Annotated in this window: 86 protein-coding genes and 2 pseudogenes (2 of these 88 only partly in view); 34 read left to right on the top strand and 54 right to left on the bottom strand. The window is 72.0% G+C overall.

Translation table 11 applies throughout. From position 1 onward, the window contains the following. Positions 1–243, top strand: partial view of a hypothetical protein gene (locus WMF22_RS35655; RefSeq protein WP_438032642.1) — the 3' end only. 825 nt of this gene lie to the left of the window's left edge; the window shows 243 of its 1,068 coding nt (coding positions 826–1,068); its start codon lies beyond the left edge, outside the window; its stop codon occupies positions 241–243. A gap of 64 nt (positions 244–307) precedes the next feature. On the opposite strand, the gene WMF22_RS35650 is transcribed toward WMF22_RS35655, so the two are convergent. The 3 genes from WMF22_RS35650 to WMF22_RS35640 form a co-directional block, all read right to left on the bottom strand. Continuing rightward, complete coding sequence (locus WMF22_RS35650; protein WP_437294416.1) at positions 308–838, bottom strand: hypothetical protein; 531 nt, start codon at positions 836–838, stop codon at positions 308–310. Positions 839–1,330: 492 nt separating this feature from the next. Further along, on the bottom strand, positions 1,331–2,014 hold the full coding sequence (locus tag WMF22_RS35645; RefSeq protein ID WP_437294415.1) for a hypothetical protein: 684 nt from the start codon (positions 2,012–2,014) through the stop codon (positions 1,331–1,333). 108 nt (positions 2,015–2,122) lie between these two features. Continuing rightward, entirely contained in the window at positions 2,123–2,719 is a 597-nt protein-coding gene (locus WMF22_RS35640; RefSeq protein ID WP_438032641.1) for a hypothetical protein, read from the bottom strand. A 576-nt stretch (positions 2,720–3,295) separates the two neighbouring features. Between WMF22_RS35640 and WMF22_RS35635 the strand changes: the two genes are divergently transcribed. The 6 genes from WMF22_RS35635 to WMF22_RS35610 all read left to right on the top strand — a co-directional run bounded on the left by WMF22_RS35635 (position 3,296) and on the right by WMF22_RS35610 (position 10,364). Beyond that, the gene (locus WMF22_RS35635; RefSeq protein WP_437294413.1) at positions 3,296–4,009 is read left to right on the top strand and encodes a hypothetical protein; all 714 of its coding nucleotides are present in this window, start codon (positions 3,296–3,298) and stop codon (positions 4,007–4,009) included. A gap of 19 nt (positions 4,010–4,028) precedes the next feature. After that, entirely contained in the window at positions 4,029–4,538 is a 510-nt protein-coding gene (locus WMF22_RS35630) for an RNA polymerase sigma factor (RefSeq protein WP_157907086.1), read from the top strand. Further along, positions 4,535–5,308 (top strand): DUF4384 domain-containing protein, encoded by a 774-nt coding sequence (locus WMF22_RS35625; protein WP_438032640.1) that lies wholly within the window; start codon positions 4,535–4,537, stop codon positions 5,306–5,308. The genes WMF22_RS35630 and WMF22_RS35625 overlap by 4 nt, the downstream gene beginning before the upstream one ends. After that, entirely contained in the window at positions 5,305–6,894 is a 1,590-nt protein-coding gene (locus WMF22_RS35620; protein ID WP_437294411.1) for a caspase family protein, read from the top strand. Before WMF22_RS35625 ends, WMF22_RS35620 begins: the two co-directional genes overlap by 4 nt. Positions 6,895–7,318: 424 nt before the next feature. Then, complete coding sequence (locus WMF22_RS35615; protein ID WP_438032639.1) at positions 7,319–8,896, top strand: leucine-rich repeat domain-containing protein; 1,578 nt, start codon at positions 7,319–7,321, stop codon at positions 8,894–8,896. A gap of 145 nt (positions 8,897–9,041) precedes the next feature. Next, entirely contained in the window at positions 9,042–10,364 is a 1,323-nt protein-coding gene (locus WMF22_RS35610) for a ferritin-like domain-containing protein (protein ID WP_438032638.1), read from the top strand. A gap of 129 nt (positions 10,365–10,493) precedes the next feature. On the opposite strand, the gene WMF22_RS35605 is transcribed toward WMF22_RS35610, so the two are convergent. Further along, complete coding sequence (locus WMF22_RS35605) at positions 10,494–11,576, bottom strand: SBBP repeat-containing protein (protein WP_438032637.1); 1,083 nt, start codon at positions 11,574–11,576, stop codon at positions 10,494–10,496. Between the two features lie 1,244 nt (positions 11,577–12,820). Here WMF22_RS35605 and WMF22_RS35600 point away from each other — a divergent pair. Next, the gene (locus WMF22_RS35600) at positions 12,821–13,498 is read left to right on the top strand and encodes a DNA alkylation repair protein (protein ID WP_437294407.1); all 678 of its coding nucleotides are present in this window, start codon (positions 12,821–12,823) and stop codon (positions 13,496–13,498) included. Between the two features lie 272 nt (positions 13,499–13,770). On the opposite strand, the gene WMF22_RS35595 is transcribed toward WMF22_RS35600, so the two are convergent. Further along, a complete protein-coding gene (locus WMF22_RS35595; protein ID WP_437294406.1) occupies positions 13,771–13,956 on the bottom strand; it encodes a hypothetical protein in 186 nt (61 codons plus the stop codon). A 508-nt stretch (positions 13,957–14,464) separates the two neighbouring features. Further along, positions 14,465–14,662, bottom strand: a complete 198-nt coding sequence (locus WMF22_RS35590; RefSeq protein WP_437294404.1) for a hypothetical protein — start codon at positions 14,660–14,662, stop codon at positions 14,465–14,467. A 344-nt stretch (positions 14,663–15,006) separates the two neighbouring features. Here WMF22_RS35590 and WMF22_RS35585 point away from each other — a divergent pair, with 344 nt between their 5' ends. Continuing rightward, positions 15,007–16,623 (top strand): hypothetical protein, encoded by a 1,617-nt coding sequence (locus WMF22_RS35585; protein ID WP_438032636.1) that lies wholly within the window; start codon positions 15,007–15,009, stop codon positions 16,621–16,623. A gap of 91 nt (positions 16,624–16,714) precedes the next feature. On the opposite strand, the gene WMF22_RS35580 is transcribed toward WMF22_RS35585, so the two are convergent. Then, a complete protein-coding gene (locus WMF22_RS35580; RefSeq protein WP_438032635.1) occupies positions 16,715–17,443 on the bottom strand; it encodes an enoyl-CoA hydratase/isomerase family protein in 729 nt (242 codons plus the stop codon). Between the two features lie 647 nt (positions 17,444–18,090). Here WMF22_RS35580 and WMF22_RS35575 point away from each other — a divergent pair. Continuing rightward, complete coding sequence (locus tag WMF22_RS35575; RefSeq protein ID WP_438032634.1) at positions 18,091–19,818, top strand: leucine-rich repeat domain-containing protein; 1,728 nt, start codon at positions 18,091–18,093, stop codon at positions 19,816–19,818. Positions 19,819–19,915: 97 nt separating this feature from the next. Here WMF22_RS35575 and WMF22_RS35570 read toward each other — a convergent pair whose 3' ends face one another. From WMF22_RS35570 to WMF22_RS35550, 5 genes and pseudogenes are all read right to left on the bottom strand, one after another. Next, positions 19,916–24,850 (bottom strand): AAA family ATPase, encoded by a 4,935-nt coding sequence (locus WMF22_RS35570; RefSeq protein WP_437294400.1) that lies wholly within the window; start codon positions 24,848–24,850, stop codon positions 19,916–19,918. Positions 24,851–25,300: 450 nt separating this feature from the next. Beyond that, positions 25,301–25,471 (bottom strand): hypothetical protein, encoded by a 171-nt coding sequence (locus WMF22_RS35565; RefSeq protein WP_437294399.1) that lies wholly within the window; start codon positions 25,469–25,471, stop codon positions 25,301–25,303. Beyond that, a complete protein-coding gene (locus WMF22_RS35560) occupies positions 25,459–25,650 on the bottom strand; it encodes a WD40 repeat domain-containing protein (protein ID WP_437301652.1) in 192 nt (63 codons plus the stop codon). Before WMF22_RS35560 ends, WMF22_RS35565 begins: the two co-directional genes overlap by 13 nt. 33 nt (positions 25,651–25,683) lie before the next feature. Next, positions 25,684–25,857, bottom strand: a pseudogene (locus WMF22_RS35555) (hypothetical protein); the annotation flags it as partial. A gap of 182 nt (positions 25,858–26,039) precedes the next feature. Further along, positions 26,040–26,336, bottom strand: coding sequence for a hypothetical protein (locus WMF22_RS35550; protein WP_438032633.1), 297 nt, complete (start codon positions 26,334–26,336; stop codon positions 26,040–26,042). Positions 26,337–27,029: 693 nt separating this feature from the next. Between WMF22_RS35550 and WMF22_RS35545 the strand changes: the two genes are divergently transcribed. Together WMF22_RS35545 and WMF22_RS35540 are read left to right on the top strand one after the other, a co-directional pair. Further along, positions 27,030–39,209 (top strand): tetratricopeptide repeat protein, encoded by a 12,180-nt coding sequence (locus WMF22_RS35545; protein WP_438032632.1) that lies wholly within the window; start codon positions 27,030–27,032, stop codon positions 39,207–39,209. A 351-nt stretch (positions 39,210–39,560) separates the two neighbouring features. Continuing rightward, positions 39,561–39,899 (top strand): HU family DNA-binding protein, encoded by a 339-nt coding sequence (locus WMF22_RS35540; protein ID WP_012239209.1) that lies wholly within the window; start codon positions 39,561–39,563, stop codon positions 39,897–39,899. 205 nt (positions 39,900–40,104) lie between these two features. Here WMF22_RS35540 and WMF22_RS35535 read toward each other — a convergent pair whose 3' ends face one another. Beyond that, positions 40,105–40,740, bottom strand: a complete 636-nt coding sequence (locus WMF22_RS35535; RefSeq protein WP_437294397.1) for a hypothetical protein — start codon at positions 40,738–40,740, stop codon at positions 40,105–40,107. A gap of 186 nt (positions 40,741–40,926) precedes the next feature. Next, positions 40,927–41,343 (bottom strand): hypothetical protein, encoded by a 417-nt coding sequence (locus WMF22_RS35530; protein WP_438032631.1) that lies wholly within the window; start codon positions 41,341–41,343, stop codon positions 40,927–40,929. A 135-nt stretch (positions 41,344–41,478) separates the two neighbouring features. Between WMF22_RS35530 and WMF22_RS35525 the strand changes: the two genes are divergently transcribed. Beyond that, complete coding sequence (locus tag WMF22_RS35525; RefSeq protein ID WP_437294396.1) at positions 41,479–42,288, top strand: hypothetical protein; 810 nt, start codon at positions 41,479–41,481, stop codon at positions 42,286–42,288. Positions 42,289–42,427: 139 nt separating this feature from the next. Here the strand turns inward: WMF22_RS35525 and glyA are convergent, their stop codons facing one another. Together glyA and WMF22_RS35515 are read right to left on the bottom strand one after the other, a co-directional pair. Further along, positions 42,428–43,699 carry a serine hydroxymethyltransferase gene (glyA, locus tag WMF22_RS35520; RefSeq protein ID WP_437294395.1) on the bottom strand — a complete coding sequence of 424 codons (1,272 nt, stop codon included), beginning with the start codon at positions 43,697–43,699 and terminating at the stop codon, positions 42,428–42,430. Continuing rightward, positions 43,696–45,012 carry a dihydrolipoamide acetyltransferase family protein gene (locus WMF22_RS35515; protein WP_437294394.1) on the bottom strand — a complete coding sequence of 439 codons (1,317 nt, stop codon included), beginning with the start codon at positions 45,010–45,012 and terminating at the stop codon, positions 43,696–43,698. The genes glyA and WMF22_RS35515 overlap by 4 nt, the downstream gene beginning before the upstream one ends. A 171-nt stretch (positions 45,013–45,183) precedes the next feature. Here WMF22_RS35515 and WMF22_RS35510 point away from each other — a divergent pair, with 171 nt between their 5' ends. Next, the gene (locus WMF22_RS35510) at positions 45,184–46,992 is read left to right on the top strand and encodes a glycosyltransferase family 39 protein (protein ID WP_438032630.1); all 1,809 of its coding nucleotides are present in this window, start codon (positions 45,184–45,186) and stop codon (positions 46,990–46,992) included. A gap of 70 nt (positions 46,993–47,062) precedes the next feature. Here the strand turns inward: WMF22_RS35510 and WMF22_RS35505 are convergent, their stop codons facing one another. After that, complete coding sequence (locus WMF22_RS35505) at positions 47,063–48,769, bottom strand: hypothetical protein (RefSeq protein ID WP_438032629.1); 1,707 nt, start codon at positions 48,767–48,769, stop codon at positions 47,063–47,065. A gap of 385 nt (positions 48,770–49,154) precedes the next feature. Between WMF22_RS35505 and WMF22_RS35500 the strand changes: the two genes are divergently transcribed. After that, complete coding sequence (locus WMF22_RS35500) at positions 49,155–50,201, top strand: glycosyltransferase family 4 protein (RefSeq protein WP_437294391.1); 1,047 nt, start codon at positions 49,155–49,157, stop codon at positions 50,199–50,201. Positions 50,202–50,225: 24 nt separating this feature from the next. Here the strand turns inward: WMF22_RS35500 and WMF22_RS35495 are convergent, their stop codons facing one another. The 3 genes from WMF22_RS35495 to WMF22_RS35485 form a co-directional block, all read right to left on the bottom strand. Then, positions 50,226–51,263 carry a hypothetical protein gene (locus WMF22_RS35495; protein WP_438032628.1) on the bottom strand — a complete coding sequence of 346 codons (1,038 nt, stop codon included), beginning with the start codon at positions 51,261–51,263 and terminating at the stop codon, positions 50,226–50,228. A 218-nt stretch (positions 51,264–51,481) separates the two neighbouring features. Further along, the gene (locus tag WMF22_RS35490) at positions 51,482–52,093 is read right to left on the bottom strand and encodes a TonB family protein (RefSeq protein WP_437294389.1); all 612 of its coding nucleotides are present in this window, start codon (positions 52,091–52,093) and stop codon (positions 51,482–51,484) included. A 55-nt stretch (positions 52,094–52,148) separates the two neighbouring features. Continuing rightward, the gene (locus WMF22_RS35485; protein WP_437294388.1) at positions 52,149–54,461 is read right to left on the bottom strand and encodes an ArnT family glycosyltransferase; all 2,313 of its coding nucleotides are present in this window, start codon (positions 54,459–54,461) and stop codon (positions 52,149–52,151) included. 120 nt (positions 54,462–54,581) lie between these two features. On the opposite strand from WMF22_RS35485, the gene WMF22_RS35480 reads away from it, so the two are divergent. After that, positions 54,582–55,385, top strand: a complete 804-nt coding sequence (locus WMF22_RS35480; protein WP_437294387.1) for a Uma2 family endonuclease — start codon at positions 54,582–54,584, stop codon at positions 55,383–55,385. Positions 55,386–55,407: 22 nt separating this feature from the next. Here the strand turns inward: WMF22_RS35480 and WMF22_RS35475 are convergent, their stop codons facing one another. Together WMF22_RS35475 and WMF22_RS35470 are read right to left on the bottom strand one after the other, a co-directional pair. Then, positions 55,408–56,988 carry an ATP-binding protein gene (locus WMF22_RS35475; RefSeq protein WP_437294386.1) on the bottom strand — a complete coding sequence of 527 codons (1,581 nt, stop codon included), beginning with the start codon at positions 56,986–56,988 and terminating at the stop codon, positions 55,408–55,410. Positions 56,989–57,076: 88 nt separating this feature from the next. After that, positions 57,077–58,597: a serine/threonine-protein kinase gene (locus WMF22_RS35470; protein ID WP_437294385.1), complete on the bottom strand. Its 1,521-nt coding sequence runs from the start codon at positions 58,595–58,597 to the stop codon at positions 57,077–57,079. Positions 58,598–58,992: 395 nt separating this feature from the next. Between WMF22_RS35470 and WMF22_RS35465 the strand changes: the two genes are divergently transcribed. The 6 genes from WMF22_RS35465 to WMF22_RS35440 all read left to right on the top strand — a co-directional run bounded on the left by WMF22_RS35465 (position 58,993) and on the right by WMF22_RS35440 (position 64,877). Further along, positions 58,993–60,753, top strand: a complete 1,761-nt coding sequence (locus tag WMF22_RS35465) for a hypothetical protein (RefSeq protein WP_438032627.1) — start codon at positions 58,993–58,995, stop codon at positions 60,751–60,753. A gap of 39 nt (positions 60,754–60,792) precedes the next feature. Continuing rightward, positions 60,793–61,569 (top strand): HmuY family protein, encoded by a 777-nt coding sequence (locus tag WMF22_RS35460; protein WP_438032626.1) that lies wholly within the window; start codon positions 60,793–60,795, stop codon positions 61,567–61,569. Continuing rightward, positions 61,566–63,209: an MXAN_6640 family putative metalloprotease gene (locus WMF22_RS35455; protein ID WP_438032625.1), complete on the top strand. Its 1,644-nt coding sequence runs from the start codon at positions 61,566–61,568 to the stop codon at positions 63,207–63,209. Before WMF22_RS35460 ends, WMF22_RS35455 begins: the two co-directional genes overlap by 4 nt. 150 nt (positions 63,210–63,359) lie before the next feature. Continuing rightward, a complete protein-coding gene (locus WMF22_RS35450; RefSeq protein WP_438032624.1) occupies positions 63,360–63,785 on the top strand; it encodes an STAS/SEC14 domain-containing protein in 426 nt (141 codons plus the stop codon). Between the two features lie 85 nt (positions 63,786–63,870). Continuing rightward, complete coding sequence (locus WMF22_RS35445) at positions 63,871–64,296, top strand: STAS/SEC14 domain-containing protein (protein ID WP_437294380.1); 426 nt, start codon at positions 63,871–63,873, stop codon at positions 64,294–64,296. A 155-nt stretch (positions 64,297–64,451) separates the two neighbouring features. Then, on the top strand, positions 64,452–64,877 hold the full coding sequence (locus WMF22_RS35440; protein ID WP_438032623.1) for an STAS/SEC14 domain-containing protein: 426 nt from the start codon (positions 64,452–64,454) through the stop codon (positions 64,875–64,877). A gap of 7 nt (positions 64,878–64,884) precedes the next feature. Here the strand turns inward: WMF22_RS35440 and WMF22_RS35435 are convergent, their stop codons facing one another. After that, positions 64,885–66,489: a S8 family peptidase gene (locus tag WMF22_RS35435; protein WP_438032622.1), complete on the bottom strand. Its 1,605-nt coding sequence runs from the start codon at positions 66,487–66,489 to the stop codon at positions 64,885–64,887. 313 nt (positions 66,490–66,802) lie between these two features. Here WMF22_RS35435 and WMF22_RS35430 point away from each other — a divergent pair, with 313 nt between their 5' ends. Next, on the top strand, positions 66,803–67,396 hold the full coding sequence (locus WMF22_RS35430) for a hypothetical protein (protein WP_437294377.1): 594 nt from the start codon (positions 66,803–66,805) through the stop codon (positions 67,394–67,396). 140 nt (positions 67,397–67,536) lie between these two features. Here WMF22_RS35430 and WMF22_RS35425 read toward each other — a convergent pair whose 3' ends face one another. The 8 genes from WMF22_RS35425 to WMF22_RS35390 all read right to left on the bottom strand — a co-directional run bounded on the left by WMF22_RS35425 (position 67,537) and on the right by WMF22_RS35390 (position 74,898). After that, complete coding sequence (locus tag WMF22_RS35425; protein WP_437294376.1) at positions 67,537–68,184, bottom strand: hypothetical protein; 648 nt, start codon at positions 68,182–68,184, stop codon at positions 67,537–67,539. 476 nt (positions 68,185–68,660) lie between these two features. Continuing rightward, on the bottom strand, positions 68,661–69,140 hold the full coding sequence (locus tag WMF22_RS35420; RefSeq protein WP_438032621.1) for a hemerythrin domain-containing protein: 480 nt from the start codon (positions 69,138–69,140) through the stop codon (positions 68,661–68,663). A 313-nt stretch (positions 69,141–69,453) separates the two neighbouring features. Continuing rightward, positions 69,454–70,167 carry a pirin family protein gene (locus WMF22_RS35415; protein ID WP_438037312.1) on the bottom strand — a complete coding sequence of 238 codons (714 nt, stop codon included), beginning with the start codon at positions 70,165–70,167 and terminating at the stop codon, positions 69,454–69,456. Between the two features lie 118 nt (positions 70,168–70,285). Continuing rightward, entirely contained in the window at positions 70,286–71,245 is a 960-nt protein-coding gene (locus WMF22_RS35410; protein ID WP_437294374.1) for a GNAT family N-acetyltransferase, read from the bottom strand. Positions 71,246–71,315: 70 nt separating this feature from the next. Next, positions 71,316–72,491, bottom strand: a complete 1,176-nt coding sequence (locus WMF22_RS35405; protein WP_437294373.1) for a hypothetical protein — start codon at positions 72,489–72,491, stop codon at positions 71,316–71,318. Next, on the bottom strand, positions 72,488–72,718 hold the full coding sequence (locus tag WMF22_RS35400; protein ID WP_437294372.1) for an acyl carrier protein: 231 nt from the start codon (positions 72,716–72,718) through the stop codon (positions 72,488–72,490). The genes WMF22_RS35405 and WMF22_RS35400 overlap by 4 nt, the downstream gene beginning before the upstream one ends. Before the next feature lie 15 nt (positions 72,719–72,733). Then, a complete protein-coding gene (locus WMF22_RS35395) occupies positions 72,734–73,543 on the bottom strand; it encodes an acyltransferase (protein ID WP_437294371.1) in 810 nt (269 codons plus the stop codon). 320 nt (positions 73,544–73,863) lie between these two features. Beyond that, a complete protein-coding gene (locus WMF22_RS35390; protein ID WP_437294370.1) occupies positions 73,864–74,898 on the bottom strand; it encodes a lysylphosphatidylglycerol synthase domain-containing protein in 1,035 nt (344 codons plus the stop codon). Positions 74,899–75,021: 123 nt separating this feature from the next. Between WMF22_RS35390 and gor the strand changes: the two genes are divergently transcribed. Both gor and WMF22_RS35380 read left to right on the top strand, forming a co-directional pair. Continuing rightward, positions 75,022–76,446 (top strand): glutathione-disulfide reductase, encoded by a 1,425-nt coding sequence (gene gor, locus WMF22_RS35385; RefSeq protein ID WP_437294369.1) that lies wholly within the window; start codon positions 75,022–75,024, stop codon positions 76,444–76,446. Between the two features lie 158 nt (positions 76,447–76,604). After that, complete coding sequence (locus tag WMF22_RS35380; protein WP_012239178.1) at positions 76,605–77,195, top strand: DUF420 domain-containing protein; 591 nt, start codon at positions 76,605–76,607, stop codon at positions 77,193–77,195. 33 nt (positions 77,196–77,228) lie between these two features. On the opposite strand, the gene WMF22_RS35375 is transcribed toward WMF22_RS35380, so the two are convergent. The 13 genes from WMF22_RS35375 to WMF22_RS35315 all read right to left on the bottom strand — a co-directional run bounded on the left by WMF22_RS35375 (position 77,229) and on the right by WMF22_RS35315 (position 91,562). Continuing rightward, entirely contained in the window at positions 77,229–78,011 is a 783-nt protein-coding gene (locus WMF22_RS35375) for a hypothetical protein (protein ID WP_438032620.1), read from the bottom strand. A gap of 217 nt (positions 78,012–78,228) precedes the next feature. After that, a complete protein-coding gene (locus WMF22_RS35370; RefSeq protein ID WP_438037311.1) occupies positions 78,229–78,888 on the bottom strand; it encodes a sulfite oxidase heme-binding subunit YedZ in 660 nt (219 codons plus the stop codon). Positions 78,889–78,890: 2 nt separating this feature from the next. Then, on the bottom strand, positions 78,891–79,925 hold the full coding sequence (gene msrP / locus WMF22_RS35365; protein ID WP_438032619.1) for a protein-methionine-sulfoxide reductase catalytic subunit MsrP: 1,035 nt from the start codon (positions 79,923–79,925) through the stop codon (positions 78,891–78,893). Between the two features lie 47 nt (positions 79,926–79,972). Continuing rightward, on the bottom strand, positions 79,973–80,755 hold the full coding sequence (locus WMF22_RS35360) for a DUF5995 family protein (protein ID WP_437294366.1): 783 nt from the start codon (positions 80,753–80,755) through the stop codon (positions 79,973–79,975). 1,169 nt (positions 80,756–81,924) lie between these two features. Beyond that, positions 81,925–82,698 (bottom strand): succinate dehydrogenase/fumarate reductase iron-sulfur subunit, encoded by a 774-nt coding sequence (locus WMF22_RS35355; protein WP_437294365.1) that lies wholly within the window; start codon positions 82,696–82,698, stop codon positions 81,925–81,927. Continuing rightward, positions 82,698–84,611 carry a fumarate reductase/succinate dehydrogenase flavoprotein subunit gene (locus WMF22_RS35350; protein ID WP_437294364.1) on the bottom strand — a complete coding sequence of 638 codons (1,914 nt, stop codon included), beginning with the start codon at positions 84,609–84,611 and terminating at the stop codon, positions 82,698–82,700. Before WMF22_RS35350 ends, WMF22_RS35355 begins: the two co-directional genes overlap by 1 nt. Positions 84,612–84,630: 19 nt before the next feature. Beyond that, positions 84,631–85,326 carry a succinate dehydrogenase cytochrome b subunit gene (locus tag WMF22_RS35345; protein WP_438032618.1) on the bottom strand — a complete coding sequence of 232 codons (696 nt, stop codon included), beginning with the start codon at positions 85,324–85,326 and terminating at the stop codon, positions 84,631–84,633. Between the two features lie 139 nt (positions 85,327–85,465). Further along, positions 85,466–86,326 (bottom strand): response regulator, encoded by an 861-nt coding sequence (locus tag WMF22_RS35340; RefSeq protein WP_437294362.1) that lies wholly within the window; start codon positions 86,324–86,326, stop codon positions 85,466–85,468. A 318-nt stretch (positions 86,327–86,644) separates the two neighbouring features. Then, positions 86,645–87,475, bottom strand: a complete 831-nt coding sequence (gene ureG / locus WMF22_RS35335) for an urease accessory protein UreG (RefSeq protein WP_438032617.1) — start codon at positions 87,473–87,475, stop codon at positions 86,645–86,647. Between the two features lie 9 nt (positions 87,476–87,484). Further along, the gene (locus WMF22_RS35330) at positions 87,485–88,147 is read right to left on the bottom strand and encodes an urease accessory protein UreF (protein ID WP_437294360.1); all 663 of its coding nucleotides are present in this window, start codon (positions 88,145–88,147) and stop codon (positions 87,485–87,487) included. An 83-nt stretch (positions 88,148–88,230) separates the two neighbouring features. Further along, complete coding sequence (gene ureC / locus WMF22_RS35325; protein WP_437294359.1) at positions 88,231–89,946, bottom strand: urease subunit alpha; 1,716 nt, start codon at positions 89,944–89,946, stop codon at positions 88,231–88,233. Further along, positions 89,943–90,644 carry an urease subunit gamma gene (gene ureA, locus WMF22_RS35320; protein ID WP_437294358.1) on the bottom strand — a complete coding sequence of 234 codons (702 nt, stop codon included), beginning with the start codon at positions 90,642–90,644 and terminating at the stop codon, positions 89,943–89,945. Before ureA ends, ureC begins: the two co-directional genes overlap by 4 nt. A gap of 54 nt (positions 90,645–90,698) precedes the next feature. Beyond that, entirely contained in the window at positions 90,699–91,562 is an 864-nt protein-coding gene (locus tag WMF22_RS35315) for an urease accessory protein UreD (RefSeq protein WP_437294357.1), read from the bottom strand. Positions 91,563–91,983: 421 nt separating this feature from the next. Between WMF22_RS35315 and WMF22_RS35310 the strand changes: the two genes are divergently transcribed. Beyond that, positions 91,984–93,330 (top strand): class I SAM-dependent methyltransferase, encoded by a 1,347-nt coding sequence (locus WMF22_RS35310; RefSeq protein WP_437294356.1) that lies wholly within the window; start codon positions 91,984–91,986, stop codon positions 93,328–93,330. 99 nt (positions 93,331–93,429) lie between these two features. Then, complete coding sequence (locus WMF22_RS35305; RefSeq protein ID WP_437294355.1) at positions 93,430–94,545, top strand: aminopeptidase; 1,116 nt, start codon at positions 93,430–93,432, stop codon at positions 94,543–94,545. A gap of 1,288 nt (positions 94,546–95,833) precedes the next feature. Here the strand turns inward: WMF22_RS35305 and WMF22_RS35300 are convergent. The 3 genes and pseudogenes from WMF22_RS35300 to WMF22_RS35290 all read right to left on the bottom strand — a co-directional run bounded on the left by WMF22_RS35300 (position 95,834) and on the right by WMF22_RS35290 (position 97,924). After that, positions 95,834–96,352 carry a nuclear transport factor 2 family protein gene (locus WMF22_RS35300; protein ID WP_438037310.1) on the bottom strand — a complete coding sequence of 173 codons (519 nt, stop codon included), beginning with the start codon at positions 96,350–96,352 and terminating at the stop codon, positions 95,834–95,836. A 45-nt stretch (positions 96,353–96,397) separates the two neighbouring features. Further along, a pseudogene (locus WMF22_RS35295) lies at positions 96,398–96,544 on the bottom strand (AIR synthase-related protein); the annotation flags it as partial. A 105-nt stretch (positions 96,545–96,649) separates the two neighbouring features. Further along, positions 96,650–97,924, bottom strand: a complete 1,275-nt coding sequence (locus WMF22_RS35290) for a SpoIIE family protein phosphatase (protein WP_438032616.1) — start codon at positions 97,922–97,924, stop codon at positions 96,650–96,652. 299 nt (positions 97,925–98,223) lie between these two features. Here WMF22_RS35290 and WMF22_RS35285 point away from each other — a divergent pair, with 299 nt between their 5' ends. From WMF22_RS35285 to WMF22_RS35260, 6 genes are all read left to right on the top strand, one after another. After that, complete coding sequence (locus WMF22_RS35285; RefSeq protein WP_438032615.1) at positions 98,224–99,249, top strand: LolA family protein; 1,026 nt, start codon at positions 98,224–98,226, stop codon at positions 99,247–99,249. A gap of 8 nt (positions 99,250–99,257) precedes the next feature. Further along, on the top strand, positions 99,258–101,312 hold the full coding sequence (locus tag WMF22_RS35280) for a class I SAM-dependent methyltransferase (RefSeq protein WP_438032614.1): 2,055 nt from the start codon (positions 99,258–99,260) through the stop codon (positions 101,310–101,312). Beyond that, positions 101,309–102,232 (top strand): ribose-phosphate diphosphokinase, encoded by a 924-nt coding sequence (gene prs / locus WMF22_RS35275; RefSeq protein WP_438032613.1) that lies wholly within the window; start codon positions 101,309–101,311, stop codon positions 102,230–102,232. Before WMF22_RS35280 ends, prs begins: the two co-directional genes overlap by 4 nt. Before the next feature lie 285 nt (positions 102,233–102,517). Continuing rightward, on the top strand, positions 102,518–102,736 hold the full coding sequence (locus tag WMF22_RS35270; protein ID WP_437524272.1) for a hypothetical protein: 219 nt from the start codon (positions 102,518–102,520) through the stop codon (positions 102,734–102,736). Positions 102,737–103,217: 481 nt separating this feature from the next. Beyond that, complete coding sequence (locus tag WMF22_RS35265) at positions 103,218–103,688, top strand: ferritin-like domain-containing protein (RefSeq protein ID WP_012239155.1); 471 nt, start codon at positions 103,218–103,220, stop codon at positions 103,686–103,688. Positions 103,689–103,748: 60 nt separating this feature from the next. Then, positions 103,749–104,534, top strand: a complete 786-nt coding sequence (locus WMF22_RS35260; RefSeq protein ID WP_012239154.1) for a leucine-rich repeat domain-containing protein — start codon at positions 103,749–103,751, stop codon at positions 104,532–104,534. Here the strand turns inward: WMF22_RS35260 and WMF22_RS35255 are convergent. The 7 genes from WMF22_RS35255 to WMF22_RS35225 all read right to left on the bottom strand — a co-directional run bounded on the left by WMF22_RS35255 (position 104,515) and on the right by WMF22_RS35225 (position 112,677). Next, positions 104,515–106,254 (bottom strand): M23 family metallopeptidase, encoded by a 1,740-nt coding sequence (locus tag WMF22_RS35255; RefSeq protein WP_438032612.1) that lies wholly within the window; start codon positions 106,252–106,254, stop codon positions 104,515–104,517. The two genes, WMF22_RS35260 and WMF22_RS35255, sit on opposite strands and share 20 nt — an antisense overlap. Next, entirely contained in the window at positions 106,251–106,727 is a 477-nt protein-coding gene (locus WMF22_RS35250) for a hypothetical protein (RefSeq protein ID WP_437294349.1), read from the bottom strand. Before WMF22_RS35250 ends, WMF22_RS35255 begins: the two co-directional genes overlap by 4 nt. Positions 106,728–107,030: 303 nt before the next feature. Further along, positions 107,031–107,648 (bottom strand): DUF4276 family protein, encoded by a 618-nt coding sequence (locus WMF22_RS35245; protein WP_437294348.1) that lies wholly within the window; start codon positions 107,646–107,648, stop codon positions 107,031–107,033. Then, complete coding sequence (locus tag WMF22_RS35240; protein WP_437294347.1) at positions 107,645–108,838, bottom strand: AAA family ATPase; 1,194 nt, start codon at positions 108,836–108,838, stop codon at positions 107,645–107,647. The genes WMF22_RS35245 and WMF22_RS35240 overlap by 4 nt, the downstream gene beginning before the upstream one ends. Before the next feature lie 163 nt (positions 108,839–109,001). Beyond that, entirely contained in the window at positions 109,002–109,796 is a 795-nt protein-coding gene (locus WMF22_RS35235; RefSeq protein WP_438032611.1) for a glutaredoxin domain-containing protein, read from the bottom strand. Next, positions 109,793–111,892 (bottom strand): ABC-F family ATP-binding cassette domain-containing protein, encoded by a 2,100-nt coding sequence (locus WMF22_RS35230; RefSeq protein ID WP_437294345.1) that lies wholly within the window; start codon positions 111,890–111,892, stop codon positions 109,793–109,795. Before WMF22_RS35230 ends, WMF22_RS35235 begins: the two co-directional genes overlap by 4 nt. A gap of 158 nt (positions 111,893–112,050) precedes the next feature. After that, positions 112,051–112,677 (bottom strand): glutathione S-transferase family protein, encoded by a 627-nt coding sequence (locus WMF22_RS35225; protein WP_437294344.1) that lies wholly within the window; start codon positions 112,675–112,677, stop codon positions 112,051–112,053. A gap of 498 nt (positions 112,678–113,175) precedes the next feature. On the opposite strand from WMF22_RS35225, the gene WMF22_RS35220 reads away from it, so the two are divergent. Further along, a protein-coding gene (locus tag WMF22_RS35220) for a DUF3160 domain-containing protein (RefSeq protein ID WP_438032610.1) crosses the window boundary here: on the top strand, positions 113,176–115,343 show its 5' portion. The gene runs 127 nt beyond the window's last position; only the first 2,168 of its 2,295 coding nucleotides appear in the window; the start codon lies at positions 113,176–113,178; its stop codon lies off the right edge, out of view.

Raw genomic sequence — 115,343 nt, 5'->3', positions numbered from 1 at the left:
CAGGCCGCCGGCGTCGCGTCGAACGCCGCGTTCTCGCTGTCGAGCGAGGACGGCTGGAGCACCGCGAGGTTGCGCGCGGTAGAGCGGCTCGGCGACGTCTATCCGACGACCGGCGTGCTCCGGGACGGAAAGCTCTATGTCATCCACAGCAAGCTGAACGAGCTCATCCAGTCGTCACCGGAGCAGCGAGAGCGGCTGCGGGTGGAGGCGACGATCCAGCAGATCGGGAGCGCAGCGCTGTAGCCGCGGCGCGCCTCGCGGCCGGATCGAGGCGGGCGGGTCCTGCGGGGCGCGCCTTGCGGCGGCGTCAGGGCTGGTCTTCGCCCTGGCCCTGGCCGTCGTCGGTGTTGCCGAGGTCGGGGCATTTCTGCGCGATGACGTCACACGCCGCGACGGGGGCCTCGAGCGCGCTCATCGCGGAATCGCAGCTGAGCGCTCGGACCTTCTCGGCGTTTGCCAGCATGCACGCCTCGTACTCGGCCACCGTCGCGGTGCAGCCGACGCGCGACTCGGCCGGCGGCAGACAGCTCGGCGTGGCCGTCTCGTCCGCTCGCGCCGCCGGCTGCTGGCCATCGGCCAGGCATTTGTCCCTCACGACGGTGCACGCCTGCCCGACCGTGGACCACAGGAGCCCGACGAACTCGCAGGTATCCTGCCTGGTGAGCACGAGGTTCGGCGTGAGCGATTGACACGTGGTGTCTTCGTCCGCGGTCGTCAGGTCCTTGAGCTGCTTGCTGCTCAGCGCGGCGGGGATCGGAGCGGCCGCCACATCCTTGCCGCCCCAGAGGACGAGCGACAGGAAGGCCGAGAGTGCTCCGAGTCGAATCAGTCGATTCATTCGTTCTCTCCCTTGTACGAGCGGCCGGCTCCGGCCGCGGACCGGCTCGGAGCAACCGACGTACCCGGGGCCGCGTTGTGCACGACGGGGCCGCGCGGGCCTCCGCCGCCGCCCGCGGCGCGACGAACAAGGACCAAGCGCTCATGGGTCTTCCAGGCTTCCCTCCTTCACGACCGCGCGCTCTGGCGAGATCCCATCCAATCCACCCTGGCCGCCCGCCCTTCGGTGTGTGTGCGCGCGCGCTCGCCGGCGCGGGCAGGATGGGTACAGGGCCGCTCGCCCCACCATGGCGTCGGTGGGCTCACAGGGGACGGCGCTCTGGCGCTCGGACGAAGCGGATCGGACGACGTGAAGTCGAGCCATCCGGCGCAAGGACGAAAGGGAGAGAAAATCCTGGCTCTCCTGGCGGCCTTGGCGTCCCGGTGAAGCCCCGGCACGCGCCGGCCGCGGCGAGCGCCGCGCCGGCGCGAAGGGCGGCCGGGGGCGGGGCCGTCAGAAGAGGTCCCGCTCTCCGCCCGGATACACGAAGGAGCTGCGGGGCGAGTACCACGAGGCGCTCTTCACCACCTGGATCGGGCTCCCGGGCCGGAGCGCGTACACCGGGTGATCCTTCGCGAGGAACTCGACGGCGAGGAGCTCGTACGGGTCGGCCATGTCCGCGATATAGGGGTAGTTGCCGGCGACGAGCCGCCCGTCGACCTTCGTCACGTAAGCGAGGTGGCCGCGCGCGACCACGCCGATCTTGTTGCCGACGAGCGCCCTCGTCCGGATGATGGGCACGCCGTCGACCGAGGTGGTCGCCACGAGCTCTCTGCCGTGCAGCTCGAGCGTCGTCGCCCCGGGCGACGCCGGCACGCCGCGCTCGCGCACGTACCGGCGCACCGTCTCGGAGGAGTTGACGTAGTGCGTGAAGAACCGGGCCGGGCTCGCGCCGTCGGGCGTCGTGTGATCCGCGAGATCCAGCCCCAGGTAGGTGAGCGAATAGGCGCCGAAGCCGGAGGTCTGCTCCGGTTTGTCGACCACGTACTGGTTCATGTAAATGGCCTTGTTCTCCGCCGGCCTGATCCCGTCCGGCAAGAGCGCCGCGGCGGCGGCCGGATCCGCTGGGACCCAGCTCGAATAGAGCATACGGCTGTCGACGACCATCTGCGGCGCGGCGAGCTTCGACTCCGACATGGTGCTTTCCTTCTCCCCCCGGGGAGACGAGCAGTATCACAACTCGACGCCCCGCGACGCACGAGCCGCCGGGCCGACCCCGCGGCGAGCGCCGCGGCGCCCGGGCCGCTACTGGACGAGCGAGCAGACGTAGAACCGCTTGTTGTCGCAGTAGTCGCCGCTGCACTCCACCGCCGTGATGAACCGGTTCGTGCCGAAGTGTACGTACCACTCCTCCTCCGACAGCCAGTCCGACCAGGAGCAGCCCGTGAGGCGCCCGACCGCGGGTTTGGTGCACTCGAGCGAGATCTCGTCGCAGTAGCTGTCCGCGCAGTCGATGCCCGTCACGATGCCCTTGCTCCCGCGGCCGCCGAAGCAGTAGCGCACGTTGTCGCCGAGCTCGAACGCCTCGCAGCTGCCGCCGCTCGGGCCGTCCGAGCACACCACCTCGCCGAGATCGCTGTCCCCCTCCTCGGAGAAGTAGCTCGTCCAGTACCTGCTGTAGATGTCCAGAGAGCTCCAGGAGGGCAATCCGTTGCAGTGCAGCGCGACCTCGTCGCAGTAATCCCCCCAGCACGCGAAGCCGGTGGCGGCCTCAAGGCCGGGACAGTACGCGGGGACGTCTTCTTCCGAAACATAGCTGGTCCAGCCAGCCTGAGCGGGAGAGGCCGCCGCGATCGACGCAAGCGCAACACAGCCTCCGAACAGCAGGGCGATCTTGTTCATGACAGCAAGGCTCCTTTCTCAGTCGTGTCGGCAGGGCGTCGTCGGGCGGGCATCGGCCGGAGGATTCCGGCCAGGCGTGCGTAGGTCGGGGACCTCCACGCGGCCTCGCCGTCTGCGTTCGAGCGCCTGCTGGAGACGTGAGTTAGCAACCGACGCGCCACACGCCGCGAGCGCGCCGGGCGCCGGCGTTCACGGGGGTGCAGGAGGAGATGCGCGCGGCGCGCGGCGAGCGGCTTGAGCCAGCTTCGCGCAACTCGAGCGGCGTCGGCCCGAGCTGGTTTGGTTGGATGGTGGAGGAAGAAAAGTTTGTTTGTACTGTAAAAATGAACAATCGACATCGACCGTGCCCAAACCGCGACCCCTGCGGTCTCTCCAGGTCGAAGGGGCCAGCGAAGGCGGGTCTTCCTCCGGGGCGCCGCGCTGCACGGAACGGCAGGCGCCAGGCCACGCATCCAGGAGAGCTCCGTGGGCGGCGCGACCGCACCACGGCGGCGAGGGCGCGCGCTGCGCCCTCTCGCGGATGGCTGGTTTGCTCGTTCACCGTTGCTTGTTGTTCTTTTTTCAAGGAGAAGTGTCATGAAGCATCGTTCGATCGTCTCTTTTGTGCTCCCGCTCCTGCTCGCCGCGTGCGGCGACCCCCACGTGGGCTCCGACTACCCCGGCGAGGCTCTGCTGACGGTGCGAGGCACGATCGCCAATGAGCTCGACGAGGCGCCGGCGGGGCCGGTCGACGCCGTGCTGGTCTGGAACATCGAGCAGGTCGGCAGCGGCAGCGAGAACTTTCCCGTCCGGGCGACGGCGGTCGGGAGCTTCCCTGCGAGCTTCACGCTGTCGATCCATGAGCCCCCTCCGGAGAGCGGGCTCAACGATCTCAGCGAGGTCGGCCTCGAGGACACCAGGGTCGGCATCGGCATCATCGTGGCGGCGCCGAGCGAGGTTTATGCCGACTCGGAGAGCAGCTGGCTCGGCGTCGATGAGCACCACGTGATCGTGTACGTCGAGAGCGAGATGGACGAAGACGGCGCCTGGTCGAACCTCTTCGGCGGGCCGCTCGCCCCCGGGTACCACGTCATGGATGCGGTCCCCCGCACGCCCGGGAGCGACGTGGATGCAGAGATGCAAGCGGCCTTCGACGCCTGCGACGCCGCGGCGACGACGGAAGCGGAGCACCTGGCCTGCGGGGGGTATGACGTGAAGCTCAAGATCCGCCCCGCTGCGGGCGGCGCGAGCTCGGCGCTCACGGTCCGCATGGCGCCGCAGGAAGATTTGGAGTTCCCGGACTGGCACTGATCGTGGTACACGCTCGGACGTGGAGGATCGCGAGGCGCTGGTGTCGCTGATCGAGGCGGCCTACCGGCAGCATGGGCACCTCGTGCTGCGCCGGGCGCGGCGGCTCCTCGGGAACGAGCAGGAGGCGCGGGAGATCCTCCAGGATGTCTTCGCCTCCCTGCTCGGCGAGCCCGGGCAGCTCGACGGCAAGGGCCCGATGGTGGGCTGGCTCTACGGCGCCACCACGCACGCATGCCTGAACCGCATCCGCGATCACAAGAACCGGCTGCGGCTCCTCGACACCCACGTCGCACCCCTGCAGCAGGAGAGCGCGGCGGCGTCCGCCGAGAACGCCCTCCTCACGCGGGAGCTCCTCGCGCAGCTCCCGGGCGACCTCGCGCAGGTCGCCGTCCACTATTACTCCGATGAGATGACCCACGAGGAGATCGCGCGCGTGATGGGCTGTTCCCGCCGGCACGTCGGCAATCTGCTGGAGCGGCTGAAGGCCACGCTCTCCGACCGGATGAGAGAAGGGAGTTCGAGTCCATGACGCCAGCGCGACCCGAAGGGTGCCTCTCGGAGCTGAAGCTCGACGAGCTCTTGGCGGGCCAGCTCGACGCGGCCGCGGCGCAGGAGGCGAGCGCGCACGTGGCTGGCTGTTCGCGGTGCTCGGCGCGGCGCTCCGAGATGGAGGCGGCGCGCGCCTCGTTCGCGGCGTCGGCGCCGCCCCTGCGGCTCGCCCGCGGCGCCTCCATCCCGGAGCGCCGCGCCAGGGAGAAGATCCGCCCGCCGCGCCGGTGGCTGGCGCCCGCGGCGGCGAGCGCGCTCGCGGCGGCGGCGGCGGCGCTCTTCTTCTTCCGCTTCCATGCCGGGCCGGAGGGACGAGACGCGGAGATCCCCGGAGAGCGCATCAAGGGCGCGGAGCACATCGGCTTCTACGTCAAGCGCGGCGGGAGCGTCCTGCCCGGCGGGGCGGGCGAGAGGCTGCATCCAGGCGACGCGATCCAGTTCACGTACTCCAGCGCGGAGGCGCGGTATCTCGTGATCCTGAGCGTCGACGGGGCCTCCCAGGCGAGCGTCTATTACCCGAGCGGTCCTGTCGCGGCGCGGATCGAGCCTGGCCGGGAGGTCCTCCTCCCCCAGAGCACGGTGCTCGACGAGACGCTCGGCACCGAGCGGATCTTCGGGCTGTTCTGCTCGGAGGCGATCGCGGTCGAGCCGCTCCGGGCCGCGCTCGCGGCGCACCCCGGCGCGCCGCCCGCCCCGCCGGGCTGCGACGTCGACGCGCTCACGGCGGAGAAGGTCGCGGCGTCGCCGTGATCCGCCGTCGCAGAGCGGCGCTCGCCGCCGCGGCGTGCGGGCTGGCCGCGGCCGCCGCTGCGGCCCCGGCCGAGGCGCGCATCGAGCGCTTCGCGGTGCTCATCGGCAACAACGCCGGAGAGAAGGGCGAGGTCGAGCTCCGGTACGCGGAGGACGACGCGTCGAAGATGTACGACGTGCTCAAGGACCTCGGCGGCTTTCCCCCGGCGAACCTGGTGCTCCTGCGGAGCGAGGGCGCGGAGACGGTCCGGCGCACGCTCATCACGATGAACGACCGTGTCCGCGCGGCCATCTCGAGCCCGGACACCGATGTCCTTTACCTCGTTTATTACTCCGGCCACGCCGACGCGAACGCGCTTCACCTCGGGCCGACGCCCCTCTCGCTGACGGAGTTCGAGCAGCTCGTCCGCGGCTCGGCGGCCTCGGCGCGGCTCTTGATCGTGGACTCGTGCCGCTCCGGGGCGCTGACGCGCGTCAAGGGCGGCACGAGCGCGCCCCCCTTCGTCATCAAGCTCGATCAGCGGCTCGCCGGGCAAGGGATGGTGACGCTCACGTCGAGCTCTGGAAACGAGGACGCTCAGGAGTCCGATGAGCTCAAAGGGTCGTTCTTCACCCACGCGCTCGTCTCGGGGCTGCTCGGGACGGCCGACGCGGATCGAGACGGCGCCGTCTCGCTCGAGGAGGCGTACCGCCATGCGTACGAGAGCACCTTGCGCGCGACGAGCCGCACGTGGGCCGGGGCGCAACACCCCACCTTCCGTTACGACCTCCGCGGCCAGGGCAAGCTCGTCCTGACCGAGCTGCCTGTCCATGCGTCGCTCCGGGGTGTGCTCCGCTTTCCTGCCGGCAGGGCCTACCTCGTGATGCGAGACTCCAGCGAGGGCGCGGTGGTGGCCGAGGTGGGCGCGAGCGACGCGACGCGGACCGTCAGCCTGCGCCCTGGCCGTTACTTCGTGCGGGGGCGAGGCCCCGACTTTCTCCTGGAGGGGAGCGTCGACGCCGGGGCAGGGCAGACGATGGATGTCGGCGACGAGCGATTGAGCCGCGTCATGTTCGCCCGGCTCGTGCGCAAGGGCGGCGGCGTCCGCGAGGTCGCGCACGGGCCGGTGGCGGGTTATCAGCTCAGGACGCCTCTTGTCCCGGGGGATTCGCTCTGTCACGGCGGCTTCGTCGGCTATGGGATCGAGCTCCAGCACCTCGGCGTCGCGCCCCGGCTCAGCGCGTGCCGCAGCGCCTTCCAGAACGAGCACCTCACGGCGAGCAATGATGAGCTCGGCCTGGACGTGCGCCTGTCCCGCTCCCTGGATCTGCCCGTGATCAGCCTCGGCGTCGGGGTGGACGTCGGCCTCGCCGTCATGAGGCAGCGGTTCGAGACCGCCGGGCGCGCGCCCGACCGCCATGGCCTGGCAGGGGCGTTCGGCGTCGATGCAGGGGTGAACATCGATCTGGCGGAGCGCTTCTACCTCGGCGTCGAGGCGGCGGCGCAGACGTACGTCTTCAATCAGCGACGCGCGGGAAGCGACGAGGGCGAGGTCGGCGCCGCGGTGGCCATGCGGCTCCGCGTGGGCGTGGGCATGAGCCTTTGACGCGGGCCGCGCTCCTGCAAAATTGCCGCGTCGCGATTGCGCACTTTCGGCGTTGCCCCGGGGTCTTGACGCAGGATCGGAGTGAGCTCAACGTCGTGGCATGGGGAAGCCGTGGCGGATGGGCGTGCTTGCGCTGATGGCGCTCGCGCCGGCTTGTGATGGCCGGATTGTGCGTGACGTCGAAGAACCGCCGGCGGGAGGAGGCGAGGTCGGATCGACGGCAGGAACTGGCGGTGCCGGCGCCACGTCATCCAGCTCGGGCGACCCCGCGGTCGTCGCGAGCGCCAGTTCAGGCGGTCAATCCTCGGGAGGTGGGCCGAGCGAGCCGGACGCAGGCGCAGGCGGGGACGGAGGCGCAGGCGGGGACGCAGGCGCGGGGGGCGCTGCGCAGGGGTGCGAGCCGGGCCGTTCACTCGGCGGCGTCTTGAATGCCAATGGCCAGGAGGATCTCGAGAAGCTGCGCGGTGTTTCCGTGCTCAATGGCAGCCTCACCATCGGCGGGGAAGTCTCCGATCTGTCCCCGCTCGCGTGCCTGACGACCATCACGGGCCGCCTCGATATCAACGACACATTTCAGCTGTCTACCCTGGACGGTCTCGACGCCCTTTCCTCCATCGGGATGCGGCTGGAGGTGATGCGGAACCTATCGCTGCTCAGCCTCAGCGGACTTTCGAGCCTGCGACAGGTCACGGGAACCATCGACATCCGTGAAAACCCGCTCCTCGAGAGCATCGCCGGCGTCGGGGTGAACGTACGTGAGCTGCACGTGATCGACAACGATTCGCTCGAGTCCTTGGCAGGCCTCGAAACCATGGAGGAGGGGGAGCTCTGGATCGAGGGCAATGACCGGCTCGCGACGCTGGACGGGCTGGGGAACCTCCGCCGAGGGAGCCTCACCGTCATCGACAGCGACGCGCTGACCAGCCTCGAGGGCCTCGGAGCCGTCGAGGAGCTCGATGAGCTCGCCATCTCCGAGAGCGACGGGCTCGCCAGCCTGGAAGGTATCGAGCGGCTCACGAGCGTCGAGCACCTCTTTTTGTGGAAGAATCGGCAGCTGAGCTCGCTGCGCGGCCTCGACGGCCTCGTCCAAGCGGGGTTCATCGAGATCGGGTTGAACGAGCGTCTCGTGGACCTGACCGGGCTCGCGGCGCTCGAGACCGTCAACTCTCTCGAGGTCAGCGGCAATCCCTCGATGGTCAGCCTCGACGGCATGCTATCGCTCCGCGGTATCCAGTATCTCACCGTCAGTGGGAATCCCGAGCTCGTGAGCGCCGGCGCTCTCGCGCATGTTCCCTCGGGCGAGGACCTCATGCCGGCGCTTTACTTCTCGGGCAACCCCAAGCTCACGCGCATCGATCTCGGCGGTGTAGCGCACCTGCAAATGTTCTCCGTCTCCGGCTGTGACTCCCTGTCGGATCTGTCCGATCTCGCCGGCGTCACCCAGCTGGCGGCTCTCGGCGTAAGCGATAACGCCGGACTCATGAGCCTCACGGGAGTCGAGCAGCTCTCGGAGCTCGATCAGCTGTCGATCAGCCACAATCCTCGGCTCACGGATCTCCGACCCCTGAGCGGCCTCCGCAACATATACGGGATCGGAATCACCGGTAATCCTGCGCTCACCACCCTCGACGGGCTCGGTTCGCTCAGCGAGGGCAACGGCGTGACCGACAGCGTGACGCTCGAGGACAACGATGCGCTCGTGGACATCGACGCTCTGCGTGGCCTGGTCCACGTGCGCCAGCTCACCATCCAGGACAATGACGCATTGCCTGCGCTGACCGGGCTCGAAGACCTGGCCGAGCTCTCCTGGCTCTTCGTCGAGGGGAACCGGTCGCTCGCGACGCTTCGCGGCCTGGGAGCTCGAACGATCGCTGCTTGGATGCGGATCGCGCACAACGACAGCTTGCCGAGCTGCGAAGTCGAGGCATTCATGGATGGCCTCTACTGGCGGCCCGAGAGCACGATCGAGGAGAACAACGGTACCGGGACCTGCTCGCCCTGAGCCGCGGGGAGGTCAACGCCGCTGTTGACGCTCGACACCGACGCGCACCCATCTCTGTGTCAGGATGTGCCGGCTGTTCTGGCACAGAAGCGCTGAATCCCCAGGAATCTCGTGTCTGGCATGCTTGCTGCTCACAGGCAGCGCCATGACAATGACATCCTTCTCTTCGGCTCAATTTCGGATCGCGCTCGCTCACCAGCTGACCCGCGCGATACTCACCTCGGCGACGCTCGGCATGGTGGCTGGAGGCGCCGCGTGCAGCGGCGATGTCGTCCGGGACCGCACGTCGGGCGAAGGTGGCGGCGGCCTCGCCGCGGGAAGCGGCGGCCGCGCCTCGGACGACGCGAGCTCGGGATCGCGTGGAGAGGACGACGCGAGCTCGGGATCGCGTGGTGAGATGGACGGGCAAGGCGGCGGCATCGACGGTGGCCCCGTGTCGACGAGCTCGGGTGGTGTCTACTATGACACCGTCGAAGGCAGCCATTGCATTCCGCGGGAGGAGGTCAGCGGGCAGGGCGGTGCCGGGGGGGTTGGCGGCGCGGGGGGCCAGGGCGGCGCGCCCGCGAGCCCGTGCCCGCCTGTCGATCCTTTTGATAGTAAATATCATTTCCCGCGCAGCGGCTGCGGAGCCTACGAGATTGGCGAGGGCGTCCTTCGAGATGGCCAGTGCTGCTACGAGTACATTGCGGAATGCGCCTCCGTGGGCCGGCCGTTCGTCGTGGGCGAGCGCGCCCGCACCGCGCGGGCAGCGCGGCGCGAGGCGGGCGCGTGGGGCGCAGCGGCGCGCCCGGACGTCGCGCAGCTGACGCCGGCAGACCGCGCCGCGCTGGCCGATGCGTGGCTCCGCGACGCCTTGCTCGAGCACGCATCCATCGCCTCGTTCTCGCGATTCGCCCTGGAGATGATGGCCGTCGGCGCCCCCGCCGCGATGCTCGCCGCCGCGCACGAGGCTGCTCTCGACGAGGTGCGCCATGCGGCGCTCTGCTTCGGGCTGGCGAGCGCGTACGCGGGAGCGGCGCTAGAGCCCGCGCCGTTCGAGTTCGGCGGCCTCGTCGAGGTCAGCTCGGATCTCCCCGAGATGGCGGCGCGCGCCGTCCGTGAAGGCTGCGTCGGCGAGACGCTCGCCGCCGTGCAGGCCAGCGAGCAGCTCGCGCACGCGAGCGACGCCGCGGTCCAGAGCGTCCTCGCGATGATCGCCGAGGATGAGGCCAGGCACGCCGAGCTCGCGTGGCGCTTCGTGGCCTGGGCGCTCCAGGCGGGCGGCGATGCGGTGCGCCGGGCGGTCGCTGCGGCGTTCGATGCCGCCCTCGCCGCGCCTCCGCCGGCCGCCCCGGCACAGGCCGCTCCAGCCCTGGCCGCGCACGGGCGGCTCGAAGGCGCCGCCCTGGCCACCACGTGGCGCCGCGCGATCGCGGACGTCATCACGCCGGCCATGCGCACGCTGCTTTCGGCCCAGCACCGCGGGTGAGAAATCCTGCGAGAAAAGCCGATTGAGAATGAGCCGTCGCCGGAAATTCAGGCGCCACGGGCCGGGAGAGTTGCGCCGCTGGAGACGCTCAGCGTAGTCCCGGCGGCCCGTCGGGCGGACGGCCCAGGGTCATTCGGCGGGCACGTGCAGGACGAATGGGTCCGACGTGGTAAAGAACACGCCGGTGTACCCGGCGACGTACAGATCGCCGTCGGCGTCTGCGGCCGCGGCGAGCGCCGTGTCGCTGCGCGGCGTCCCGATCTCCTTGGTCCATTGCGCTGCGCCGCTCGCGTCGAGCTTGCGCACGTAGACGTCCTCTTCGCCGCTGCTCGTGGATCCCACGAGGTAGACGTCGTTCTTGCCGTCGATGGCCAGGGCAAAGCCGTAGTCGTAGGACGCATTGCCGGCGTGGTGAGTCCATGACGTCGCGCCGTCTGCGTCGAACTTGCGCACGAAGGCCTCCGGGGAGCCCTCGCTCGGGCCGCCGACCTCGCCGGCGGTGCTGCCCGCAACATAGAGGTTCCCGCTGCCGTCCACGCGCGCGGCGAAGACGAAGTCGTTCTCCGTCGAGCCGAACTGCCGAGTCCATGACGTCGCTCCGCTCGAGTCGAGCTTGCGGACGAAGGCGTCCCGCTGTCCTCGGTCCGAGTCTGCGACGACGCCACCGGAGGTGTATCCGCCGACGTAGGCGTTGCCGCTGCCGTCGACCGCCACGGCCATGGCTTCGTCCTCGTCTGGCCCACCAAACAGCTGAGTCCACGCTGGCGCGCCGTTCGTGTCGATCTTGGTCACGAACGCCTCACCCGTGCTCTGGTCGCCGCCGTAGCTGGTTCCGGCAACATAGGCATTTCCTTGGCCATCGACCGCCAAGGCGTTTGCCGACTCCGAACGCCACGTGGCAAGTTGCCGTGTCCACAGCGTCGCGCCGCTCGAGTCGAGCTTCCGCACGAACGCGTCGCCGAAGCCTCCGCTGGCACCTTCGAGCCCGCCCCCCGTGGTTCCAGCCACGTAGACGTTGCCGCTGCCGTCGACCGCCACGCCCTTGGCGTGGTCGTCGCTCGATGTCCCAAAATGCTGAGTCCACACAACGGATCCATGCGCATCGAGCTTGCGGACGAAGGCGTCCGACTCACCGCCGTCCGCGAGCGCGCCGTAGGCGTTTCCCGCGACGTAAACGTTGCCGCCGCCGTCGACCGCCACGGCAAAGGCCACGTACCAGCCCTCCGAACCGAATCTGTAATAAGGGTCGGCGCATACGGCATCGGCGGTTGCTGTTCCGGGGGTCGCCACACCGCCCTGTGGCCATGAGCTCGAAGCCGGCGCGCAATCCGTGAAGGGCGTGCACGCGCGCACGTTTTGCATCGTCGAAAAGGTACCATCGCCGCAGATCACGCACTGGCGGTCGCTGGTGTCGGTGCCTTCCTTCGCGATGTACTGACCCGGGGGGCATCGCGACCACGCCTTGCAGCTGTTGCTGGGGTCCCCGTCATGATCGAACGAACCATCAGGACAGATCTTGGGTCTGTCGTCCGGCGCGCCACCTGCTCCTCCGTCGCCGGGCGTTCCGCCTTCACCCGTGGCTCCGCCCGGCCCCACGCCGCCTTCGCCGGTTGCTCCGCCCGGCGCCCCTCCGCTGCCGACCGAGCTACCCGCGGCGGCGGTCGTGTTCCCTGCGTTGTTCCCGAGGCCGTCGCTCCCGCCCGTTCCTCCGCTCGATGTTCCGCCGCCTGTCGCTCCGGTGCCTTCCGAGTGGCCTGTGCCTCCGGAAGAAGGGTGGGTGTCCTCGTCGTGGACGATGCTTCCGCAGCCGGAAAGGACGATTCCGCCGAGGAGCAAGCCGCTGACCTGGCGGTACGCTGGCCGCTGGCGATCGTGGTTGGAATGCATACTGACCCCACTGCCCCCGCGCAGCGCGAGCGCTGAAGTATCGTACGCCACTCTGCTGAGGAAGTCGGCGAGTTCTTCGAGCAGGATCGCGCTTTCAGTGTGATTGACAGGTTGTGGCACTGCTGCTCGCGGCGATCTGCGGGTGTCATGGGGCGAGCGCCCCTGCCTTCCGCGATCCAATGCGAGGGTGGGAGGCGGCTGCCGCCGCCTGACGCCTTCACGCTGAGCGCAGCGCTCGGGCTCACGGGGAAACCCTCCCCCCTCGAGTACACCTGCGACGGGAAGGACTTTCCTTTCAGCGGCATGCCACGACCTCCGACGCTCAGCCGGCGGCGTTCGCCGTGCCGCCCGCGGCGCCCTGAGCCGCCCCACGCTTCGCGGTGGGGCGCGGCGCCCTTCACGCCCACCGCGAGCACCCGAAAGAGCTACGAGACACGCTCTGGTCGTCCGCGCGGGGGCACGCCGGCCCTCCTGGAACAACGGCGCTGGTTCAACAACCAATCCGCGTCGCCACCCGAGGCGGCGCCGCGCCGCTGGACGGCGCCCGCGGATGCGGTTAGCTCCAGATCATGAACCTCACCGACGTCCTGCGGGAGCTCGCCGCGCTGAGCAACGAGAAGATGCGCGAGGTCAACGCCCGCGCCGGAGACGCCCACGGCGTGAACCTCACCCAGCTCCGCGCGCTCGCGAAGCAGCTGAAGACGGACCACGCCCTGGCCGGCGAGCTCTGGCGCACCGGGGACCCCGACGCCCGCCTCCTGGCGACGCTCGTGTTCAAGCCAAAGACCTTCTCGGTGGACGAGCTGGACGCGATGGTCCGGGAGATCGACTATCCCAAGCTCCTCGACTGGTTCATCGTCAACGTCGTCAAGGCGTCGCGGCACGTCGAGGAGCTGCGTGTCCGCTGGAAGGACTCCGCGAGCGAGCTGGTCGGGCGCGCCGGCTGGAGCCTGACGACGGACCGCGTCGTGAAGAGCCCAGCCGGGCTCGATCTCTCCGCGCTGCTCGACCAGATCGAGGCGGAGATGAAGGCGGCGCCAGGCCCGAAGCAGTGGTCGATGAACCACTGCCTCGCCGAGATCGGCATCCACAACCCCGGGTCGCGCGCCCGCGCGGTGGCCATCGGCGAGCGGCTCGAGGTGCTCAAGGACTACCCGGCGTCGCCGGGCTGCACGCCGCCGTTCGCGCCGCTCTGGATTGCGGAGATGGTGCGGCGGCAGAAGGCGGCGAAGACGCGGGGCAAATGAAGGGGGGCGGCGCGCCCCGCTCCCGATGGCGTGAAATCGGCATGCTCGCGCGCCTGCGCTCGGCCCGCCGCGAGGCGAGGCGCGACGCGACGGGGGACAGCAGAACAATCCAATTGCAACAGGAGCAGACTGCGCCGGGGGTAAGGTCAAGCGCGCACTCCCGTGCTGGATGATTCCATGATGGTCTGTCAGACCATCGCGCGCCGGCATCGGGTGCACCGAATTGGCGCGGACAGATCTTGCGCATTGCGATGCAGCACACTAGACTCCGATCAACGAGATGCAGTCACGGGATAGGTGACTTGAAGCGCCGTCTGTGACGAGCTGATCGCGTGCTCATCGTGACTGGTGCGACGCTCGCGCTGGCGTTCGCGGCCGGGCTCGCTGCCGGAAGGATCGGACGAGGCACGCGAATGGGCGGCCAGCTCGATGTCCAGGCACGACAGCTCGACATCCATACAAGGGAATTCAACTTCTACACGTGAGGGGCCGAGCGAGCGCTCGCGCCGCTGCAGCGGTGCATGGCGCCATCCGACTTGGTATCAACCGGCGCGCGTCGCGGCGTGCCGTTACAGGCGAGTCGACATTCCCCGATCGGTTCACCCTCCCTTCTCCCTCGACGCGGACAAGCCGCATCCATCGAAGCGGACGGGCCGCTGGCAGGCATCACACCCACAACAGCAAGAGGATGTAGAATATGCGAACACGGTCATTAGCAACAGCTTTCCTCGCGTGCGTCGCCCTCGCCACTGCGAGCTGCGCGATGGACGCGTCGGACGGAGATGAGTCGGACGGCACCGAGGAGACCGGTGACGCGACGTTGGCCTCGACGGTGTCGGGCTGGACGGGGTGGTCGTCGGGGAGCTGCGGAATCCATGGATGCACCCCCTTCGTCGAGCCCGCGTGCGCGAACGGCAGCTTCGCGACCCGCTGGGAGAGCAATTCGGCTCGCACCAGTTTCCGGATCTACTGTACGCCCGGTCCATCGTCCACGTCGAACCACGGCTGGACGACCGATTGCCCGAGCAACAAGGTCGCGACGGCGGTCCGGTGCATCACGACGAGTGCCGGGCTATACTGCACGCCGGAGGTCCGGTGCAGCACGCCCGGGGGGGATTGGGGTACCGGCTCGCCGTCGCCCCTGAGCCCGACCACGATAGGCACGAATCGATACCAGTGTCCCGACACCCCAATCACGGGGTATGGATACGTGGACCGCATCAACTCCACGGGTGGGGTTTGCGGCACGCTGTGGGGGCCGCTCCCCTGATGCGGCCTCCGGCCGTTCCCGTCGAGCAGGTGCCGGCCGCGTTCACGGCTGACCGGCGCGCCCGCCGGTAAACGCTGCTGGGGCGCAGCGCAACCAGCCCTCGACCTCCGGCAACGACGGCGGGCCTCTCCTGGCCGAGCCGATCCGCCGCTCGACCCGTCTCTTCCCGCTCGATACCGGCGCACGTTCCCGCCGCTCGGTGAGCGCCTCGCCGGCTGATAGGATCGCGGGCCTCACCGTGAACGATCGCCGCGAGAGCTTCCAGGCCATTCCCCACGACGAGATCCAGCGCGCCGAGGACCGGTCGTGGACCGAGCGGCTCCTCGGCTGGCTGGTGCTGCCCGAGCTCCCCGAGGCCGAGCGGGACGAGATCGCGACGACCCTGGCGCGCGTCGAGGACCCCCGCGCGGCGGCGCGGCTCATGCGCATCGTGGAGGCGCGTGAGCTGCCCGAGGCGGCGCGCGAGGCCGCGGGCGCGATCCTGAGGAGCGCCGGGAATCCGCCGAGCGGCGCCTGGCTCAGGGCCGCATGGGCGGAGGGCGACATCGTGCTTCGCCGTCACGCGCTGCTCTTCATGGAGCGCGCCGAGGCGGACCTCGTCGAGCCGGTCGCGCGGGATTTCGCGCACCCGCTTCACAAGGAAGCGATAGAGGCCATCGCGCTCGGCTTCTCGGAGCCGCGCTTCCAGGCGCTGAAGATCGCCGCGCTCGGGCACCCCGACGCGGGTATCCGCAAGGTCGCCGCCGACGCGCTGCTATGGGACGAGCCCGTCGCGGCGGAGGCGCCGCTCCTCCGAGCCGCTGCGGATCCCGCGGTCGACGTCGCCGTCGCTGCGCTGGAGACGCTCCACTATTACCCGAGCCGGCGCTGCCTCGATGCGGTCGCCGCGCTCCGCGGGCACCCTGACGAGCGGGTGCGCGCCGCAGCGGCCGCCTGCGCTTTCGAGATCCGCGAGGGGAGGTTCCGGTGGGCGCTCGACCGCGCCGAGCCGGCCGAGCGGCGGCTTCTCCTCGCGTGGATGGAGCCGGTCCGGCATCTCCTTGGCGTTCTGGGAGACGAAGACGCGTCGGAGGCGGACGATCCCGCCGCGCGCGGCCCCATCTCCTCGCCCGGCGGCGATCAGGGATCGGAGGCAGCTCTCGAGATGGCCGAGCTCCTCGCGCTCTATGCCGATCTCGACGGCTGCTGGGCGGAGAGGAAGCATCGGTTCGCGGACCGCTTCCGAGCAGCGGGAGTCGCGGCGGATCGCGGCGCAGCGGCGGCGTTCCTGGCGGGGCATCCGGATCCCTGGATTCGCGAGCGATCCGCGTCGCTCCTCGCCGCGTGGGACGAGCAGGAGGCCCTCCTCGGGCTCACCCGCGATCCTGCCTTTCACGTCAGGAAGAGCGCGATGTACTGGCTCGGCGAGCTCCCTGCGAACCGGGCGCTCGCGGGGCCCGCCTGGGAGCACCTCGGCGAGCTCGGGACGACAGGCACGCATGCGCTTGAGACCCTGAACACGTACGCGACCCATGCGCTCAAGGAGGAAGCCATCCCCCGGCTCCTCGCGCTGGCGCGCGGCGACGCGCGCGAGCCGGTCCGGTGCGGCGCCGTCGACGCGCTCGCGAAGCTCGGCGCGCATGCCGAGGTCGTGGCGCTCCTCCCCTTGCTCGCCGAGCCGCCGCAGATTACCTGGGCGGTTCACGTCGCGCTCCTCTCCGCGTGCGAGCGCCTCGGTCTCCACCCGGGACTGTGCGACGCGCTCAGCGAGGTCGACAACCTCGATGTTCAGCTCGCGCTCGCGCCCTGGGCGGCGGGGTCATCCGTCGCCGATTGGCCTCGAAGGAGAGCGCTGGACCGTCGAGCCACGAAGTGATTCCACCACAGACTGCGAGGCGGCGGGGCGCTCGGCGACTGGCGCGCTCAGGAGCGCGAGCGACGGCCCTCGTGCGCCGAGCGCTGCGCGTTCATGCCGGCAGAAAGGCCTGCTTCGAGGAGAGGAGCGCGTCCATCAGGGCCTCCCGCTCCGCGGGCGGCTGCGCCGCGACCCGCTCCCACGCGTCCCTGCGGAGGCTCGCCTTGGCGAGGCGGAACGCCGCGGCGGGGCGGCCGCACGCCGTGGCGAGGAAGCGGCGCGCGTCCTCGAGCGGCTCGGAGGAGAGCGCGTCGCCGACGCCCATGTCGAAGAGGCTCGCGGGGGAATGGAGCTCCGCGCCGAAGACGAGCCTCCGGAGCGCGCGGGCGGGAGAGGCGGTCCGGGCGATCTCGAAGGCGACGCGCGGGAAGGCGATGCCCACGGCGAGCTCGGGGAGACCGACCTTGTAGTCGCCGGCGCCCAGGGCGAGGAAGTCAGCGCACATCGCGAGCAGGAGGCCGCCCGCGATCGCATGGCCGTGAACGGCGGCGGCAAGCGGCTTCGGAAAACGGAAAGCGGCGCCGAAGGCGGCGTCGAAGTCGTCGAGGAAGCTTCCGAGCCCCTCTCGATCGAGCGACGCGACCTCGCGGAGATCGAGACCCGCAGACAGGCAGTTGCCTGCGCCGCGGACGAGCACGCCGCGCGCGGCGTCGTCCTCCGCGAGCCGCTGGAAGACGTCGGCCAGCTGGCGGAGCACCGCCTGGTTCATGGCGTTGACCTTCGGTCGGCTCAACGTGACCTCGGCGATGCCGTCTCTGGTGAGCACCTCGACGAATTGCATGGCGAGACGATCGCGCAGAGACGAGCGCGGCGCAAGCTCGCGCGCCCTGGTTTCCGGGCCGCGCCCCGCGGTGATCAGGCTGCGTGTGCGAGATCGCAAGCGACCCCTCCTGCAAACGCGGCGCTCTATCAACAGATGATCCATGCGCCGAACGAACAGCTCTCACGCCACAGCCACCCTGAGCGGACCTCTCAGGTTCCAGACGAGCGAGACGAGCACGACGCGCTCCGCATCTCCTGCAAAATTTCCGTGCTGGAACCGCACAGTTCCAGCACCCGGTCGTCCTTGACGCGGGATCGCGGTGAGCCCAACCTCGCGGCATGCGGAACCCGTGGTGGGTGGGCGTGTTTGCGACGATTGCGCTCGCGTCGGCCTGTGGGGCCCGGGATGCGCTCGACATCGAGGGACCGCAGCCGGAGGAAGGCGAGGTCGGATCGACGGCAGGGGCTGGCGGTGCCGGCGCCACGTCATCGAGCTCGGGCGACCCAGCGAGCGGCGCGAGTGCCAGTTCAGGCGGTCCATCCTCGGGCGCTGGGCCGGGCGTCGGGGGCGCGGGGGTCGGGGGTGCGGGTGCGGGGGGCGCGGGCGCCGGCGGCGCGGGTGCCGGTGGCGCGGGGGGCGCCGAGCCGGGGTGCGACCCGACCCGCGTGGAGAGCGGCACCTGGAATGTCAATCGCCAGGAGGCTCTCGAGAAGCTGCGCGGCGTCACCGTGCTCAATGGCAGGCTCAACATCGGCGGCGAGGTCTCCGATCTGTCCCCGCTCGCGTGTCTGACGCGCATCTCGGGCCACCTCGTGATCAGCGACACCTGGCTGTTGTCGAGCCTCGACGGCCTCGACTCCCTCTCCGTCGTCGGGGCGCAGCTGGAGGTGGCGCGGAACGCGTCGCTGCTCCGCCTCGGCAAGCTTCCGAACCTCCAACAGGTCAAGGGGCTCATCGAGATCCGTGAGAACCCGATCCTCGAGAGCGTCGCCGGCGTCGGGCTGAACGCACATGAAGTGCACGTGATCGACAACAATCAACTCGATGCGTTGTCAGGCTTCGAAAGGTTCGAGGAAGGGGTGCTCTTGATCGAGGGCAATGACAACCTCGTGTCGCTGGACGGGCTGCAGGGCCTCCGCCGGGGGACGCTCCGCCTGGTCGACAACGATGCGCTCCAGTTCTTGCCAGGCGTCGAGAATTTCGAGGAGGGGGAGCTCTGGATCGAGGGCAACGACGGGCTTTGGTCGCTGCGCGGGCTGGTGAGCCTGCGCCACGGGCAGATCAGCGTGATCGACAACGACGCGCTGATCAGCCTCGACGGCCTCGAGGCCGTCGAGGAGCTCGATGTGCTCGACATCTCCGGGAACGACGGGCTCCGCGAGCTGAACAGTGTCTCGCGGCTCTCGACCGTCCAGAACCTCGTGTTGGCGGAGAACCCGCAGCTGACCTCGCTGTACGGCCTCGACCAGCTCCGTCACGCGGGATCCATCTCCATCGCGCGGAACGAGCGTCTCCGGCACCTGGTCGGGCTCGGGGGGCTCGAGACCGTCGACGGTCTCATCATCACCGGCAATTCATCGATGGGCACGCTCACGGGCATGTTCTCGCTCCGTGGTGTCCAGTATGCGGTTATCGAATCGAATCCCGAGCTGGTGATCGCCGACGCTCTCGCGCACCTCGGCTCGGACTCGAGCGAAGTGCAGTCGATTTATTTCACCTCCAACCCCAAGCTCACCGAGATCGATCTCGGCGGCCTGACGCGCCTGCGAGAGCTGGTCATCACCGATTGTGGCTCCCTGGCGGACCTGTCCGACCTCGCCGGCGTGACCGAGCTGTCGGTGCTCTCCCTGGGCCATAACGCCGGACTCATGAGCCTTGCAGGCGTGGAGCAGATCTCGGACCTCTTTCTGCTCGCGATCGCGAACAATCCCCGGCTCACGGATCTCCGGCACCTGAGTGGCCTCCGCAACGTCCGAAACGGGATCGAGATCGCCGCTAACCCCGCGCTCACCAGCCTCGACGGGCTCGGCTCGTTGAGCGAGGGCGACGGCGTGACCGATGTCGTGAGGCTCGAAGGCAACGAATCGCTCGTGGACATCGACGCGCTGCGTGGCCTGGTCCGCGTGAGCCAGCTCGTCATCCAGGACAACGACGCGCTGCTCGGGCTGACCGGACTCGAGGGCCTGGCTGATCTCGATAGCCTCATCGTCGAGGGGAACCGCTCGCTCGCGACGCTCCGCGGCCTGGGCGCCCGAACGGTCAATGGTTGGATCGAGATCATGGGCAACGAGAGCTTGCCGAGCTGCGACGTCGAGGCGTTCGTGGAGCGCCTCGACTGGGTGCCCGACAGCGTGCGCGCGGAGGACAACGGCACCGGGACCTGCTCGCCCTGAGCCCGCGGTGGGCCCGCCGCCGCGCGCGAACGACGCGAGCGCGCGCCGGGCTCGGGCGCGCGCAGCGGCGCTTCGCTGCGGCGCTGGGCCGGCGGGCTCAGCGGGGCGCGAGGCTCCGCATGCAGAGCTTGAGGGCGTCGCGCAGGGTGGCGTGCGTGCCGAGGGAGCGCAGATCGACGTCGAGAGAGGTCATGGTGCGCGCGACCGCGGGGCGGATGCCGGTGACGATCGGCCGGACGCCCAGGAGCTCGACGGCGCGCATGATGCGGACGAGGTGGTCGGCGACCGCCTCGTCGATGGTCTCGACGCCGGTGATGTCGAGGAGGGCGAAGCGCACGTCGCCGCGCGAGACCGCGTCGAGAAGGCTCTGCATCAGCTCGCTGGCGCGCTCGCCGTCCAGGGCGCCGATGAGCGGCACGGCCAGGACGCCATCCCAGACCTGGAGGATAGGGGCGGAGAGGGCGTGGATGACCTCGCGCTGCTGCTCGATGAGGGCGCGCTGCTCCAGCATCCGCTCCTCCTGCTCGCGCTCCCGCGTCGCGTAGAGCGCGCGGAGCTCGGCGTGCGCCGCGCGGAGCTCGGCCGTGCGCGCCTCCACCTTCTCCTCGAGCTGGGCGAAGAGGCGGGCGTTCTCCAGCGAGACCGCGATCTGGGCGGAGAGAAGACGGATGAGCTCGACGCGATCGCGCGTGAACGCAGCGCTGGCAAGCGCGTTCTCCAGGTAGACGATGCCGATGACCCGCCCCTGGTGCGAGATGGGCGAGGCGAGCAGCGATCGCGGCCTGGCGGCCCTGACATAAGGGTCCTGGGCGAAGGACGGATCGCTCGGCGCATCGTCGATGACGACGCTCTCCTCGGTGCGCGCGACATACTGGATCACGCTGGCGGCCAGATCGGAGCGGGAGCCCAGCGGGACCGAGGCCACCCGCTCGATGCGCTCGCCCGCGACATCGCCGGCGGCCTCGATGGTGAGGCCGCCGTCGGTCTTCAGGATCAGGAAGCCGCGGCGCGCGCCCGCGTTCTCGAGCATGATGCGCATCAGCGCCTCGAGCAGCCGCGGCAGGACGATCTCGCCGGAGAGCGCCTGTGAGGCCTTGAGCACGCTCCGCACGTCGAGGTCGTCCCGGGCGACGACCGGGGGAATCGTGCCGGGCGCGGCAGGCATGGCGGGCGCGGCGGGTATGGCGGGCGCGGCGGGCATGGCGGGCGCGACGGGCAGCTCGCGGCGCAGGAGCTCGGGATAGGCGCGCTCGAGGCGGACCATGGCGCTCGCGGCGCCCCAGCGCGCATAGGCGGCGTGGGCCTCCATCATGTAGGCGCGCGCGAGCGTGGCCCGCCCGAGCTCCAGCGTGCAGCGCGCGCAGAGCTCGTTGCCGAGGGCGGTGTCGTGCAGATACCCGCCCTCCTCGGCCGCGCGGATCCCCTCGTCGTAGAGGTCCAGGGCGACGCGAGAGTCGCCGCGCACGCGCGCGAGCTCGGCCGAGAGCAGGAGGTGGCGGTGCCTCAGGTTGTCGGGAGCGTGGCTCGCCCAGAAGGCGACCTTCTCGCCGAAGGCATGGGCCTTGTCGAGGTACCTCTCCCGCGTCTCCGGATCTGCGCTGTCGGCCGCCAGGATCAGGGCGACGCCGCCGTAGAAGTGAAACGCAGGGTTCCCCTGCCAGCCCGCGATGCCCATGATGCGCGGGTTCGCCTCGAACGCAAGCGCCGCCGCCGCCGCGTGGTCGCCCTGGAACAGGCGCAGGAGCAGGCGATAGAAGATGGTGAAGAACAGCGAGGCCTGGTTGTTGACCTGGATCGCGCCGTCGACGAGCTCCTGGATCTGGACCCACTCGCCCGCCAGCTCCGTCGGCCCAGGATCCGGGCTCATGAGGTTCTCGCAGATCTGGCCGACGCAGCAGACCATCCAGGTGATGAAATTCCACCTGTCGAACTTCCTGATGGGCAGCAGCGACCGCGACTCGGCCTCGATCTCGGCGAGGGGGCGGCCGAGGAGGAGGGTCGCCGTGTTCGCGTTGGTCATGCAGTAGAAGGTCCAGACGTACTGTCCTGTCTCCAGGCCGGCATGGATGCCGGAGAACAGGAGCTCTCGTCCCTTCTCGTAGCTCACCCTCCAGTGCATGACGAAGGCGCCCCACATGCAGGCGAGGATCGGATCGTTCCGCTTGTCGTTGTAACGCCGGTGCAGCTCGACAGCGGTCTCGCCGAAGGCGTAGCCGAGCTCGATACGGCCGCTGACGCAGAGCATCTGGCCGAAGAGGACATACGCGAAGACCGAGCTCTGCGAGACGCCGTATTGCACGGTGTCCCGCAGGATCTTCATCACGCAGAACCCGAAGTTGTTGCTCGCGAGGAAGTAGCAGGACGAGATCATCTCCTCCAGCACGCCGTGGAGGACCGCGAGCTCCGGGTCGGCGAGCCGAGGCAGATCGCAGAGCGACTCCATCGGGCGGCCCTCGAGGAACCGGAGGGTCGCGTCGAGGTCGCCGGCGACCGCCTCGTCGGAGGGGAAGGGCGGGAGATCGATCCCGAAGGCGCGCAGGGCCACGAGCCCCTGTTCGAGGGCGGCGTGCAGGTCGGCCTTGAGGATATGCACCCTCACCTTGAGCCCGTGGGCCCGCGTCCTGTCGATGCGGCTCCTCCCGCGCGCGAGGGGCTCGTCCAGCGTGGCGAGGGCGTCGTCGGGCCGGCCGCAGAGCGCCTGAAGGAGGCCCATCTTGGTGGTGAGCGCGAACGTGAGCTCGTACTCGGACTCCCACGGATCGGCGGGGAGCCGCGCGATCCCCTCGGCCAGGTACTTGAGCGCGGCGTCGAAGGCCGAGCTCTCCTCGGCCCGCTCGGCGGCGCGGAGGTTCATCCGCGCGAGATCGAGGCGCGCGCCGGGGTCGCTGAGCAGATCGCCCGCGCGGTTCAGGTGGTTCACGACGTCGAAGAGCCCTCGCGCGTCGGGCCCGAGCGCCTCCTTCAGCAGCGTCCCGATGCGGTGATGGAGCGAAGGCCGCTCCTCGACAGGGATCATCGAGTAGGCGGCCTCCTGGATCTTGTCGTGGACGAAGCGGTGGAGCGCGCCGTCGCTCGTGATGAGCTCCTCCTTGAGCGCCGGCTCGACGCGCGCGTAGAACGCGTCGACGGAGCACGCGCTGACGGTCGCGAGCGTGCCCAGATCGAAGCGGTTGCCGATGGCCGCCGCGAGCTTCAGCGCGTCCTGCGCGGGCGCGGGCAGGCGGCGGATGTTGCTCGCCATGAGGTCGAGCACGTTGTCCGTGTACTCGAGGGCGCCTATCGCCGCGAGGTCCCACGAGAAGCGGCCCGCCTGATCGAACGACATCGCGCCGCTGTCGTGGATCGTCTTGAGGAAACGCTTGATGAAGAACGGGTTTCCCCCGGTCTTCTTCAGCACGAGCGCCGCGAGCTGCCCGACGTCGGAGCGCCCGAGGCTGTCGCCGAGGAGCGCGGTGACGTGCGGGAGCTCGAGCGGGGTGAGCACGATGGGCTCGATCTCGACGCCGCCCTTCCGGAGGTCCTCCACGGCGCGGATGAACGGGTGCGCGGAGCTCACCTCGTTGTCGCGGTAGGCGCCGCAGAAGAAGAAGGCCCCGAGGCCGTCCGCCTCGAGCAGCGCGTTGACGAGGCTCAGGCTCGCGGCGTCGATCCACTGGAGATCGTCGAGGAAGAGGACGATGGGGCGCTTTTGCGACGTGAAGACCGAGACGAAGCGCTGGAAGGTGAGGTTCAGGCGGTTCTGCGCCTCGACCGGGCCCAGCGAGGGCAGGGGCGGCTGCGCGCCGACGAGGTGATCGAGCGCGGGGAGGACCTCGCAGATGACCTGCGCGTTGCTCCCGAGCCCCTCGATCATCGCCGCCCGCCAGCGCGCGATGCGCTCCTCGCTCTCGGAGAGGATCTGCCGGAGCAGCGCGTCGAACGCCTGGAGCACCGGGCCGAGCGGTCTATCGCGGTTGTACTGGTCGTATTTGCCGCTGATGTAATAGCCCTTCTCGCGCGCCAGGGGCTTCAGGATCTCCTGCACGAGCGACGACTTGCCGATCCCCGAGTAGCCCGAGACGAGGACGACCTTGCGCGCGCCGCAGAGGACCGCGTGGAACGCCTCGGTCAGGCGCCGGATGCCCTCCTCGCGGCCATAGAGCTTCTGGTGGATCTGGAGCCCGTACGCGGCGTCGCGCTGGCCGAGATCGAACCGCTCGATGCGCCCCCGCTCGATGCGCCGATGGCACTCGCGGAGATCGGCGACGAGGCCGCTCGCCGACTGATAGCGGTCCTCCGCGTTCTTGGAGAGCAGCTTCATGACCACATCGCCGAGCGTGGCGGGCACATCGGCGCGGTGCGCCGCGGGGTGCTCGGGGACGAGGGCGATGTGGGCGTGGATGAGCTCGAGGGGGTCGCTCGCCTCGAACGGGAGGGCGCCGGTGAGCATCCGGTAGAAGAGAACGCCGAGCGAGTACAGATCCGAGCGGTGATCGACGCCGCGGTTCATGCGGCCGGTCTGCTCGGGCGAGAGGTAGGGGAGCACGTCGGACAGGACGGCTTCGCTGTAGAGCGACTCGCCCTCGTGGGTGATCGCGGCGTCGACTCCGTAGTTGAGGATGCGGGCCTGTCCGCCGCCGGCGACGAGGAAGCTCTTCGGCCTGACGGCGCCGTGCACGATCCCGTGCCCGTGAAGCACGCGAACGGCCTCGGCCATGGAGATGGCGAGATCGAGGCACGCACCGACATCGAGCCTGCCGCGCGCCGCGAGGTAGCTGCCGAGCTCATCGCCGGCGGTGTCCTCGAGGACGAGGACGAGCTCGCCGTCGTGCTCCTCCACGCCGTAGACCTTGACGACGCGCTCGGACTCGATCTGCGCGATGTGCTTGTATTCGTGCTTGACGCGGGCGCGGTCCACGACGCGCGACCCGCCCGAGCCGAGGACCTTGAGCACCACGGGGGCGCCGTCGCTCGCGCGGATGGCGCGGTATCGGGCCGAGTCGCCCCCTGGATCGAAATGGCTGACGGAGTGGTAGCTGGGTAGAGTGAGCATCACCGGGTTCGAAGAGGCGCCGTGCTGGCCGGGAGGTGCTCGGAGGAGACTGCGGCCCTCCCTCTCCGTGATGGCTCCGTGCTGGCCGACGCCGGGGCAGTGGCGGTCGTGCGACGACGTGAGCCGAAGGTGGCTGACGGGTCGGAGCCACGAACGAGCCATACCTGCCTCGGCGTGCACCGGAGCCCGTCGACCCCCCCGAACTCCGGGTCATCGAAAAAATTACCATGGCGTCGTCGAGCCGGGCAAGGGGGACGGAGCGATGGAGGAGGTGCGCGCGAGCTCGCCTGCTCCGGTCACCCTCGTGGGGCAGCGCGCGCAGCGGGCAGCTCGGGGTGGGGCTGAGCCAGCTGACGGCCTGCCGGCAATCCAGGTTCTCCCCACCTTGCAGCGTCTCGGGGAGTGAGGAAGCGGCGGCGCGGAGCCCACGTGACGCGGGCGACCGCCGCTCTAGGGAACGGCGCAGGACGGATCGCCCGCGAGCACCTTGGCGAGCAGACCGCGCACCTCGAAGCGCTCGCGGCACAGGTCGAAGGGGAAGTTGAGATCGCCGGCGCGGCAGACCGGGATGCCGATCGCGGCGTCGGCTTCGGGGCCGAGGAGCTCGATCAGGGAGGCCAAGCCCGGTGTGTGTAGGCGTAGGAAGCGTCGCGGTGCGAGACGGCTCGGAGGAAGAGCAAAGGGGCGCCGGCAGACCAGAATCGAATGAACCCGTCCTCCGAGGAGGAGGCGAGCGCCTTGCCGTGCGGCGAGAACGCGACGGCCGTGACGGCGCCCGTGTGCCCCTCGAGTAAGCTCATCTGCGCGCCTGTCGCGATGGTCCAGAGGCGCACGGTCTGGTCGTCGGAGCTCGAGGCAAGGGTCTTTCCATCGGGCGAGAACGCGAGAGAGGCGACCGTGTCGGTGTGCCGGCGAGCTGCGCCGTCTCTCGAAGGTTCAGGGCCTGATCCCTGATCGACACGAACGTGCCGGTCGCGATGGCGAGCCAGCGCCCATCCCTGCTCCACGCGACCGCCAGGGTGCCGTCCGGAGATCCGATCGGCAGGTACGGGACGACCTTCTTTCCAGCCACCTCCTCCAGCTCCACGAGCGCCCTGTCGAACAATCGCTGTGCCCCCGCCGCATCCCCGGTCTCCTTCGTCACGAGCCCCGCGGACCAAAGCGCTCGCCCGTTCGGCCTGTACAGCGATCAGGCCTCCGGGAATCCCGCCCTCGCCGCCTCATACTCCTTGCTTTCCCACGCCGTCGTTGCCGTGGAGTAGGACTTGCGCATCGCCTCTTTCGCCTTGTCATCGAAGGTCTTGCCCTCCTCCTCGGCGATCGGCCTGCGCGCATGCTGCGCCGCGACCCGCGTCGCCGGCGTCGCGCCCGCGCTTGCGTCGATGGCGTCGGCGACCTTGCGCGTCTCGTCCCCTCTCCGGAGCTCCGCGAGCGCCGTGACCAGGGCCTCCCAGGTCTCGCCCGCGCTGCTCGGCAGCCATCTCACAGGGCGACAGCTCCGGAGGTTGGGGTGGAGCGGAGGCGGACGCGCGCGCGGGCGGCGGCGTGACGACCGCGAAGGCGGCCGGAGCCTGCGGCCGGCTCGCGCTGCCATCACCGGAAGCGCAGGCGCAGAGCGCGGCGGCCGCGAGACACGCCAGGACGGTGGGCGCCAGCGCGCGAGTCGGGCGAACCACGCTGGCCAGCGTAGACCCCCCGGGGCACACGCCGTCGAAAAAGCTGCCAGCGCGGGAGCCCCATGCAAGGGCCGAGCACCCCGCTGTCGACCTGGCCACCCTCCCTCGATGCGATCATCGCGCCGCGCAACCGACCCCAGCAGTTCCGTGAGCCCGTCCCTCCCGCAACGGGCGCAGCAGCGCGGCCGTGCAGCCCGCCGCGGTCCGCCACCAGGACGAACGCGCGTGACACCGCTGTCGCATCTCCTCCTCTCTTCTGCTCCGCCAGTGCTCGACTCCACCCTCCCTCACGATCACGCGCCTCCCGCGCCGCGCAGGGCCGCCGCCCGCGACGATCTGGCCTCCCGCACGCGCCACGGCCCCGTCCCCGAGCCCATTTACCCAATTTGGGAAACGCTCCTGTTACCTTGGGCAGCGCTCCGCAGCGCACTGCGGGCGCAGGTTCGACGGAAGCGCCGGCACGCCGGCCCCTTGCTCCACCGCCAGCCGAGGTCCGGATCCACATGCAGCAGGACACGAAGAGCGCGCGCGTCTCGTTCCGTATCGACAACCTCGAAGCCGCGCTCGAGCAGGGGATCGACAACGAGGCGGCCGCGCTCGACGTGCTCGTGGCCGCGGCGGCCAAGGGGAGCCTGCACCCCGAGCTCTGGGCGAAGCTCCACGAGGCCTCCGCCCGCCACGACCGGTTCTCCGAGCTCGCGTTCGCTTACGAGCGCCTCGTCGGCGAGCGGCGGTTCGGGATGCTCCCGCAGGCCGCACAGGCCGAGGTCCTCGTGCGCGCCGCCGAGTTCCTCGCCGACTCCTTCGGCGACCCCGGCGGCGCTCGCCCCTACCTCGAGCGGGCGCTCTCCGTGCTGCCCTCGCACCAGGAGGCGTTCTTCCGGCTCGAGCGCATCCTCCAGGAGGCGAACGAGCCGGCGAAGCTCGCGGACCTCTACGCCCTCGCGGCGGGCCACCGCGCGGACCGCGCCGAGCAGCTGTCGCTGCTCCGCCGCGCGTTCGAGCTCGTCGACGTCACCGGAAGCGGCGCGAGCGACGAGGAGCGCGCGATCAAGCTGCTCCAGCAGATCCTCAAGGTCGACCCGGGCGACGCCTCGGCGCGCCGGGAGCTCGAGGCGCGCTACGCGCGCGCCGGGCGGCACCAGGAGATCGCGAGGATGCTCGAGCAGGCGCTCACCGCGGAGGGGCCGCCGGACGGAGCGCTCGAGATCCGCGGGCGGCTCATCGACCTCTACAGCGGCCCGCTCAAGGAGCTCGAGCGGGCGCTGCCGCACGTCGAAGAGGTGCTCGCGCAGAGCCCGGGCCACGAGGCCGCCCTCCGCGCCGGCGAGGCCCTGCTCGCGCGCAAGACCGTGCTCGTGCGCGCGGCCGCGGCGCTCGAGGCGGCCAACGCGCGCCGCGGGGACGACCCGGAGGCGGCGCGGATGATGGCCCTCCAGATCGAGAACCTGCGCGGGCCGCGCCGCGTGGAGGTGCAGAAGCGGCTGGTCGAGCTGCAGTTCCAGCGGCTCGGCGATCTCGCGTCGGCGTTCTCGCTGTCGGAGCAGATCCTCGCGGTCGACCCGTCCGACGAGGCGGTGCGCGAGCGCTTCGTCGCGCTCGCGTCGGCGCTCGACCGCCAGGCCGACGCGGCGCGCGTGCTCGTGCGCGCGTCGGCCGGCGCCAAGGACAAGCCGCTCAAGGCCCGCATCGCCGCCGAGCTCGGCGAGCTGTACGAGGGCCTCGGGGACGGCAGGAAGGCGCGCGCGTCGTTCCAGCAGGCGCTCGACGGCGAGCCCGACGACGCGGCCGCGCGGCGCGCGGCCCGCGGGCTCGCGAAGCTCTGCGAGCGCGAGCGCGACGCGCGCGGGCTCGCGGGCGCGCTCGAGCGGCTCGCCGAGGCCGAGCCGGAGGCCGAGGCGCGCGAGGCCGCGGCGGAGCGGCTCGCGCGGCTCTACGAGGAGGAGCTCGGCGACGCCGCGGGCGCGATCGCGGCCTACCGCAAGCTCGCGGAGTCGGGCTCCTCGCGCGAGCCGGGCGCGCTCGCCGCGCTCGAGCGGCTGTACGAGGCCACCTCGGCGCACGAGGGCCTCGCGTGGGTCCTCGAGCGGCGCGCCGAGGCGGAGCCGGACCGCCGCGCGGCGCGGGAGCTCGTCTTCCGCGCGGCCGAGCTGCGCACCCGGCTCGCGGATCTGCCCGCCGCCGTCGCCGCCTGGCGCCGCTACCTCGCGGCGTTCGGGGCGTCGCGCGAGGCGCACGCGCGGCTCATCCCGCTGCTCGAGCAGGAGCGGCGCTGGGCCGAGCTCGAGGCGCTCCTCGAGGCCGAGGCCGAGCTCGCGGCCGGGCAGGACCGCGCCTCGGTGCTCGCCCGGATCGGCGCGATCCGCATGGCGCGGCTCGACGATCCGGCCGGCGCGATCGCCGCGTACCGCCAGGCGCTCGCGCTCGATCCGGCCGACCGAGCGAGCCGGCTCGCGGTCGAGAAGATGCTGGGCGCGCCCCCGGGCAACGGCGCCGCCGGCGCGGAGTCGTCGCGGCAGAGCTCCCACCTGCTGCTGACCGACGATCAGCGGCTCGCGGCCTGCGCGGTGCTGGAGCCGATCGCGCGGGCGGAGAAGGCGGCGCCGCTGCTCGTGCGCGTGCTCGAGACGAAGGCGGAGCTCGGGCCCGTGGTGTGGGCCCCCGGCGCGCCCGCGCCGGCGCCGGCCGACGTGTCGGGCAGGCTCGCGGCGCTGGAGGAGGCGGCCTCCGTGGCCGAGCGCGAGCTCAGGGACCCGAAGAAGGCGCTCGATCTCTCGGCGCGCGGGCTCTCGCTCGCGACCGCGTGCGCGCCGGAGCGGCTCGCGCGGTGGGTCGCCGAGGTCGAGCGGCTGACGGAGCACGGCAGCGAGTCCGCGCGCCGCGCGCCGGCGCTCGCGGGGGCGCTCGGGGATCGCGCGGTGGACAGCCCGGCGCTTTCGCACCTCGCGCGGCGCGCGGGCGAGGCGCTGCTCGCGAGCGGCGACGTGACGCAGGCGCTCGCCCTCTACCGCCGCGCGCTCGCCTTCGAGCCCTCGTCGCTCGATCTCATCGCGCGCGTGGACGCGCTCCTGCGCGAGCAGGGCAGCCCCGAGGAGCGGCTCGCGCTCTACCGCGAGGCGCTCGCGCAGCCGTGCGCGCCCGCGCGGCGGCGCGAGCTCCTGCACGCGATCGGCACCATCCAGCGCCGCGACGTCGGCGACCTCGCCGGCGCGGCCGCGACGTACCGCGCGGCCATCGAGGACGACCCGGGCGACGACGCGGCGTACGAGGCGCTGCTCGAGACGTACGCGGCGGGTAGCGCGTGGGGCGCGCTCTACGGCGCGCTGGCCGAGCGGCTCCCGGGCGTGGCGCCCGACGCGCGCGTCGCCCACGAGCTGCGCATGGCGGACGCCGCCGCGAGGGGCGGGGAGGTCCCGAGCGCGGTCGCGCACTACCGCGCGATCCTCTCGAGCGGCGCGGCGCTCGACGGCGCCGCGCTCTCCGCGATGGAGGCGCTCGCGCTGTCCGCGGGCGACCCGGCGCTGCTCCGCGAGGTGCTCGAGCGGCGCGTCGCCGCCGCGGGCGATCCCCAGGACGAGGCGCTCTGGCTGGAGCGCCTCGGCGAGCTGGCGGCGTTCGGAATCCACGCGGCGGACGCGGCCGACGCGCCCGACGCCGCGCGCGCGGCGGACGCCCCGGCGGCGCAGGCCGCCCCGGGCGACCTCGACGCCGCGGTGACGGCCTGGCAGCGCGCCGCCGGGCTCGCCGAGGGGCCGCTCGCGGATCCGGAGCGGGCGCAGAAGCTCTACGAGCGCGTGCTCTCCGTCGCGCCGAAGCACCGCGACGCCGCCGCCCGCCTCGCGGCGCTCTACCGCGGGCAGGGGGCCTGGGCCCAGCTCGCGGCCGTCTGCGAGGTCCTGCTCGACACCGCGGCGTCCGACGACGATGCGCTCGCGGCGCTCGCGGCGCTCGAGGACGCGGCGATCCGGGCGCGCGCGACGTCGCGCTTCGTCGACGCCGCGCTCGATCTCCGCGATCGCATGAGCGCCGAGGGGGAGGGGGGCGCGGCCGCCGGCAGGGCGGCGGCGCGGGTCCGGGCGATCGAGGCGGCGCTCGCGCGCGTGCTCGCCGCCGATCCCGAGCGGCAGGACGACGCCGCGTCCGTCTACCGGCGCCTGCTCTCGCCGCAGGACGACGGCGACGCCGCGCCGGGCGCGCTCGACGCCGCCGCGCTGGAGGCGTTCCGCGCGTTCCTCGCGCAGAGCCCCGACACGCTCGCGCGCCGCGTGGACCGGCGCTGGCTCTTCACGCTCCTCGTGGAGCGCGGGCACGAGGGCGAGCGCCCGAGGGCGCTCTCCGCGTGGGCCGCGTGGGAAGAGGAGATCGGCAACCGCGCGGCGGCCGCGGCGCTCTACGCCCGGCTGCTCGAGGCGGATCCCGAGAACGACGACGCGCTCGCGGCGCGGGGGCGCCTCCTCGCCGAGGTGGGCGATCACGAGGGCGCGGCGGAGGTGCTCGCGGCGCGCCGCGACCGGAGCCAGGGCAGCGCGCGCGTCGCGCTCGACGTCGAACTCGCGACGCTCCTCTTCGAACGGCTGGATCGGCCGGCGGACGCGCTCGACGCGGTCGCGCCCGCGATCGAGGCCGGGACGATCGAGCCCGCGGTGGTCGAGATCGTGCAGCGCGCGCTCGGGCGCCCCGAGACGCAGGCGCGCGCGGCGCTCCTCCTCGAGCGCGCGTGCGACGCGCTCGACGACCCCGAGGCGCGCGTCGCGCTGCTGGAGGCGCTCCTCGCGAGCTCGCCGGCGGACGCCGCGCCGGGCGCCCTGCGCGACGCGGGCAGCCTCGCGGCCGCGCAGCGCGCCGCCGTCCGCCGCGGCTGGTTCGAGCGCCTGCTCGATCACCACGACCACGACGCGCCGCGCGGCCTCGGCGTCGCCCTGCGCGCGGTCTCCGAGATGCCGGGCGAGCTCGCCCTCTGGGATCGCCTCGAGGAGCTCGGCCGCCGGGCGAAGCAGCCCGAGCGCGTCGCGGCCGCGCACGCCGCGGCGCTCGACGCGGGCGCGGCGCTCCCGCCCGACATCGTCGAGGAGATCGGCCGGCGGGCCGTCGAGCACCACGAGGAGTGGTTCGACGCGCCGGAGGCCGCCCTCGCGCTGCTCCGCCGGCTCGTCGAGCTCGTGCCCGGCTCGCTCTGGGGCTTCGAGCGGCTGAAGCTCGCCTACAACGCGGCCGAGCGCTGGGAGGACCTCTTCGCGCTCTACGACGCGATGCTCGAGCGCACCTCGGCGGCCGACGAGCGCGTCTTCCTCCTGGAGGACGCCGCGGCCGTCGCGCGCGATCTCGCCGGCGACGGCGAGCGCACGATGCGCTACCTCGAGCAGCTCCTGCCGCTCCAGGACGACGCGCGCACCCGCGCCGCGCTCGAGCGGCTCTACGAGCGGCACGGCAGGCACCGCCCGCTCATCGATCTCCTGTCGGCCGAGCTGCCGAGGCTCTCCGGCGACGCCGCGGATCGGCTCCGCGAGCGCGTCGCGCTCCTCTGGATCGAGGGCGTCGGCGACGCCGCGTCGGCGCTCCCCGTGGTCGAGCGGCTCCTCGACGCGCCCCCGGAGCCGCGCGCCGCCCGCGCGGCGCCGCGCCCCGTCGATGCCTTCGCGCTGCTCGAGCGGATCCTCGGGGCGCTGCCGCCCGAGCAGGCGCCCGCCGGCGAGGCCGGCGCGCTCGCCGCGCGGCAGCGGTCGGCCGCGCTGCTCGCGGAGCACTACCGCGAGGAGGCGAGGCCCACGGACCTCGTGCGCGTGCTCGAGATCCAGCTCGCGGGCGCCGACGACGGCGGCCGCCCGGCGCTGCTGCGCGAGATCGTGCGGCTCCGCCGCGACGCCCTCGGCGACGAGCCGGGCGCGTTCGCGCGGCTCGCCGAGCTCGTCGAGCTCAGGCCGTCGGAGGCCGGCGATCGCGCGGAGCTCGCCGAGCTCGCCGAGCGCCTCGGCCGGCACGACCGCCTCGCCGAGGTCCTCGCCGCGGCCGAGCCGCGCGCCGGCGACGCGCGGCAGGCGCTCTCGCTCGTGCGCGACGCCGCGCTCCTCCGCCGCGACCGGCTCGGCGACGCCGACGGGGCGATCGCGCTCTTCCGCCGGCTCTTCTCGCTCGCCGAGGCGAGCGGCGACGCGGAGGCCGCGCGGGACGCCGCCCGCGCGCTCGATCGGCTCTTCGCGGAGGCCGACCGCGTCGCCGAGCGGTGCGACGTGCTCGACACGCTCGCCGCCATCGAGACGGACCCGGCGGCGCGGCGCGAGGCCCTCGGCGAGCTCGCGCGGCTCGCCTCCTCGCGGCTCGGCGACGAGGCGCGGGCGATCGCGGCGTACTCGGCGCGCCTCGTCGACGACCGCCAGGATCTCGCGGCGCTCGACGGCCTCGCGGCGCTGCTCGAGGAGGGCGGGCGGTACCGCGAGCTCGCGGCCGTGCTGGAGCGCCGCGCGGCCGTGCGCGGCGGCGCGGGCGGCCGGCGCGATCTCGGGCGCGTCGCGCGGCTCTTCGAGCGCGAGCTCGGCGACGCCGACGAGGCCATCGCCACCTGGCGCCGCATCCGCGAGGAGCTCGCGCCCGACCCGGAGAGCGGGGACGCGCTCGCCGCGCTCTACACGCGCGCGGAGCGCTGGGGCGACCTCGTCGCGCTGCTCGAGGTCGAGGCGTCCGCGGCCGGCGCGCTCCCCGGCGGGGCGGGCGCGGCGCGCAGCGTGGAGCTCTTCCAGCGCCTCGGCGACACGCACCGCGATCGCACGCTCGCGTGGGAGCTCGCCGTGAAGGGCTACCGCCGCGCGCACGAGGCCGAGCGGGACGCGCGCCGCGCGGGCGTCGAGGGCTCTGTCGGGGCGGGCGAGTGGGGGGCGGCCGAAGGGGGCGAGCGGGACGCGCGCTCGCCCGCGCCGCGCGCGGGGCTCGAGGAGCTGCTCCGCCGCATCGACCCGGCGTCGGCCGAGCACCGCGGCGCGCTGGTCGCCGCCGTCGGCGCGTTGCTCGAGATCTGCGCCGACGCGGACGACTGGCGCGGCCAGATCGCGCTGCTCGAGCCGCGGCTCGCCGCGGCCGGGACGGACGCCGAGCGGGTCGCCATCCTGAAGGCCTCCGCGGCGCTGCTCGAGGAGCGAGGCGACGACCGGGAGGGCGCCTTCGAGCTCGCCTTCCGCGCGTTCCTCCTGTCGCCCGGCGCCGAGCCGCCCGAGGGCCTCCTTCGGCTCACGGACCTCGCGGGCCGCTGGCACACCATCGCCGACGCGCTTCCCGACCTCGAGCGCCGCGGCGACGTCCCTGCCGCCACGCTCCGCGACCTCACGGCCCGCGTGGGCCGCTGGCACCGCGACGCGCGCGCCGACGAGGACGCCGCCGAGCGCGCGTTCGAGCACGCGCTCCTCCACGATCCGGCGAACCGCGCGATCCTGCTCGATCTCGCGGAGCTCCTGCGGCGGCGGCGCGGGCCCTCGCTCGTCCCGACGCTGCTCCGGCTCGCCGCGGCGACCGGGCACGACCTCGCCCTCTACCGCGAGGCCGTGGAGGCGGCGCGCGACGCGGGCGACGCGGCGCGGGCCCGCGAGATCGCGGCCGAGCTCCTCGAGATCGCCGTGCAGCGCCTCGCCGACGAGGAGGAGCAGCCCCCTCGGCCCGGCGCGTGGCCGGCATCGCGCGCCGCCCTCTGGGCGATCGACGCGCTCGTCGGCATGCTCGCGGGCGCGGGCGACAGGCCGCAGATCGTCGCGCTGTGCCGGCGCGGCGCGGCGCTCCCGTTCGCGCCGAGCGAGCGGCGCCGGCTGCTGCGCGTCGCCGCCGAGGCGGCGGAGCCCGGCGAGGCGATCGCCCTCTACGGCGGGCTGTTCGCGGACGATCCGACGGACGAGCCGGTCGGCGAGAGCCTCGCCGCGCTGCTCCGGGCGGCCGGGCGGCGCGAGGAGCTCGTGCGCCTGCGCGAGCTGCAGATCGAGGTCTCCGGCGATCTCGATCGCCGCGTCGCGCTCCGCTACGACGCCGCGGAGCTCCTCGCGGACGCCACGCGCGCGTCCGAGGCGATCGCGCTGCTCCGCCGGAACCTCGCGGAGAGCCCGGGGCACGGCCCGTCGATCGACAGGCTCGCCTCGCTCCTCGAGGCGGGCGGGCTGCACCGGGAGCTCATGCTGCTCCGCGAGGAGCAGGCGGCGGCGCGCGGGTCGGCGGACGCCGGCGCGGCGGCCGCCGAGCTCTGGCTCCAGGCGGCGTCCCTCGCCGAGCACGAGCTCAACGAGCCCGAGCGCGCGATCGCCAGCTACCGCCGCGCCGCGGACATCGGGTCCATCGAGGCGCTCGACGCCCTCGCCCGGCTGCTCGCGCGCCGTGGCGAGCACGCGGCCGCCGCCGAGGCGCTCGAGCGGCTCTGCGCCGGCGCGGCGCCCGAGGAGCTGCACCAGGCGGCGCTCCGCCTCGCGGACGCGTACCTCGCCGCCAGCGAGCCCGATCGGGCCCGCGCCGCCCTCGAGCGAGCGCTGCCCCGCGCCGCGCAGCCCGCGCCGCTGCGCGAGCGGCTCGCGTACCTCTACCGCGCGTCGGGCGCGTGGAGCGCCCTGGCCGCGCTCATCGCGGGCGACGCCGCGCGCGCCGACGAGGCGCCGGCCCGGCTCTCGCTCCTCCGCGAGGCAGCGGACCTCTACCTCACGCGCGGCGGCTCGCCCGCCGCCGCGATCCCGCTGTTCGACGAGGCCATCGCGCTCGCGCCGGACGACCTCTCGCTGCGCCTCGCGCGGAGCCGCGCCCTCTCCGCCGCCGGCAGGACCGACGACGCGACCGCGGCCCTGCGCGGGATCATCGCCGACTTCGGCACCCGCCGCCCCAAGGAGCGCGCGCTCGTCCACTACGAGCTCGCCCGCGTCGCGCTCGCGACGGGTGATCGCGCCCGCGCGATGGCGGAGTTCGACCTCGCGCTGCGCGTCGACCCCGCGCACCCCGACGCGCTCCACGGCCTCGCCGGCCTCGCCCTCGAGGACGGCCAGCTCGAGCGCGCGCACCGCGCCTACCGCGCGCTGCTGCTCGTCGCGCGCCGGCCCCGCGACGAGGGCGATGGGCTCGTCGGCGTGCGGCGCAGCACGATGCCGCCGATGCGCTCCAGCGTGGGCCTCCCGCCTTCCACCTCGTTCAGCCGGGCCGAGGTACTGCTCGCGCTCGGCGAGATCGCGCGCCGGCAGGGGGCGCCCGACCGCGAGGCGGAGTACGTCGAGTCCGCCTTCGAGGCGGCGCGCGAGAGCGACGCCGAGCACGAGAAGCTCCTCGCCGCGCTGCGCGCCCGCGGGCGCCACGACCTGCTCGCGCGCGCCCTCGAGGCGCGGCTCGCCGGCCCTGCCCTCGAACCCGCAGAGGACGCCGCCGCGGCGCTCGGCGAGCTCGCGTCGCTCTACGAGGGCCCGCTCGATCGCCCGGAGCTCGCGCTCTCGGCCCGCCTGCGCGCCCTCGATCTCACGCCGGGCGCCGGCGCCGCGCACGACGCCGCCCTCGAGCTCGCGCGCCGCTCCGGCCAGACGCAGCGGTATGTCGACCTCGTCGAGCGGCTCGTCGCCCGGGCGGCCTCCGAGCCGTACGAGGTCGCGCTCCTGCTCCGCTTCGGCCGCGCCCTCGAGCTCTCGCCGGCCGATCAGGAGCGCGCCGCGGCCGTCTACCGCCGCGCAGAGGCGAAGATCGCGGCCGGCGCGCCCTTCCACGCCCGCGCGGGCCGCGACGCGGGCGCCGACATCGAGCAGCTGTGGAGCTCGCTCGAGGCCATCTACGCGCGCCTCGGCGACCGCGCCGCGCAGGCGGACGTCCTCCGCAAGCGCATCGGCCTCGCCGACGCGCCGGCCGCCCCCGCGGGCGGCGCGGATCGCGCCGGGCCGCGGTACCGCCTGGCCGCGCTGCTCGCCGCGGACGCGGCGGACGTCGATCAGGCGATCTCGCTCCTCGAAGAGGCGCTCGACCTCCACGCCGATCCGGACCGGGCCGAGGCGATCCTGCGCGACGCGCTCCGCACCGATCCGAGGAACCCGCGCGCGATCCGCCTCTTCGAGCGCCTCGCCCGCCAGAGCGGGCGGCCGCGCGCCCTCGTGGACGCGCTGCTGCTCCTCGCCGAGATCGAGGGCCCCGGGGTCCTCGAGGAGGCCGTCCGCACCGCCCGCGCGCTCGGCGATCGCGGGCTGGCCGAGTCGATCCTGCTGCGCATCGTCGGCTCGGGCGCGCGATCTTCTTCCGATTCGTCCGATTCGTCCGACCCGTCCGGCTCCGCGTGGGCCCTCGTCGCGCTCGCGGAGCTCCGCGAGGAGGCCGGCGATCTCGCGGCCGCCGCGTCGCTCTGCGAGCGCGCCGCGCGCGCCTCGGCGCCCGAGGAGGAGCGCGCGCTGCTCCTGCACGCCGCGGAGCTCGCCGCCGGCCCGCTCGCCGACCTCTCCCGCGCGGCGCGCCTCTACGAGGAGCTCCGCGCCCGCGAGCCCGCCGAGCGCGAGATCTGGACGCCCCTCGCCGGCGTGTACCGGCGGAGCGGCGACGCCGCGCGCCTCTCCGCGCTGCTCGAGGAGACGGCGCCCCTCGTCGACGATCTCTCCGAGCGCTGCGCGCTGCGCCTCGAGCGCGCGCGCCTCCTCGCGCGGGAGTCGCCGGAGGAGGCGGCGGCCCTGCTCCGCGACATCCTCGACGAGGATCCGACCCAGGTGGAGGCCGCCATCCTCCTCGCCACCATGCTCGAGGAGGCCGGCCGTACCGACGAGCTCGGCGAGCTCTTCGCGCTGCAGCTCGACGCCGCCAAGGATCGCGCGGACGTCGCGTCGATCGCGTCGATCTCGATGCGCCTCGGCGCCCTCCTCGAGCAGCGCGGCGACGATCGCGGCGCGCGCGACGTCTACCTCGGGGCCGCGGACTGGGACGGCGCGAACCGCGACGTGCTCCGCGCGCTCGTGCGCCTCAGCCGGAAGCGCGACAACGCGGACGACCTCATCGACGCGCTAGAGAAGCTCCTGCGCACCGAGCAGGGCGGGGAGGCGGCCCAGCTCGCCCTGGAGCTCTCCGAGCTGCACGGCGCGCGCGGCGACGACGCCGCGGCGGAGGCCGCCCTCAAGGCCGGGTACGCCGTCTACCCCGCGAACGACCGGCTCCGCGAGGAGCTCGCGTCGCGCTACGCGGCCCGCGAGGCCTGGCACGCCCTCGCCGAGCTCCACGTGCTCACGGCGCACGGCGCTGACGGCGACGAGACGCGCGTCGCGTCGCTCTGCCGCGCCGCCGAGATCCTCCGCGATCGCGCGGGCGACGCCGCGGCGGCGGCCGAGCTCCTCGAGCGCGCCCTCCGTGTCGCGCCCGGGGATCGCGACGTCTTGATCGCGCTCATCGACGCGTGCGGCGCGGTCTCCGACCACGCCCGCGCGGCCCGCGCGCTCACGGCGACGCTCGAGGCGAGCCCGGACGACCCGTGGCTTTACCGCGCGCGGGCCGAGGTCCACGGCGCGCTCGGCCAGGGCGACCGCGCCCTCGCCGATCTCGAGCGCGCCTACGCGCTCGGCGGCGCCGAGTACGGAAGCGAGCTCGTCGCCGGGCTCGAGCGGGCGCTCGCGCGCGCGGACCACGCGGGCGCGCGGTCCGCCGAGGCCGCGGGCGCGCCCGGTGAGGCCGCGGCGGAGGCGGCGGGCGCCGCCTCGCCGCGCGCGCTCCGGCTGCGCCTCGCCGAGATCCTGGCGCGCTCGGGCGACGTCGAGCGCGCGCGCGCCCACCTCGGCGATCTGCTCCACGCCGACTCCAAGGACCGCGCCGCGCTCAAGGCGCTCGCCGGCCTCGAGGAGTCCGCCGCGCGGTGGGACGCCGCGAGCGCCGTCTACCGCAGGCTCATCGCGCTCGAGGAGGGCGACGCCCTCGTCGCCACGGCGCTCCTCCTGGCCGGCACGTGCGCGCGCGCGGGCCACCTGGGCGACGCCCGCGGCGGGCTCGAGCGCGCGCTCCGCGCCGCGCCGGGCAATACCGAGATCCGCGACCGCCTGCGCGCCCTCTACGCGGAGATCGGCGCGAACCGCGAGCTCGCCGCCATCGCGCTCGAGGACGCCGCCGCGGCGTCCGACGTGGCCGGCCGCTTCACGCTCCTCGTCGCCGCCGGCCGCCTGCTGCTCGACGTCGGCGACGCCGCGCAAGCGGCCGCGGCGCTCCGGGAGGCGCGCTCCCTGCGCCCTGAAGATAACGAGGTCGCCCTCCTGCTCGTGGACGCGCTGATCGCCGCGGGCGACTCGAGGGAGGCGCGCGCGGTCACCGCCGAGCTCATCGTGGCTGCCAAGGGGCGCCGCTCGCGGCACCTCGGCGCCGTCTACCACCGCGTCGCGCGGATCGAGGACGCCGAGGGCAATCTGCACGAGTCGCTCACGGCGCTCACGAGGGCGCTCGAGAACGATCCTCAGAACGGCGAGATCGCCATGGAGCTCGGCGAGAGCGCGCTCGGGCTGGGGGAAGAGGACATCGCCGCGCGCGCTTACCGCGCGGTCACCCTGATGAAGATTTCCCCCGAGCCCGGCGAGGGAGGCACGACGCCCGCCGCGCGGGCGCTCGCCTATTACCACCTCGGGGCGATGGCGCTCGCGGCCGGCGACCGCCGGAAAGCGCGCCTGATGCTCGACAAGTCCGTCTCGGAGGACGGCTCGCTCGAGGCGGCCCGGGCGCTCCTCGACGAGCTACGCGCCGGCTGAGGGCCTGTCCCGCGCGTCTCCGCGGGTATGCCCAGGTCGCGGCGGCCGCCTCCGCGGCCGCCCCAGGCGGCGCGCGCAGGGGCGTGGAGCGCGCAAAACCGCGCGACTCCAGGTGTTTTTTGACGCTCTCTGGCCCGCGACGGCGCCGCGCCGCCGCCCTTCCCGGCGGCTGGTTGCCCCTCTGGCGCGCCGCTCCGGCGCGGTCTTTCAGGGGTCCGCGCGATGCCCCGTCTCAGAAATCGCTATTTCTCCCCGCAGTTTTGTCTTTTTTTGTCCTGAGTCGTGTGTAAGGTTCACTGAGGCTGTGCGCGGCGAGGTGTCGCGCGCGAGCTCATGTCCGAGGAGAGTGCCATGGCAAGTAAGAAGACGGCCGGGGGCGGCGCGAAGAAGACGTTGAGCAAGAGCGGCCTGATCCAGGCCATCACCGAAGCTGCCGGTGATGAGCTGAGCCGCAAGCAGGTCAAGAACGTTCTCGAGTCCCTCATCACGATCGGTCATCGCGAGCTGAAGAAGTCCGGCGTGTTCACGCTGCCCGGCTTCGCGAAGTTCCGGGTGGTCAAGCGCCCTGCGACGAAGGCGCGCCAGGGGATCAACCCGTTTACCAAGCAGCCGATGACCTTCGCCGCGAAGCCGGCGAGCAAGTCGGTCCGGGCTCGGCCGATCAAGGCCATCAAGGACGCGCTCCTGTAGTCTTACGGGATCTCCCAGCGGAGCGCAGGGCGGCCACGGCGACGTGGCCGTTCTTGCTCCATGGCCTCGGCTTGCCGTCGCCGGGGCGGCGGAAGGGCGGCCAGCGCGCGCGCCGCGGAGCGGCCCGCGCGGGGCCGGCGAGGCGCGCCGCCTCCGGGGGGGCCGGGCGGCTCGGGGCCGCCGCCGCCCCCGCGGCGAGGTCAGCTCACTTCTTGCGGCTGTAGGCCTGCGCCGCCACCGGTCCCGAGCCGGTGCGCGCCTTGACAACCAGCTTGGCCGTCGCCGCGATGGGGAACGGCCATTGGTAGCAGCTCTGCTTGGCTCCGATGGCGGCAGTCGGGCCGGTGTCCGAGTCGACTGCGAGCACCGGTTTCAGGTTGAACGCAGCGAGCCCTGGCTGTCCTCCGGCGTTCAGGTCGAGCTCCAGCTGGACGTCCACCTCGGTGACGGTGGGGAGCGCCTGCGCCAGGAACGTGTAGCAATTGCCCGGCTGGAGCATGAAGGTCTGCCCAGAGGCCGTCTGTCCCTCGGGCACCACGCTGCAGACGGGCGCCCCTTCCGGCTGCATCTTCGGCGCCTCGCCGGCGGCGCGGCCCTGGAACATGGTGGTCATCGCGAGCGACTGGACTCCATCGCAGGGCGCCACCGTGGGTACCGCGACCGGGGGCAGGCCGGCGTCCGGTGGCGGCACGGACGCTGTCGGCTGCGGGGGCGGCGGCGTCCCCGCGTCCGGGGCGTCGTCCGCGAACTCCGACTCCTTGCTGCTGCCGCCGCAGCCCAGCGCTGCCACCGACAGCGCCAGGAGCACTGCTGAACCCAACGACCTACCCGTCACCGTCATCTGCGGCCTCCTCGCGCACAGCCCTGCCGCACGCCGCGGCCCCTCGTTGGGACAGCTGTGCTCGCGGCGCTCATACACCCGCCAGGGGGCGGGGGCTATGTGCGAGCGTCTTGCGCGGCTGCGCCGCCGGCGCAAGCCTGCAGGCAAGCCGGCGCGGGCGTTCGGGGGTTCGCGCCGTCGCGCCGCTCAGCCGCCGGACTCGCCCACGAACTCGCGCAGGATGCACATGCGCGCAATGAGCAGCGCCTCGGGTCGGATCGCCTGATCGAGGTACGCGGCGGAGTTCGCCTCCACCAGCGATTCGCGCAGCATCCCCTGCTCCAGGAACGTGACCGCGCGTCCGAGGTGCAGCCGCGCCCTGTCGGCCGCGAGCCCCATGCCGGCGCTCGCCAGCATTTCTCGTTCCAGGAACCACTGAGCAAACTCTCCGGGACGATCGAGCTTCGCTCGGGAGCCGTGATCAGTCATGCCGTAGGCTACCTCACTTTTTGGCCCCGGCCAGCCGCGCCTGGCCGCAATAACCCGGGAAATCATGGCAGAAGCAGCATCAATCCGTCGGATGGGCGCGATGAAAGCGAGGGCGTACCACGTCCAAAGCGACATCCGGCGGATGGACCTGGAGCTCGGTTGAGCGGGCTTCGGGGGCGCGTCGGGGAGCTCCCGCGAGCGACCCGTTGCGTCGCGAGCCCGTCAGTGAGATTGAACGCGGCGTTCTGCCGGAAATTCGAGGAGGTTCTTTTGCTCCGTACGATTGGCGTCCTGTCCGCCCTGGTCCTCACCGCCGCCCTCGCTGCTGGTTGTCAACAGCGGGAGGCGTCCACGCCGCCGAGCTACGCGAACCAGCCCCCGCCCGGCTACTACCAGCAGCCCGGTTACCAGCAGCCGGGGTATCAGCAGCCCGGTTACCAGCAGCCGGGGTATCAGCAGCCCGGCTACCAGCAGCCCGGCTACCAGCAGCCGGGGTACCAGCCTGCTCCGACGCAGCCTGCCCCCACGCAGCCCGCCCCCACGCAGCCTGCCCCGACGACGACGCAGCCTGCCCCGACGGCGCAGCCTGGCGGCTTTCCCTGGCCGTTCCCGCTCCCTGGCCAGCAGACCGGCGGGCAGCAGCCGGCCCCGAGCGGCGGGAGCAGCTCCGGCAGCGCGTCGGCGATCGATCCGAACCTCGCCTCCGCCGCGACGATCCCGCTGAACAACCTCGCCGCGACCGAGGCGCCCGGCATGACGAAGGAGGGAGGGCCGATCGCGGGGCAGTTCAGCGCCGGACAGACCCTCGAGCAGCAGATCCAGCTGATGCCCGGCAAGTGCTACACGATCGTCGGTGTCGGCGCGGGGATCACCGAGCTCGACATCAGCCTGGTCGCGCTGACCCCGATCCCGATGGGCTCATCGGTGCTGGCGCAGGACAACTCGAGCGGCGCGAACGCCGCGCTCGGCGGTCGGGGCAACTGCTACCGCTGGTCGCTCCCCGTCGGCATCAACGCCAAGTACATCGTGAAGGCCACGTCCGGATCGGGCGTCGCCGCCGCGCAGCTCTACGTGAAGTGACGCCGCCAGGACGCCGGGGACGCCAGGAGATCGCTCTCCCCGGCGTCCTCGGGTCCCGGCCACAAAAGCGCCGAAGACGCCAGGAGATCGCTCTCCATGGCGTCCTCGGTCGTGGCGCTGCGGCTCGCCGCAGCGCTGGCTAGAGCCGGATGCCGGGCGCCGGGAAGCCGCGGCAGAGCTCCGCGACCTCGGCGGCGATGCGCGCGATGCGCGCCTCGTCGTTCACGTTCTGCGCCACCTCATCCATCCACGCCGCGAGGCGCTCCATCTCGGCGACGCCCATCCCGCGCGACGTCACCGCCGGCGTGCCGATGCGGAGCCCCGACGGGTCGAACGGCTTGCGCGGATCGAACGGGATCGAGTTGTAGTTCGCCACGATGCCCGCGCGATCGAGCGCCTGCGCGTACGGCTTGCCCGCGATCCCCTTCGGCGTCATGTCGATCAGCAAGAGGTGGTTGTCGGTCCCGCCGGTGATGAGCCGGAAGCCGCGCGACTCCAGCGCGCGCCCGAGCGCCTGCGCGTTCACCACGATCTGCTTCGCGTAGGCCCGGAACCCTTCCTCCGAGGCCTCCTTCGCCGCGACCGCGATGGCCGCGGTCGTGTGGTTGTGCGGACCGCCCTGGAGGCCGGGGAACACCGCCTTGTCGATCGCGCCCGCGTGCTCCTTCTTGCAGAGGATCATCGCGCCGCGCGGGCCCCGGAAGGTCTTGTGCGTCGTCGACGTCACCACGTCGGCGATGCCCACCGGCGACGGGTGCACCCCCGCGGCCACGAGCCCCGCGATGTGCGCGATGTCCGCCGCCAGGATCGCCCCCACCTCGTCGGCGATCGCCCGGAACGCGGCGAAGTCGAGCGTGCGCGGGTACGCCGTCGTCCCGCACCAGATGAGCTTCGGCCGGTGGGCGCGCGCCAGGTCGCGGACCTGATCCAGGTCGATGCGGTGATCGCTCTCGCGAACCCCGTACGGCACGCTCTTGAAGTACTTCCCGGTGATGCTCACCGACCAGCCGTGGGTCAGGTGACCGCCCGCGGGCAGGCCGAGGCCCATGATCGTGTCGTTCGCCTGCGCGAACGCGAGGTAGACGGCCAGGTTGGCCGGGCTGCCGGAGTAGGGCTGCACGTTCACGTGGTCGGCCCCGAACAGCTTGGCCACCCGCGTCCGCGCGAGCTCCTCGACCACGTCGACCTGCTGCTGACCCTCGTAGTACCGCTTGTGCGGGTACCCCTCGGAGTACTTGTTCGTCAGCACCGAGCCCGTCGCCTCGAGCACCGCCCGAGACACGTAGTTCTCGCTCGCGATGAGCCGGAGCGTGTCCGCTTCCCGCCGCTCTTCCAGGCGGATCAGCTCGGCGATCTCCGGATCGACCTCGTCGAGCGCCCGCAGGCCCTGCACTTCGCTCGTCGCGCTCATACCTCGAACTCCCCGCGTGTGAGGATGTCGGTGACGCGCCAGAGGAACGAGTTCGCCAGCACCCCGTCGATGATGCGGTGGTCGTACGACAGCGCGAGGAACATGACCGGATGGATCGCGATCGAGTCCTCCTTGTCCTTCGTGACCACCACGACGCGCTTCTTGATCTCCCCCATCCGGAGGATGCCCACGTTCGGCTGCGAGATGATCGCGCCGCCGAAGAGGTTCCCCTTGAGGCCGGGGTTCGAGACCGTGAAGGTCGTGTTCGCGAGATCGTCGGCCGTGATCTTGCCGGACTTCGCGCGCCCGGCCAGCTCGTCGATGCTCCTCGCGATGCCCCGCAGCGACAGCTCGTCCGCGTGCTTGATGCTCGGGACGATGAGGCCGCCGGGGGTGTCCACCGCCACGCCGAGGTTGACGTCGCGCAGCACCACGTACGAGTTCTCGAGCACTCGAGCGTTGAACTCCGGGTGCTCGCGCAGCGCGCGGACGGCCGCGGCGCAGATGAAGGACAGGAACGTCAGCGACACGCCCGCCCGCTTGAACTCGTCCTTGTGGAGGTCGCGCAGCTTCGACGTCTCGTGCAGGTCGACCTCGGCGACCGTCACCACGTGCGGCGACGTCACCTTGGAATAGACCATGTGGTCGGCGGTGATGCGGCGGCGCCGGCTGAAGGGCACCACCTTGTCGCCGGGCTTCGGGGCGTAGGGCGGCACCTTGTACGCGCCGTACCCGACGCCGGGCACCGGCGGCACGAACCCGCCGCTCGCCTGGATGAGCTGCGAGAGCTCCGCGGCCGCGCTCGCCGGCTGGGCCGGCGCGCTCGGCTGGGGCGCCGGCTCGGCCGGCGCGCCGTGCGCCGCGCGCATCACGTCGTCGCGGGTGATCCGGCCGTGATCGCCTGTCCCGTGCACGTCGCGCAGGTCGACGCCCGACTCGCGCGCGAGCTTCTTCGTCGACGGGCTCGTCAGGGGGCGGGCGCTCTCGTCGTGTCCGTTGCTGCCGGGCGCCGGCGCGGCGGGCCGCGCTTCGGACGGCGCCGGCGCCGGCGGCGCGCTCGCGCGCTGGGCCGTCGCCTGGGCCTCGCCCTGCGCCGTCTCGTCGATCCGACAGAGCAGACCTTCCTTGGCGACGACGGTGCCCTCGGCCACCGCGATCTGCGAGACACGACCCGCGACGGGCGCCGGGATCTCCGTGTCGGCCTTGTCGGTCGCGACCTCGAGCAGCGGCTGCTCGCGCTTGACGAAATCGCCCTCGCGCACGAGCCATCTCGAGACGGTTCCCTCGACCACGCTCTCACCGAGCTGTGGCATGCGGACTTCGACCATCGCTTCTCGCGCCTCCAACGCGCGCCGCCGTGAGCGCCCGTTTCACCTCTCCGGGCAAGGCGGCACGGTCGTATACGCCGCCCGCCCTGCGAGAGCAACGACACAGTGTTCGTCCGGTGTGTATCCTTTTTGGGCCCCAGCCGGTACAAGGGCCCCGTGCGTGACGCCGCGCCGGATGCGACCGCAGCCCCCGCCCCCCTGGCTCCCTCGAGCGAGAGCGCGCGCGAGATCCTCGCCGCCGGGCCGCCGCGCGTCGTGGGGGCGCGGGCGATCCGGGCGGCCTCGCTCGGCGCCATCGCGTTCCTGCTGCTGCAGGTGCTGACCTACGGCTACGGCCGCGATCAGGGCATCTACGCCATGGTCGCGCGCGCGGTGCTCGACGGCGGCATGCCGTACCGCGACGCGTTCGACTTCAAGCCGCCCGGCATCTTCCTCATCTACGCGCTCGCCCGCGCCCTCTTCGGCCCCGCGCAGTGGGGCATCCGCGTCCTCGAGGTCCTCGGCCTCGCCGGCATGTGCCTCGCGATGGCGTCGCTCGCCGCCCGCCTCTTCGGCGACCGGCGGATCGGGGTCGTCGCCGCGGCGCTCGCCGTGCTGGTGCACGCCCAGCTCGATTTCTGGCACACGGCGCAGCCCGAGTCGTTCGGCGGCATGCTCACCATCGCCGCGCTGCTCGTGGCCACGCCGCGCGGCCGCGACGGCGCGCCCCGCCCGGCGCCGCGCGGCGCCGCGCTGGTCCTGTCGGGCGCGCTCTTCGGCGCCGCCGGCCTCCTCAAGCCGCCCCTCGCCGGGGGCGGCGTCGTGCTCGCCGTCGCGCTGGCCGCGCCCGCCCTCGCGGAGCTCGCGCGGCGCGGCGCGGCGCGGGCCGCCGTCCAGCGCTGGAGCGACGCCGGTCCGAGCGCGCCCCAGGGCGAGCCGGCGCGCCCTGCGCCGCCTGCGTCCGGGCCGGTCCGTTCGACGGCGGCCGCGCTCCTCTGGGCGGCGCTCCGGCCCGCCTTGCTCATCGCGCTGGGCGGCGTGCTCCCCGTGCTCGCCTGCGCCGCCTGGTTCGCCCTGAGGGGCGCGCTCGGCGATCTGTGGGAGGTCCTCTTCGTCTTCACGCCGCACTACACCGCGCTCGGGTGGCGCGGCGCGAGCGTGCTCGGCATGGCGTGGTACGGCGCCTGCGAGTGGCTCGTCCACTACTCCGGCCCGCTCGCGTTCGGCCTCGCCTGCCTGGTCGCGCTGCACCCCGAACGCCACGAGCGGGCGGGCGTGGCGCTGCTCTCGGGCGTGATCGCCATGCACCTCGTCGGCGTCGTGATGCAGGCGAAGTTCTTCCCCTACCATTACGGCGCGACGTGGCCGCTCACCGCGATGCTCGCCGCGCTCGGCCTCTGGAAGGCGTGGCAGCGGTGCACCCGGCCCGGCGTGAAGGCGGCCGCGGCGGCGCTCCTCGCGGCGCTCGTCGCGACCGCCTTCGCCCGCTCCGCGACCAAGGACGTGGCCGACGACTACATCGAGCGCTGCGCCAAGCGGATCGCGGTGCTCGCCACCGGCGCGAGGGACCAGGCGCGCCTCGATCGCCTCGCGTCGGTCGCCGACGTCAACGCCGCGGCGAACCGGGAGGTCGCCATGTGGCTGCGCGAGCGCGTCGCGCCGGGGCGCCCCGTGTTCGTGTGGGGCTTCGAGCCGGTGATCTACGACCTCGCCGATCGACCGCCGGCGACGCGCTACCTCTACAACGTCCCGCAGCGCGCGGCGTGGGCCCGGCAGGAGGCGCGCGACGCGCTGATGCGCGACCTCGCCGCGAGCCCGCCGGCCGCGATCGTGGTCGAGCGCCGCGACGTCTTCCCCTCGGTGACCGGCGACGTGATCGACTCGCGCGACACGCTGAACGGGTTCCCTGAGCTCGCGGGGCTCATCGAGGAGCGCTACGAGCTCGCCGTGAGCATCGAGGATTTCGAGATCCACCTCGAGCGCTGAGCCCCGGAGCCCAGCGCCGGGCGGCGGCGGCGCGGCGCGCTGCCAGCTGCGCCGCGTCTTCTTCTTCAGTTCAGGGGCAGGGGAGGGTGTTGGGCCTGCGCGGGGTGGGCGCCGCCGCCCCGAAGCGGCGGCCGTCGCGGAGGCCGTTGGCGCAGCGCTGGATCGACTGCGCCTGCGACAGCGCGGAGGTCGCGCCCTCGCTGACCTGGACGCGCCCCGGAGCGCTGGAGATCAGGGCGTTCAAGAGCTGCGTGTCCGGCTCGGCCGCCGGTCCGTAGACAAGCGCGTCGATGAGGCGCGCCGCCGTGGCCGGCGTGGACGAGGGGAACGCCGCGGGCAGCCCCTGGTACAAGGCGACCGCGGCCGGGCCGTTCTGCAGGGTGTTGGTCGGGAAGACGAGCGCGGGCGTCGGTTCGACGCCGCTGGTGCCGACGAGCAGGAGCCCGCCCACGTCCGCCGTGCCGTCGAGCTCGATCGCGTGGTAGGAGCCGTCGGTGGCCCCGTCGTAGAGCACGAGCGTGTACCCGGCGAGGCTCGCGTACCGCCAGCCCGTGCTGATCTCGATGAACTCGAGCAGGTCACCGCTGTCCGGCGTGTCGGCGTCGACCTCGTTGATCTGGAGCCGGATCACCGTCACCGGGAACGACGTCCACCGCGCCCCCGGCCGGTTCACGACGATGTCCGCCGGGCCGATCGGCGTCGAGCCCGAGAGCGCGGGGATCGTGATCTGCGTGTCGGAGTCGATCGTGAAGGGCTGCGGCACGAAGTCCACCGTCACCTCCGTCGCCCCGGTGAAGCCGGAGCCGGTGAGCACGAGCGCGCCGCCGACGGCGATGACCGGATAGTCGACGGAGGTCACCCTGGCCGGCGCTCCGCACGCAGGGCAGGCGCTGCCGCCGCAGTCGATGCCGCCCTCGTTGCCGTTGTGCAGGCCGTCCTCGCACGAGGCGACCTGGCAGACGTAGTCGACGCAGAGCTCGGTCGGGCAGTCCCAGTCGACAAGGCACTCCACGCAGACCCCGGCGGGGTTGCACAGCCCGCCGTCGGCCAGGGAGCACCAGGTGCCGGCCTCGACCGGGTCGTTGATCGGCGAGCCATCGCGGCAGGAGTCGACCGTGCACTGGCTGTGGTCGTCGCGCACATCGTCGTCGTCGGCGACCTCCGTGACCGCGCCCTCACCGTCGCAGACGCGCTCGCGACAGTCGCCGGCCATCTGGTCCTTCACGGGCGTCCCCGAGGCCACGGGCTCGGTCGTGCATCCACCGTCGATGCACCTCGCGGTCGCGCACTCGCTGTCGGGCGCGGGGCAGTCGGTGTCGCCGGTGCACGGGACGTCGCCGCCGCCGCCGGAGCCGTCGATGCCGCCCGCTCCGCCGTCCCCTCCGCCGCCGCCCGCTCCGCCGCCGGCTCCAGCGTCGCCTCCATTGCCGCCGTTGCCATCGACTCCGCCGGCGCCTCCGTCGCTCCCGCCGTTGCCACCGCCGGAGCCACCATCGCCACCGCCGGAGCCGCCATCGCCACCGCCGGAGCCGCCATCGCCACCGCCGGAGCCGCCATCGCCACCGCCGGAGCCGCCATCGCCACCGCCGGAGCCACCTCCGCCGTCGCTGCTCCCGCCGCCACCATCGCTGCTCCCGCCGCCGCCGTCATTGCCGCCGGAGCCCCCTCCGCCCGTTCCTCCCTGTCCGCCGCTCCCTCCCGTGTCCTCATTGATGAGGCTGCGATCGGGCATCGTGACCATCTGGCAGCCCGCCGTGGCCGCCAGCGAAATGCTCAACGCGAGCGCGGATCCGTAACGATTCGATCTCCAAGTCATTGACCACCTGTGTGCAGATTGGCCGGGGCGCTCGGGCTCGCGACGCTTCCCGCGCTGCCCCGCGCGCAGGAGCGAGCGGGAGGGCGCATCCTAGACGCATGAGACGCTTGAAGAAAGCGCCGCACCGCCGCGCGCCGGTCCGGATCGCGCTGGCCTGGCGGGCGCCGCGCCGCGCTGCGCTGCGTCTGCTGCGCAGCGGCTGTCCTCGCGCGCTCCCTCGGCCGGGCAGGTGGGGAGCAGTCCGCTGGCATGCTCGTTGATGGGTCCTGGGCGCGGGGTTGCGCTCCGCTGCGAGCGGGGGCGAGCATGGCCCCGGTCGCGGCGCGGCGACCGAGGAGCAAAGAGCATGCGGATCGCGATCGTTTCCACCCCGTTCATCCGGGTGCCTCCCTCCGGGTACGGCGGGACCGAGCTGTTCTGTCACGAGCTGGCCGAGGGGCTGTCGGCGCGGGGACACGAGGTCACGCTCTTCGCGACGGGAGATTCGGTGGTCAGCTGCCGTCGCCGGTCCCTTTACGGGAGCCCGAGCTGGCCTCCGGTGCCGGAAGACGAGGTCAACCACGTCGCCTGGGCCTTCTCGGAGATCGCGCGCGAGGACGGGTTCGACGTGATCCACGTGAACAGCCCGATCGCCGTCCCGTTCACCCGCTTCGTCCGCGTCCCGGCGGTGCACACCCTGCACCACGCGCCCTGCGGCGAGAGCTCGCGCATCTACGCGCGCCACCCGGAGGTCGCGTACGTGGCGATCAGCGCGCGGCAGCGCGCCCTGGAGATCCCGCTGCCGCGCTCGTGCGTCATCCATCACGGCGTCACGCCGGCGCGTTATCCGCCGAGCCTGAGCGACGAGGGCTACCTCGCCCACCTGGGCCGCTACGCCGAGGAGAAGGGGACCCACCTGGCGCTCGACATCGCGAGGGCCGCGGGCCTGCCGATCAAGCTCGCGGGCCGCGCGCACCCCAAGGACCAGATCTATTATCTCCAGGAGGTCGCCCCGCGCCTCCGGGAGAGCGGGATATCGGACCTCGGGGAGATGGGCCACGACCGCAAGGTCGCGCTCCTGCGCGGGGCCCGCGCCGTCCTCTGCCCGCTCCAGTGGGAGGAGCCGTTCGGGCTGATCGCCATCGAGGCCATGCTCTGCGGCACCCCGGTGCTCGGCTTTCGCCGCGGCTCCTTCCCCGAGATCGTCGACGAGGGCGTCACCGGCTACCTGGCGCCGCCGGGCGACCTGTCGCGCCTCGCCGCGCTCGCGGCGGGCCTGGCCCGCTTCGACCGCGCCGCCTGCGCGCGCCGCGCGCGCGAGCGCTGGAGCAGCGCCGTGATGGTGGGCAAATACGAGGAGCTCTACCGGACCGTGACCGGCCCGCGGCGCGCCGAGGGCTCCCGGGCGGCGTGATCGCCGCGCGGGAGGTCGAGGGGCTCAGTTGACCTGGGGAGGGATGGCCACCTGGCACTCGTTGGCTGGCGTCATCCATTTGATGGCGTTCAGCCAGAAGCGCTCGACCTGATACTCGGGATGATCGACCCACTCGCTGTTGTAGGTGATCCACTCGTCGCCCCAGACCAGGACCCGGCCATCGCCGACCTCCAGCGCCTTCAGCACGTCGTGGCCGTCGCCGGTCGCCAGCGTGGTGCCCTCGCCGACCACCGGGTAGCCGGTGTCCACGCCGACAGCCTCGATCCCGTCGAGCACCGGATGCTCTCCGCTCCACTCCGTGATGGGGACCGTGGCGCCGCCTCGCCTCGGGAGGATCTGCGCTGCGTCGTAGCTGACGCCGAGCGGAGCGAGCAGCGTGTTGACGTTCTCGCGCTCCCGGGTCTGGCCGTACCCGATCAACGTCATGAGGCCGCCGCCCTTCGAGATCCAGTCGCGGAGCGCCTCGACCTCGGCTTCCGAGTACGTGCGCCCGATGTCGCTCACGTCCTGGATGACGATGACCTGGTGCTTCGCGAGCTCCTCCGCGGTGAGCTCGGCGCCGCTCAGGCCGAAGGCGCCGTTGATGCTGCGCTCGTTCAACCAGGACTCGAAGACGTCGCCGTCGCCCCACTGGCCCGGCTCGCCCAGCGTGGCGATGCGGAGGCAGTCGCAGACGCCGTCGCCGGCGACGTCGACGTCGTCGACGATGCCATTGCCGTCGTTGTCCAGGCCATCGCAGGCGTCCTCGCTGCTGGGCGCGCCGCTCCCCGAGCTGCTGTTGCCGCTGCCGGCGCCCGTGGTCAGGCTGCCGAAGTCGTCTCCGCCGCTGCTCGCGGCCACGCCGCCGAGGTCGTCGCCGCCGCTGCCCGTGCTGCCCGCGCTGCCCGAGCTCCCCGTCGTGCCGCCGCTGTTCCCGGCGTTGCTGGGGCCGCCAACGCTGGAGCACGCGGCCGCTTGCAGCGCCGCAGCGATGCACGCGACCCGCAGCAGATGTCCGACCGGAACCCGACCGAAGGACGACAGGCGAGATCTCGAGTTCATGGCTCTCTCCAAGAAGTCAGGCGTTGATGGCGGCGGACCCCTGGCGAGCCGCCGAAAGCACCAGAGCGAGGCGCCATGGTGTCTTCCGGGCGGGGCTTTTCGCAACGCGAAATAGCGGTTCTCATGACAGACATCGGGGTCGACCGTGCATGCCATGGCCTCGTGGTGTGACGTCGCACCGTGAGGCGCTGTAAATTTCGAGCCTGACGCGACCTTCCTCAGGGCTGCACGAGCTCGACGCCGCTGAACTCGATGGGAAAGGTGATGACGGTCGTCACCCCGCCTTGCGGCGAGGGGAACTGCATCTTCTCGAAGGCATCGGCCACGCAGCGATCGACCTGCTGATTCTTCGCCGTCGACCTCACCACGTCGGCCCTGTTCACCCTGCCGGTCGGACCGATGGTCGCCTTGACGGTCACCTTCCCCGTGAACTTCGGCGAGCTCTTGACGCCGATCTTGTAGCACTCGTCGAACAGCTCGCCGTGCTTCTCCACGACGTCGCGGACCTGCATCTCGGAGATGTTGCCCCCCAGCGTGCCGGTCGCGGTGGCCGCGCCGGGCCTCACGTTGCCGTCCGGTCTCGCGGTGGCCCGCGGCGGCGGGGGCGCCTCGACCGGCGTCGCCGCCGCGGGGGCCTGCGCGTCCGGCGGGGGCGCCGCGGGCTTCGGCTCCGGGGGGGCCGAGGTCGTCGAGGTCGTCGGTTCCGGGGACGCCGAGCCGGTCGGCCCCTCCGACGCGGGCTGCGCCGGCGACTGGGCGGCTGGCGGCGGGGCGCCGCAGCCCGCCGCGAGCGCGAGGATCAGAACCAACCCTGTTCGGCGAGAGCTCATGCCCGAAGGTAAAACCCGAACGCGGGGCCGTGTCCACGGGGATAGCGGCGCTCGCTCAGCGCAGCCGCAGGACCTCGACCTCCGACGCGCCGCCGCGATCCACGAGCTTCGGCGCGCGGCCGCGCTCGCGCGCCGTCATGGACGCCCAGAACACCTCCGTCCCTGGCCGCTTCCGGATCGGCACCGGATCGGCATAGAGGAAGCCCGTCCTCCAGCGCTGCGGCGAGATCGCCGTCGGCAGGCCGACCTCGCGGACGACCGGGTCCGCCATCGTCGTGGACAGCGGGGCGCGCTCGACGACCCGGGAGCGCACCGCGAGCACAACGTCGCTCGCCGCCGGGCCCCCCGCGCGCACGAAGATCGTGAGGAGCGAGCGGGCGCCTTCGTGAAATGTCGTCCCGAGCAGCTCCGTGCCGTCGTCGAACCGCGCCCCGATCGGCGCGAGCGCGGCGCTGATCTCCGCGAAGAGCGCCGCCGCGCGCGCGCCGTCGCCCGCGCCGAGCGCCATGTTGTGCGCGATCCGCTTCTGATCCAGCGTCTCCGGCGGCGTGGCCGGCGGCTCCGCCGGCTGTCCGAAGTGCGCGCGGAGCTCCCACGTGAGGAACGGATCCGGCACGATCTCGCGCTCGGGCTCGGTGCCCGAGACGAAATACCAGGCGAGGAGCCCCGGCTCTCGCTCGCGGAACGAGAACGCCTCGATGCCGCTCGCGCCGCTTGCCGAGAGCGTGCGCGCCCCGGCGCCCGCGCCGAGCGCCCAGAACGGGCCCACCGCCGTCACGTCGAAGCGCTGCGCGAGGCTCGCCTGATCCCGGTCGAGCAGGAACCGCGTGTCCACGAGGTAGGCGCCGCGCGGCGGCGCTTCCTTCGGCGGGGGTCGGTTGGGCGTCACGACGCGCCCGCCGAGCGCCCAGACCTGGGCCCAGGTGGCCTTCATGCTCTCGTGCATCGCGACGGGCGCGCCGGTCGGCGTCCCCGGCAGCCTCGGCGCGAGCCATCGCAGGAACGCCGTCTTCGCCCCGTCGGAGTCGATGAGGTGCCCCCGCTCGTTGAAGCGCCCGCCTGTCTCGCGCGCATAACGCAGCGCCGGGAGCCCGTCGCGCAGGATGGCGGCGAGCGGCACGAGCCACAGCGCGAGCGCCGCGAGCGCCGGCCCGCCCGACGGCGCGTCGAGCGCCCGCCCGCCCGACGGCGTCGCGACCCGGGCGGCTCGCCGCGCGGCGGCGGCGCGCTCCACGAGCGCCGCGCCGGTGTCGACGAGGGCGGCGGCGGCGAGGGCGAAGTAGGCCGCGAAGTAGTGCGGCCAGAAGATGTGGATGTCGGCGCCTTGCCGGAAGACGACGTACTGCACCGCCGCGGTCGCGAGGTAGAGCAGCGGCAGCGCGTCGTGCTCGCGCCGGAGCAGGACGAGCCGCGCCGCGCAGACGATCGCGGCGAGCTTTCCGGCGGCGATGGCGATCGGCGTGAACGAGAGCTCGAGCCAGTACCGCCGGCTCTCGAGCACCTTGCCGAGCGGCTCGGCGTTCCCCGAGGAGCGGAGCCCGTAGCTCGTCAGCAGGTCGCCGAGCTTGCCGGCATGGTGGAAGAGGGCCAGGTAGAGCGCGGCCGTCAGCGCGGCGATCGAGGCCGTGAGCACCCACCACGCGGCGTAGCGCCGCTCGGGGAGCGGGCCGAAGACGCGCCTCGGGAGCAGGTAGGCCCGGATCGCGCCGAACGCGAGCAGCCCGCCCGTGAGCACGAACGCGGGCCAGTCGGCGTGCATGCCGAGCGCGAGCCCGAGCGCGCTCACCGCGAGGTAACGGCGCCTGGATGTCTGTAACAGGCGGACGTAGCCGAAGAGCCCGAGCAGCGTCCAGGCCATGACCGGGACCTCGAGCGCGTTGAAGTTCGCGAACGAGAGCGTGATCGGCAGGACGACGAACGACGCCGCCGCGGCGGCCCCTGCGGCGGGGCGGTAGACGCTCCGGCCGAGGGCGTAGAGCAGGGGCGGCGTCGCGGCGCTCAGCAGGACGGCGGGCAGGCGGCAGATGACGTCGTGCCGCCCGAAGACCTTCATGAACGCGGCCGTCGTCCAGAAGATCCCCCACGGGTGGTGGCAGTAGTACATCCCGGGCGCCGGCCGGCTCGCTGTGTACTCCCACACGGGTCCGGGGATCTTCCAGCGGAGCATGTTCTCCGCGATGATCCCGACGCTCGCCGACGACGCGTAATGTCCGGCGAGGACGGGTCCGAACATCTCCCACGCCGCCGCGAGCGCGAACCACGCCGTGGCGAGCGCGGTGACGGCGAGCGCCGCGCGGGTCTCGCGGCGGGACGCGGCGGGGAGGCCGCGCAGGTCGGTCGGATGGGGGGCGAGGCGCGGGGGCAGCAACGTGGGCGCAGCCTATCTCGTCGGCGGCGTCGCGCGGCCAGGAGGCGCGCCGAGGAGCGGGCGCCGCGCGCCGCTGCGGCGCGGGTCGATGCGCGCGCCCCCGTCGGGTAGGATGGGGGCATGTCGACCGAGGCGCACAGGCAGGTCCATCGGCGGGCGCACCGTGACGGCAAGGAGCGTGATCCGACGTTCTATCCCGTGGAGAAGAAGATGGGGGAGGACTCCCTTCAGACGTGGATCGTGGAGCTCCTCCGTCCTCTCATCGAGCGCTGGTACGAGGCGCTCGGTCGGCCGAGGTTCGTGGGGGCGGACCAGTTCATCTATTATCGGCAGTTCAATCCTTCCAAGGTCGTGGCCCCGGACGTGTACGTGCTCCCTGGCGTGCCGCCAGGCCGGCGCGTGCGGAGCTGGAAGGTGTGGGAGACGGGCATCGCCCCGAGCTTCGCGCTCGAGGTCGTCTCGTCCGACGAGCCTTACAAGGACTACGTGGACGCGCCCGAGCGCTACCGGGAGCTCGGGGTGAAGGAGCTCGTGATCTTCGATCCCGACTGGGAGCGGGGCCGCGATCGGGTGCGGTGGCAGCGCTACCGGAGGCTGAAGACGCGCGGCTTCGTCCGGGTGGAGACGACGAACGTCGACCGGATCCACGCGCGCGTGCTCGGCTGCTGGCTGCGGGTGATCGGCGCGGGCGAGGAGGCGCGCCTCCGGCTGGCCACGGGGCCCGACGGCGAGGAGCTCTTCCCGACCGCCGCGGAGGCGGAGCGCGCGGCGAAGGAGGCGGAGCGCGCGGCGAAGGAGGCGGAGCGCGCGGCGAAGGAGGCGGAGCGCGCGGCGAAGGAGGCGGCGCTGGAGCGCGTGGCGGCGCTGGAGGCCCAGATCGCGAGCGCCGCGGGGGCGAGGGGCAAGGGACCCGGGGCGCCGTGAGCCTCGCGCGGCCCGCGGCCGTTCAGGCCCGGAGCAGCGTCACCCGCCGCCCCGACGGCGTCCGGGCCTCCTCGATCCGCGTGCGCGCCTCGACGTCCCCGGCCGCGGCGCGGCGGTCGAACAGCACGAGCACGCCCTCGTCGAGGCCGAGCTGGGCGAGGTAGCCGTCGAGCTGCGCGAGCCCCTTCGGCGTGGGATCCTTCTCTCCCTCGCGCCAGACCTTGAGCTCCAGCGCCGCGCGCTGCACGGCGCGTGACCCGTCCGGCGCGCGGCAGGGCCACCGGATCAGGAGATCGATCCTCCCCCGGCCGAGGCCGTACTCCCGCTCGATCAGCCCGCCTCCGTTCACCACCCGCTGCAGGAAGGCCATCAGCACGAGCTGCGGCGCGACCTCGTGGTAGCCGAGGTTGCCGGAGAGCGCCTCGCCGTGCTCCCTCCAGAAGGCGGCGAACTCCCGGAGCAGGCGCGCGACGTCGAGCTGGCCGTCGGGCAGCACGAAGCTCCTCGGCTCGGCCAGGATGACGGGCTCCACGTCGCCGGCGAGCACGCGGGCGATGACCTCGCGGTAGATCGGGTTCGCGATGCGCGCGGGGTTGTCCGGCGCGATCAGCCCGAGATCGCGGGCGTACTGGAGATCGTCCTGGTAGGCGTCGCCGACGATCGCGAGCGTGCCCGAGAGGATCGGCTCGAGCACGCGCCGGACGCGCGGCTCGTGCAGGCGGGCGACGAGCGAGTCGAGGTGGGTGGCGCGCGCCAGGATGAGGCGCTCCTTGGCCGTCTCGACGTGCGCCGCGGTGATCGGCTCGCTCGCGGGCACCGCGAGCTTATCCACGATCTCGCGGGCGAGCGCGTTGACCAGCCACGGCTGCCCGGCCGTGAGCGCGATGGCCCGCTCGACTGCTCCTTCAGCAAAGACCTGGCCGGTGTCGGCCGTGTGCTGGGCGTAGAGCTCGCGCACCTCGTCAGGGTCGAAATCGCCGAGCTTGAGGGACTCGAGCTTGACGTTGAACGGGCTGGCCGTGCCGAGGCGGCTCGGGTCGCCGCCGCTCGCCGCCTTGTACTCGCGCACGTCGCGCAGCCCGCAGAGCACCACCGCGGCGGGAAAGTCGGCGGGTCGATCGGGAAAGCCGGCGCGCAGCTGGCGCAGCACGCTGAGGAGGCTCTGGCCTCGCAGGGCGTCGATCTCGTCGAAGAGCAGCGCCAGCGGCCGCGGGCAGGCGCGGGCCCAGGCGCGCAGCGCGATCTCGACGCGGTGGCCCTCCGGGGCGTCGGGGAAGGCAGGCGGATGCAGCGCGGGGGGGAGGGTGAGCTCGGCGCGCGCCCGGAGCGAGCTGAGCAGGATGCGCTCGGCCGCGCCGTAGTCGTCGCCCGCCGCCTCACCCGCCTCGCAGGAGAAGTGCAGCGCCGCCCAGCGGCCGGCGGCGGTGAGCTGATCGGCGAGCGCGCGGAGCGCCGTGGTCTTCCCCGTTTGCCGTGGCGCGTGGACCACGAAATAGGCGCCTTGCTCCACGAGGCCACGCGCCTCCGGCAGGCGCCGTTCGGCCGGGATCATGTAGTGCAAATCGGGGCGGCAGGGGCCGGCCGTGTTGAAGCGGCGTGCCATGCGCGCAGCTTGCGTCCCGGAGCCGGGGGGCCGCAAGGGCCACGTGCGGGGCGCCTGCTCCTCTCTGCTCCTCTCCGCCTGGGCCCTCTCAGGCCGAAACTTCCTGGGTCGGCGCCTCCATCCTCGCCAGCTGCGTGACGTGATCGCGCCAGAACCGCTCCGCGTCCCGCGCGCTCCACCCGGCGTCGTCGGCGAGCTCCCGCACGGCGCTGGCGAGCTCTTGCATCGACTGGAAGCGCGCCGTCGGATCCTTCTCGAGGCAGCGGAGGACGACGGCCTCGAGCTGCGCAGGGAGCGGCTCCTTGCGGCGGGCTGACGGCCGCGTCGGCCGCTGCGAGAGCTGCGCCGCGATCACCTGCGCCAGCGAGCTGCCCTCGAACGGCGGACCACCTGTGAGCAGCGTGTAGAACGTCACGCCGAGCCCGTAGATGTCGCTGCGCGCGTCCGCCTGCTCACCGCAGAACAGCTCGGGCGCCATGTACTCGGGGGTCCCGCGGAGCACGCCCGTGCTGGTGCCGGAGACGGGCTCCCCCCTCGGGACGACCCGCGCGATCCCGAAGTCGAGCAGCTTGACGAAGTCGTGATCGTCGCCGACGCGCGTCACGAACAGGTTCTGCGGCTTGATGTCCCGATGGATGACCCCTGCGTCGTGCGCCTCGATGAGCGACTCGCACGCCTGCGCGATGAAGCGCACCGCGCGCTGCGCCGGCATCGGGCCGTACGCGGCGAGCAATGCGCCGAGATCCGCGCCCGGGAGATACTCCATGGCGATGTAATAGATCCCATCGTCGCTCGCGCCGAAGTCGAAGATGCGAATGGTGTGAGGATTGCTCAGCACGCTGGCGGCGTGAGCTTCGCGCTGGAACCGCCTCAGATCGGCGGGCTCCGGCGCTTCTTGCGTGCGGAGCAGCTTGAGCGCCACCTTGCGGCCCAGCGTCTCGTCCCACGCGAGCCAGACCTCGCCCATGCCTCCCTGGCCAATCCGCGCCTCCAGCCGGTACCGGCCGAGCTTGCGGGCCTGGTAGACCTGCTGCTGCGCTGACCAGACAAGGTGGCCCGAGAGCGCTCCCACGAGGGCCGATGCGAGCACGAAGACGTAATGTCCGGCGACGCCCGCCAGCTCCGGCACGTCGAGCAGCGACGCGCGGATCGACACGGAGAACACGGCGGCGATGCCCATCACCAGCGGGTACGTGAGCGCGAGGAGCGCCAGAGACCGCAGCGCCGACCACCAGGGGGCCGGCACGATGACGCAGCGGACCAGCATGAGGACCGAGAGCCCATCCATGTAAATGCTGCGGATCCCGCCCAGGTCGAGCGCCATCGCCGAGATGAACAGGGCGGCTCCCAGAAAGAGCAGGTCCCCGGCGCCGGCGATGCGCCGGAGCGAGACGTCTCTCCTGAGCGACATCCGGTAGACGGCGACGATGGCGGCCTGCTCCGCGAGCCGGAGCGCGGCGAAATGCCAGAGGGGCGCGCTGGGATAAACCCACGTCGCCATGTACAGATCCAACAGGAAGAAGCCAGGCCATACCCACAGGCCGATGTACGCCGCGCGCTGGACCGCGCGGCGCTGGCTCTCGCCGTGCACGGCGCGCTCCGGACGCATGGCGCGGCGTATGGCGTTCCTGTCCAGCACCGCCCTGTGAGCCGCTGACGTCGGCGTGCCGTCGAGAGCCTTCACGGTCGGTGCGGTCCCTATGCCCATCGTCGTCCCCTGTCTCGCGGCGCGCTGGAGGCTCCTCGATTACTCTCCCGGGTGGAGGCGGGGGGCAAGACGCCGCGCGCGGCGCGCAGACTCCGTACCAGGGCGCTTCATCCCGTCAGGGCTGTGCCATTCGAGGAAGCCTCCAGAGGTTTACCGGGAGGACGGCGCGACATGCGGGGCAGCCCGCGATCGTCGCTTGCCTTCGCGATCGTCGCCGTGCTCGACGACGAGGACGAGCCGCCGCTCCGGAGGCCCGCGCGGTCCGTGGCGATGCCCGGTGGTAGGCTCGCCGCACCTTGGACACCCGGTCTTCCACGACGGCGCCCGCTCCCGCGCGCCGCGCGCTCTCCGGCCTGCTCCGCCGCGGCGTGGGCGCCGCGCGCCGCGCGCCCCTCAGCGCGGCGCTCGCCCTCGTCGTCGTCGCCGCGTCCGTCTATGTGATCGCCGTCCCGCTCGCGGTCGTCCGCTATCCGCCGATGACCGATCTCCCGTTCCACGCGGCCGAGACGGCGGCGTTCAGGCACTACCTCGACCCGGCGTGGCACTTCCGCGAGCAGTTCACGCTCCAGCCGCTCGCCGTCCCGTACATGTCCATGTACGCGCTCGGCGCCCTGCTGATGCTCGTCCTCCCGCCCGTGGCCGCGGTGAAGGTCGCGGCGGCGGCGATGCTCGCGCTCCTGCCCGCGGGCCTCGCCGTCCTCTTCCACGGCCTGAAGCGGAGCCCGCTCCTCGGCGTCCTTGGCCTGCACCTCGTCTGGTGCAACCTCACCCACTGGGGCTTCCTCAACCACATGGGCGCGCTCGGCCTCTTCGCGATGGTCGTCGGCCTGACGCTCCTGCTCCTCGAACGCCCCTCGCGCGGCCGGCAGATCGCGCTCGCGCTCGCGCTCGTCGCGCTGTTCTTCACGCACATCTTCCGCTTCCCGTTCGCGCTCGCCGCCGTCGTCGGCACGGCGATCGTCGTCTTCCCGGCGACGCGGCGGCTCCGCCCCATCGCGCTCCCGCTGGCGCCCTCGCTGGCCCTCTTCGCGGCGTGGCTCGTGGTCCGGACCGACACGCTGCACGCGGCGCCCATCGCGCCCGCGCTCCACTGGGAGCGGCTCCGCGAGGTCCCGTCGCTCCTCTTCACGAGCTTCACCGACCCCGCCGAGGCGGCGGCGGCCGGCAGGGCAGCGCGCTTCGTGCTCGCCGCGCTGCTCGTCTGCGCCGCCGGCGCCGCCGCACGGCTCGCCGGCGCCGGCGGCGATGCGGCGCGCTCACCCGAAGGCGCCGGCGCCGATGCGGCGCGCTCACCCGAAGGCGCCGGCGCCGATGCTGCGTGCTCACCCGAAGGCGCCGGCGCCGGCGCGGCGCCCTCGCCCGCGGCGGGCGCGCCGCGGTGGTCCTTCGCGCGCCTCGCCGCCCTCGTCCCGGTCGCCTGCGCGATCGTGTTCCTGGGCCTGTTCCTGAGCCTGCCGCTGCAGATCGGCCTCTGGTGGTACGTCTACCCGCGCGAGATCGTCGCCGCGCTGTTCCTGGCCCTCGGCGCCTTCCCGGACCTGCCGCGATCGCCCTGGCTCAAGGTGCCGGCCGTGCTCGCGCTGTCGGCCGCCGCGGTCTTCCTCGGCGCCGTGGCCCGCGACAACTACCGCCGGTTCGACCAGAGCACGCGGGACTTCGACGCCATCATCGCCCGCATCCCGCGGGCGCCGAGGCTGCTCTACCTCGTCTTCGATCACGGCGGATCGACCCGGACGACGACGCCGTTCATCCATCTCCCCGCCTGGGTGCAGGCCACGCGAGGCGGCTGGCTCAGCTTCCACTTCGCCGTCTGGGATGCCTCGCCCGTCGCCTACAGGCCCCGCGAGGAGCCGGGCGCCGTCGTCCCGCCGCCCACGCCGCTCCGGTGGGAGTGGACGCCTTCGGTATTCGACGTGCGCCGCCACGGCGCCTTCTTCGACTGGTTCCTCGTCCGCCGGCGGGCAGGGGCGAATCACCTCTTCGCGAAGGATCCGAGCATCGTCGCCGTCGACCACGTCGGAGACTGGTGGCTCTACCGGCGCAGCGGCGCGCCCTAGCGGGCACGTCGGCTCCGACTTTTTGTTACCATGTCGCCCATGCGCACCTCGCCTGCGTCTCCCCTCGTCGCCGCCGGCTTCGCCCTCCTCGCCGTGTGCGCCTGCGGCTCCGAGGACCCCGTGGACCCTGGCGGCGTGCTCCCCGCCGGGCCCGTCTGCACGGAGCCCACGCCGGTGCCCTGCGAGGACGAGGTCTTCCAGCAGATGAACCTCCAGGACACCGTGGCGCCCGGGGAGATCGTCAACGAGCAGGACGGCGCTGGCATCCGCTCCCTCGTCGACGCCACCGCGGGCGGCCCCTTCGCCGCCGAGCCCGACGCCTACGTCTATGCCCGGTTCACGGACGCCGGCCTCGAGAAGGTCGAGATCTCCGACGAGGCATCGCTCCAGTCCATGGACTGGGACATCGCCTTCCGGCGCTACATCGTGCGCATCAACAGCGGCCACTCCGGTCCGTCCTGCGTCACGGCGGCGCGGCTCCCGGGCACCCCGGACTACGATGGGATCACCGAGGCGCCCGCCGAGCCGAGGCTCCGCAGCGACGAGTATTTCACCGAGAGCTGCAAGCTCATCCCCGACGGCTCCGGGCTGGACTCCCCGGCGACGGCGCTCTCCGGCTACTGGACCTACCCCGGGTGCGTGAAGATGACCGGCCTCGTCTACGTGCTCCAGCTCGCCGACGGCCGGCGCCTCAAGCTGACCGTCACGCACTTCTACAACGAGCAGACGCAGGCGCAGTGCCAGGAGACAGGGACGGTCCCGATGGAGGACACCGGCTCCGCCAACTTCCAGATCCGGTGGGCGTTCCTGCCGTGACGCGGACCGCCGGCGCGGTGCCCGCGTGGCGCGGCGGCCTGGCCCGCGCCGCGGCCCCGTGGCGCCGCCTGGGCCGCGCGGCGGCCTGGCTCGCGCCGACGCTCGCGGCCTCGCTCACGACGGCGCTCGCCGGCTGCGGCGCGGACGACACGGCCGCGCCGCCGCTCGACGGGCCCGCCGCGGCGCCGCTCGAGCGGCCCGATTCGCGCGGCACGAGCCTCCAGTTCCGGTTCGATCCGGACGACGTCGTCGAGACCTTCGCGTCGGCGTCCGGGAGCTTCCTCGTCCATTTCGCGCGCGAGGGGCGCTGCGCGGTGCCCGCCGAGGACGGCGACGCGACGGGCGTCCCCGACTTCGTCGAGGAGGTCGCCGCCGTCTACGACGAGGTCATCGTCCACTACCGAGACGTCCTCGGCTTCCGGCCGCCGAGGAGCGACGAGGACCTGCCCGACAACGGCGGCGACGGCCGCTTCGACGTCTACCTCGTCGACTTCGCCGGCGTCGGCGACGGGGCGTTCCGCGTCGACGCCTGCGCCGAGGACGCCGGGGACCGCTGCGCCGGCTTCATGACCCAGGAGAACGACTACAGCGGCTACGGCTATCCGTCGACGCTGACGGCGAACCGGATCCTCGGGAGCCACGAGCTCTTTCACGCGGTGCAGGCGGGCTACGACCACCGCCAGGACACGCTGATCACGGAGGGGACCGCGGTCTGGGCGACCGAGTCGTTCGACCCCTCGCTGAAGGACTTCGAGGGCTTCGTCGACGGCTACCTCGCGAACACGGATCGGTCGCTCGACGTGCCCTTCACCGGCCCCGTGGACCCCTTCAGCTACGGGAGCGCGCTCTTCTTCCAGTTCCTCGAGGAGCGCTTCGGAGACGGCACGGTCCGCGCGCTCTGGGAGCGCCTCGAGGACGGCGCGAACGGCGAGGCGGATCCGGTGTGGTTCGAGCAGCTCGACCCCTTGCTCTCGTCGCGGGCGCAGACGACGTTCGCCGAGGCGTTCGTGGAGTTCGCCGCCTGGAACCTGCTCACCGGATCGGCCGCGGATCCCGGGCGCTCCTACGCCGCCGGGGCCGGCTACCGCGGGCTCGCCCCGGAGGAGGTCGCCGCGCCCTACGCGGACGGGCTGCGCGTCTTCCACGCGTCGGCGCAGTACTTCAGCGTCTCCCCCGCCGGGCGCGCGACCATGACGGCCGCGCTCGCGGCGCCCTCGGGCGATCCGGCGCAGCTCTCCGGCCTCGCGCTGCTGCTCGCGCCGCGGCGCGGCCGCGTGTACGGCGAGGTGGTGCGCGCCGGCGACGTCGTCTCCGGCGCGGCGCTGGTCGATACCGCGGGCGCCGACGACCTCGCCGTGATCGTGGTGAACGGCCTGCAAGAGGGCGAATCTCGCAAGCCGACGCTGTGCATCGGCGCGCCGGACGAGGTCGCCGCGTGCCGGGCCGCCGCGGAGGCCACCGGTGGAGGCGGCGCCGGCGGCGAGGCGCCCGCCGAGGGCGCAGCGGGCGGCGTCGACGACGGCGGGTGCGGCTGCCGCGTCGTGGCGCCGGCCGCCGCGGCCGCGCGCTCCGCCGCGTCCTTCGGCTGCGCGCTGGGCGCCTCGCTGCTCGCGCTGGCCGCGCGCCGGCGCCGGCGCTGAGCGGGGGCTCACGCGCCGCGCCACGCGCCGCCGCTCGGCGGCGGCGCGTGGCGCGGCGCTCGGTGAGGTGCGTCACCCGCCAAGCGCTCTCCCGCGTCGGCCCCGCGAGCGCTCGTCGTGCCGTGAGCCGGATGCGCTAGCCTGCGGGAGATGAGCGAGCCCCGTTCCGAGGACGCATGCCCTTTCCTCCGCGAGGACGCCGACGGCATTCTTTGCTTCGCCATCGAGGGCGATATCTCGGACGAGATCGCGCGCTCTCTCTGCGCCGTGTTCCGGCGCGTCTCGGAGAGCGGTCGCGAGGTCTTCGTGCTCTCCGACTCCCGCCGCGTCGGGACCCTGACGCCGGCGGCGCGCAGCGCGCTCGCGGAAGAGCTGCGCGGCGTGCGCTTCAGCGGGGTCGCGGTCTTCGGGGCGAGCTTCTCCCTGCGCGTCGTGACAACGCTCGCCTCGAGGAGCGTGCAATTCTTCACGGGCGAGGTCTATCCGCTGGCGTTCTTCGACACGGAGGGCGAGGCGCGCGCGTGGCTGCTCGCCCAGCGAGACGCGCTCCGGGCCACGCCGCGACAGGGCGCATGACGCCCGCCGCCCTCCGAGGCGCGCGCCATCGGCGCAGCGCCGGCGCGCAGAACGCGCGTCGCGGGGACGCGCTACCATGCCTGCCATGAGCGATCCCCGTCCGGCGGGCGCGCGCTTTGAGCTCCGCGAGGAGCCCGATGGCCTCCTGGTCATCGCGACCGACGGCGATGTCCTGGAGGACAACGCGCGCGCGCTCGTGGACGCCTTCCAGCGCCTGACGGACAGCGGCCGCGAGGTCCTGGTGCTCGCCGACGCGCGTCGCTGCGGGGCGGTCGCGCCGGCGGCGCGGAAGGTGTACCTGGACGGGCTGCGCTCGGCGCGCCTCGACGGGATCGCGGTCTTCGGAGCGAGCTTCTCCATCCGCGTCATGGCGACGCTCATCGTGAAGAGCATCAACCTCCTCACGAAGCGGCTCCCCTTGCTCGTGTTCTTCGAGACGGAAGCCGAGGCGCGCGCGTGGCTCCTCAAGCAGCGGGGAGCGCTCCGGGCCGGGCGGCGGATCCAGGCGTGACGTCACCCTCGGCGGCGAGCGGGCGACCCGGCGCATGCGCGGCCCCGAGCCGCGACCCACGCGCTCGATCGGCCGCTTCGCCGGTCGTCGCGCGGGTGGCGTCCGTGATCGAGCGAACGTCGTACCGCCGCGCAAACGAGCTACCGTGCAACGCCATGAGCGACCCCCGCATCGACGACGCAAGCCGGGCCCTCCGCGAGGACGCCGAGGGGATCCTGTGCACCGCCATCGAGGGCGATATCTCGGACGACACGGCGCGCGCGATCGCCGCCGCGTGCAGGCGCCTGTCGGAGAGCGGCCGCGCGGTCCTCGTGCTCTCCGACGCGCGCCGCACCGGCACCATCTCGGCGTCGGCGCGCAAGGTGATGGCGGAGGAGCTCCGCGGCGTGCGCTTCGACGCGATCGCGCTGTTCGGCGCGAGCTTCGCGGTGCGCGTCGTCTCCACGCTCGCCGCGAAGAGCGTGCAGCTCCTGACGAGGCAATCCTACCCGGTCGAGTTCTTCGAGACGGAGGGCGAGGCGCGCGCGTGGCTGCTCGCCCGGCGGGACGCGCTCCGGGCCGGGCGGCGGCCTGGAGCGTGACGTCCCCTCAGCGGCGCGCGCGGGCCGCGCCGCGCCGGCGCGCCGCAGCGGCCAGGCCGAGGAGCGCCGACGCCGCGAGGCCTCGCCGCTCGCCTGAGCCCGCGCCGGCCGAAGCGCACGCGCAGCCGGCGCGCTGGTCGCCGGCGCCCTCGCCGCCTCCCGAAAGCGGCGGCGGCTCGTCCCCGAGCACCTCCGTGAGCGCCGCGACAGGGTCGATGATCCCGTGCCCGAAGATGGGATCGTGCCCGCTCTCGTCGGCGACCGCGTAGGGCGCCAGCCGCGCCGTCCGGATCATGACGTCGTAGAGCTCGCCCGCGGTCCGCTCGGGCGCGGCGCTCACCAGCAGCCCCGCGACGCCGGCGGCGACAGGGCACGCCGACGAGGTGCCGCCGAACCGGTCGGTGTAGTCGCTCGCGTCGTCCCCCTCGCTCCCGGCGATGTCGGTGCTCAGCGTCCCCGTGGGCGCGACGAGGTCGATGGATCTCCCGCGGTTCGTGAACGACGTCGCGTCCTCCAGGTGGTTGACGGCGCCCACGGTAAGGACGCCCCGCACGGCCTGGAGCTCGTCGTCGAGGATCTCCCTGTCGTCGTTGCCGGCGGCGAACAGGACGAGCGCCCCCTTGCCGTTGCGCCCGGCGTCGAACAGGCGGTTGATCGCGGCCTCGACCACCCTGGGGACGGGCATCGGGTCGGCGTACCCCCAGCTGTTCGACACGACGGCGGCGTTCACCTGCAGGGCGAACTCGAAGGCGTCGACCGAGGCGGAGATAGGCCGCGGCTCGTCGTCGATCAGCCGCACGCACCGCAGCCTGCAGGCGGGGCAGCCGCCCGCGATGCCCACGCCGTTGTTGGTGTCGGCGGCGATCAGGCCCGCGCAGGCCGTCCCGTGGTTCACGCTCCGCTCGCCCGGCTGGTAGGTGGGGTTGTCGTCGTCGTCGATGACGTCCAGGCCTGGATCCATCTTCGCGGCGAGGTCGGGGTGATCGAGGTCGCAGCCGGTGTCGATGACGACGATGGACGTGGCCGCGTCGCCCTGCGTGCGCCCCCAGGCCTCTTGCATCCGGAGGTCGTCGAAGTACCACTGGTCGGGCAGGCGCGGGTCGTCCGGCGCGAACGGCGCGCCGTGCGCCTTGAGGCGCACGTGGAGGTCCGGGATCGCCTCGCGCACGGAGGCCGGCCGCGCCGCGCCCTGGAGGCGCTGGGCGAGGTCGAGGCCGTCGCCGCCGCCGGCGTCCCTGACGAGCCACAGCCCGATCGAGGGCATCAGCGGCCTCACCACCTCCACGCCCGCGGCGCCGAGCGCGTCGAACGCGTCCAGCGCTCCAGGCTCGACCTCCACGATCGCGGTCTCGCCGACGCTCGCCTCGACCGTCCGGCCGCCTGGATAGCGGAGCCGCACCGGCGCGAGCGCGCGCGGCGTCGAGGACGCGCCCAGCGCGGCCGGACCGAGCCGCTCGACCGCGACGCGGCGCCCGCCGTCCATGAACCACGCGTCGCGCGCCTCCTCCGCTTCCTCGCGCACGGCCGCGCGCGGGCTGGCGAGGCCGTCGCCCGCCATGGCGGCGAGGAGGAGCGCCGCCCGGGAGAGCACGATCGAGGGCTTGTGTCGCATCGCTCTCCTGGATCTACCGGAGCGCGCGGCGTCCTACCAGGGCCGCCCCGGAGCGGCGCTCGGGCGAGGAAGATGCAGGCCGTCAACCGGCGCTCGGACAAGGAGGATACAGACCGCCAAGACGCCAGAAGACGCCAGGAAGAGAGGTGTTTCCGGGGTCTCTTCGTGTCCTTGCCGACTCGGCAGTCTCTCGCTTCGAGCGCCGGGGACTCGATCCCTCATTCAGGTCCGCAGCGCGTACGGGGTCGCTCCGGTCGTCGCGAACGTGCCGCTGTATTCTCCAGAACGGCGGCCGTCTGATAGGCATGATTTCATGCGGATCAGGCTTCATCGATTGATGTTCGGTACGGTGCTCGGCGTCTCGCTCGGATGCGGCGGGGGCAACGGCGAGCCCGCTGGAGATAGCGGCGGCGCACCGCTCGGCGAGTTCGAGTGTCGGGTCGGGGCGGATTGCAACAACAACACGTGCAACCGGCTCAGCGATGCCGCCTGTTATGAGGTGCGAGGCGCCGGCTGCGCATCCGACGAGGACTGCGCCGGCATCGACGGCCAAAGCGGCGGCGGGGGAGCGGGAGGCGGGGGAGCGGGAGGCGGCGGCGCAGGCGCGCCGATCATCTGCGAGACGCTGCATTTCACGTGCCCCCTGGCTATCCAGCGGCGGCTGATGCCCACCTGCGTCCGCGGCTGCGAGACGGACGCCGACTGCCCTTCGACGCTGGCGTGCGCGCCGGATCATCGGTGTCGGGCGAGGGCGTGCGCCGCCGAAGCGGACTGTCCGAAGAACCACGTGTGCGACACGACGGGCGGCGCGTGTACCCGCACGGCGTGCTCGAGTGACGCCGATTGCGAGGGCTTCTGCGTGCTCGGGAGGTGTGAAGAGAAGCCGGGGATGTGCTTCCTGTTCTGACCCGCTTCGACATGGGCCCGCGGCGGCGGAGCTCCCGCAGGTCCGTCCCTGGCTCCGCGCCCGCGGCGGGCCCCGGGGAGAGCGCTCGTCGCGCGGGGCAGGGACCGGCGGATGGTTGAACGGACCTGGGCGGCGAGGGACTACCCCTTCCCTGCGCCCCGGATCACCATCGACACGAGCAAGTCCCTCATCTTCGAGAGCTCGTCCCGCACCGCTCCGTCGTCGGGGAGCGACGCGAGGCGCAGCGTGACGCGCTCCAGGAACTGCTGCCTCGCCCTCTCGAAGCCCGGCACCTGCTGGTCGTGCAGCGCGCAGGTCACAAGCTCGTGGTCGAGCAGCCGCCAGAAGAACTTGCCGTCCACGGTCGTGGCGCCGAGCCTCCCCGTGAAGCCGACAACGGCCCGCGCTCCCGCGTCGAGGAGCCTGTCGAACAGCGGACCGCTCGCGGTCTCGCCACAGCAGAAATAGAGAACGCGACCGCGCGCCCAGAGCTCGATCTCCTGCGCCGGGCTCTCGTGCGACAGCAGGATGCCGTCGGGCGACTCGTCGTCCACAACGCAGCTCGTCTTGCCGTGGGACGACACGACGATCGCCCGGAAGGGATTGCCGGCGCTCTCGGCGCGCGCGATCTGGCGGAGTATCCTCCTCCGCTCCGCGCTGGCGCGTCCGAACGGTACGACGGAGAACTGCTCTCCCATACGCCCGTAGAGCTGCGTGCGTCCGGCCGCGAACCAGGCGCTCTCCGGGTCGAAGGATGTGTCAATCGAGAGTACAGGTCGAGCCGTCATCCTACCTCCGTCAACGATCGCCGGTGAGCGCTGGCCATCGCTGTCCCGCGCGCGGGATGGATGAGCGCCCGCTGCGCCGACTGGCCGGCGTGCGGATCAGGCCCTGCCCCTCGGCTTCTTCGCAGCATGCCCTCTTCCCGCGGCCATTCCGTACTCCTGCCACGAGACTCGCAGCAGTCTAGAATAACAACCGTAGGGAAACTCCTACTAGAAAAATCGCGTCCGCTCGGACGAATTTCTCAGGTCTCGCTGCCTTGTATCGTGGCGCTTGCGCCTGCGTGCGGCTCAGGTTTTTACGTCCGCGCCTGGTTCGCGTTCGCGGGTGTCGCAGGAGGGTATCGTTTCTAACAGTTCCAACGGTTCCAACGGTTCCAACGGTCTTCGCCTCGGAGCTGCGTGTGCGGGCGCCGTGTCCGGGCGCTCACGGCGCCGGGGGCCATCGCCGGGGACAGGGCGCTGGAGAGGCGGCGCACGGCTCAGGGGAGGGACGCCGCTGCGTCGGTCTGGCCCAGGACGAGCCTGCGGGGCTCCCCCTGCTGCAGCGCGCGCATCCTCGCGTGCATCTCCTGCCCGAGCGCCTCGCGCGCGCCGTCGTCAAGGAGCTTCCTGACCCTGGGGAACAGGTGCTCTTCCTCCTCCTTGTGGTGATGCTCGAGCTGCTCGGCGAGCACATGGAGCTTGGGCCCGAACGTCTCGTCCGCGGCGTCGAGGGCCACGAGATCGGCCAGCACGCGCTTGATGGACAGGTGCTCCTCCAGCGACTCGAGGAGGAACTCCTCGGTGCGGCGAGCCCGGACCGCCGGGTAAAAGTGCTGCTCCTCGATCGTGATGTGGGTGGCGAGGAGATCGGCGGCCGCGGAGAACTGCGCTGCGGTGACGGAAGATGCCTCCTTCAGGTCGGAGAATCGCTGCTCGAGCTCGCGGTGGTGGCGTTCGAGGAGATCAATCGCGTCCATGAGATCTCTATGGAGCAGAGTCCGCCTCCCAGCAAGCGGGAGAGGCGCGCTGAGCCTGTCAGATCGACAATCGCAGCTCCAGCTGCCTCCCGGCGTGGAGCCGCGGCGCGGCGGCGACATGGTGGGTCCGAGGACGCCGGGCGGAGAGGGATGATGAGCATGAGGGTGTGTCGGGTCGTCGCTCGCAAGGTGCCTGTTTGCCACAGGGGGTTTCCTTGCAGGCGGCAGGCCCCTCCTGACGCCGGCGATCATGACCTCGATTTCCCGCCGCGCCGTCGGGGAGCCGGCGAGCGGAGGGCGCGAGCGCCGCCGATCAGGCGAGGTCGAACAGCAGCACCTCGCCCGCGCCCTTCCCGACGAGGTGGAGCGACTGACCAGCTCCTCCCGCGCCGGGCGCGCCGATGGCCGCCGCGTCGCCGGCCTCGAGCAGCGTCCCGTTCAGCTCGACGCTCCCGCGCGCGACGTGGACCCAGGCGTTTCGACCGGCCGCGAGCTCGTAGCGCGCCTCTTCGCCTTGCCCGAAGAGCCCCGCGAACAGGCTCACGTCCTGGTGGACCGTGACCGAGCCCTCGCGCCCGTCCTGCGAGGCGACGAGCCGCAGCTTGCCCTGGCGCTCTTCCTTCGAGAACGCCTTCTGCTCGTAGCTCGGCGTAATCCCGCGCCGATCGGGCACGATCCAGATCTGCAGCAGGTGAGTCACGCCCGCCTTCGAGGTGTTGTGCTCGCTGTGGTACACGCCCGTCCCCGCCGACATGCGCTGGACCTCGCCAGGGCGGATGATCGACCCGTTCCCCATGCTGTCCTTGTGCGAGAGCTCCCCCTCCAGGACATAGGTGACGATCTCCATGTTCTGGTGCGGGTGCATGCCGAACCCCCGCGACGGGGCGACGCGGTCGTCGTTGATGACCCGCAGCGCACGGAAGCCCATGTGCTCCGGATCCTGGTAGTCGGCGAACGAGAACGTGTGGAACGACTGCAGCCACCCGTGGTCGGCATAGCCCCGCTCGCCAGAGCGCCGGATCACCATCGAAGAAGTGTTGTTGGCCATGACCTCACCATGCGCCCGCCAACCCATCTTGTGAATCGGCATTGTTCTGATGGAAACCATCTGCAACGTAGATGGTTTCCCCTGGGACACGGTGGTGTCAGACGACCTCGAGGTTGGTCGTCTCGGCGTCCAGCCAGGGCCCGCCCTTCGGGTGGATGACGAACGCGTCGAAGGTCGCGGCCGTCGCGCGCACGCCGGCCGGCCTGAGCTGGTCCTGGGGGACGATCGCCAGGTTCGGCGCGCTCACCGTCGGTGCGGTCGCCTTTCCGCCGAAAGCCTCCGACGCCGCGCGCATCACCGCCGCGAGCCGATCGGCGGTCGGCTCCGGCAGGAAGAGCGTGCCGAGCGTCGCCACACGGTCGATCCCCCGGGCGGTCGCGATCTCGGACAGGAACACCGCCGCGGCGCCGACGGCCTGGCCCGCCTCCTCGACGAGCAGCAGCCGGCGCGGCCGTGGATCGCGGAGGGCGTGCTCGAGGTGCGCCGCGTCGGGCGCCGCCCACAGCACGCGCTCGCCGCTGCACGCCGCCATCACGGCGAGCACGTCCTGCACGGTCGATGCCGGCGCGGCCACGGCCCGCGGCGGCGCGGCGCTCGCCCGGGGGAGAAAGCCGTGGTTCCGGCACGCGGTGAGCCGCTTCAGCTCGAGGCCCACCGCCGCCACCGCCTTGAAGAGCACGCGCTGCGCGGGCGCGGACCGCGCCTCCACGAACACCGCGATGGGCAGGTCGGTCGTCCGGAGGCCGGCGAGGAGCTCCGTGTACAGCCGGCTCGCCAGCCCTTGCCCCTGGAACTTCGGCCGCACGCTCACGAACGAGAGGACATATCCCTCCGACGTGGCGCCCCGGAACCGGAACCGGCGCGGCGCGACGCCGATGAAGCCGGCCGGCTCGCCGCCCTTTCGCGCGAGCACGGCCTGCGGCGCCGGGCCGGGGAAGCCGAACTGCCATCTCAGGTAGCCGGCCGTGTAATGGAGGGTCGGCGGAGGCCACGCCTCGCGCAGCACGAAGCTGGCCTCCTCCGCCGCCGCGATCGGATCGACGCGCTCGAACTGCATGGACACGAAGCCTCTCAGATCCCCCGGGAAACGGAACTGCGAGCGAGCGGCGAAGCGGCGATGCGCCGCTCTACAGGGTCGCCATTTCGGGCGCGCGCCGCACGACATCGGGCCAGCCGGCCGGATCGCCGCCGTGCTGGGCCAGGAACGCGTAGACCCACCGCTCCAGGCCGAACGCGATGCACACGCTGTGCATCGGGCCCGCGCCCTCGACATCGCAGCTGAACGCGCGGCCGAAGAAGTCGGTATGGTAGTTCAGCGAGCCGGCCGCCACGCGCTCGCCCTCCGGGAGCATCAACGAGATCTCGTATTTCGTCTCGCTGCTGATCTGGAAGTACGTCTTGGCGGCCGCGTCCGGCGCGATGAAGAACGGGTCGCTCGCCGTCCGGATCTCGCCGGCGAGCCGGTGCTCGTCGAGGTAGCGCGCCACGATCTCGTTCCCCTGCTCGCGCAGCGCGAGGACGTCCTCCCGCGACCCGAGGAAGACGATCTCCCGCATCGTGAACTCCCAGAGCCGCCGCAGGTCGACCATCTTGCTCGACTCGTAGCGGAAGCAGCGGCCCGCGAGCGCGTAGCGCGCGCCGCCGGCCGGCAGCACCCGGCCCCGGTTCGCCGCGTACACGTGGTAACAGACCGCCGGCGAGAGGCACACCTCCGGCGGCGCCATGTCGCTCAGCGCGCGCTCGTCGAGCGTGTCCCGGTCCTGATGCCGCGCCCGGAAATCCTCGATGAGCGGCATGTCCTCCGGCAGGTGGCACGTGAACGTGACGATGTGCGGGAACGAGCGGAAGTAGTCGCACTTCGCCAGCGTCGCCGCCGGGATCAACGTCGGCACCAGGATCGGGCTCGGCGAGAACGGCGCGCCGAGCGCCTCCAGCGAGCGATCGAAGTAGCGGTAGAGCCGCAGCGGGATGCCCTCGAGGGCGACCTGGCCCTGGCCCATCTGCGTGATCCCGCCGGGGAGCGCGCCGCCCCGGAACTCCACCCGATCGCACGCCGGGCTGCGGTACACGAGCTTGCGCGTGAGCTGGCGCAGGCTGCGCTGCATGGTGCGCGCGAGGCCCTCCGCCGCCTTCGCGAGGTCGGCCGCGCGCTCCTCGGGGGCCTCGAACTCCAGCGCGGCGCCCTCGCGGACGAAGCGGATGTTCGCGATCTCCTTCGAGAGGAAGGCGATCTGCTTGGGGATCTCCTCCTGCGCCATCTCGGTCGCAGGCGCCGCGAGCTCGACGGTGACGACCCTCCTCACGGCGCGAGCTCCTGGATGAGGGAGCTCAGCGCGCGCGGCGTGCGGGCGACGCTGAACCGGTCGTCGGGGAGCGCCACGTTGAACCGGTCCTCCAGCTCGGTGAGCAGCTGGAGCGCTCGAACCGAGGAGAACCCCGCGTCGTAGATGTCGTCATCGGGCTTGATCTCGGCGGGCAAGCGGCCGACCGTGACGATGACATCGATCACCTTCTCCACCTCGATCATCATGAAAGAACTCCAGGGTTAAGATGCGCTGTCGGAGCCCGAGCGACGCGCAGCGTCGTCCGCGCCGTGCCTTCTCGCACTGGGATCGGCGCGGTCCGCCGCGGGCCCGATGGGCGGCGGCGGCTCGGTCGTCCGGAGTGATGCCACCCGTCGGGCCGGATTGCCAGCGACGACGGTGTACGGAGGGACATCGGCCATCACGATGGAGCCCGCCGACACGACGCTGCCCTCGCCCACCGTGACCCCCGGGAAGATCGTGGACCGGGTCCCGAGCCAGACGTTGTCCTCGATGACGACCGGCCGCACCTCGGCGTCCGAGGGAGGCAGGCCCCGCCTCCGGGCCTCCGGATCGCTCGGGTGGCCGCTCGAGTCGAGGATGAAGACGCCCGCCGCGATCATGCAGTGCTTGCCGATGGTGACCGACTTGCCGACGACGATCCGGCAGCCGTGCCCGATCCCGGTGTTGTCGCCGATCCGCAGCGTGGGGCGGTCGCAGAACCGCGCGGCGAAGATGAAGTCGGTCTTGCCGTCGAGCACCACGTTATCACCGAGGATGATGTCGCCGCGCCCATTGATGAAGTGGATGAAGGTCCCCGTCCGGACACCCTTGCCGTACTGCACGCAGTGCGACTTGAAATGCGGCTCGCAGACGAGCACACGCGCACCGAAATAGTACACCTCGCGCGCGGCCTCGAACGCCATGCGCATCGGGACCACGATCGGCCGCGGCGCGGGCAGGGTGAAGCTGCGGACCTGCCGGCGCACATGGCGCAGGGCGCGGGCGACGTCGTGATCGGAGGAGGCGAGGAAACGAACCAGATTCTTCATAGAGGGTCGCTCGGCGCGGACTGGTCCAGTCTGCGATGTTCACCGGGTCGCACGCGGCCAGAAGGACGAAACGAACGGAGGCCGGAGACTATAACCCGAAACTCGCCACGCCGAACCTGCTCTTGGCCGACCTCTCTCTCTTCGGCCTCCGCAGGGCCTCTTTGGTCTCTGCCGGGTCTCTGCCGGGCCTCTTTGGTCTCTGCCGGGCCGCTCTTCCGCCTCTCTCTGCCGCTCTCTGCCCCCATGGCAAACGATGCGCCAATCGACGTTGGCGAGTAGCCTGGTTGCAAGATTTCGTAATAACGTGACGGCGAGCCGCGTTACGCCGCGTCATGGCCGGGCGGGGGAGCGTCCGCGGGGCGCTTTGCCTCCATACGGGGCAAAACGCCCCGGAGCAGGGCCAGGCCGAGCGCGGCCTCGACGAGGGTGAGCGCGACGGCCCACGTCGTCGTCGAGGCGGCGATGGCGGCCAGGCGTGCGTCGCGCGTCGCGCCGGCCGCGAAGCCCTCGAAGAGCGCGGCGGCGAGCACGTCGCGCGTGCCGAAGCCTTGCGGCGTGATGGGGAGCGTCACCGCCACCATCAGGATCGGGATGTACGTGAGGGCGGCTCCGAGGGGAACGCGCACGTCGAAGAACCAGAAGGGGAGCCAGGTGCCGGCGAACAGGACGAGGAGATGCGGGATGCGCGCGGCGAGCGCGACGAGGTGGCCGCGCACGCCCGCCTCGAAGAGCGGGGCGAGGAGCTTCGCGCGGGCGAGCCGGGCGGGGCGCAGCGCGAGGATCGCGAGGTAGAGCGCGCCCGCCGCGAGGAGCAGGGCGGACCCGGCGAGCGGCCCGCCGTTCGCGGGCACGGCGACGGCGCCGAGGAGGAGCAGGCAGCCGAGCCACGACGCGTACACGACGAGCGTCGCGCCGGCGACGCGCGCGAGCGGCACGGCGTGCACGCGCGCGAGGAAGACCGTGATGAAGGCCTGACCCACGTGGTGGTTGAGCAGCGACGGGAGGTAGGAGGCGCCGCGGAGCACGAGGAAATCGCGGAAGGCGACGGGCGCGATCAGGCGGCGGTAGACGAGGACGGTCGCGAACGTGTCGGCGCCGAGGAGCGCGAGGACGAAGAGGGCGGCGAAGGCGACGAAGAGCGGGGCATCGACGCGCGACAGGGCGGCGCGGAAGGCGTCGAAGTCGAGCCGGCCGAGGACGAACGCGACGAGCGCTGCCGCCAGCGCGAAGGGCAGGGCGCGGCGCGCGCGCCCCGCGAGGCGCGGCGCGGGACGCTCCTGCAGGTCGCCGTCGCGCGGGCGCGGGCGTGGTGACGGAGCGTCGGCGAAGGTTCCCGTGTGGGTCGAGGAGCGCAACGGCGGGACCGTAGCAGAATCCCCGCGCCGGTGGCCGAGCCGAAGCCGGAGGGAGCGGAGCCCGTCGCGCGCGACCGCACGGCGCGCGGCGACCGCGCCCCACATGGGGCATAGTCGTCCGCCATGTCCAAGTACGATTACGATCTGTTCGTCATCGGCGCCGGCTCCGGCGGCGTGCGCGCAGCCCGCATGGCCGCTTCCTACGGCGCCCGGGTCGCCGTCGCCGAGTCGCGCCACCTCGGCGGCACCTGCGTCAACCTGGGGTGCATACCGAAGAAGCTCCTCGTCTACGCCTCGCACTACGCCGAGGACTTCGAGGACGCCGCCGGCTACGGCTGGACGGTGCCCGGCCACGGCCCGAGCGGGAACGGGCACGCCGGCCCGTCGTTCGACTGGTCGACGCTCCTCCGCAACAAGGACAAGGAGATCGAGCGCCTGAACGGCGTCTACGAGCGGCTCCTGAAGAACTCGGGCGCCGATGTCCGGCGGGGGCACGCCCGGGTCGTCGATCCCCACGCCGTCGAGATCGACGGCGCCAGGATCACCGCCGAGCGGATCCTCGTCGCGACCGGCAGCTACCCCTGGATCCCCGATCTCCCCGGGCGCGAGCTCGCCGTCACCTCCGACGACCTGTTCCACTTCCAGGCGATGCCGCGGCGGGCGGTCATCGTCGGGGGCGGCTACATCGCGGTCGAGCTCGCCGGCATCCTGCACGGCCTCGGGGCCAAGGTGTCGCTGATCCACCGCGGCCTGCACCTCCTGCGCGGCTTCGACGACGACATCCGCGCGTTCCTGGCCGCCGAGATCCAGAAGAAGGGGCTCGACCTCCGCCTGGGCGCGAGCGTCGAGAGCCTCGCGCGGCAGGGCGACGCGCTCGTCGCGACGCTCGCCGACGGCACCGAGCTCTCGGCCGACTGCGTGCTGTACGCGACGGGGCGCCTGCCGAAGACCAAGGGGCTCGGCCTCGAGGAGGTCGGGGTGAAGCTCGACGAGGAGGGCGCGGTCGTGGTGGACGACGCGTTCCAGACGTCGGTCCCGTCCATCTATGCGCTCGGCGACGTGATCGCGCGCGTGCAGCTCACGCCCGTGGCCATCGCCGAGGCGATGGCGCTCGTGAAGACGCTCTTCCGCGGCGAGCGCGCGCGCGTGGACTACGCCGGCATCCCGACCGCCGTCTTCAGCCAGCCGAGCGTCGGCACCGTCGGCCTGTCCGAGGCGCAGGCGCGAGAGCGCCACGACGTCGCCATCTACCTCTCGACCTTCCGCGCGCTCAAGCACACCCTCTCCGGGCGCGAGGAGAAGACGATGATGAAGCTCGTCGTCGACCGCGCGACCGACCGGGTGCTCGGCGTCCACATGGTCGGGCCCGACGCCGGCGAGATCGTCCAGGGGTTCGCCGTCGCGCTGAAGTGCGGCGCGACCAAGGCGCAGTTCGACGCGACGATCGGCGTCCACCCGACCGCTGCCGAGGAGTTCGTGACCATGCGCGAGCCGCTGCGGAACGCGGATCGCAGCCCCCCGATGGGGATCGCGCCGAGCTCCGCGTAGCCCGGGGTCCCACGGGGCGGCGCCGTCCGCGCCCGTCCGCTTCGGTCCGTCTGCGAGCGCTGGCGGTCGTCCCCGTCCGCTTCCGTCCGCTTCCGACCGCTTCCATTCGCTGATCCGAGCTCGCTCGCTCGCGTTCGCGCTCGGCGCGCTCCTCTGGTATGGACCGCGCGATGTCGTCCCACGCCTCGAGCCACTTGAAGCCGGTCGGCCTGCTCGCCCGCACCAGCGACCGATCGTTCTACGCCTTCAATGCCGTGCTCTCCGCGGCCGCGCTGGCGTTCCTCGCCTACATCCTCATCATCCGGCGGGGCGCGGGCGGCGCGGATCTCCGCTTCATGCCGCCGCTGAACGCCGCCTTGAACGCGACGGCCGCCACGCTCCTCGTCGCGGGCTGGATCGCGATCAAGCGCCGCGCGATGGTCGTGCACAAGTACCTGATGGTCTCGGCGTTCGCCGCCTCGTCGCTGTTCCTCGTCGGCTACCTCGCCTACCACTTCGTCCACGGCGACACGAAGTACCAGGGCACCGGGCCGCTGCGCGCCGTCTACTTCGCCGTCCTCATCTCGCACATCGTGCTCTCGGCGGGCATCGTGCCGCTCGCGCTGACGTCGTTCTACTTCGCCTACAAGGCGAACTTCGCGAAGCACGCCAAGGTCGCTCGGGTGACGCTGCCCCTCTGGCTCTACGTCTCCGTCACCGGGGTGCTCATCTTTTTCATGCTGCGCGGAAGCACCCCAGCCGTGCCGTGACCGCCGCGCTGCGGCGCTTGTACCAGGGGCGCTCTAGAAGTCCTTGATGCTGCCGCGGCGCCCCTGGAACCCTCCGAAGACGTACCGGTAGGCCGAGAGCACGGCGTACGAGAGCTCCTCGTACTGGTAGATCTCCTCCATCAGCGGGATCGGGTCCTGGTAGAGCGTGTCGCTCGCCACGATCCTGGGCCACGGCAGGCGGTCCGGGTCGGCGCCAGGGACGCCGGCCTCCCTCATGACCTTGAGGAACTCGTGGGCGAGGAGGCCCTGGCCGATGACGCTCGGGTGAACGCCGTCGAGGCTGACGATGCCGCCGGCCTTGCGGCGCCCGGCGCGATCGACGTGGTAGAAGCGGGTGTCCATCGGCGGCGCGACGTTGGCCGCGAAGTACGCGGGGAACTCGTACGACGGCTCGCCGCCGGTGCGCCGGTACGCGAGCCGGTCCAGGCCGCCGGAGACGTCGACGAGGTGATACCGGGGCGCGCGGTGGCGAGCGTTCCTCTCCTCGATGAGCCGGACGAGCTGCGCGTTGCAGGCGTCGACCGTCTCGTCGATGCGCCGCGCGTCCGCCGCGGTGAGGTGCGGCGCGCCCGCCTCGATCAGGCGGGTGCCCCGAGCGAGCGGGGGATAGGTGTAATAGGGGTAGTAGCGCGGGAGCCCGGGCAGCGGGTCGCCGACGCCCGTGGCGATCGGCACGATCGTCACGTGAGGCACGTTGGCCACGAACACCCGCCAGCCCGGGCTCTCGTTGCGCCGCATCAGGGTGTCGACCCGGTCGAGCAGCTCGCCGTACTCGGCGACGAAGTCGTCGGGCATCCAGAGGTTCCACTGCGCCCGGGTCCGCTCGTCGAAGCTGAGCGAGGCCGGCCGCCGCTCGGGCCTGTCCTCGGTCGCCGCGACGCTGAGGAGGATCGCCGAGCCGACCGCGTTGTTGGGGCCGAGCCAGAGGAGGAGGTTCTCGACGCCCCATGGTATCCGAACGCGCGGCGCCGCGCGGCAGGTTCGCCGCGCGGCGGCGGCGCGACGCTCTCGCTCAGCGCGGCGCCGCGCGTCTGTGCCGGACGGCGCTCGCGATGCGCACGGCGAAGAGGAGCGCGAGCAGCGCCGCGTAGATCATCGGCTCTGTCGTGTCCTTCTTCACGCGGAGGAAGAAGTGCACGATCCCGAGCACGGCGGCGGCGTAGGCGAGGCGGTGCAGGCGCTTCCAGCGCGCGGCGCCGAGGCGCTTCAGCATGCGCGCGGTCGACGTCGCCGCGAGCGGGACGAGCACGAGGAGCGCAACGAAGCCGGCGAGGAGGAAGGGGCGCTCGGTGATGTCCTCGACGATCGCGCGCACGTCGAGGCCCTGATCGACGATCGCATACGTCAGGAAGTGGGCGCACGCGTAGAAGAACGCGAGCAGCCCGAGCGCCTTGCGGATACGCAGCGGAAAGGTCCAGCCCGACACGAGCTTGAGCGGCGTCGCCGCCAGCGAGGCGACGAGCAGCACGAGCGCGAGCAGGCCGAGCTGGTTCAGCGCCTCGGCGACGGGGTCCGGGCCGAGCGCCCCGGCCCCGGCGCGCAGGCCGAGCACGACCAGCGGGATCAGCCCGCCGGCGACGACAGCGGGCGGGAGCCAGCCGAGCTTCCGGCCAGACGGCACGCCGGCGCCGACAGCGCGCGGCGGCGACATCGTCCTCGCTGGCGCGCGCATCATCAGAAGCTCTCCCGCAGGTCCATCCCGCTGTAGAGGCCGGCGACCTCCTCCGCATAACCGTTGAATGGCAGCGTGGGACGGCGACGCAGCTCACCGATCCTCCGCTCCGTCGCCTGGCTCCAGCGCGGGTGATCCACCGCGGGGTTCACGTTCGCATAGAACCCATACTCGTCCGGCGCGGCCCGGCTCCAGCTCGTCGCCGGCTGCCGCTCGGTGAGCTTGATGCTGACGATCGATTTGCACCCCTTGAACCCGTACTTCCACGGCACCACAAGGCGAATGGGCGCTCCGTTCTGGCCGAGCAGCGATTTGCCGTAGAGGCCCACGGCCAGCATCGTGAGAGGGTGCATGGCCTCGTCGATCCGGAGCCCCTCGACGTAAGGCCACTCGAGCACGTCGCTCCGCTGGCCGGGCAGCTGCTCTCGATCGAGCAGCGTGGTGAACTGGACGTACCGGGCGCGAGAGGTCGGATCGAGGCGCCTGAGCAGCGCGCCCAGCGGGAACCCGAGCCAGGGGATCACCATCGACCACGCCTCGACGCAGCGCATTCGATAGACGCGCTCCTCCAAAGGAAACCACCGGAGGAGGGTGTCGAGGTCGATGACCTCGGGCTTCTTCACCTCTCCCTCGCACGCGATGGACCAGGGGCGGAGCCTGAGCCGGCCGGCGTTCTGGGCCGGCTCCGACTTGCTCAGGCCGAGCTCGTAGAAATTGTTGTACGAAACGATGTCCTCGTAGGAGGTCCGCGCTTCGTCGGTGACGAACGGGTCTCTCGAGCCCGTCCCGGAGGGCGACGCGCCGGCGGCCGGCGGCCCCGGCAGCGCGGCCGCGCTGCCGAGCGGCGTGGCCTCGCCGCCGGGGGCGCCGGCCGCCGAGAGGCGCGCCGCTCCGCCCGTGAGCCAGACGAGGCCGCCGCCGATGGCCGACGCGGTGCCGGCGAAGAGCGCCGCGTTCTTGAGGAGCTCGCGCCGCCGCAGGTAGAGCGCTGGAGGGGTGATCTCGCCGGCGGGCGGTTCCTTGGGCAGCTTGCTCATGCCCCCATTCTACGATCGGGCGGGGCTCCGGTTGCGGTCGGCCGCGATCACGCGGCCCTTGACAGGAGGCGGAGCGCCGTGTGCGGCGCCTGGTGGAGCGAGGGCAGCGCGAGCATCTGGGCGATGCGCGTGGAGCGCCGCTCGATCCCGCGGGAGAGCGCCGCCCGCTCGCTCCCGCCGCGCGCGGCGAGCAGCGCCAGGACGTCGTCCCAGACCCGCTCGCGCCACCGCGAGAGCATCTCCATCGACACCCAGACCGCGACCTCCGGCGCGGTGTCCAGGAAGAACGCGCTGAGGGGGCAGCCATGCCGCGCGGTGAGGCGCGCGAGCGCCTCGATGACCGAGGCGCGGAGCAGCGAATTGATCTGATCGTGATCGTGCTTGAGCCGCGCGAGCATCGCCCGGTCGGCGCCGTGCCCGAACTCGACGATGGTCGCGTGGATCCCGAAGATCAGGTCGTAGTTGATGTGGGCGCTGAAGCCGAGCAGCGCGTTCTGCACGGGGGGCGTGAACCGCGACGCCGTGCTCGCGTACGCGATGTGCCAGGCGCTACAGTCCTGCGTCGCGCCCCGATCGTACCAGCCGAGCGTCTCGAGGTACCGCTCGCAGAACCGGCCCGCGAGGCGCGAGATCCACGCCGGCTCGAGGAACATGCCATCGCGTCGCCCGACCTGCGCCGCGACCGCGCGCGTGACGATACCGTAGACGTCGGTGAAGGCCGCTCGCCGATCCCCCGCGGCGAGGAGCCGATCCGTCACGGTGTCGAGAACAACGGCAGCATCGTGGACGCTCGTCGGATGCAGATTAAGGCCGTCGATGCAGCACCTCATGAAGTTCCCCTCCTACTTCTTCGCTCGTGCAAGAGACCTGTCTGATGTTCGAACTCCCGCATCCGACCAGCCTCGCAGACCCCGGTGCGCGCCGGCGGCGCGCAGCACGAACGGTGCAGCAGGGCGCCGTCAGGCGATCTGCCCGGCCCCGGTCGGTCTGGTTTGCGGTCCCGGTGCGCGTCGTTCCCATGTGGAAAGCGGATCTCCTGACCCGCCGGGAGAAAGGTCGCCGCGGCCGTTGCCTCTGGCTTCTCCTCCTGCCGGCCCTCCCCTCGAACCGGCTTCCGCAGAAGAGCGATACTCGATGCGATCCTCGACGCGCTCGCCGCGGGATGCCCCCCCTCGCTGCGGCGCTCTAAGTTCGACCTAGTCTACGACATGGTGTGGGGTGACCACAATTGTCTTATGACGTCTGATCCCGTTCAGGACAATTTCGAGGTTATTCCAACTCGTGGCCTCGAACAAGTGCCTGTTGACCCTGACACGTTTCATTGCGGCGCGGGAGAGCGCCACGGCATCTTCGCGGTTGCGCTGCTACTGGAGCGACGGCTCGTCACACTCGAAAAGCCCCCACTGGCATGGGCGCGAGTCGCGACGAGATGTTCTCGAAACATGCCGAGTGCTTATCCCACGTTGACTGTACGGTTGGAGCGCGCGATGTGAAGATTGTTTAGGAAGTGCCTGAGTCGATGATCAGGAAATTCCCGGTCTGTTTTCCACAGGTGGCCTGCAAAATCTTGTGTTTTTGGTGAAAAATTGTACGAAAACGGGGTATGACGGCGGTCTCGTGCCACACCTGCGGCGGCCGTCGGGATCGTGCTGGCGCACCCGCGGCACCAGGGCTCGCCTGTCATGCCGCGGGGCCCTGTTCGGGTGGGCCTCGCGCCGAGGCGCTGCAGCCTGCGCCTGCAGGCACCGGGGGCTGGCCGTACGGGCGGTGATGGGCCGAAGGGCCGGCCTGACCCCGCGAACCCCAGGCGCACCCCTGGGCGCGGGGCATCGGGCGGCGAGCCGGTGGTCAATCCGGGGCGTGCCCGCCTTGGCGGCGGGTTGACGGCGACGGAGCGCCGCCGTTCATGACGTGCGGGAGGAGAGCGTTCGCTGTCGAGGAGAGGGGAGGAGGGAGGGGAGGCGCCGCCGGCTTCGGGCGAGGCCGGCGGTGCGGCGCCTCAGCCGGTGCCGCCCTTGGCCTGCACGTCGCGGTGGACGAGCGTCGCGCGCAGGTAGTCGCGGTTCATCTGCGCGATCATGTCGAGCGGGATCTCCTTCGGGCAGACCGCCTCGCACTCGCCGACGTTCGTGCAGTGACCGAAGCCCTCGACGCGCATCTGGGCGACCATGTTGAGGCTCCGCTGATCGCGCTCCGGCTGGCCCTGCGGCAGGAGGTTCAGGTGCGTGAGCTTCGCCGCGGTGAAGAGAGAGGCGGACGCGTTCGGGCAAGATGCGACACAGGCGCCGCAGCCGATGCACGCCGCCGCGTCCATGGCGCGCTCGGCGACCACCTTCGGCACCGGGATCGCGTTCGCGTCCGGCGCGCTGCCCGTCGACACCGAGACGAAGCCGCCCGACGCGATGATCCGGTCGAACGCGCTGCGGTCCACCGCGAGGTCGCTTACCACCGGGAACGCCTGCGCCCGCCACGGCTCGAGCCACAGCACGTCGCCGTCCTTGTAGTGACGCATGTGCAGCTGACACACCGTCGTCCCACGGAGGGGGCCGTGCGCCTGGCCGTTGATCATGAAGCCGCACATGCCGCAGATGCCCTCGCGACAGTCGTGATCGAACGCGATTGGCTCCTCACCCTTGAGGATGAGCCGCTGATTGAGCACGTCGAGCATCTCGAGGAAGGACATGTGCTCGCTGACGTCGGGCACCTCGTACGTGACGAACCGGCCCGCTTCGTACTTGCCCTTCTGCCGCCAGACATGGAGGGTGAGGCGCATTATTTGTAACTCCGCTGCGTGGGGTGAACCTCGTTGAACTGGAGCGGCTCCTTGTGGAGCTCCTGGGCCTGACCTTCACCTCGCCATGCCCAGGCGGCGACATAGGAGAAGCGCTCGTCGTCGCGCTTCGCCTCGCCCTCGGGCGTCTGGTGCTCTTCGCGGAAGTGACCGCCGCACGACTCCTCCCTGTCGAGCGCGTCACGACACATGAGCTCCGCCAGCTCGAAGAAGTCGGCGACGCGCGCCGCCTTCTCGAGCTCCTGGTTCAGGCCGGTGCCCGTCCCCGAGACGCGGACGTCGCGGTGGAACTGCTCGCGGAGCTCCGGGATCCGCGCGAGCGCGCCCTTGAGCCCGGCCGCGTTGCGCGCCATCCCGCACGCCTCCCACATGATCTTGCCGACCTCGCGGTGGAACGAGTCGGCCGTGCGCGAGCCGTTCGCGCCGAGCAGCTTGTTCAGCCGCGCGCTCGCGTCGCGCTCGGCGTCCCTCACGGCGGGGTGGAGGTCGTCGATCCGCTCGAGCTTCGTCGACGCGAGGTAATCACCGATGGTGTAGGGGATGATGAAGTACCCGTCCGCCAGGCCCTGCATCAGCGCGCTCGCCCCGAGCCGGTTCGCGCCGTGGTCGGAGAAGTTCGCCTCGCCGAGCACGTACAGGCCGGGGATCGTGCTCATCAGGTTGTAGTCCACCCAGAGCCCGCCCATCGTGTAGTGGATGGCCGGGTAGATGCGCATCGGGACGCTGTACGGGTCGTCGCCCGTGATGCGCTCGTACATGTCGAAGAGGTTGCCATAACGCTCGGCGATGGCCGGCTTGCCGAGGCGCCGGATGGCGTCCGAGAAGTCGAGGTACACGCCGAGCCGCGTCGGCCCCACGCCGCGGCCCTCGTCGCATACCGCCTTCGCCGCGCGCGACGCGACGTCGCGCGGCACGAGGTTGCCGAAGCTAGGATAGCGGCGCTCGAGGTAATAATCGCGCTCGCCGTCGGGGATTTGCTCCGGCGGGCGCGTGTCGCCCGGGTTCGCGGGCACCCAGATGCGGCCGTCGTTGCGGAGCGACTCGCTCATGAGCGTGAGCTTCGACTGGTAGTCGCCCGAGACCGGGATGCACGTCGGGTGGATCTGCGTGAAGCAGGGGTTGCCGAAGAGCGCGCCGCGCTTGTGGGCCCGCCAGATGGCCGTGGTGTTCGACCCCTTCGCGTTCGTCGAGAGGAAGAAGACGTTGCCGTAGCCGCCCGACGCGAGGACGACCGCGTCGCCGAGGTGCGTCTCGAGCGCGCCGGTGATCAGGTTGCGGGTGATGAGGCCGCGCGCCTTGCCGTCGATGACGATGAGGTCGAGCATCTCGGTGCGCGGGTACATCTTCACCTTGCCGAGGCCGATCTGCCGCTCGAGGGCCTGGTAGGCGCCGAGGAGGAGCTGCTGCCCCGTCTGGCCTCGCGCGTAGAACGTGCGCGACACCTGCGCCCCGCCGAAGGAGCGGTTCGCGAGCACGCCGCCGTACTCGCGCGCGAACGGCACGCCCTGCGCGGCGCACTGGTCGATGATGTTCACGCTGATCTGCGCGAGCCGGTACACGTTGGCCTCGCGCGCGCGGTAGTCGCCGCCCTTCACGGTGTCGTAGAAGAGGCGGTAGATGCTGTCGCCGTCGTTCTGGTAGTTCTTCGCGGCGTTGATGCCGCCCTGCGCGGCGATGCTGTGGGCGCGGCGCGGAGAGTCCTGGAAACAGAAGCTCTTCACGTTGTAGCCGAGCTCGGCCAGCGTCGCGCTCGCCGCGCCCCCGGCGAGGCCGGTGCCGACGACGAGGACCGTGTACTTCCGCTTGTTCGCCGGGTTGACGAGCTTCAGGTTGAAGCGGTGCTGGTCCCACTTCTTCTCGATGGGACCTTCGGGGATCTTCGCATTGAGCTGCATGATGACGGAGGCTCCGGGCTCAGCGGACGATGCCGAACAGGACGGCCAGCGGGACGGATGAGAAGCCGACGAAGAGCAGGATCGACGACGCGGCCGCGAGCTTCTTGAGCGCCGGCGTGTAGCGCGGATGGCTGAAGCCCACCGACTGGAACATGCTCCACGCGCCGTGGTAGAGGTGCAGCGCGAGCAGGCCCATGGCCACGACGTAGGCAATCGCCGCGGGCGCCGAGCTGAAGCCCTTCACGACGTTGTCGTAGGCGTCGAGCGGCACGAAGTCGGGGTGCACGGTGCCCGTCGTCAGGTGGAGCAGGTGATAGACGATGAAGGCGGCGAGCACGCCGCCGCTCAGCAGCATCGTCCGCGCGGCGACGTTCGGGCGCCGCTGCCCCTTCACCTGGTAGGGGACCGGCCGGGCAGCGCGGCTGTGCTGCGCGAGCGTCACGCCCGTGTAGACGTGGACGATGAGGGAGGCGAGGAGGACGATCCGCGTCCCCCAGAGCAGGGAGGGCGTCCCGTGGAGGAAGGCGGCATAGTCGTTGATCTTCTCCCGGCCGAGGAAGACCTGCAGGTTGCCGGTCATGTGGCCGATCACGAAGCCGAAGAAGATGACGCCGCTCAGCGCCATCGCGATCTTCTTGCCGACGAGGTCCCGGTAGAAGGTCGCGGCGCGCTGGGCCCTGGCGGGGAGAGTCGATGGTGCAGCGGTGGGGCTCATCGCTCCCCTCCTTTAGTGGGGTGCGAACGCGTTCGCCAGAGGGAATCTTGAGCTCGATCGCCGAAGAATTTGCGGGCGCTCGCCGCGGATCTCGGCGCGCTCGCCCCATCATCATCCATCCCGCGCGCCCGCGCGGGCGTCAGGCGGCGCAGGGGCCGAGCGAGCGCCGTACCTTGTGGCCGTAAAAGGCGAGCGCGAGCTCAATCGCGAAGATGCCGATGGCCTGCTCCTCCTGGCTGGTGAACGCCGGCAGGCGCTCGTCGCGGAGCACGACGAGGCCGCCAAACGAGCTCTCGCCCAGGCGGAGCGGCGCGACGATGGCGGCGCCGAAGCGATCGCCCTCTGCGGTGCAGAGCAGATCGGGCGCGTCGTCCGCGGACAGGCGGACGGGCGCGAGCGCGCCCTCGATGCGCCCGGCGAGCCGAGCGATGAACGCCGCGGACACCTCGGCGCCGGAGGCCGCCTGGTAGATGGCGGCCCCTTGATCGAGCGCCAGCGAGAGCGCGGCGCCGGTCGTATAGACGACCTTCGCCGCGAGATCCACGGCGCGCTCGGGGAAGTCGTCCCGCGAGAGGGACGCGACGAGGGCGGCGCTCGCCTGGTGGACGGCCGCCACGGCGTCGAGGTGGGTGCGCAGCATCGCCGCCTCGAGCATCCGCTTCAGGTCCTCGATGTCGTAGGGCTTCTCCAGCATGTCGTAGGCGCCGCGCTCGATGCATTCCACGGCGGCCTGCGCGCTCGAGTACGGGGCGCCGACGATGATCTCGAGGTCCGGGCCGAGCGCCTTGAGCGCGGCGATGGTCCCGGGGCTCTCCATGCCGAGCGCCCCCACATCGGCGACCACGAGGTCGAAGCGGCGCGCCTTGACGAGCTCGAGCGCCGCGAGCCCGCTCTCGGCGCAGGTGACGTCGAAGCCGCCCTGGCCGAGCTCGAGCGCGAGCCTGTCGAGGACCCTCTTCTCGGCGTCTACCACCAGCACATGGGGTCGGGCCTGGCTCACTGATGCCTCCTCCTCTGGTCTACGACGGGTGCGCCGCGCCGCCTCGCCATCCGGCGCTGCCGTGATCGCGCGGCGACCGCGGCGGTCGTGGTGGAAGCCGCTCCGCCCGGCGGAGCCCTCTCCGCCCTCTACCACCCGTCCGAAGTCCGCCTACGGTCCAATAGAACCGGTATTCCAGCGAAACGGAAGTCGAAGCGGCGTTGCCGCTCTCCTCCTTTAACAGGGCGCGACGCCGCGCGCCCGGCGCAGATGTGCTCCGGTATGCCGACTCCTGTGGAGCGTGAGCGCTTCTCGCAGCGGGAGGCGCGCGATAAGGGCCTATTTCGCGGGAGGCGCCGTGGTGGTCGCGCGGCGCATGGCGGAGAGGATGTGGTCAATGATCTCGGGGACTCCCTTGCTCCGGTTGCACTGCGCGAACAGGAACGGCCCGTCGCCCCGCATCCTCCGGGCGTCTCGCTCCATGACGCCGAGGTCGGCGCCGACGTGCGGAGCGAGATCGGTCTTGTTGATGACGAGCAGATCCGACTGCGTGATCCCCGGTCCGCCCTTGCGCGGCACCTTGTCGCCGCCGGCGACGTCGATCACGTAGATCGTGTAGTCGACGAGCTCCCGGCTGTACTGGGCGGCGAGGTTGTCGCCGCCGCTCTCGACGATGAGGAGCGCGGGCGCGACGTGATCCATGAGGTCGTCGAGCGCGACGAGGTTGTGGCTGATGTCCTCGCGGATCGCCGCGTGCGGGCAGCCTCCGGTCTCCACCGCGCGGATGCGCTCCGGCGGAAGCGCCTTGTTGCGGTGCAGGAACTCGGCGTCCTCCTGGGTGAAGATGTCGTTCGTGACGACGCCGAGCGGCATCCTGTCGCGCAGCGCGCGGCAGAGCGCGAGCACGAGCGCCGTCTTGCCGCTGCCGACGGGCCCCCCGATCCCCACCGTGAACGCGCGCGCCGAAAAATCGCGGTCCTTCGGCGCCTCCCGCTCGCTGAAGAGCCCCGGATGCGCCCAGTGCTCGTGCGTGTGCCCGTGCGCGTGCGCGTGCGCGTGCGCGTGCGCGTCTCCGTGCGCGTGCGCGTGCGCGTCTCCGTGAACGTGGTCGTGGTCGTGGTCGTGGTCGTGGCCGTTGTGCCCGTGCCCGTGCTCGCCGGGGTCGTGCATGCTGTCACCTCACGATTGAAAGAGACGCGAGTAGAGCCGATCCTGCGTGGCCCCGAAGAGATCGAGGAGCGGCGCCGGCTGCGCGAGCTCGTCGACGCCGTGATCTTCACACTCATGGAGCACCGCGTCGAGGAGCGGCGCGCTCTCGAGTTGCAGTCGTTGTGCCTCCAGCGGCCCGATGAGCCCGAGGCGCACCGCCGCCGAGACGACGCCGCGGAGCGAGGCGTGCAGGTAGACGGCCTGCGCGTCCTCGCGCGGGACGCCGAGCGCCGCGAGGGTCGCGCCGAACGCCGGCGCGTGGTGGCCGAGCGCCTCCCGCGCCCGCACGGCGGCGTCGAGGCGGCGGATCTCGGCGGAGGGGAAGACGCGCGCGCTCGTCGCGAGGAACGCGCGGCCCTGCGTCCGGCTCGCCCGGTTCGCGACGTGGTTCACGAGGAAGGCGTCGCAGGCGTCGTCGACGGCCGCGATGTCGAGCGGGCGCTCGTGCGCGGCCCGCACGAGCGGCAGCGCGCCGAGGCCCACCTGCCAGAGCGCGCTCGCGACGAACGACGAGAGCGCGCTTCCGGGTCCGACCTCACCGAGCTGCACCGCCGCCTCCAGGCCTGCGGAGTGCGCGAACCCTCCGACCGGGAACGCGGAGTCGGAGAGCTGGAGGAGGAGCCACCTGTTCATGCGCGCGGATGGAAGCAGACGGAAGCAGACGGAGCGAAGGGTGAACCCGCAGGCGCGGAGCGGCCGAGCGCGGGCTCCCCGCCTCAGAAGAGGCAGTACCTCTGCGCGAGGGGCAGGATCTTCGCGGGGTCGCAGCGGAGGAGCTCGCCGCCGGCCCTCACCTCGTACGTCTCTGGATCGACCGTGATCGGCAGGAGCGTGTTGTTGAGGCGCATGTCGGCCTTGCCGATCTTGCGGCACCGGCGGACCGCCGAGAGGCGCTTCTTCAGGTCGAGCCGGCGGATGCTCCCCTCGTCCATGGCGCGGCTCGACACGAACGCGATGCTCGTCTCGCCGACCGCCGCGCCGAGCGAGCCGAACATCGGGCGCATGTAGTACGGCTGAGGCGTCGGGATCGACGCGTTCGGATCGCCCATCTGCGCCCAGGCGATGAGGCCGCCCTTGATGACGAGCTCCGGGCGCACGCCGAACATCTGGGGCCGCCACAGCACGAGGTCCGCGAGCTTGCCCGGCTCGACCGACCCGATCTCGTGGGACATGCCGTGCGCGATGGCCGGGTTGATCGTGTACTTGGCCACGTAGCGGCGGATCCGGAGGTTGTCGTTGTCGCCCTGCTCCTCGGGCAACCGGCCGCGCTGATCCCGCATCTTGTGCGCGGTCTGCCACGTCCTCGTGATCACCTCGCCGACGCGGCCCATCGCCTGGCTGTCGCTCGAGATGATGCTGATCGCGCCGAGGTCGTGCAGGATGTCCTCGGCCGCGATGGTCTCGCCGCGGATGCGGCTCTCGGCGAACGCCACGTCCTCCGGGATGTTCCGGTCGAGGTGGTGGCAGACCATGAGCATGTCGAGGTGCTCGTCGAGCGTGTTGACGGTGTACGGGCGCGTCGGGTTCGTCGAGCTCGGGATGACGTTCGGCTCGCCGCAGATGCGCAGGATGTCGGGCGCGTGCCCGCCGCCCGCGCCCTCGGAGTGGTAGGAGTGGATCGTCCTGCCCTTGAACGCCGCGATGGAGTCGTCGACGTAGCCCGACTCGTTCAGCGTGTCGGTGTGGAGCGTGACCTGGATGTCCTCGTGCTCGGCGAAGCCGAGGCAGCAGTCGATGGCGGGCGGGGTCGTCCCCCAGTCCTCGTGCAGCTTCAGCCCGACGGCCCCGGCGCGCACCTGCTCGAGCAGCCCCTCGGGCGACGAGGTGTTGCCCTTGCCCGTGAGGCCGATGTTGAGCGGCAGGACGTCCGTCGCCTGCAGCATCAGCGAGATGTGGCGGGCGCCCGGGGTGCACGTCGTCGCGTTCGTGCCCGTCGCCGGGCCCGTGCCGCCGCCGACGAACGTGGTGACGCCCGACGCGAGCGCCTCGTACCCCTGCTGCGGGCAGATGAAATGGATGTGCGCGTCGACGCCCCCGGCCGTGACGATGTGGCCCTCGCCCGCGATGACCTCCGTCGTCACGCCGACGATCATGCCCGGCGTGACGCCGGCCATCACCTTCGGGTTGCCGGCCTTGCCGATCGCCGCGATGCGGCGGCGCTTGATGCCGATGTCGGCCTTGTAGACGCCGGTCCAGTCGACGATGAGCGCGTTCGTGATGACGCAGTCGAGCGCCTCGTCGTTCGAGGCGCCGGCCATCTGCCCCATGCGATCGCGCAGCACCTTGCCGCCGCCGAACTTGCACTCGTCGCCGTACGACGTGTGATCCCGCTCGACCTCGGCGATGAGGCCGGTGTCGCCGAGCCGCACCCGGTCGCCGACCGTCGGCCCGTAGATATCGACATAGTGCCGCCGCTGCATCCTGTGGCTCATGCCTGCTGCTCCTCCCGCGCGGCGTGCGCCGCCCCGTGCGGGCCGACCTGCACCAGCGTGATCGTCTTCTCGTCGCCCGGCTCGAAGCGGACCGCGGTGCCCGCGGGGATGTCGAGCCGCATCCCCGCCGCCGCCGCCCGGTCGAACTCGAGCGCGCGGTTCGTCTCCGAGAACGGGTAGTGGCTGCCCACCTGGATCGGCCGGTCGCCCAGGTTCTTCACGGGGAGGGCGAGCCGCCGCCGGCCGGGGGAGAGCTCGATCTCGCCGGGCTTCACGAGCACCTCGCCGGGCGCCGGCTCGGCCGTCACCTCTGCCTGGCCTGCCGGCTGGAAGAGCGACACGTCGGGCACGGGGAGGAAGCTGCCGTACAGCGCGAGCGCGAGATCGCCGTGCTCGAGCGCGATCGGGTGGTGGACGGTGACGAGCTTCGTCCCGTCGGGGAAGGTCCCCTCCACCTGGACCTCGGCGATCATCTCGGGGACGCCGGCCATCACCTGCGCGCGCCCGAGAAGGCGGCGGCCGACGTCCATGAGCTCGGCGACGCTGCGGCCGTCGCGGATCAGCTCGAGGATCTGCGTCGCGATGAGCGCGACGGCCTCCGGGTAGTTGAGCCTGACCCCGCGCGCGAGGCGCTTCTGGGCGAGGACGCCCGCGCCGTGCAGCACGAGCTTGTCGAGATCACGAGGCGCAAGGTGCATGTTCGCCCTCTCTCCGGCGCGGCGACGCCGCGGCTTTGCCGGCGCGGCGCGACGCTACCACTTTCGTGCGAACGGATCATCACCGAGCTCACCCGCGAGGAAGCCGAGCGCGCCGCGGAGGAAGCCGGCCACGCGCTCGACGCTCGTGCCCGCGACGCGCACGACGGCGCCGCCGCCCCGGAGCGGGCTCGCCGACGCGACGAGCTCGGCGCGCCGCTCGGGCGGCGGCCGCGGCGCGAGCAGCGCCTCCGCCGCGCTCGCGGCGCGCGGGCCGAGCGCGACGAGCGTCGCGAGCGCGTCGAAGCGCCCCATGCGCTCGGGCAGCGCGCCGTGCGCGGGATCGAGCCGCGTCGCGTCGAGCAGCACGGCCCGCCCGCCGCGGCTCACCCGGACGCGAGACGCGTACCGGTCGAACGCCCAGCGCTCGCCTCGCGCGCTCCGGCCCGAGGACAGCGCGTCGACGAGCACGAGCGACGCGTCGTCGGCGAGCGCGACGTCGATGTCCTGCTCGTACCGCGAGCCCGCGAAGCAGACGACCGGATCGGGGATCGCGACGAGGAGCCCGCCTGCTTGAACCTCGGCCTCGAGGCGCTGGCGGCTGACGAGGGGCGAGCGGTAGACCTTGGTCGAGGCCTGGGTGCTGAGCAGCGCGGCGGCCCCGCGACCGACGCGCGCGTGGAGGTGGAGCTCGTCGCCGCCGACGAGGCCGCCGCCGAAGCTCGCGACGAACACCCACGCTGCCTGCCCGTGGTTCTTCGGAGCGAGCAGCTTGAGCGGGCTCCTGGCGAGCGCCTTCTCGAGCACGGTGCGCGCTCCGACTCGCGCGAACACGAGCTCACCGCTGCCGGCCTTCCCCGCGCGCCGCGCGGGCGGGGGCGGGTCTCGCAGGGCGGCGGCAGGATCGCTGGGCGTGCTCACGGGCCGGCGTGCGTACCACGGACCGCGCCCCGGGCGCGAGGGAGCACAGGCGCGTACCGGGCGCCAGGGGGCGCGGCGCACACAGGGGATGCGCACGTCACGCGACCAGGAACACGACCAGGAAGGTAGGGAGAAATTCGAGTCATCTTCCCGATTTCCCTCCTTCGCCGGGAACATGAAACATCCCGGACATGTGAGCATGCTGTCAGGGCTCTCCCGAACACCACTACGGTGCTACCAGCGAGCCAGCCACTGCGTTCCTCCTGTCCCTGACGACAGCGCGTGTCCTGGGTGTCCGCCGGCCGCCGTGGGCGTTACGTGACTCGTTGTGATGTCGTTTGCATGGATGACATGTTGCTTGACGGGAAAGCCCAGCTCGGGTCAGCTCGTCGGGCGGCCGGGGGGCCGCGGAGGGGGTCCGATGTTCATCGTCAGGAAGGGCGAAATGCCGCCGTGGTCTCGTCGGTTCAAGGAAGCGGCGTCGCGCCTGCTGGAGCGCCACGGCGGGACCCCGTTCGAGCTGCGCTTCTGGGGCGGCGAGCGGCTGCGCTTCGGCGCGGGCGCGCCCGAGTTCGCCGTGACGTTCAGGACGCGTCGGTCGCTCTGCGAGGCGGCGCTCCGGGGCACGCTCGGCCTCGGTGAGGCGTATGTCCGGCGCGAGGTCACGTTCGAGGGAGATCTCGAGGACTCGCTCGCCGGGCTGTTCCAGCTCGCGCGGTCCGTGGAGGCGCGCCTGCCGCGCCTCGTGCCCGCGTCGTCGTCGTTCGACCGCGGCCTCTCGGGCGTGCTCGACGCGCTCCGGCTCGGGCTGCTCTCCGGGGCGGCGAAGCGCGAGAGGCTCGCCGTCGAGCGTCACTATGGGCTGGGCAACGACTTTTACCCTCTTTACCTGGACAGGCGCCTCCAGACGTCGTGCGGCTACTTCAGCGCTCCGGGCGAGACGCTCGACGACGCGCAGGCGCACAAGATCTCCCTCGTCGCGCGGAAGCTCGCGCTCCGGCGCGGGCAGCGGCTCGTGGATCTCGGCTGCGGATGGGGGCACCTCATGTTCCACGCCGCGGAGGCGTACGGGGTGCAGTGCCTCGGTATCACCCTCTGCGAGAACCAGGCGAGGTACATCCGCGAGCAGGCGGCGGCGCGGCGGCTCCCGGTCGAGGTCCGCGTGATGAGCTGCGACGAGCTCGAGGACGAGCCGCGGTGGGATCGGCTCGTCTCCCTGGGCTCGATGTGCCACGCCGGCGAGCGCCGGATCGAGGTGTTCTATGACAGGGTGAAGGCGCTGCTCGCCCCGGGCGGCGTGTGCCTGCTCGAGAGCGTCACGAGAGAGCAGGAGTCGTCGCGGACTGACCCCTTCCTGCAAAAGCACATCTTCCCGGGGTACTGGCCTCCTTCGCTCCAGGGGATGGCGACGCGCGCCTCGGCGCGCGGCCTCGACGTGCTCGACGCGGAGAACCTGCGGCGCCACTCCGCGCTCACGGCGCGCTGCTGGCGCCGTAACTTCCTGGAGAACAGGGAGAAGATCGAGCGGGTCACCGGCTTCGACGGCGCCTTCATGAGGACGTGGGAGTTCTATCTCGCGTGCGCGGCCGCCGCGTTCCGCAGCGGGCACCTCGGCGCCATCCAGATGGTGCTGGCGAACGGGGCTCCACGCGACTACCCCCTCGCACGCGAGCCCCTGTATGCCACGGAGGAGCACTCGTTGCGGGAACGCGCGCCGATCGTCCCGACCGTGCAGCTCAGTTCGTGGGGGGCGGCGCTGCCGTCCTGATCTGTCGGGCGCGCCCGCGCGCCCCACGCGCGCCGGTGGGGCGCGCGTCCATCGCGCGGAAGAGCTTGTTAAGCCCGCGCGGCCAGCTATCAGCTAAGGATGAGCGAAAGGCTTGCGGCCAGCGCCCGTCGCGGCGCCGCGCCCTCGTGGTCCGTGTCGCGCCCTCGCTCCGCGGCGCGCCTGGTCTGCGCCGCCGCGGGGCTCGTCGCGCTCTGTCTCCTGCTCGCGTCGTGTACCCAGGTCCGCTACATCGCGCAGGCGAGCGTCGGCCAGCTCTCGATGGCCTGGCGCGCCGAGTCGCTCGAGGACGCCGCCTTCGACGCCCGCAAGCCGTGGCGGACGCGCGCGCTGCTGCGCGAGGTCCCGCACATCAAGCGCTTCGGGGAGCGCCACGGGCTGACCCCGACCGGCAATTACAGGACGTATGTCGAGCTCGATCGCCCAGCCGCTGTCTGGGTGGTGAGCGCGTGTGAGCCGCTGCGGTTCCGCTCGAAGACGTGGAGTTTTCCTATCGTGGGTACGGTCCCCTACATGGGGTGGTTCGATCTCAAGGATGCCAAGGCGTTCGCGGCGCCGCTGAAGGCGGCCGGCTGGGACGTCGACGTGCGTCCGGCGGGCGCCTACTCGACGCTCGGCTGGCTCGAGGATCCGGTCCTGTCCACGATGATCTCGGACGGGGACGAGGCGCTCGGCGATCTCGCCAACGTGGTGCTCCACGAGTCGCTGCACGCGACGCTGTACGTGAAGGGGCAGACGCGGTTGAACGAGAGCCTCGCGAGCTTCGTCGGGGACGAGCTCACCAAGCATTACCTGGACGAGCGGGTGGGCCCCTTCTCCGCGGAGAAGACGGCCTACATGAGGGAGCTGGAGAGGAGCGAGGTGCGGACGCGCGCGCTGCACGCGGCCTACGTCCACCTCAATCGGCTGTATGCGTCCCCGGCGCCCGACGCCGAGAAGCGGGCGGAGAAGGACGCGGTGCTCGCCCGGCTCAAGGCCGACATCGGGGCGCGGCGTCCGATCAACAACGCGTCGCTCGTGCAGTTCCGCGTCTACAACTCGGGGACTCCGGAGCTCCGGGCGCTGCTCGCGACCTGCGGTGGCAGCTGGCCGAGGTTCCTGGGCGCGTTGCGGAGGCTTGAACGCCACAAGTTCTCCGCGCCCCAAGAGAACATCGCCCGGGTGGTCGAGCCGCTCATCGAGGCCGGCTGCAGGTAGTCCAGCGAGCTGCGCTGTGCGCCGCGAGCTGCGCTATGTGCCGTGCGCTGCGCCATGTGCCGTGCGCTGCGCCGATGTGCGGTGAGCTGCGCGCCGCGCTGCGTATTGCGGGCTGCACCGCGTAGCGCGCTGCGCCTTTGGCGGGGAGTACGCCGTCGAGATACGACGCAAAGCGTCGATGGCAGTCGTCCTGTCCTGGTGCACTTCTTCGCTTCCACGATGCAACGCGGGGCGTCCAGCGGCTCGGTGATGAACATATTCATGTCCAGGTAGTATTTGCGTTCTGGATCTGAACCCATCCCTGGATCGGACCAGTCCCTGCGGAAATGTATGACCGGCCCTGGCCTCCTGGGTCGCGCGCCCGCCTCGTGAGGGAGGGTTTCAGCGGCAATTTTGGCTGCTGGGCGCCAGGACCGCGGCTCCTTCGCCGTTGGCCCGCCGGTTGCTCTATGTATCCACCAGATGTCGCCCCTGCTCGTCGTCCTGTTTCAATGGACACTCGAAGGGGGGACCCCTGGCATGACCTTCGCAATGCTGCCCCGGTCTTCGGGGGAGACGCCAAGCGAGGTGATCGGCGGCGCTAGCCGAGCGATCGCGACCCCGCCGTCACCCGGATGCCATGGCCCTTGCGGTATCGGGCTCCTTGATTGACTTGTCGCCGGGTGCCGGCGGAGAGCTTCGGTTCACGTGACGACAGACGCCTTGCGAGGCGATTAAGGAGGGATGGCGCGAGGCACGCGCGACGCGCGTCGCCAATTGAGTTGGCTTAGCATGACCAGCTTGTCAGACCTCGGTCTGAGCTTTTCTTATCTGTTGTGCCGCTCTCGATGTTGACCCTGCTTCCCGCTTCGCTTCAGCTTCTCCCCTGCTTTGCTTGAGCTTGCTCGTTCGGTTCCGGTTTCCGCTTTGCACTTCGCTTCAGCTTCATCTTTCGGATTGACTGGCTTCTCGGATTATCTTAATCTTCCGCCCGTCTTCGCTTTGTCTTCGCTCTTTACTTGATTGCGCTTCGTATTGCTTTCCTGACTTCTCTCTTCTGACTTCTGATCTCTTCTGATCGTGGGCCTCTCCAGGACTCCGGTGGACTCCCCTCCACCGGCGCTCCTGTGCGGTCCCGGTGGGTCCGCGAAAGCGGGCCTCAGGCCGGCGGGTTCTTCCCGACCGGCCTTTCTTTTTTTGTGCGCACGAGCGCTTCCCTGGCGCGCCCTCGACGCCGTGAAGCTCGCTGTTGGCTGCGTCTCGGGCCTGAGCGCGGTTGTCCGCGGCCGACGTCAGAGTCTGAGCGCGGTCAGCGGCCGTCGTCGCCGGGTGTGTGCCTGGGGTGGACGGTGGCAGAGACGATCTTCCACTCGCCGTCGATCTTCTCGAGCCGCAGCACCACGGGCAGCTCGTCGCGCCGGACCTCGTGCCCATGCCGGGCGCCCGTGACCGTCGCGGTGGCGGTCACCTCCGCCGTCATGCCGGCCGGGTCGACCTGGATCTCCGTGCCACCCAGGCTCACCTCCGCGGTCTGATAGACGACCGCCGCCTGGGTCGCCGCATTCGCGAGCTCGTCGCGGCCGCGGAGGCTGTCGCCGATCTCGGCGATGCGGGCGCTCGCCTCCTTCGCGAAGATCTCGGCGAACTCACCGCGAATGCGGCCGTGGCGCACCAGCGGATTCCGCTCGCCGTCGTCGATGCGCACCGCGTCCTCGAGCTGGGTGAGCCGGTCGCGGATCCGCTCCTCCTCGGAGGGTGACAGCAGCAGCGCCGCCGCGCCGAGGACGGCGCCGGCGGCGATGAGCCCGAGCGGGATCCAGCGTTTCATCCTGCAAGTATAGGCGAAGGCGCCGCGCGAGCGCGCGAAACCGCAGCGGCCGGTGTCGGTCACCTTGCCGATGATCGCCGCGTCGAGCTCCCACTTCGTGCAGATCTCGATGACGCGCGCCTCGCACCCGGGCTTCGCGACGAGCAGCATGCGCTCCTGCGACTCGCTCAGCAGCATCTCGTACGGCGTGAGCCGGGCGCGCCCATCGTGAAGACGCCGCGCAGGATGCCGCCGACGCCGGTGGCCGCGCCCTGGTAGGGCTCGATGTACGACGGGTGGGCCCCGCTCGGGTTCGCTCTAGGCGTCGCGCTTCACGAGCAGCGCCGTCAGGTCGTCGATCTGCTTGGCCGAGCCGGCGAAGCGGCGCACCTCGGCGAGGAGCGCGCCCAGGATGTCGGACGTGGGGCGCGCGTGCAGGCGGTGGATGAGGTCGCCGACGCGCTCCTTGCCGAACACCTGCCCGGCGGCGTCCTGGTACTCGTAGAAGCCGTCCGTCAGCAGCACGAGGAGATCACCCGGGGCCATCACGAGGGGCGGCATCGGGGGCAGGTCGAGATCCTTGAACATGCCGAGCGGGACGGTCGACGGATCGCGCCACACGACCTGGCCTTCGGCCGCCCGGTAGTGGAGCAGCGGCCCCTGCCCGGCCGCGTGGAAGCGGAGCTGGTGCGTCGTCGGGTCGAGGATGCCGAGGAACGCCGTGATGAAGCGGTCGTTCGGCAGGTCCTCGATGAGCTGCTGGTTCACGTGGTGCATGAGCGCGTCCATGTCGGCCGAGAGGCGCAGGCCGATGCGGAGCATCGCGCGGAACTGGGTCACGCTGAGGGCGGGGCCGATGCCGTGGCCGGCCGCGTCGGCGAGCAGCAGGAGCATCGGCGACATGTCCGCGCGCTCGTCGAGCCGGATGACGTCGTAGATGTCGCCGCCCGTGTCGTCCGCCGGCTTGCTGAACGCCGACAGCGAGTAGCCGGGGCAGCGCGGCAGCCGCCGCAGCAGGATGTTCTGCTGGATGTCGCGCGCGATGGTGAGATCGTGCTCGAGCTTCAGCTTGATCATGCGCTCCTCGAGCAGGAGCGTGCGCTGCACGGCGACGGCCGCCTGCGCCGCGAGCAGCTCCGCCACGTCGCGCTCGTCCGGGCCGAAGTGGTCCGCCTTCGAATTCAGCATCTGGAGCACGCCGACGAGCTTGTCGTCGAGCCCGATGAGCGGCACCGTGATGAGGGATTTGGTGTGATACCCCGTCCGGCGGTCGATCTCCTGATTGAACCGCGGGTCGGAATAGCAGTCGTCGACGAGGATGGTCTGGCGCTTGCGCGCGCACTCCCCGGCGATGCCCTTGTCGATGCTGACGCGGATCTGGGCCTCGCCCGTGGCGACACGGGAGTAAAGCTCCTTGGCCTCCTCGTCGTAGAGGAAGACGCTCCCGCGGTCGGCGCCTATCACCTCCCGCCCCGTCTTGATGATGAGCTCGAGCAGCTCCGTGAGATCACACGGCGCCGCGAGCTTGCGCGAGACGTCCAGGATCAGGATGAGCGACGACGCATCGATCAGGGAGGGAGTGCCGGCGCGCATGCGGCCGGAGAGTTTGGGCTACGTGGAAATAGGGGTCAAGACATGGTCTCGCCCCGGGTGCTCATGACGACGTCGTCGCCAGCGCGTGCCCCGGCGCGCGCCGGCGTTCCTGGCCGTTCCTGGCCTCGGCGCGGCCCAATTTTCGAGCGACGACGGCCGCGAGCGCCCCGGCGACGCTGCGAGATCGCCGTCGATGCCGCCGGCGCGGGGCTCGGGGCGGTGGTGGAGGTCGGCGCTACCACCTCGGCCCTACCTGTCCTAGAACACGCGACGCACTCTCCTTGAAAGCGAGCTCTTCGATGAACCGCCTCCGCCTCGTCGCCCTCGTCCCGGCCGCTGCCCTGGTCGTGGCGGCCTGCGACGCGCCGCCCGCGCCCGCCGGCGCGGCGCCCGACGCCTCGCCCTCCGCCGCGCCGGCGCAGCCGCAGCCGGTCGACGCGACGCCGCAGCCGGCCGACGCGCCGCCGCAGGCGAGCGCCCCCGCGGCGGCCGCCGGCGCGGGCGCTCCGACGACGGACGCGGGGGCGCCGGCCGACGCGGGCGGGCCGGCGGAGGACGCGGGCCGGAAGCGCGAGGACGCGGGCGCCGCGACGGCGGCGCGCGACGCGGGGACGCCCGCCGGCGACGCAGCGGCGCGCGACGCGGGCGGAGGGCGCGCCGAGGCGCCGGCGGCGACCTCCGCGCCCGCGCCCGGTACGGCGGCGCCGCCCGCGGTGCCGCCCGCCGAGGTGGGATCCGCGGATGCCGTCGCGGCCGAGGTCGACGCGATCTTCGTGGGCAAGAATACATATTTCGCCCGCTTCAAGCAGGAGCACACGCAGAAGGTCTCGGGGGCCGTCAAGAAGCAGAGCGGTACGCTGTCGGTCCAGAAGCCGGACAGGATCTCGTTTCGCTACGATCCGCCGAACCAGAACCGCATCGTCTCCGACGGCGTGTCGCTCAAGGTCTACGTCGCCGAGGACCGGCAGATGTTCGTCACGCCGGTGCAGAACTCGGAGTATCCGGGCGCCCTCTCGTTCCTCATGGGCCACGGGCTCCGCCCGTCGTTCACGTTCACCTTCAACGACAAGGCGAAGTTCGATGGCGGCCCCGTGCTCGTCGGCAAGCCGCGGGCGCCGACTCCCCACTACGACTTCGTGATGTTCTATATCGACAAGGCGCTCCTCGCGAAGAAGGACCCTGGCGTCGTGCGCCGCGTCCTCATCGTCGACGCGCAGGGCAACCGGAACCGGTTCGACTTCGAGAACGCGTCGCAGCCCGCGTCGATCGATCCGGCGGAGTTCCAGTTCACGGCGCCGCCCGGCACCGACGTCAAGCAGAACTGACAGAACTGATGACCCCGCGCCTCTCGCTCTCGGAGCTCTTTCCCGACATCCATCCGGAATGGATCCTCGCCGAGGATGGCGATCTCATCGTCGTCGACAAGCCGGCTGGCCTGTCGACGCACGCGCCGGAGGCGGAGCGGATCGACGACATGGTGACGCGCCTCCGCGCCTTCCTCCGCGGCCGGGGCGACGCGGAGGCGTACCTCGGGATCCACCAGCGGCTCGATCGCGACACGTCGGGCGTCCTCCTGTTCACGCGGCGGCGTGAGGCGAACGCGGCCGTCGCGCGGCAGTTCGAGGGGCGCACGGTGCAGAAGACGTACGTCGCCGCGGTCTCCGGCTTCGGCGATCGCCCGCCGCGCGGCACCCTGCGGCACCGCCTCGTCCCGGCGCCGGGAGGTGCGATGCGCGCGCTCGCCGAGACCGGCGGGGCGCGAGAGGAACGGGCCGCGAGGCGGGAGGAGCGGGCCGCGAAGCGAGAGGATCGGGCCGCGGGGCGAGAGGATCGGGCCGCGAAGCGAGAGGATCGGCCCGCGGGGCGGGAGGATCGGCCCGCAGGGAGAGAGGATCGGGCCGCGAGCGGCGTGCTGGCGATCACCCGCTACCGCCTCCTCGAGCGCCGCGGCGACCGCGCCCTGCTCGAGCTCCGGCCCGAGACAGGCCGCACGCATCAGCTGCGGGTGCAGCTCGCGGCGATCGGCCTCCCCATCGCCGGCGATCCGCTCTACGGCGGCCCCGAGGCCCCGCGCCTGCTCCTGCACGCCGTCGAGCTCCGCCTCGATCACCCGGCCACGGGCGCGGCCGCGGCCTTCCGCTCGCGGCTGCCCGCAGTCTTCGAGGCGTGGCTCGCGGCCGCGCCGGCGGACCCGTACGCGGGCGGCGTCGCGGCCGTCGAGCGCGCCATGCGCGAGGCCGCCGAGCGGCGGTACGGGATCGCGCGCGCCGGCGACACCACGGCGCTCCGGCTCGTCCATGGCGCGGGCGACGGCCTCCCCTCCGTCTCCGTCGACCTGTACGGCGAGCACCTCGTCGTGTCGCTGTTCGGCGCGGGCGACGGCGAGCCGGGCGCGCCGCCGCGGGACCTCGTGCTCGACGCGGCCCACCGGCTCGGGGCGAAGGGCGTCTACCTCAAGGCGCGCCCGAAGCACGCGAGCGTCATCGTCGACGCGCGGCGCGAGGAGTTCGCGCCGCGGCACGCCGTCCGGGGGGAGGACGCCCCGGAGGAGTTCACCGTCCTCGAGCACGGCTTGCCGTTCAAGGTGCGGCTCGGCGACGGGCTCTCGACCGGCATCTTCCTCGACCAGCGCGAGAACCGGCGGCGGGTGCGGGAGCTGGCCCGGGGGGCCCGGGTGCTGAACCTGTTCGCCTACACGGGGGCGTTCACCGTGGCGGCCGTGGCGGGCGGCGCGCGCGAGAGCGTGACGGTCGACGTGTCCCGGGGCGTCGTCGCCTGGGCGCGCGACAACCTCGCCGCGATCGGCGCGGACCCGGCGGCGCACGTCGTTGTCGAGGCCGACGTGTTCCCGTGGCTGAAGGCCGCCGCCCAGTCCGACCGGCGCTTCGACCTCGTCGTGCTCGATCCGCCGAGCTTCGCGACAACGAAGAAGAGCCGCTTCAGCGCTGCGAGCGATTTCGGCGCGCTCGCAGCGCTCGCCTTCCGCGTGCTCGCCCCGGGCGGCAGGCTGCTCGCCTGCACCAACCACCGCGGCATCGCGCGCGCCAGGTTCCGGCGCCATTTGCACGAGGCCGCGCGTGAAGCAGGATGCGACGTCGTGCAGATGAAAGATCTCCCCGATCCCGTCGATTTTCCCAGCGAACCAGGCGCGGAGTCCCACCTGAAGAGCGTCCTCGCCAGCGTGGCCGCGCCGTCCGCGCGGGCCCGAGAGGGCGCGCCGCCCGCGAGGGCAGGGAAGGCCGCGCCGCCTGCGAGGGCAGGGAAGGCCGCGCCGTTCGCGAAGGCAGGGAAGGCCGCGCCGTTCGCGAAGGCAGGGAAGGCCGCGCCCGCCCGGGGCGCGCGCCGAGGGGCCGCTCCGGCCCGGACGACCCGCCGAGGTGCGCGATGAGCCAGCGGCGCCTGCTCATCACGATCAGCTCGTACAGCTACCTCGAGGCTGCGTTCCTGGCCGCGGGCGACTTCGAGCGCGGCCTCGTCGAGCGCAAGAGCTTCCCCGACGGCGAGCGCTACCTGCGCGTCGCGGTCGACTGCTGGGGGCGCGACGTGGTCCTGCTCGGCGGCGCCCCCCGGGACCTCGACTGGCTGGAGATCTACGACCTCGGCTGCGCCATCTCGCGCGCAGGCGCGCGGTCGCTCTCCATCGTGATGCCTTATTTCGGCTACGCGACCATGGAGAGGGCCGTGAAGCCGGGCGAGGTGGTGACCGCGAAGACGCGGGCGCGGCTCATCTCGGCGATCCCCTCGTGCGACGCGGGCACGCGCATCTTCCTCTTCGATCTGCACACCGATGGCATCGAGTTCTACTTCAGCGACTCGCACGTGACGCGCCACCTCTACGGCGCTCCGCTCATCACGCAGGCGATCCGCGAGCTGATGGGCGATCGCCCGTACGTGCTGGCGGCGACGGACGCCGGTCGGGCCAAATGGGTGCAGAGCCTCGCCCGCGGCCTCGGCGTCGAGCCGGCGTTCGTGTACAAGGAGCGGAGAGGCGATGGCGTCGGCGTGACCGGCATCAACGCCGATGTCTCGGGCCGCGAGGTCGTCATCTACGATGACATGGTCCGCACCGGCTCATCGCTCGTCCAGGCGGGGCGCGCCTACCTCGCCGCCGGCGCATCCAAGGTCCACGCCGTCGCGAGCCACCTCGTCTTGCCGGGCGACTCGCTCGAGAAGATCAGGGCGGCCTCCGTGTTCACGACGCTGCTCGGGACCGACTCGCACCCTGGCAGCCAGCAGCTCGCCGACGCGCCCGGCGCCCTGCGCTCGGTGGCGCCGCTCCTGGTGCGCGCGCTCGAGCGGGAGACATAGGGCACCTCCGGCGATGCCTCTGACGAGGCCTCTGACGATGCCTCTGACGAGGCCTCTGACGATGCCTCTGACGAGGCCTCTGACGAGGCCTCTGACGATGCCTCTGACGAGGCCTCTGACGATGCCTCTGACGATGGACGATCCGAGCTGCCGAGGATGTTCGGACGACGACCGGAGAGAGGGAGAGCGCCGAGCCCGGCGCCGAATTCCCTTGCCGGCGCCGATCGGCGCGTGGATGCTCTCGCGGCGAGCGCGGCTCGCGCAGAAAGGATGAGCGTCGAGGCCATGGACGAGCTGGTACGGCAGGTCGCAGAGAAGGTTGGCATCTCGGAAGACAAGGCCCGCGTGGCCGTGGAGACGGTGGTCGGCTTTCTGAAAGAGAAGCTCCCCGCGCCGCTCGCGGCCCACGTCGATACCGCGCTCGGCGCGGCGGCCCCCGCCATCGCCAACCTCGACGTCGGCAGCCTCGCAGGCTCGCTCGGCGGCCTTTTCGGCAAGAAATAGCGGCATCTCCGCCGAGGGCGCCGCCGGAGCGCTCTCGACCGAAGTCCATCTCTCCTCTCCCGATCCTGACCTGGACAACGCCGCCTTCGCGCTTCGGGTGGAGGCGCGCTCATGTCCAGGACGTGCTCGCGCTTCGCTGCCTGGCGCGGCGTGAGCAACCGCCGATCGTGCCCCGGCGCGTCACGGCTCCGTCCTGGTCCGGCGCGCGCTCGACCCGGCGCCGCGACAGCGGCCTCGATCTGGGTTGAGTCTTCGCATCCCCTCGAGCGCGGGCCCTCAAGCGGGCCGTCTCGGGCGCGGCGGCGGGCGACAAGCGTGGAGAACCGCGGGATTCCTGGACGACGCGCGCGCAGCGATGGATAGCGGCTGCACAGGCGGGCTCCGGCACCGGGCTTGCGAGCATCGAAGGCCTGGAGAAGCACCCGCCCACCTCCCTCTTCACGCGGGCGGTCCGCTTCCGCGAGGAGAGGAGCGATATTCCATGGCGTCCGTGATCGGCGGCGAAGCCGCGTTCATCGGGTCCTTGACCGAACTGATCGAGCTCAACTGGTCCACGGTGGACGCGCTCGCAGCAGCGCTCTCGCGGATGAGCCGACCAGGCGACAAGAGCCGGCTCGCGGGCTTCCTTCACGATCACGAGCGTCACCTCGAGGTGCTCGCCGCCCTGGCCCACGAGCTCGGCGAACCGCCGGTGGAGAGCGCCGTCCGACCCAAGCTGAGGAGCAAGGCGCTGACGAACGGGATGGTCGGAGATCGCGCGATCCTCGAGGCGATGAGGCATTACGAGGAGGACAGCTGCGCTGCTTACGAGCGGATGATATCGTTCCGTGAAGGCCTCTCCGAGCGCGCGCGCGACGTCCTCCGGCACTCGCTCGCGGTGGAGCGGCGCCACCGGGACTGGTTCTCCGAGCAGCTCGACTCGCGACAGGGGCTTTTGCTGTTGCCGCTGTAGCGCGCGAGCGCGCTTGGGAAGACGCGGCCCTCTTCCGTCGTCTCGTGTATCATCGCGGCGATGATTCGCCCTTTCGTCCTTGCGTCCCTTGGCGTCGCCCTTCTCCTGCTCGGCTGCGACGAGCCCCCGAAGCCCGTCGCGGGTGCGGCCTCGGCCGCGCCTTCCGCTGCGAAGCCCGCCGACGCGCCTCCCGCCGCGAGCCCCGCGGCCACGGCCAGCGCGCCGCCGAAGAAGCAAGAGGTGGTGTGCACGAAGAGCGATCCGGTGACCTTCTCTCATCCGGCGCTCGAGGCCAGGGTGCGGCAGCAGCTCCAGAAGCCCGAGGGGCCGATCAAGCGCGCCGAGCTCAAGAACATCAAGACCATGAACCTGTCGGACGCCCAGGGGCTCGACGAGCTCGATCCGTGCCTCTTCCCCGAGCTCACGGGCGTCAAAGGGCTCTACCTGCCGCCGGGCAAGATCGACGACCTCCGCCCGATCAAGGGCCTGCTCCGGCTGGAGTCGCTGCGCGTCTCGGCGACCCTGGTCAAGGACCTCTCGCCGCTCTCGGGCTTGGTCAAGCTCGACCGGCTCGACATCGGCCGCACGCCCGTCGCCGACCTCTCGCCGCTCGCCGGCCTCACCAGCCTCACCGAGCTCCAGCTCGATGAGACCGAGGTGACCGACGTGAGCCCGCTCGCCGGCCTGAAGAAGCTCGAGATGCTCCAGATGAAGCGGACGCGGGTGAGCGACGTGTCGCCGCTCCGGGAGCTCAAGAGCCTGAAGAACGTCTACCTCGAGGGCTCGCGGGTCGAGGACGCGAGCCCGCTCCGGTCGATCCCCGGGATCAAGATCCACGAAGGCTGAGGCGGCCGGCCCTCGCGCCGCCGCGTGCGGGCCGCGCGGAGCGCCGTCGCCTGCGGGCCGCGCCGAGCGCCGCCATCGCGAAGAGGCCGAGCTGCCAGTCCGCCCCAGCGGAGCCCTCGGCGCCCGCGCCGGCTGCGCCGCACTCGCAGCGCAGCTGCCCGTGAACGCCGAGGTTCGTGCCGGGCGCGCCCTCCTCCACGCCTCCCGTGGCTGGAGCGCCCCCGGAGCCGGCCTCGCCAGCCCCGCCGGCGCCCGCGCCGCCGCCTTCGCCCGGCAGCGGCGGCGTGTCGATGACGTGGAGCGCCGGCCCGGAGCCCCGCACCAGGAACGGGCGCGGCCGCAGCGCCGGCCCGAGCGGCAACGCGGCGAGCCTCGCGGCCGGCCACACGACGGCCTCGCCCGGATCGAGATGCCACGCGCCCGCCACCTCGGCATCCGGCACGGCCCGCCGCTCCGCGCCGTCGATCAGCCAGAGGGAGGCCGCGCCGTCGTCGCCGCGCACGAGCAGCGGCGACGAGGGGAACACGTCGCCCTCCGGCAGCGCCTGGAGCGCAGCGTCCGGCGCGATGGCGACGTCCCAGAACCGCGAGAACCCCCAGGCGTCCAGCGCGCCGTCGCTGCCGAGCGGCCGCCTCACGCCGGAGGGCAGATCGAGCGGGCACTCGAGGGGCCTCGGGCTCCCCTCGAGCTCCACCTCCTCGCCGCTCGATCCGTCGACCCCGTAGGCGTGGACCGCGTGCTCGCCCCCGAGCAGGCTGAGCGGCATCGGCGCCTCGAAGCCGTGCGCGCACGAGCCGAGCGGCTCGCAGAGATCGTCGCGGCGCACGTCCGCGGGGAAGCTGTAGCCCTCCGCGCCCTCCTCGGTCGCGGGGACGTCGAAGTAGAGCCGCGCGTCGCCGGGCGCGCTCTCCGCGTCCGGGTCGCGGGTCCATCCCGCGAACCCGCTGCAGCCGGCTGTCTCGAGGGCGCCCTCGGGGGGCTCGTTGAGCAGCGCCTCGTACGAGGCGACGAGCGATGTGTAGGGCGGCACGTAGACCACGCCGACGCCGCTCACGGACTGCCGCACGTTGAAGTGCAGGTGAATGGTCGTCGGCGTGCTCCCGTAGACGTTGGACACCCGCCCGATGCGCTCTCCCCGCGACACGTCCTGGCCGGGCGAGACCTGGACGTCCGACATGTGCAGGTAGTCGTAGCGAGTCCCGTCCTCGCCGGTCAGGTAGACAGAGTAGCCGCCGACGCTCGTGATGGTGCCATCCACCACCGCGACGACCCAGTGTCTCCCCGCCTCGCATGTCGCCGGCCGGATGTCCTGACCCTGGTGCCCTGTGCCGGAGGGGCAGAGGGGCATCTCCCACGAGCGCGACTCGCAGTAGTTGTCGCGCCACGGATAGGCGTAGTTGTCCGTATCGCACTGTCCACCGGCCGGCCCCGCGCTCCCGCCTTTGCTGTAGACCTGGGAGTTGGCGAACGCCGGGCCCTCCTCGAGCGGAAAGCGCATGGAGGGCGCATACACGATGTCGTCGGCGCGCCCCTCTCCCGAGCCTGAGAGGAGCTCGCCGGCCGGACGGTACGAGAACGGATCGGCCGCGGCGGCGCGCGGCGGGAGCGCGACCGCGAGCGCGAGCGTGGCTGTCGCGACCAGCGAGGCGAGCGCGGCGGGGCGGAGGCGCGGCGGGCGGGGCGGGCGGAGCGGGCGGAGCGGGCGGGGCGGCGCGATCATGGCATGTCTCCCGCGGCCCTGGGCTCGTCGCCGCCCACATAGACGAGCTCCGAGGCGAGCTCGAGGACGAGCGCGTCCGAGGCGCAGGCCGGCGCCTCCGGGGAGGCGCACTCGACGTCGAGCGCGTACGAGACGCCGTTCTCGGTCCACGACGCGCTCCAGATACCCTCGTTCGCGGTGACGAACGCCGGCGCCCCGCGCACGGCGCGGGGCCCCCGGAACGGTGGAATGCTTGGATACTTGCGCGAGAGGCGGCTCATCGTGAGCGAGACGGTGATCGCGTCCGTCTTTGCCCAGAACGAGGTCCAGTGCTCCCTGGCGACGAGGACCGGCGCCGCGAGGAGCTCGCGCCGCGATGGCACGAGCACCGGGACCCGCGAGGCCATTGCGGCGCGGGCCGCCGTCTCCGGGAGCGCCGCGAGCGCGCTCCGGTCGACCGAGGCGGAAGGGGGCCACGTAACGGCGGAGATCACCGGGGTTGCCGCCGCGGACAGCGGCTGGGCGGCCGCTGGATCGGGCGGCGTCTCGGCGGGAGGCGCGGCCTGGTCGCACGCGGCGACCGCAACAGAGAGGAGGATAACAACAGCAGTGGGCGCGCCGCGCATGAGGCCTCGCGGAAGGGGACCCTCTATTCTAGTCGAAAATCGGCAGGCCTGGCCAAGAGGTGGTGGGGGGCGCGCAAGATGTCGTCGGGATGTGACCGGGACGACTTCACGCTTTGCGTGGTGACGCCCTGGAGAACCGTCCGAGGAGGCCTCGGATCGGCGTCCCCCCATTCAGCCGCCGCGCGCCATCGCCAGCATGTCGTCCAAAAGGAGCTTGAGGTGCGGGCACTTGTCGTAAGCGACGCCGGGATCGAGCGTCCGGAACAGGTTGGTGCCGTCGATCACTTTCTTGTATCCCCTCTTCAGCTTCTGGCGATAGAGGCGATCGAGGAGCTTCGCGGGCGGCATGTCGAAGTTGACGGTCTCCGGCTGCGCGCACTTGCCCGGGAGCGCGCCGCGCACCTCCGCTGGAAGAATGGAGGGACTGGACAGTAGCCATGCCTCCGTCTCGTGCACCGCAAAATGCTGACGGTACCTTGGATTCTGCACCTTGCTCTCGATATCCTTCTTGAACCATGCGTATCGCTCGTGCACGGTGGCGCTGTCCGAAGGATAGATGGTCGGGCCGTACAGATCGAGCACGCCGACGGCTCCCACGACACCCGTGCCCGCTTTGCCGGTCAAGTTCAGCTCCACCTTCTTGGCGATCTCGTCATAGAAATTGGGCCAGCCGTCGAAGCGAACAGTCTTGATGCCGATGGGCTGCGGCGCCCGCTGGTCGAGCCACCGCTTCAGGAATTCAGGTAACGCCTTCTCGGTGTGGCCCTCGACGAAGAGGACGATCTTCATACCATCCCCTCGAGCTCTCTCGAGCGGAACAGCGCGCCCAGCGTGTATTGCTCGAGCCACCTGCGGAGCTCATCCCCATCGACGATCGATAGACGTGTCTCACCGTCCTGCCAGCGCGCCACCGTGGTCACTGGAGGCTCCCCGGCGAACGCATCCAGGAGCTGGTCGGAGTGCGTGGTCAAGACGACTTGGGAACGCTCTGCCGCGTCGGCGGCGAGCTCCGCCACGATGGGCAGCATGCTCGGGTGGAGACCGACCTCCGGCTCGTCGATCGCGATGAAATCGGCGGGGCTGGGGCTCGCGAGGATGGCGAGCAGAAGGAGAAAGCGGACCGTGCCGTCCGACAGATCTGCGGCCGACTGCTCTGTTCGCAGAGACCTCCACCGGACACGGAGCTGTACCCGCTGGTCCGCGGCCGGCGGGAAGACGAGCTCCTCGTAATCCTGGCCGAACGCGGCGCGCATCGCGTCATCCACCACCCTCTTGAAATCGCGGCTCCCCGTGTAGAGCGTGTGGAGCACCGGGATGAGGTTCTGCCCGTCCGCGGCGATACGGCGGTCCATCCTCGCCACGGCGGCCTGCCTGAGCGGCGCCTGCTGATCGACGTGCACGTCGTGGTAAATCGACCAGCCCGATAACACGTCGCGGAACCCCAGCACCTGCGCGTTCCCGAACGGTCCTGCCAAGAGTGACAGCAGCGTCTGGTCGTCGGGCACGCTTCCATCGTGCGCAGCCAGCTTGCGCTCCCGAGCATCGAACATCACCGCGTGGCCAGGACGCCTCTCGAGGAATTTCTTCGGTTCAGCCTTCTGGCCAATGTCCTTGAGATGATAGTTCGCTAGCTGCTCATGCTCGATCCTGTACGCGCTCGTCCCACCGAGCCTCCGGAGGCGCAGCTCGTACGTCAGCGCCTCCTTGACGCGGTCTCGTGCTTCGCCGAGCGGGTCCGTCTTCACCGTCCAGGAGATCTCCTGCGCCGTGCCGTCCCAGAGGAGAGGACCGATGCCACCCCACCTCAGTACCTCCTGAGGCAACTCGCCCAGCGCGCTTCTCTGGAGCACCGCGAGCGCACGAAGCAAGTTGGACTTGCCAGAACCATTGGGACCGATGACGACGTTCAGCCGGCCAGGCTGCCATGTCACGTCACGCAATGAGCGGAATCCAGCGATGCTCAGCTTCTGGATACCCACGGCTCGATCCTTTCTGTGAATTCGCCATGCCGGGCGCGCTGGTCTGCGGGACAGGAGCTACCGCCGGCGCCATCATCAAAGAGGTCGGCGTGTTCGCGCTCGTTGTAACATCGCACCCTGGAGCCCGGCCAGCGCTGGGCCCTCGCTGCCGGCTGTTAGCGCCTCAGAGCGTTGTCCCGCCCGCCGCGCGCGCGAGCGCCTGGTCGATCGCCCCCGGGCTGAACCCGACGAGGATCTGCCCCCGCACGTCGATGATCGGGATGCTGCCGCCGCGCTGGTGGCTCTTCGCGAGCTTGTCCTGCATCTCCGCGGCCGCGCCCGCGTCCTCCTCGATGTCCTTCACCACCGCGGCGATCCCCTTCGAGCGCAGGTAGTCCGCGGCCTGGTGGCACGGCTTGCACCACGAGGCGCCGTAGATGATCACCGTGACCCCCGCGAGGTGGCTCGGCGCGCCCGGCGCGCCGGCGCCCGCAGAGCCGCCGGGGCCTGGCGTCGCCGCGGGCGGCGGCGCCGTCTTCGCGATGTGCTCGGCGCGCCGCTTCTCCAGCAGCGACTCCCATTCCCTCCGCGGCATCGTCCGGACCGCATACGTGCCGTCCGGCCGCTTCTGCGTCAGATCGGCGACGTAGAACGCGTCCCGCGTCCCCTCCGTCCGGTCCGAGAGCATGGCGCGCACGAGCGCGCGGCCCTCGGCCGGCACGTCGGCCGGGCGCAGCTCGACGTGCGTGTCGCCCTTCTCGTCGATCCACGTCAGCATCAGGTTCGCCGTGTCGTCGCGGAGCTCGAGCGGCGGCAGCTCGGCGACGGCCTGCGCGGGCGCGGTGCCGTCGTCGCGCTTCTCCTTGCACGCCGGGCCGAGCGCCGCCGCGGCGAGCGCGAGCAGCACCCCCGCGATCCGCGCCCCCCGCGCCCCCCGCGCCCCCCGCGCCCCCCACGCGCCCCCCGCCCGCCGCTTCACGCCTCGCCTCCCGCCGTCGTCGCCGAGGCCCCGAGCTCCTCGCTGAGCGCCATCCACTCCGCCATCGCCGCGTCGACGCGCTTCGCGAGCGCCTGCTCCTCGCGCGCCGCCGCCGCGAGCTTCGCCCAGTCGCCGCCCGGGTCCTGCTTGAGCGCCTCGCGCATCTCCGCGAGCCGCGACTCGCCCGCCGCGATCTCCGCCTCCAGCTCCTTGACGCGCTTGCGCTTGCGCTCCGCCGCCCGCGCCGCCGCCTTGTCGCTCTCGAACGCCCGCCGGCGCGCCGCCGCGTCGCCCGCGCCCGCGTCGTCCGGCGGCGGCATCGTCGCGCCGCTCCGCCGCACCGCGCGGCCAGACGCCTTCGCGCCCCGGTCCGCCGCCTCCGCCTTCGGCTCCTCGCGCGGCGGCGGCGCGCTCGCCGCCTTCCGCGCTCCGCGCGCGCCCTTCGCCCTCTCGCCCTCCTCGCGCGCGCGCTCCGCCTCCTCCGCCTCGGCCGCGAGCTTCTCGAGGTTGTCGCGGTAGTCGCGGAAGCCGCCGGGGTAGATGTCCACGCGCCCCTCGCGCACCGCGACGACGCGCGTCGTCACCGCCTCGAGGAACCTGCGGTCGTGCGAGACGAGCAGCACCGTGCCCTCGAAGCCCGCGAGCGCCTCCTCGAGGATCTCGGCGGCGGGGATGTCGAGGTGGTTCGTCGGCTCGTCGAGGAAGAGCAGGTTGCGCGGCTCGAGGAGCAGCTTGCCGAGCGCGAGCCGGCTCCGCTCGCCGCCGGAGAAGCCCTGCACCTTCCGGAGCGCGTCGTCGCCGTAGAACCGGAAGCGCGACAGGTACTGGCGTGTCGCGTCGACGTTCATGTCGGCGCGCACGCTGCGGATCTCCTCGACCGCGGTCCTCGACGGGTCGAGCGAGCCGAGGTGCTGGTCGAAATAGCCCTGGCAGAGGTTCGTCCCGCGCCGCACGTCGCCCGCGTCCTCGGGCGCGCCCGCGCCGGCGAGCAGCTTGAGCAGCGTCGATTTGCCCGTCCCGTTGGGCCCCACGATGCCGACGCGGTCGCCGCGCCGCAGGAGGAGGTCCACGCCGGAGAAGAGCGCGCGCCCGCCGCGCGAGGCGCCGAGCCCGCGCGCGTCGAGCACGATGTCCCCGCTGCGCGGCGCGGGCGCGAACCGGAACCGGACCCGCTCGGCGGTCGCCCACACGTCCTCGGGCCGGTCGATCGTCTCGAGCTTCTCGAGCATCTTGCGCCGGCTCTGCGCCTGCTTCGTCTTCTGGCCGGCGATGTTGCGCCGGATGAAGTCCTCGGTCTTGGCGACGAACGCCTCCTGCCGCTCGGCGAGCTCCCGCTCCCGGGCGAGGTCCTCCTCGCGGGCGACGGCGTAGTCGCTGTACCTGAGCGGGTAGGCGCGGAAGCTGCGCTGCCCGAGCTCGAACGTGTGCGGGCAGACGGCGTCGAGGAACGCGCGGTCGTGCGAGACGCAGAGGAGCGCGCCGCCGAGGCCCGCGAGGTGCTTCTCGAGCCAGGTGATGGTCTCGATGTCGAGGTGGTTCGTGGGCTCGTCGAGCAGCAGGAGATCGGGCTCGATGGCGAGCACCACGCCGAGCTGCAGGCGCCCGCGCTCGCCGCCGGACAGGCTCGCGACGGGGCGATCCATGTCGGCGGGCGAGAACCCGAGGTGGGCCGCGATGATCTCCACGCGGCGCTCGAGGTCGTCGCCGCCGGCGATGTGGTAGCGGTCGGTGAGATCGCTGAGGCGGGCGAGATCGGCCTCGCTGCCGCTGGCGGCCGCGTGCTGCGCCGCGGTGAGGGCGTGGCGCAGCTCGAGCACCTCGGAGAACCCGGAGAGGAAGGCGTCGAGCACCGTGCCCTGGGCCGCGAGCTCGTGCGACTGCCGGAAGTACGCGAACCGGATCCCCTTGCGGATCACGACCGAGCCCGTGTCGGGGGTGAGCTCGCGGGCGACGAGGCGGAGCAGCGTCGATTTGCCCGCGCCGTTCGGGGCGACGAGCGCGGCGCGCTGGCCTTGCTCCAGGGAGAAGGTGATGCCCTGGAAGAGCCTGTCCGCGCCGTAACCGAAGCTGAGGTCGGCGACCTGGAGGACCGTCATTGCGGCCGAGTTCTAGCATGTGTCCGGCGCGCGCAAGGGCGCTCGGGGCGCGGGGCCCGAGTTCGCGCGGACAGCGTGGATGACCGTGAGCGCTCGCCGCGCGGGCGACGAAGAGGCGGGGCGCGCCTCGCCCGCCCGGGCGAGCGAGGCGCTCGGGCTCAGGCCTCGGCCATGACCGCCTTCACGGCCGGGCGCTCCATGATGCGGCCGAGCCACCCCTTCAAGTTCTTCAGCTCGGAGATGTCGATCTTGGCCGCCTGAAGGCCCCAGCCGAGCACGGACGCGAGGTCGAGATCCACCAGGGTACAGCGCTCGCCGGTGACGTACTGGCGGCCGTCGAGGCGGCCGTCGAGGATGCGGAGCAGGCCGCGCGTCTCGGTCATCGCCGCCTCGGCCTGCTTCGCGTCCTGCTGCTCCTTGGGGAACCAGTCGCTCGTGTTCTTGATGTAGCGGAACAGGGCGCTGGTCAGGTTGACCTGGCCCCAGACGAGCCACGTCAGGGCCATCAGCTGCTCGGGCGAGCCGGGGGCCGGCCACAGGCCCTTCTCGACGCCGTAACGCTCGCCGAGGGCGATCTGGATCGCCGCCGACTCGAACATCGGGGTGCCGTCGATCACGAGGGTCGGCACCTGGCCATTGGGGTTGAGGGCGAGGAACTCCGGCTTCTTCTGCTCGCCGGCGCGCAGATCGACCCGGACGGCCTCGTGGGGGACACCGAGCTCGGCGAGCGTCAGGCGGATGCGCCCAGCGCTCGATTGGGGGGAGTAATAGAATGTGATGGTCATGGTTCGTCTCCGGCGCCCCTTGTAGTGGATCCGATTCGCCGCCGTCACGCCCATCGTGCATGGGACCGCCAAGTTTCCTCGGCGGCCCGTCGAAACAGCGGTGTTCCCACTTTGTCATGGGGAGCAAGAAATCGACAGAATCGGGCGGGAAGCGCGGGTGAGCGAGGGGGGCGCTCAGGCGCCGATCGGCGTGAACGCGAAGAGGACAGTCGTCAGGACAACACGAGCGCTTCTTCTCTCCGGCCGTCTTCACGGTTTCACCACGCCCTCTCCGCGCGAAGCACAGATCTCGAATGATCCCACCTGATCCCGGCGCGGTGACATCGTGCGAGTCCTCTTCGGCAGCGCATCCTCGCGATGGTGCCGTATCCTGGCAGATCTTTCCTGTTGCGGGCGAAGAGGGGAGCGCGCCTCGCTCCCGCGGCACCGTCCTTGCCCGCAGCGGGGGCGCCGCGCCCCGAGCACTGCACTGGAGGCGCGCTCTGGAAGGAAAACACGATGCGCAAAATGCTTCTTCACTTTCACGTCGTTCCGATCCTCCTCGCCCTCGCCGGCGGCTGCTCCGGCGAGAGCAACCAGCAGCCCGACACCGGCGGCACGCAGACGGGCGGCACGCAGACCGGCGGTACGCAGTCGGAGCAGCCGCCGGCGCCGCTCGGGCCCGAGCAGCAGGCGGAGCTCAGCGCGCTGCTCGACGAGAAGGAGTCCTCGGCGAACATGACCGCGGAGGACTTCGCCTCGAGGTACGCCGTCCCCTTCGCCTCGGGCCTGCCCTACGCGCCTGCGGACGCCGAGGGCCTCTCGGTCGTCCAGGGCACCTCGCTCGCCCTCGACCAGGACGAGCTCGCGAAGCTCTCCGCGAACGGCTTCGTCATCTCGGAGAAGAAGACCTTTCCGACCTTCGCTTACGGCTACGCGAGCATCTACGCGCTCGACCTGCCGCTCTACGTCTCCGCCGACTCCATCCTGTACGCGGTCCACCGCTCGTACGACGCGATCCTGAAGGGCGTGGAGCTCGCCGCGCTCGCGCCCGAGCTAGGGGCGATGCTCGAGGAGATGCGCGCGCGGCTCGCCGCAGGGGCCGGCGGCGAGCTCGGCGCCGAGGCGCGCGCCGACGCCGACCTCTTCACGGCCGTGGCGCTCTCGTTGCTGAACGACGCGCCCGTCGCGCCCGTGGCGGGCGCCGACGCCGCGAAGATCGACGAGCTCATCGCGGGCGCCAAGGCCCACCAGGGCGCGGGCGACGTGCGCCTCTTCGGCTCCGAGCGGATCATGGACTTCTCGCAGTTCGAGCCCCGCGGCCACTACACCGACTCGCCGGCGCTCCAGCGCTACTTCCGCAGCATGATGTGGCTCGGCCGCGTCGACTTCCGCTTCCTCGAGACCCAGCAGGACGGCACGCAGCTGCTGCAGCGGCGGCAGCTCGAGGGCGCCTATGTGCTGCGCGCCCTCGCCGACGAGACGACCCTCGCCCGGTACACGCGCATCGACGACGCGGTCCAGGCCTTCGTCGGCGAGAGCGATTACATGACGCTGCCCGAGCTCGACGTCCTGCTCGCGGACCTCGGCCTCGCCGGCGCCGACGGCCTCGCCGGGCTCCCGGACGAGCAGATCATCGACGTCGTGGTGAAGAAGGGCCACGGGACGCAGCGGATCTCGAGCCACATCATGATCAACGGCCTCGGCAAGGGCACGATGCCCCTCTCGTCGAGCTTCGCGCTGCTCGGCCAGCGGTACGTCGTCGACTCGCACGTCTTCTCGAACGTGGTCTACGACCGGGTGAAGAGCGGCACCGTCAAGCGCATGATGCCGAGCCCGCTCGACGTGGGCTTCGCCGCGCTCGGCAACGATCAGGCGGGCCTGTTGCTCGCGCCCGAGCTCGGGAAGTTCCCCTACGCGCCGGACCTGCACATGATGCGCGTGCTCGTCGACGCGCACCCCGGCGACTTCTGGAGCAAGAACCTCTACAACCACTGGCTCGGCGCGCTGCGGGAGCTGTCGCCGGCGAAGGCGCTCGCCGACGACGCGGGGCTGCCGGCGGTGGCGAAGACCGAGGCGTGGGGCCGGCGCCTCCTGAACACCCAGCTCGCCTCGTGGGCCGAGCTCCGGCACGACACGCTGCTCTACGCCAAGCAGTCGTACACGGGCGGCGCCACGTGCGAGTTCCCGGACGCCTACGTCGACCCGTACCCGGCGTTCTTCGCGCGCATCGCCGATCTGGCCGAGCAGGGCGCCCGCGTGGTCGAGACGCTCGATCTGTCGGGCGGGCCATCGCTGCCGGGCGCGCCGTCGTCGTCGCTGCTGGAGCAGCGGGTGCCGGCGTACTTCGCGCTGCTGCAGCGCGTCGCGCGGACGCTCGGCGAGATGGCCGAGAACGAGCGCGCCGGGGTGCCCCTCACGGCGGAGCACCTCGATTTCATCAACCAGGCCGTCCGGATCCAGAGCGGCTGCGGCTCGGACGTGGGGGCGGATGGCTGGTACGCCGAGCTCTTCTTCGACATGTCCCAGACCGTGATCCAGGACCCGACGATCGCCGACGTGCACACGCAGCCGACCGACGAGGGCGGGGCGCCGGTCGGGCGCGTGCTGCACGTGGGCACCGGCCTGCCGCGGCTCATGGTCGTCACCGCCGATCCCTGCGGCACGCCGCGCGCCTTCGTGGGGCT

Source organism: Sorangium sp. So ce204 (genome assembly GCF_051526795.1).
Taxonomy (GTDB): domain Bacteria; phylum Myxococcota_A; class Polyangia; order Polyangiales; family Polyangiaceae; genus Sorangium; species Sorangium cellulosum_B.
This window is presented reverse-complemented; position numbering and strand designations above follow the sequence as displayed.

What these genes read in the sequence shown, in the direction of transcription:
- WMF22_RS35650 (WP_437294416.1), bottom strand. Translation starts at nt 838, where the DNA reads ATGAATCGACTGATTCGACTCGGAGCACTCTCGGCCTTCCTGTCGCTC.
- WMF22_RS35645 (WP_437294415.1), bottom strand. Translation starts at nt 2,014, where the DNA reads ATGTCGGAGTCGAAGCTCGCCGCGCCGCAGATGGTCGTCGACAGCCGT.
- WMF22_RS35640 (WP_438032641.1), bottom strand. Translation starts at nt 2,719, where the DNA reads ATGAACAAGATCGCCCTGCTGTTCGGAGGCTGTGTTGCGCTTGCGTCG.
- WMF22_RS35635 (WP_437294413.1), top strand. Translation starts at nt 3,296, where the DNA reads ATGAAGCATCGTTCGATCGTCTCTTTTGTGCTCCCGCTCCTGCTCGCC.
- WMF22_RS35625 (WP_438032640.1), top strand. Translation starts at nt 4,535, where the DNA reads ATGACGCCAGCGCGACCCGAAGGGTGCCTCTCGGAGCTGAAGCTCGAC.
- WMF22_RS35610 (WP_438032638.1), top strand. Translation starts at nt 9,042, where the DNA reads ATGACAATGACATCCTTCTCTTCGGCTCAATTTCGGATCGCGCTCGCT.
- WMF22_RS35600 (WP_437294407.1), top strand. Translation starts at nt 12,821, where the DNA reads ATGAACCTCACCGACGTCCTGCGGGAGCTCGCCGCGCTGAGCAACGAG.
- WMF22_RS35595 (WP_437294406.1), bottom strand. Translation starts at nt 13,956, where the DNA reads ATGGATGTCGAGCTGTCGTGCCTGGACATCGAGCTGGCCGCCCATTCG.
- WMF22_RS35580 (WP_438032635.1), bottom strand. Translation starts at nt 17,443, where the DNA reads ATGCAATTCGTCGAGGTGCTCACCAGAGACGGCATCGCCGAGGTCACG.
- WMF22_RS35570 (WP_437294400.1), bottom strand. Translation starts at nt 24,850, where the DNA reads ATGCTCACTCTACCCAGCTACCACTCCGTCAGCCATTTCGATCCAGGG.
- WMF22_RS35560 (WP_437301652.1), bottom strand. Translation starts at nt 25,650, where the DNA reads ATGAGCTTACTCGAGGGGCACACGGGCGCCGTCACGGCCGTCGCGTTC.
- WMF22_RS35545 (WP_438032632.1), top strand. Translation starts at nt 27,030, where the DNA reads ATGCAGCAGGACACGAAGAGCGCGCGCGTCTCGTTCCGTATCGACAAC.
- WMF22_RS35540 (WP_012239209.1), top strand. Translation starts at nt 39,561, where the DNA reads ATGGCAAGTAAGAAGACGGCCGGGGGCGGCGCGAAGAAGACGTTGAGC.
- WMF22_RS35535 (WP_437294397.1), bottom strand. Translation starts at nt 40,740, where the DNA reads ATGACGGTGACGGGTAGGTCGTTGGGTTCAGCAGTGCTCCTGGCGCTG.
- WMF22_RS35530 (WP_438032631.1), bottom strand. Translation starts at nt 41,343, where the DNA reads ATGTCGCTTTGGACGTGGTACGCCCTCGCTTTCATCGCGCCCATCCGA.
- glyA (WP_437294395.1), bottom strand. Translation starts at nt 43,699, where the DNA reads ATGAGCGCGACGAGCGAAGTGCAGGGCCTGCGGGCGCTCGACGAGGTC.
- WMF22_RS35515 (WP_437294394.1), bottom strand. Translation starts at nt 45,012, where the DNA reads ATGCCACAGCTCGGTGAGAGCGTGGTCGAGGGAACCGTCTCGAGATGG.
- WMF22_RS35500 (WP_437294391.1), top strand. Translation starts at nt 49,155, where the DNA reads ATGCGGATCGCGATCGTTTCCACCCCGTTCATCCGGGTGCCTCCCTCC.
- WMF22_RS35495 (WP_438032628.1), bottom strand. Translation starts at nt 51,263, where the DNA reads ATGAACTCGAGATCTCGCCTGTCGTCCTTCGGTCGGGTTCCGGTCGGA.
- WMF22_RS35490 (WP_437294389.1), bottom strand. Translation starts at nt 52,093, where the DNA reads ATGAGCTCTCGCCGAACAGGGTTGGTTCTGATCCTCGCGCTCGCGGCG.
- WMF22_RS35480 (WP_437294387.1), top strand. Translation starts at nt 54,582, where the DNA reads ATGTCGACCGAGGCGCACAGGCAGGTCCATCGGCGGGCGCACCGTGAC.
- WMF22_RS35475 (WP_437294386.1), bottom strand. Translation starts at nt 56,988, where the DNA reads ATGGCACGCCGCTTCAACACGGCCGGCCCCTGCCGCCCCGATTTGCAC.
- WMF22_RS35470 (WP_437294385.1), bottom strand. Translation starts at nt 58,597, where the DNA reads ATGCGTCCGGAGCGCGCCGTGCACGGCGAGAGCCAGCGCCGCGCGGTC.
- WMF22_RS35460 (WP_438032626.1), top strand. Translation starts at nt 60,793, where the DNA reads ATGCGCACCTCGCCTGCGTCTCCCCTCGTCGCCGCCGGCTTCGCCCTC.
- WMF22_RS35450 (WP_438032624.1), top strand. Translation starts at nt 63,360, where the DNA reads ATGAGCGAGCCCCGTTCCGAGGACGCATGCCCTTTCCTCCGCGAGGAC.
- WMF22_RS35445 (WP_437294380.1), top strand. Translation starts at nt 63,871, where the DNA reads ATGAGCGATCCCCGTCCGGCGGGCGCGCGCTTTGAGCTCCGCGAGGAG.
- WMF22_RS35440 (WP_438032623.1), top strand. Translation starts at nt 64,452, where the DNA reads ATGAGCGACCCCCGCATCGACGACGCAAGCCGGGCCCTCCGCGAGGAC.
- WMF22_RS35435 (WP_438032622.1), bottom strand. Translation starts at nt 66,489, where the DNA reads ATGCGACACAAGCCCTCGATCGTGCTCTCCCGGGCGGCGCTCCTCCTC.
- WMF22_RS35430 (WP_437294377.1), top strand. Translation starts at nt 66,803, where the DNA reads ATGCGGATCAGGCTTCATCGATTGATGTTCGGTACGGTGCTCGGCGTC.
- WMF22_RS35425 (WP_437294376.1), bottom strand. Translation starts at nt 68,184, where the DNA reads ATGACGGCTCGACCTGTACTCTCGATTGACACATCCTTCGACCCGGAG.
- WMF22_RS35420 (WP_438032621.1), bottom strand. Translation starts at nt 69,140, where the DNA reads ATGGACGCGATTGATCTCCTCGAACGCCACCACCGCGAGCTCGAGCAG.
- WMF22_RS35415 (WP_438037312.1), bottom strand. Translation starts at nt 70,167, where the DNA reads ATGGTGATCCGGCGCTCTGGCGAGCGGGGCTATGCCGACCACGGGTGG.
- WMF22_RS35410 (WP_437294374.1), bottom strand. Translation starts at nt 71,245, where the DNA reads ATGCAGTTCGAGCGCGTCGATCCGATCGCGGCGGCGGAGGAGGCCAGC.
- WMF22_RS35400 (WP_437294372.1), bottom strand. Translation starts at nt 72,718, where the DNA reads ATGATGATCGAGGTGGAGAAGGTGATCGATGTCATCGTCACGGTCGGC.
- WMF22_RS35395 (WP_437294371.1), bottom strand. Translation starts at nt 73,543, where the DNA reads ATGAAGAATCTGGTTCGTTTCCTCGCCTCCTCCGATCACGACGTCGCC.
- gor (WP_437294369.1), top strand. Translation starts at nt 75,022, where the DNA reads ATGTCCAAGTACGATTACGATCTGTTCGTCATCGGCGCCGGCTCCGGC.
- WMF22_RS35380 (WP_012239178.1), top strand. Translation starts at nt 76,605, where the DNA reads ATGGACCGCGCGATGTCGTCCCACGCCTCGAGCCACTTGAAGCCGGTC.
- WMF22_RS35375 (WP_438032620.1), bottom strand. Translation starts at nt 78,011, where the DNA reads ATGCCCGACGACTTCGTCGCCGAGTACGGCGAGCTGCTCGACCGGGTC.
- WMF22_RS35370 (WP_438037311.1), bottom strand. Translation starts at nt 78,888, where the DNA reads ATGCGCGCGCCAGCGAGGACGATGTCGCCGCCGCGCGCTGTCGGCGCC.
- msrP (WP_438032619.1), bottom strand. Translation starts at nt 79,925, where the DNA reads ATGAGCAAGCTGCCCAAGGAACCGCCCGCCGGCGAGATCACCCCTCCA.
- WMF22_RS35360 (WP_437294366.1), bottom strand. Translation starts at nt 80,755, where the DNA reads ATGAGGTGCTGCATCGACGGCCTTAATCTGCATCCGACGAGCGTCCAC.
- WMF22_RS35355 (WP_437294365.1), bottom strand. Translation starts at nt 82,698, where the DNA reads ATGCGCCTCACCCTCCATGTCTGGCGGCAGAAGGGCAAGTACGAAGCG.
- WMF22_RS35350 (WP_437294364.1), bottom strand. Translation starts at nt 84,611, where the DNA reads ATGCAGCTCAATGCGAAGATCCCCGAAGGTCCCATCGAGAAGAAGTGG.
- WMF22_RS35345 (WP_438032618.1), bottom strand. Translation starts at nt 85,326, where the DNA reads ATGAGCCCCACCGCTGCACCATCGACTCTCCCCGCCAGGGCCCAGCGC.
- ureG (WP_438032617.1), bottom strand. Translation starts at nt 87,475, where the DNA reads ATGCACGACCCCGGCGAGCACGGGCACGGGCACAACGGCCACGACCAC.
- WMF22_RS35330 (WP_437294360.1), bottom strand. Translation starts at nt 88,147, where the DNA reads ATGAACAGGTGGCTCCTCCTCCAGCTCTCCGACTCCGCGTTCCCGGTC.
- ureC (WP_437294359.1), bottom strand. Translation starts at nt 89,946, where the DNA reads ATGAGCCACAGGATGCAGCGGCGGCACTATGTCGATATCTACGGGCCG.
- ureA (WP_437294358.1), bottom strand. Translation starts at nt 90,644, where the DNA reads ATGCACCTTGCGCCTCGTGATCTCGACAAGCTCGTGCTGCACGGCGCG.
- WMF22_RS35310 (WP_437294356.1), top strand. Translation starts at nt 91,984, where the DNA reads ATGTTCATCGTCAGGAAGGGCGAAATGCCGCCGTGGTCTCGTCGGTTC.
- WMF22_RS35305 (WP_437294355.1), top strand. Translation starts at nt 93,430, where the DNA reads ATGAGCGAAAGGCTTGCGGCCAGCGCCCGTCGCGGCGCCGCGCCCTCG.
- WMF22_RS35300 (WP_438037310.1), bottom strand. Translation starts at nt 96,352, where the DNA reads ATGAAACGCTGGATCCCGCTCGGGCTCATCGCCGCCGGCGCCGTCCTC.
- WMF22_RS35290 (WP_438032616.1), bottom strand. Translation starts at nt 97,924, where the DNA reads ATGCGCGCCGGCACTCCCTCCCTGATCGATGCGTCGTCGCTCATCCTG.
- WMF22_RS35285 (WP_438032615.1), top strand. Translation starts at nt 98,224, where the DNA reads ATGAACCGCCTCCGCCTCGTCGCCCTCGTCCCGGCCGCTGCCCTGGTC.
- WMF22_RS35280 (WP_438032614.1), top strand. Translation starts at nt 99,258, where the DNA reads ATGACCCCGCGCCTCTCGCTCTCGGAGCTCTTTCCCGACATCCATCCG.
- prs (WP_438032613.1), top strand. Translation starts at nt 101,309, where the DNA reads ATGAGCCAGCGGCGCCTGCTCATCACGATCAGCTCGTACAGCTACCTC.
- WMF22_RS35270 (WP_437524272.1), top strand. Translation starts at nt 102,518, where the DNA reads ATGGACGAGCTGGTACGGCAGGTCGCAGAGAAGGTTGGCATCTCGGAA.
- WMF22_RS35265 (WP_012239155.1), top strand. Translation starts at nt 103,218, where the DNA reads ATGGCGTCCGTGATCGGCGGCGAAGCCGCGTTCATCGGGTCCTTGACC.
- WMF22_RS35260 (WP_012239154.1), top strand. Translation starts at nt 103,749, where the DNA reads ATGATTCGCCCTTTCGTCCTTGCGTCCCTTGGCGTCGCCCTTCTCCTG.
- WMF22_RS35255 (WP_438032612.1), bottom strand. Translation starts at nt 106,254, where the DNA reads ATGATCGCGCCGCCCCGCCCGCTCCGCCCGCTCCGCCCGCCCCGCCCG.
- WMF22_RS35245 (WP_437294348.1), bottom strand. Translation starts at nt 107,648, where the DNA reads ATGAAGATCGTCCTCTTCGTCGAGGGCCACACCGAGAAGGCGTTACCT.
- WMF22_RS35230 (WP_437294345.1), bottom strand. Translation starts at nt 111,892, where the DNA reads ATGACGGTCCTCCAGGTCGCCGACCTCAGCTTCGGTTACGGCGCGGAC.
- WMF22_RS35225 (WP_437294344.1), bottom strand. Translation starts at nt 112,677, where the DNA reads ATGACCATCACATTCTATTACTCCCCCCAATCGAGCGCTGGGCGCATC.